At 67.1% G+C, this 110,806-nt stretch carries 93 protein-coding genes; 36 read left to right on the forward strand and 57 right to left on the reverse strand.

The window, feature by feature from the left end; all coding sequences use genetic code 11:
* Positions 1–182: 182 nt before the first annotated feature.
* Positions 183–1,421 carry an MFS transporter gene (locus NZ773_13060; protein MCS6802851.1) on the reverse strand — a complete coding sequence of 413 codons (1,239 nt, stop codon included), beginning with the start codon at positions 1,419–1,421 and terminating at the stop codon, positions 183–185.
* A 213-nt stretch (positions 1,422–1,634) separates the two neighbouring features.
* Here NZ773_13060 and pseB point away from each other — a divergent pair, with 213 nt between their 5' ends.
* The 7 genes from pseB (at position 1,635) to NZ773_13095 (ending at position 9,547) form a co-directional block, all read left to right on the forward strand.
* Entirely contained in the window at positions 1,635–2,660 is a 1,026-nt protein-coding gene (gene pseB / locus NZ773_13065; protein ID MCS6802852.1) for a UDP-N-acetylglucosamine 4,6-dehydratase (inverting), read from the forward strand.
* Between the two features lie 116 nt (positions 2,661–2,776).
* Entirely contained in the window at positions 2,777–3,970 is a 1,194-nt protein-coding gene (pseC, locus tag NZ773_13070; GenBank protein ID MCS6802853.1) for a UDP-4-amino-4,6-dideoxy-N-acetyl-beta-L-altrosamine transaminase, read from the forward strand.
* A complete protein-coding gene (locus NZ773_13075) occupies positions 3,960–4,985 on the forward strand; it encodes a Gfo/Idh/MocA family oxidoreductase (GenBank protein MCS6802854.1) in 1,026 nt (341 codons plus the stop codon). The genes pseC and NZ773_13075 overlap by 11 nt, the downstream gene beginning before the upstream one ends.
* The gene (locus NZ773_13080; GenBank protein MCS6802855.1) at positions 4,978–6,294 is read left to right on the forward strand and encodes an aminotransferase class III-fold pyridoxal phosphate-dependent enzyme; all 1,317 of its coding nucleotides are present in this window, start codon (positions 4,978–4,980) and stop codon (positions 6,292–6,294) included. The genes NZ773_13075 and NZ773_13080 overlap by 8 nt, the downstream gene beginning before the upstream one ends.
* A 1-nt stretch (position 6,295) precedes the next feature.
* Entirely contained in the window at positions 6,296–7,789 is a 1,494-nt protein-coding gene (pseG, locus tag NZ773_13085) for a UDP-2,4-diacetamido-2,4,6-trideoxy-beta-L-altropyranose hydrolase (protein ID MCS6802856.1), read from the forward strand.
* Complete coding sequence (gene pseI / locus NZ773_13090) at positions 7,786–8,865, forward strand: pseudaminic acid synthase (GenBank protein MCS6802857.1); 1,080 nt, start codon at positions 7,786–7,788, stop codon at positions 8,863–8,865. The genes pseG and pseI overlap by 4 nt, the downstream gene beginning before the upstream one ends.
* 55 nt (positions 8,866–8,920) lie before the next feature.
* Positions 8,921–9,547 carry a GNAT family N-acetyltransferase gene (locus NZ773_13095; GenBank protein MCS6802858.1) on the forward strand — a complete coding sequence of 209 codons (627 nt, stop codon included), beginning with the start codon at positions 8,921–8,923 and terminating at the stop codon, positions 9,545–9,547.
* A gap of 385 nt (positions 9,548–9,932) precedes the next feature.
* On the opposite strand, the gene NZ773_13100 is transcribed toward NZ773_13095, so the two are convergent.
* Complete coding sequence (locus NZ773_13100; GenBank protein ID MCS6802859.1) at positions 9,933–10,184, reverse strand: hypothetical protein; 252 nt, start codon at positions 10,182–10,184, stop codon at positions 9,933–9,935.
* Entirely contained in the window at positions 10,181–11,194 is a 1,014-nt protein-coding gene (locus tag NZ773_13105; GenBank protein MCS6802860.1) for an esterase family protein, read from the reverse strand. The genes NZ773_13100 and NZ773_13105 overlap by 4 nt, the downstream gene beginning before the upstream one ends.
* 144 nt (positions 11,195–11,338) lie before the next feature.
* Here NZ773_13105 and NZ773_13110 point away from each other — a divergent pair, with 144 nt between their 5' ends.
* A complete protein-coding gene (locus tag NZ773_13110; protein MCS6802861.1) occupies positions 11,339–12,688 on the forward strand; it encodes a DUF1800 domain-containing protein in 1,350 nt (449 codons plus the stop codon).
* A gap of 23 nt (positions 12,689–12,711) precedes the next feature.
* On the forward strand, positions 12,712–13,953 hold the full coding sequence (locus tag NZ773_13115; protein ID MCS6802862.1) for a DUF1501 domain-containing protein: 1,242 nt from the start codon (positions 12,712–12,714) through the stop codon (positions 13,951–13,953).
* 6 nt (positions 13,954–13,959) lie between these two features.
* Here NZ773_13115 and phoU read toward each other — a convergent pair whose 3' ends face one another.
* From phoU to NZ773_13140, 5 genes are all read right to left on the reverse strand, one after another.
* Positions 13,960–14,631, reverse strand: coding sequence for a phosphate signaling complex protein PhoU (phoU, locus tag NZ773_13120; protein ID MCS6802863.1), 672 nt, complete (start codon positions 14,629–14,631; stop codon positions 13,960–13,962).
* An 80-nt stretch (positions 14,632–14,711) separates the two neighbouring features.
* Positions 14,712–15,485, reverse strand: coding sequence for a phosphate ABC transporter ATP-binding protein PstB (gene pstB / locus NZ773_13125; protein ID MCS6802864.1), 774 nt, complete (start codon positions 15,483–15,485; stop codon positions 14,712–14,714).
* 92 nt (positions 15,486–15,577) lie between these two features.
* Positions 15,578–16,471 carry a phosphate ABC transporter permease PstA gene (gene pstA / locus NZ773_13130; protein MCS6802865.1) on the reverse strand — a complete coding sequence of 298 codons (894 nt, stop codon included), beginning with the start codon at positions 16,469–16,471 and terminating at the stop codon, positions 15,578–15,580.
* The gene (pstC, locus tag NZ773_13135; GenBank protein ID MCS6802866.1) at positions 16,471–17,430 is read right to left on the reverse strand and encodes a phosphate ABC transporter permease subunit PstC; all 960 of its coding nucleotides are present in this window, start codon (positions 17,428–17,430) and stop codon (positions 16,471–16,473) included. The genes pstA and pstC overlap by 1 nt, the downstream gene beginning before the upstream one ends.
* An 87-nt stretch (positions 17,431–17,517) precedes the next feature.
* Positions 17,518–18,645, reverse strand: a complete 1,128-nt coding sequence (locus tag NZ773_13140; protein ID MCS6802867.1) for a PstS family phosphate ABC transporter substrate-binding protein — start codon at positions 18,643–18,645, stop codon at positions 17,518–17,520.
* Between the two features lie 188 nt (positions 18,646–18,833).
* On the opposite strand from NZ773_13140, the gene NZ773_13145 reads away from it, so the two are divergent.
* Positions 18,834–19,601, forward strand: a complete 768-nt coding sequence (locus NZ773_13145) for an SDR family oxidoreductase (GenBank protein ID MCS6802868.1) — start codon at positions 18,834–18,836, stop codon at positions 19,599–19,601.
* Between the two features lie 503 nt (positions 19,602–20,104).
* On the opposite strand, the gene NZ773_13150 is transcribed toward NZ773_13145, so the two are convergent.
* From NZ773_13150 to NZ773_13165, 4 genes are read right to left on the reverse strand one after another with little or no spacing between them, the layout of a single operon-like run.
* Positions 20,105–21,004: a pseudouridine-5'-phosphate glycosidase gene (locus NZ773_13150; protein MCS6802869.1), complete on the reverse strand. Its 900-nt coding sequence runs from the start codon at positions 21,002–21,004 to the stop codon at positions 20,105–20,107.
* A complete protein-coding gene (locus NZ773_13155) occupies positions 21,001–22,170 on the reverse strand; it encodes an aminotransferase class V-fold PLP-dependent enzyme (protein ID MCS6802870.1) in 1,170 nt (389 codons plus the stop codon). Before NZ773_13155 ends, NZ773_13150 begins: the two co-directional genes overlap by 4 nt.
* A gap of 34 nt (positions 22,171–22,204) precedes the next feature.
* Positions 22,205–23,083, reverse strand: a complete 879-nt coding sequence (locus NZ773_13160; GenBank protein ID MCS6802871.1) for a lysophospholipid acyltransferase family protein — start codon at positions 23,081–23,083, stop codon at positions 22,205–22,207.
* 5 nt (positions 23,084–23,088) lie between these two features.
* The gene (locus NZ773_13165; protein ID MCS6802872.1) at positions 23,089–24,018 is read right to left on the reverse strand and encodes an amidohydrolase; all 930 of its coding nucleotides are present in this window, start codon (positions 24,016–24,018) and stop codon (positions 23,089–23,091) included.
* Positions 24,019–24,163: 145 nt separating this feature from the next.
* Between NZ773_13165 and NZ773_13170 the strand changes: the two genes are divergently transcribed.
* Positions 24,164–27,280 carry an ATP-binding cassette domain-containing protein gene (locus tag NZ773_13170; GenBank protein ID MCS6802873.1) on the forward strand — a complete coding sequence of 1,039 codons (3,117 nt, stop codon included), beginning with the start codon at positions 24,164–24,166 and terminating at the stop codon, positions 27,278–27,280.
* 91 nt (positions 27,281–27,371) lie between these two features.
* On the forward strand, positions 27,372–27,512 hold the full coding sequence (locus tag NZ773_13175) for a hypothetical protein (protein ID MCS6802874.1): 141 nt from the start codon (positions 27,372–27,374) through the stop codon (positions 27,510–27,512).
* Here NZ773_13175 and NZ773_13180 read toward each other — a convergent pair.
* Positions 27,509–28,687 (reverse strand): M20/M25/M40 family metallo-hydrolase, encoded by a 1,179-nt coding sequence (locus NZ773_13180; protein MCS6802875.1) that lies wholly within the window; start codon positions 28,685–28,687, stop codon positions 27,509–27,511. The two genes, NZ773_13175 and NZ773_13180, sit on opposite strands and share 4 nt — an antisense overlap.
* Positions 28,688–29,535: 848 nt before the next feature.
* Between NZ773_13180 and NZ773_13185 the strand changes: the two genes are divergently transcribed.
* Positions 29,536–31,101 (forward strand): ABC transporter substrate-binding protein, encoded by a 1,566-nt coding sequence (locus NZ773_13185; GenBank protein MCS6802876.1) that lies wholly within the window; start codon positions 29,536–29,538, stop codon positions 31,099–31,101.
* 190 nt (positions 31,102–31,291) lie between these two features.
* Here the strand turns inward: NZ773_13185 and NZ773_13190 are convergent, their stop codons facing one another.
* The 4 genes from NZ773_13190 to NZ773_13205 form a co-directional block, all read right to left on the reverse strand.
* Positions 31,292–31,474 carry a hypothetical protein gene (locus NZ773_13190; GenBank protein MCS6802877.1) on the reverse strand — a complete coding sequence of 61 codons (183 nt, stop codon included), beginning with the start codon at positions 31,472–31,474 and terminating at the stop codon, positions 31,292–31,294.
* A gap of 308 nt (positions 31,475–31,782) precedes the next feature.
* The gene (gene glgP / locus NZ773_13195; protein ID MCS6802878.1) at positions 31,783–34,329 is read right to left on the reverse strand and encodes an alpha-glucan family phosphorylase; all 2,547 of its coding nucleotides are present in this window, start codon (positions 34,327–34,329) and stop codon (positions 31,783–31,785) included.
* Between the two features lie 11 nt (positions 34,330–34,340).
* The gene (locus NZ773_13200) at positions 34,341–34,613 is read right to left on the reverse strand and encodes a hypothetical protein (protein ID MCS6802879.1); all 273 of its coding nucleotides are present in this window, start codon (positions 34,611–34,613) and stop codon (positions 34,341–34,343) included.
* Positions 34,614–34,630: 17 nt separating this feature from the next.
* Positions 34,631–35,032 (reverse strand): DUF423 domain-containing protein, encoded by a 402-nt coding sequence (locus NZ773_13205; protein MCS6802880.1) that lies wholly within the window; start codon positions 35,030–35,032, stop codon positions 34,631–34,633.
* 101 nt (positions 35,033–35,133) lie between these two features.
* Between NZ773_13205 and NZ773_13210 the strand changes: the two genes are divergently transcribed.
* From NZ773_13210 to NZ773_13235, 6 genes are all read left to right on the forward strand, one after another.
* Entirely contained in the window at positions 35,134–35,544 is a 411-nt protein-coding gene (locus NZ773_13210; protein MCS6802881.1) for a hypothetical protein, read from the forward strand.
* Positions 35,545–35,628: 84 nt separating this feature from the next.
* The gene (locus NZ773_13215; protein MCS6802882.1) at positions 35,629–36,630 is read left to right on the forward strand and encodes a MoxR family ATPase; all 1,002 of its coding nucleotides are present in this window, start codon (positions 35,629–35,631) and stop codon (positions 36,628–36,630) included.
* Positions 36,630–37,529, forward strand: coding sequence for a DUF58 domain-containing protein (locus tag NZ773_13220; protein MCS6802883.1), 900 nt, complete (start codon positions 36,630–36,632; stop codon positions 37,527–37,529). The genes NZ773_13215 and NZ773_13220 overlap by 1 nt, the downstream gene beginning before the upstream one ends.
* The gene (locus tag NZ773_13225; protein MCS6802884.1) at positions 37,508–38,521 is read left to right on the forward strand and encodes a VWA domain-containing protein; all 1,014 of its coding nucleotides are present in this window, start codon (positions 37,508–37,510) and stop codon (positions 38,519–38,521) included. The genes NZ773_13220 and NZ773_13225 overlap by 22 nt, the downstream gene beginning before the upstream one ends.
* A gap of 1,121 nt (positions 38,522–39,642) precedes the next feature.
* Positions 39,643–41,202, forward strand: a complete 1,560-nt coding sequence (locus tag NZ773_13230; protein ID MCS6802885.1) for a hypothetical protein — start codon at positions 39,643–39,645, stop codon at positions 41,200–41,202.
* A gap of 43 nt (positions 41,203–41,245) precedes the next feature.
* On the forward strand, positions 41,246–43,609 hold the full coding sequence (locus NZ773_13235; protein ID MCS6802886.1) for a CoA transferase: 2,364 nt from the start codon (positions 41,246–41,248) through the stop codon (positions 43,607–43,609).
* A gap of 2 nt (positions 43,610–43,611) precedes the next feature.
* Here NZ773_13235 and NZ773_13240 read toward each other — a convergent pair whose 3' ends face one another.
* Positions 43,612–44,391 (reverse strand): IclR family transcriptional regulator, encoded by a 780-nt coding sequence (locus NZ773_13240; GenBank protein ID MCS6802887.1) that lies wholly within the window; start codon positions 44,389–44,391, stop codon positions 43,612–43,614.
* Between the two features lie 49 nt (positions 44,392–44,440).
* Here NZ773_13240 and NZ773_13245 point away from each other — a divergent pair, with 49 nt between their 5' ends.
* Positions 44,441–45,640 carry an LLM class flavin-dependent oxidoreductase gene (locus tag NZ773_13245; protein ID MCS6802888.1) on the forward strand — a complete coding sequence of 400 codons (1,200 nt, stop codon included), beginning with the start codon at positions 44,441–44,443 and terminating at the stop codon, positions 45,638–45,640.
* 111 nt (positions 45,641–45,751) lie between these two features.
* Positions 45,752–46,795, forward strand: a complete 1,044-nt coding sequence (locus NZ773_13250) for an LLM class flavin-dependent oxidoreductase (GenBank protein MCS6802889.1) — start codon at positions 45,752–45,754, stop codon at positions 46,793–46,795.
* 450 nt (positions 46,796–47,245) lie between these two features.
* Here the strand turns inward: NZ773_13250 and NZ773_13255 are convergent, their stop codons facing one another.
* From NZ773_13255 to NZ773_13285, 7 genes are all read right to left on the reverse strand, one after another.
* Positions 47,246–49,099: an ATP-binding protein gene (locus NZ773_13255; GenBank protein MCS6802890.1), complete on the reverse strand. Its 1,854-nt coding sequence runs from the start codon at positions 49,097–49,099 to the stop codon at positions 47,246–47,248.
* Positions 49,100–49,112: 13 nt separating this feature from the next.
* Entirely contained in the window at positions 49,113–50,306 is a 1,194-nt protein-coding gene (locus NZ773_13260; protein MCS6802891.1) for a hypothetical protein, read from the reverse strand.
* Positions 50,303–51,037, reverse strand: a complete 735-nt coding sequence (locus NZ773_13265) for an ImmA/IrrE family metallo-endopeptidase (GenBank protein ID MCS6802892.1) — start codon at positions 51,035–51,037, stop codon at positions 50,303–50,305. The genes NZ773_13260 and NZ773_13265 overlap by 4 nt, the downstream gene beginning before the upstream one ends.
* Positions 51,038–51,385 (reverse strand): hypothetical protein, encoded by a 348-nt coding sequence (locus NZ773_13270; protein ID MCS6802893.1) that lies wholly within the window; start codon positions 51,383–51,385, stop codon positions 51,038–51,040. It abuts the gene before it with no gap.
* Positions 51,375–52,001 (reverse strand): hypothetical protein, encoded by a 627-nt coding sequence (locus NZ773_13275; GenBank protein MCS6802894.1) that lies wholly within the window; start codon positions 51,999–52,001, stop codon positions 51,375–51,377. Before NZ773_13275 ends, NZ773_13270 begins: the two co-directional genes overlap by 11 nt.
* A gap of 108 nt (positions 52,002–52,109) precedes the next feature.
* The gene (locus tag NZ773_13280) at positions 52,110–53,207 is read right to left on the reverse strand and encodes an LLM class flavin-dependent oxidoreductase (GenBank protein ID MCS6802895.1); all 1,098 of its coding nucleotides are present in this window, start codon (positions 53,205–53,207) and stop codon (positions 52,110–52,112) included.
* 28 nt (positions 53,208–53,235) lie between these two features.
* Positions 53,236–54,330: an LLM class flavin-dependent oxidoreductase gene (locus tag NZ773_13285; protein ID MCS6802896.1), complete on the reverse strand. Its 1,095-nt coding sequence runs from the start codon at positions 54,328–54,330 to the stop codon at positions 53,236–53,238.
* Positions 54,331–54,544: 214 nt separating this feature from the next.
* Here NZ773_13285 and NZ773_13290 point away from each other — a divergent pair, with 214 nt between their 5' ends.
* Complete coding sequence (locus NZ773_13290) at positions 54,545–56,116, forward strand: ABC transporter substrate-binding protein (GenBank protein ID MCS6802897.1); 1,572 nt, start codon at positions 54,545–54,547, stop codon at positions 56,114–56,116.
* 654 nt (positions 56,117–56,770) lie between these two features.
* On the opposite strand, the gene NZ773_13295 is transcribed toward NZ773_13290, so the two are convergent.
* Positions 56,771–57,313 (reverse strand): pyridoxamine 5'-phosphate oxidase family protein, encoded by a 543-nt coding sequence (locus NZ773_13295; GenBank protein ID MCS6802898.1) that lies wholly within the window; start codon positions 57,311–57,313, stop codon positions 56,771–56,773.
* 75 nt (positions 57,314–57,388) lie between these two features.
* On the opposite strand from NZ773_13295, the gene NZ773_13300 reads away from it, so the two are divergent.
* Positions 57,389–58,636 (forward strand): MFS transporter, encoded by a 1,248-nt coding sequence (locus NZ773_13300; GenBank protein MCS6802899.1) that lies wholly within the window; start codon positions 57,389–57,391, stop codon positions 58,634–58,636.
* Here NZ773_13300 and NZ773_13305 read toward each other — a convergent pair.
* The 3 genes from NZ773_13305 to fabF form a co-directional block, all read right to left on the reverse strand.
* Entirely contained in the window at positions 58,633–59,763 is a 1,131-nt protein-coding gene (locus NZ773_13305; GenBank protein ID MCS6802900.1) for a DUF4173 domain-containing protein, read from the reverse strand. The two genes, NZ773_13300 and NZ773_13305, sit on opposite strands and share 4 nt — an antisense overlap.
* 629 nt (positions 59,764–60,392) lie before the next feature.
* Positions 60,393–60,848: a PaaI family thioesterase gene (locus NZ773_13310; protein MCS6802901.1), complete on the reverse strand. Its 456-nt coding sequence runs from the start codon at positions 60,846–60,848 to the stop codon at positions 60,393–60,395.
* Positions 60,832–62,226, reverse strand: coding sequence for a beta-ketoacyl-ACP synthase II (gene fabF, locus NZ773_13315; protein ID MCS6802902.1), 1,395 nt, complete (start codon positions 62,224–62,226; stop codon positions 60,832–60,834). Before fabF ends, NZ773_13310 begins: the two co-directional genes overlap by 17 nt.
* 115 nt (positions 62,227–62,341) lie before the next feature.
* On the opposite strand from fabF, the gene NZ773_13320 reads away from it, so the two are divergent.
* From NZ773_13320 to NZ773_13330, 3 genes are all read left to right on the forward strand, one after another.
* Entirely contained in the window at positions 62,342–63,136 is a 795-nt protein-coding gene (locus NZ773_13320) for a hypothetical protein (GenBank protein ID MCS6802903.1), read from the forward strand.
* Positions 63,133–64,221: a DUF1786 domain-containing protein gene (locus NZ773_13325; protein MCS6802904.1), complete on the forward strand. Its 1,089-nt coding sequence runs from the start codon at positions 63,133–63,135 to the stop codon at positions 64,219–64,221. The genes NZ773_13320 and NZ773_13325 overlap by 4 nt, the downstream gene beginning before the upstream one ends.
* Positions 64,222–64,537: 316 nt before the next feature.
* Positions 64,538–64,867 (forward strand): rhodanese-like domain-containing protein, encoded by a 330-nt coding sequence (locus NZ773_13330; GenBank protein MCS6802905.1) that lies wholly within the window; start codon positions 64,538–64,540, stop codon positions 64,865–64,867.
* A gap of 704 nt (positions 64,868–65,571) precedes the next feature.
* On the opposite strand, the gene purE is transcribed toward NZ773_13330, so the two are convergent.
* A complete protein-coding gene (gene purE, locus NZ773_13335) occupies positions 65,572–66,111 on the reverse strand; it encodes a 5-(carboxyamino)imidazole ribonucleotide mutase (protein ID MCS6802906.1) in 540 nt (179 codons plus the stop codon).
* Positions 66,108–67,313, reverse strand: a complete 1,206-nt coding sequence (purK, locus tag NZ773_13340) for a 5-(carboxyamino)imidazole ribonucleotide synthase (GenBank protein MCS6802907.1) — start codon at positions 67,311–67,313, stop codon at positions 66,108–66,110. The genes purE and purK overlap by 4 nt, the downstream gene beginning before the upstream one ends.
* A gap of 118 nt (positions 67,314–67,431) precedes the next feature.
* Here purK and NZ773_13345 point away from each other — a divergent pair, with 118 nt between their 5' ends.
* The 3 genes from NZ773_13345 to NZ773_13355 all read left to right on the forward strand — a co-directional run bounded on the left by NZ773_13345 (position 67,432) and on the right by NZ773_13355 (position 70,627).
* Entirely contained in the window at positions 67,432–69,909 is a 2,478-nt protein-coding gene (locus tag NZ773_13345) for a zinc ribbon domain-containing protein (protein ID MCS6802908.1), read from the forward strand.
* Positions 69,910–69,976: 67 nt separating this feature from the next.
* Positions 69,977–70,342 (forward strand): hypothetical protein, encoded by a 366-nt coding sequence (locus tag NZ773_13350; GenBank protein ID MCS6802909.1) that lies wholly within the window; start codon positions 69,977–69,979, stop codon positions 70,340–70,342.
* 54 nt (positions 70,343–70,396) lie between these two features.
* On the forward strand, positions 70,397–70,627 hold the full coding sequence (locus NZ773_13355) for a dodecin family protein (protein MCS6802910.1): 231 nt from the start codon (positions 70,397–70,399) through the stop codon (positions 70,625–70,627).
* Between the two features lie 244 nt (positions 70,628–70,871).
* Here NZ773_13355 and NZ773_13360 read toward each other — a convergent pair whose 3' ends face one another.
* The 6 genes from NZ773_13360 to NZ773_13385 all read right to left on the reverse strand — a co-directional run bounded on the left by NZ773_13360 (position 70,872) and on the right by NZ773_13385 (position 75,426).
* Complete coding sequence (locus NZ773_13360) at positions 70,872–71,744, reverse strand: VOC family protein (GenBank protein ID MCS6802911.1); 873 nt, start codon at positions 71,742–71,744, stop codon at positions 70,872–70,874.
* 50 nt (positions 71,745–71,794) lie between these two features.
* Positions 71,795–71,983 carry a hypothetical protein gene (locus NZ773_13365; protein ID MCS6802912.1) on the reverse strand — a complete coding sequence of 63 codons (189 nt, stop codon included), beginning with the start codon at positions 71,981–71,983 and terminating at the stop codon, positions 71,795–71,797.
* 3 nt (positions 71,984–71,986) lie between these two features.
* Positions 71,987–72,415 (reverse strand): Uma2 family endonuclease, encoded by a 429-nt coding sequence (locus NZ773_13370; GenBank protein MCS6802913.1) that lies wholly within the window; start codon positions 72,413–72,415, stop codon positions 71,987–71,989.
* A 68-nt stretch (positions 72,416–72,483) separates the two neighbouring features.
* Positions 72,484–73,773 carry an MFS transporter gene (locus NZ773_13375; protein ID MCS6802914.1) on the reverse strand — a complete coding sequence of 430 codons (1,290 nt, stop codon included), beginning with the start codon at positions 73,771–73,773 and terminating at the stop codon, positions 72,484–72,486.
* Between the two features lie 238 nt (positions 73,774–74,011).
* Positions 74,012–74,701 carry an RraA family protein gene (locus NZ773_13380; GenBank protein MCS6802915.1) on the reverse strand — a complete coding sequence of 230 codons (690 nt, stop codon included), beginning with the start codon at positions 74,699–74,701 and terminating at the stop codon, positions 74,012–74,014.
* Between the two features lie 290 nt (positions 74,702–74,991).
* Positions 74,992–75,426 (reverse strand): hypothetical protein, encoded by a 435-nt coding sequence (locus NZ773_13385; protein MCS6802916.1) that lies wholly within the window; start codon positions 75,424–75,426, stop codon positions 74,992–74,994.
* 412 nt (positions 75,427–75,838) lie between these two features.
* Between NZ773_13385 and NZ773_13390 the strand changes: the two genes are divergently transcribed.
* Positions 75,839–76,492, forward strand: a complete 654-nt coding sequence (locus NZ773_13390; protein MCS6802917.1) for a class I SAM-dependent methyltransferase — start codon at positions 75,839–75,841, stop codon at positions 76,490–76,492.
* Positions 76,493–76,810: 318 nt separating this feature from the next.
* Here NZ773_13390 and NZ773_13395 read toward each other — a convergent pair whose 3' ends face one another.
* The gene (locus tag NZ773_13395; protein MCS6802918.1) at positions 76,811–77,290 is read right to left on the reverse strand and encodes an Hsp20/alpha crystallin family protein; all 480 of its coding nucleotides are present in this window, start codon (positions 77,288–77,290) and stop codon (positions 76,811–76,813) included.
* A gap of 226 nt (positions 77,291–77,516) precedes the next feature.
* Here NZ773_13395 and NZ773_13400 point away from each other — a divergent pair, with 226 nt between their 5' ends.
* From NZ773_13400 to NZ773_13410, 3 genes are all read left to right on the forward strand, one after another.
* The gene (locus NZ773_13400; GenBank protein ID MCS6802919.1) at positions 77,517–78,539 is read left to right on the forward strand and encodes a J domain-containing protein; all 1,023 of its coding nucleotides are present in this window, start codon (positions 77,517–77,519) and stop codon (positions 78,537–78,539) included.
* Between the two features lie 3 nt (positions 78,540–78,542).
* A complete protein-coding gene (locus NZ773_13405; GenBank protein MCS6802920.1) occupies positions 78,543–78,878 on the forward strand; it encodes a helix-turn-helix transcriptional regulator in 336 nt (111 codons plus the stop codon).
* 100 nt (positions 78,879–78,978) lie between these two features.
* Positions 78,979–81,417, forward strand: a complete 2,439-nt coding sequence (locus NZ773_13410; GenBank protein ID MCS6802921.1) for an AAA family ATPase — start codon at positions 78,979–78,981, stop codon at positions 81,415–81,417.
* A 260-nt stretch (positions 81,418–81,677) separates the two neighbouring features.
* On the opposite strand, the gene NZ773_13415 is transcribed toward NZ773_13410, so the two are convergent.
* Entirely contained in the window at positions 81,678–82,610 is a 933-nt protein-coding gene (locus NZ773_13415) for a VOC family protein (GenBank protein MCS6802922.1), read from the reverse strand.
* Between the two features lie 248 nt (positions 82,611–82,858).
* Between NZ773_13415 and NZ773_13420 the strand changes: the two genes are divergently transcribed.
* Complete coding sequence (locus NZ773_13420) at positions 82,859–84,385, forward strand: sulfite exporter TauE/SafE family protein (protein MCS6802923.1); 1,527 nt, start codon at positions 82,859–82,861, stop codon at positions 84,383–84,385.
* A gap of 46 nt (positions 84,386–84,431) precedes the next feature.
* Here NZ773_13420 and NZ773_13425 read toward each other — a convergent pair whose 3' ends face one another.
* From NZ773_13425 to NZ773_13450, 6 genes are all read right to left on the reverse strand, one after another.
* On the reverse strand, positions 84,432–86,222 hold the full coding sequence (locus NZ773_13425) for a thiamine pyrophosphate-requiring protein (protein ID MCS6802924.1): 1,791 nt from the start codon (positions 86,220–86,222) through the stop codon (positions 84,432–84,434).
* Positions 86,219–86,806 (reverse strand): cysteine hydrolase, encoded by a 588-nt coding sequence (locus NZ773_13430; GenBank protein MCS6802925.1) that lies wholly within the window; start codon positions 86,804–86,806, stop codon positions 86,219–86,221. Before NZ773_13430 ends, NZ773_13425 begins: the two co-directional genes overlap by 4 nt.
* 254 nt (positions 86,807–87,060) lie before the next feature.
* A complete protein-coding gene (locus NZ773_13435) occupies positions 87,061–87,519 on the reverse strand; it encodes a chemotaxis protein CheX (protein MCS6802926.1) in 459 nt (152 codons plus the stop codon).
* Positions 87,520–87,744: 225 nt separating this feature from the next.
* Positions 87,745–89,145: an amidase gene (locus NZ773_13440; GenBank protein MCS6802927.1), complete on the reverse strand. Its 1,401-nt coding sequence runs from the start codon at positions 89,143–89,145 to the stop codon at positions 87,745–87,747.
* Positions 89,142–89,312 carry a hypothetical protein gene (locus NZ773_13445; GenBank protein MCS6802928.1) on the reverse strand — a complete coding sequence of 57 codons (171 nt, stop codon included), beginning with the start codon at positions 89,310–89,312 and terminating at the stop codon, positions 89,142–89,144. The genes NZ773_13440 and NZ773_13445 overlap by 4 nt, the downstream gene beginning before the upstream one ends.
* Complete coding sequence (locus NZ773_13450; protein ID MCS6802929.1) at positions 89,309–90,145, reverse strand: class I SAM-dependent methyltransferase; 837 nt, start codon at positions 90,143–90,145, stop codon at positions 89,309–89,311. The genes NZ773_13445 and NZ773_13450 overlap by 4 nt, the downstream gene beginning before the upstream one ends.
* A gap of 95 nt (positions 90,146–90,240) precedes the next feature.
* On the opposite strand from NZ773_13450, the gene NZ773_13455 reads away from it, so the two are divergent.
* Positions 90,241–91,452, forward strand: coding sequence for a CoA transferase (locus tag NZ773_13455; protein ID MCS6802930.1), 1,212 nt, complete (start codon positions 90,241–90,243; stop codon positions 91,450–91,452).
* Positions 91,453–92,243: 791 nt separating this feature from the next.
* Here the strand turns inward: NZ773_13455 and glgX are convergent.
* From glgX to NZ773_13505, 10 genes are all read right to left on the reverse strand, one after another.
* Positions 92,244–94,388, reverse strand: coding sequence for a glycogen debranching protein GlgX (gene glgX / locus NZ773_13460; protein ID MCS6802931.1), 2,145 nt, complete (start codon positions 94,386–94,388; stop codon positions 92,244–92,246).
* Between the two features lie 230 nt (positions 94,389–94,618).
* Positions 94,619–96,193 carry an ABC transporter substrate-binding protein gene (locus tag NZ773_13465; protein MCS6802932.1) on the reverse strand — a complete coding sequence of 525 codons (1,575 nt, stop codon included), beginning with the start codon at positions 96,191–96,193 and terminating at the stop codon, positions 94,619–94,621.
* A gap of 268 nt (positions 96,194–96,461) precedes the next feature.
* Positions 96,462–98,039 carry an ABC transporter substrate-binding protein gene (locus NZ773_13470; protein MCS6802933.1) on the reverse strand — a complete coding sequence of 526 codons (1,578 nt, stop codon included), beginning with the start codon at positions 98,037–98,039 and terminating at the stop codon, positions 96,462–96,464.
* Between the two features lie 327 nt (positions 98,040–98,366).
* Entirely contained in the window at positions 98,367–98,681 is a 315-nt protein-coding gene (locus NZ773_13475; protein ID MCS6802934.1) for a zinc-ribbon domain containing protein, read from the reverse strand.
* A gap of 100 nt (positions 98,682–98,781) precedes the next feature.
* A complete protein-coding gene (locus tag NZ773_13480) occupies positions 98,782–100,455 on the reverse strand; it encodes a glycosyltransferase family 39 protein (GenBank protein MCS6802935.1) in 1,674 nt (557 codons plus the stop codon).
* Between the two features lie 499 nt (positions 100,456–100,954).
* A complete protein-coding gene (locus NZ773_13485) occupies positions 100,955–102,370 on the reverse strand; it encodes a hypothetical protein (GenBank protein MCS6802936.1) in 1,416 nt (471 codons plus the stop codon).
* Positions 102,371–102,507: 137 nt separating this feature from the next.
* A complete protein-coding gene (locus tag NZ773_13490) occupies positions 102,508–103,488 on the reverse strand; it encodes a hypothetical protein (protein MCS6802937.1) in 981 nt (326 codons plus the stop codon).
* A 14-nt stretch (positions 103,489–103,502) separates the two neighbouring features.
* The gene (locus tag NZ773_13495; GenBank protein ID MCS6802938.1) at positions 103,503–104,189 is read right to left on the reverse strand and encodes a 1-acyl-sn-glycerol-3-phosphate acyltransferase; all 687 of its coding nucleotides are present in this window, start codon (positions 104,187–104,189) and stop codon (positions 103,503–103,505) included.
* 44 nt (positions 104,190–104,233) lie between these two features.
* Positions 104,234–105,100 (reverse strand): carotenoid biosynthesis protein, encoded by an 867-nt coding sequence (locus NZ773_13500; GenBank protein MCS6802939.1) that lies wholly within the window; start codon positions 105,098–105,100, stop codon positions 104,234–104,236.
* Positions 105,097–106,233 carry a glycosyltransferase gene (locus tag NZ773_13505; GenBank protein MCS6802940.1) on the reverse strand — a complete coding sequence of 379 codons (1,137 nt, stop codon included), beginning with the start codon at positions 106,231–106,233 and terminating at the stop codon, positions 105,097–105,099. Before NZ773_13505 ends, NZ773_13500 begins: the two co-directional genes overlap by 4 nt.
* A gap of 109 nt (positions 106,234–106,342) precedes the next feature.
* Here NZ773_13505 and NZ773_13510 point away from each other — a divergent pair, with 109 nt between their 5' ends.
* Positions 106,343–107,920, forward strand: a complete 1,578-nt coding sequence (locus NZ773_13510) for an ABC transporter substrate-binding protein (GenBank protein ID MCS6802941.1) — start codon at positions 106,343–106,345, stop codon at positions 107,918–107,920.
* A 64-nt stretch (positions 107,921–107,984) separates the two neighbouring features.
* Here NZ773_13510 and NZ773_13515 read toward each other — a convergent pair whose 3' ends face one another.
* Positions 107,985–109,178, reverse strand: a complete 1,194-nt coding sequence (locus NZ773_13515) for a pyridoxal phosphate-dependent aminotransferase (protein MCS6802942.1) — start codon at positions 109,176–109,178, stop codon at positions 107,985–107,987.
* A complete protein-coding gene (locus tag NZ773_13520; protein MCS6802943.1) occupies positions 109,175–109,996 on the reverse strand; it encodes a D-alanyl-D-alanine carboxypeptidase in 822 nt (273 codons plus the stop codon). The genes NZ773_13515 and NZ773_13520 overlap by 4 nt, the downstream gene beginning before the upstream one ends.
* Between the last annotated feature and the right edge of the window lie 810 nt (positions 109,997–110,806).

Genomic DNA, 110,806 nt, shown 5'->3' on the forward strand with positions numbered 1-110,806 from the left:
GCAGGCCGCCGCGGCAACCCCGGCCGCTGCACCCTCCGCCTGGAGCCGGCCGCTGCCGGCTTAGGTTCGGCCGGGATAGCCGCGTTCGCTCCGCTCGCCCGCAATGACGGCGAGGCGCAGTGCAGAGAAGGCGCACTCGCTCCTCGTCGGTCGCTTGCGGCGAGGCGTTCCGACAGCGGCGCTCAGGCGGCGAGGCGGCTGCGATGGCGGACCAGACCAGGGAAGAGAGCGGCGACGACGCCGATGACGACAGTGGCGACGGCGGCGGCGATCCCGATCGCCGCCGCCGCGCCGAGCGTGCCTGCCAGCCACCCGAGCGCGAGCACTCCGAATGGTTGGACACCGATTGCCACGGTCAAAGCGCCAAGCGCCTTGGCGCGTCCAGCCGGGCCGGCGGCTTCGATCAGCACGGTGCTTTGAAAGGTGCCGAAGAACGACATCAGCATGCCAGAGGCGAAGATCAACAGCATTGCGAGTGGGAAGACATTCGCGAGGGAGAACAGGAAAAGCCCGAGCGCCGCGCCGAACGACCCGGCGGCAAAGAGCAGCCCGCTCCGGCGCGGCGAGAGGACAAACAGCACGACGTTCCCGAGGAGCGAACCGCCCCCCCATCCGCTCACCAGCAGACCGAGTTCGGCGGGCCCGACGCGCAGGACCTCTTTGGCGACGAGCGGCAGGAACTGGATCAATGGCAGCGCCAGCCCATTCATCGCGACCGAAATCGCTAGGACGCCGCCGATCGCTGGCCGGCTGATAACGGCGCGATAGCCAGCATCACCCGCCCGGCTTTCGTATTCGCTGACTGCTGCCGGCGGCTGGCGGAGCGCCACGATCAGCGGCAGTGCCAGCAAAAACGCCCCGAGTGCCAGCAGATAGGCCCCCTGCGGGCCGGCGAGCGGGATGATCGCGCCGGCGAGCGCCGAGAAGACGAAATTTGCTCCGACGAAGACAAAATTGTCGAGCGCGAGCGCGTTCGCGAGCGCCGCTCGGCCGGCGGTGGTTTCGGCGATCAGCGAGCGTTGGGAGGGAAACGAGAGCGCCCACAGCGAGTTGGTGGCGAGTGTCGTCACGACGAGCTGCCACGGCTGAATCGCGTTCAGCGCCGCTGCGCCGACCAGCCACGCCGAGATGAGGATGCCGCTCACAATCGCCCCCATCAGCACCGAGCGGCGCGGAACGCGCCCCGCGAGGATCCCGCCAGCAATCCCGAGAAGAAGCAGGGGGAGCGTCCGGCAAGCTCCGATCAAGGCGAGGAACACCGGGGAATCGGTCAGCGCGAGCGCTAGCCAGCCGGTCGTGACAGTATCGATCCAGCGGGCAGCGTACCACGCCGCGCTGGTCAGCCAGAGCAGGCGGAAGTCGCGAAGGCGGAGGACGGCGACGAGCCGACTGGAGGCGCCGGATGATGTGACGACGGACACCGTCTGCCTAGGGTAGCGCATCCGCCGTTCGGCCGATGCGGCGTCGCCTCCTTCCCGGCTGCTCTCGGCGTGGCTCAGGCCGGCTGGCCCAGGCCAAATAGGGGAAAACCGCACCGGTGATCGCAGCGAACTCCTGATCCGGGCGTTCTCTGCCGAAACCTAGGATGAGCGTCGTAGCACGGCGACATCGCGCTGCGTCCGGGAGCGGGAGGCATGGATCTTACCGACAGCGTCATCCTTATCACCGGAGGAACAGGCTCCTTCGGCAACAAGTTCGTCGAGACGGTGCTGCGCCGGTGGCGACCGCGCAAGCTGATCGTCCTGAGCCGCGATGAGCTGAAGCAGCACGAGATGCGTCAGCGCTTCGATGATCCGTGCCTGCGCTTCTTCCTCGGCGACATCCGCGATCGCGACCGGCTCTACCGCGCTTTCCAAGGCGTCGACTATGTCGTCCACGCGGCCGCCCTGAAGCAGGTGCCCGCTGCCGAATACAACCCCTTTGAGGTCGTCAAGACCAACATTCTCGGCGGCCAGAACATCGTCGATGCGGCAATCGACAGCGGCGTCAAGCGCGTGATCGCCCTCAGCACCGACAAGGCGGTCAACCCGGTTAACCTCTACGGCGCAACCAAGCTGTGCATGGAGAAGCTGCTTATTCAGGGGAACTCGTATGCCGGCTCGGACGGGACGAAGTTCTCGGTCGTGCGCTATGGCAATGTCGTCGGCAGCCGCGGCAGCGTCATCCCGATCTTCTGGCAGCAGCGGCTGACCGGCAGACTGACAGTCACCGACCCGCGGATGACGCGCTTCTGGCTGACGCTCGACCAAGGGGTTGACTTCGTCTTGCGCTGTCTGGGAGTGATGCGGGGCGGCGAGATCTTCGTTCCCAAGATCCCGACAATGGGGATCATGGACCTCGTCGAGGCGATCGCCCCGGACTGCGAGGTCGAGTTCACCGGCATCCGCCCCGGCGAGAAGCTGCACGAAGTGATGATCTCGGCGGACGAGGCGCGCCTTGCCCGCGAACTCGACGATATGTTCGTGATTGAGCCGGCCCATCCGTGGTGGACGACCGACCGCGCCTGGCAAGGGGGGCGTCCGCTGCCGGACGGCTTCGTCTACTCGAGCGAGACAAACCCGTGGAAGCTGACGCCGGCAGAGCTGCGCGAGATGGTCGAGCGGCTCGGCTTGCCGAAGGTTGTCGAGCGGCGCGAGCGGTCCCTCCGAACAGTGGCGTAGCCGCTTGGGGACGCCACTCGCGGCGTGCGGGGGAGAGCACAGAACGCCGCAAGGCGGGCGACCCAGGAGGGGGACGTCCCGCGGCGAAGGGCAAAGACACGGATCGAGGTGCAGGGATGCAGACGGTGGCCTCCACGCTCGCCCTCTTTGGCGGTCCGCCAGTCCGTGACCGCCTCCTCCCCTACGGCCGCCAGACGATCGACGAAGACGACATCGCCGCGGTTGTCGCTGTCCTACGGTCGGAGTGGCTGACGACAGGGCCGGCGGTTGCTGCATTCGAGGAGGCGGTTGCGGCGCGCGTCGGCGCCCGCTTCGCTGTCGCCTTCTCGTCTGGCACGGCTGCCCTCCACGCTGCGGCGTTCGCGGCTGGGCTCGGCCCGGGCGACGAGGCAATCACCACTCCCCTCACCTTCTCGGCGACGGCGAACTGCGTGCTCTACCAAGGCGCGACGCCGCGCTTCGCCGACATCCGCCCGCTCGACCTGACGCTTGATCCGGACCGCGTGGCGGCCGCCATCACCCCGCGGACGCGCGCGATCCTGCCGATGGACTATGCCGGCCACCCCGCTGACCTCGACGCCCTGCGTGCGCTTGCCCAGCGGCATGGGCTCCTCATCATCGAAGATGCCGCCCACGCTCTCGGCGCAGTCTCGCGCGGCCGTCCTGTCGGCAGCCTTGCCGACATCACGATCTTCAGCTTCCATCCGGTCAAGCATGTCGCCGCTGGCGAAGGCGGAATGGCCGTTACCAACGACCCGGCGCTCGCGAGCCGGCTGCGCCGCTTCCGCACCCACGGGATCGTCTACGGCGTCGATGAGCGTGAGCCGTGGCGCTATGACCTTGTCGACCTCGGCTTCAACTACCGCCTCGCAGATCTGAACTGCGCGCTCGGTCTAAGCCAGCTCAAGAAGCTGGATGCCAATCTCGCGCGGCGGCGCGCTATCGCCGCTGCCTACCGCGAGGCGTTCGCTGGCTTGCCGTGGCTCACCCTTCCCCGCGAGCTGCCGGGGATGCAGAGCGCGTGGCATCTCTACCCTATTCGGCTGAATCTCGACACGCTCCGCGCAGGGCGCGCCGAGATCTTCCGGGCCCTGCGCGCCGAAGGGATCGGAGTGCAGGTGCACTACCTGCCGGTCCACCTCTTGCGGCTCTACCGGGAGCGGTTTGGCTATCGACCAGGCGCCTTTCCGCTTGCGGAAGCCGCGTACGAGCGGCTGATCTCGCTCCCGCTCTTCCCCGGCATGTCCGACGGCGACGTCGCCGACGTGATTGCCGCGGTCACGAAGGTGCTGAGGGCGTATGGCCGCTGAGAATGCTGGCGTCGCGCCTCGCGTGGCCGTGCTCGGCTGCGGCTCGATCGGTCGGCGCCATGTTGCCAACCTGAAAGCGCTCGGGGTCGAGGCGGTTGCCGTCTACGACCCGGTGCCGGAGCGGCTGACGGAGCTGCGCGCCGCCGCCGACGTGACGGCCTTTGCCGCGCTCGACGACATCTGGCGCTGGGAGCCGACAGTTGTCTTCGTCACCGCGCCGACTAGCTGCCACCTTGAGCTTGCGCTCGCCGCGGCAGAGCGCGGCTGCCATCTCTTCATCGAGAAGCCGCTCGCCGACCGGCTGGCCGGGACGGAGCAGCTGGTGGCGCTCGTCCGAGAGCGCGGACTGGTTTCGCTCGTCGGCTGCAATCTCCGCTTCCAGCCGGGCCTGCAGGCAGTGAAGCGGTGGCTCGAGGCGGGCGCGATCGGGCGCGTCGTCGCAGCGCGGATCGAGTTCGGCCAATATCTGCCCGACTGGCGGCCGGGGAGCGCCTATCAGGCGAGCTACAGCGCGCGGCGGGCGCTCGGCGGCGGCATCATTCTCGACGCCATCCACGAGATCGACTACGCCCGCTGGCTGCTCGGCGAGCCGCTGGGGGTGGCCTGCTTCGCCGGCACGCTCAGCCACCTCGAGATCGAGACCGAGGACACTGCCGCTCTCCTGCTGCGGCTGCCGGATGCGATCGTCGAGATCCATCTCGACTACGTCCAGCGCGTTTACAGCCGCACCTGCCAGATCATCGGCGACGAAGGGACGATCCGCTGGGACTACAGCGCGGGGGAGGCGCGCTACTACCACGCGAGCGGCGCCTGCGAGCTGGTGTTCAATCCGCCAGCGTGGACGCCGAACGAGATGTACCTCGCCGAGCTGCGCCACTTCCTCGACTGTCTCGCCGGTCGCGCGGCACCGGCGCTCGATGTCGCTGGCGGCCGGCGCGTTCTCGAAATCGCCCTTGCGGCGAAGCAGGCGGCCGCTGAAGGCCGCGTCATCGCGCTCGGAGGCGCCGATGCCTAGCCTCTCCGCTGCGCTGCCCGCATCGCGCAGCATCGCCCGCTCGACCGCGCTCAAAGCGCGCGCTGCCCGCCGCATTCCCACGCTCGCCCAAACGTTCAGCAAAGCGCCGAGCCAGTTCGTCCAAGGGGTCGCCCCCGTTTATCTGGAGCGCGGGGCGGGTAGCCACGTCTGGGATGTCGACGGCAACGAATATATCGACTACCCGATGGCGCTTGGGCCGGTCATTCTCGGCCACAACGAACCGGCGGTCACGGCGGCGGCGATCGCGCAGCTGGAGCGCGGGATCGCCTTTTCTCTCCCGCATCCGCTCGAGCTCGAACTGAGCGAGCTGCTCTGCGAACTGATCCCCTGCGCCGAGATGGTGCGCTTCGGCAAGAACGGCTCGGATGTTACTTCGGGGGCGGTGCGCGCCGCCCGCGCCTACACTGGGCGCGACCTCATCGCCTGCTGCGGCTACCACGGCTGGCAGGACTGGTTCATCGGGACGACAACGCGCAGCCGTGGCGTCCCGCGCGCGGTCCGCGAACTGACGAAACCGTTTGCCTACAACGATCTCGACTCGCTCGAGCGCATCTTCGCTGCCTATCCCGGCGAGGTGGCGGCAGTCATCATGGAGCCGGTCGGCGTTGTTGAGCCGGCGCCCGGCTTCCTCGAGGCGGTGCGCGACCTTGCTCATCGCCATGGCGCGCTGCTCATCTTCGATGAAGTCGTCACCGGTTTCCGGCTAGATCTTGGCGGTGCCCAAGCCCGCTATGGGGTAACGCCGGACCTCGCCTGCTTCGGCAAGGCGATGGGCAACGGCTTTCCGATCGCGGCGGTCGTCGGTCGCGCCGACGTGATGGCGATCTTCGATGAGATCTTCTTCTCGTTTACCTTCGGCGGCGATGCCCTCTCGCTGGCGGCGGCGGTCGCCACCATCCGCGTTCTGCAGCGCGAGCCGGTCATCCCGCATCTCTGGAAGCAAGGTGCGAGGCTGAAAGAGGGCTACAACCAGATCGCGGCGGAGCTCGGCCTCACCCGCTACACCGAATGTGTCGGGCTGCCGCCGCGGACGGTGATCACCTTCCGCGACGACCATGGAGCCGAGTCGCTGGTCTTCAAAACCCTCTTCCAGCAGGAGTGCTTGAAGCGGGGCATTCTCTTCTCGGGCAGCCAGAACCTCTGCTACCGCCACAGCGACGATGATATTGCGGTCACGCTCGCGGTCTACCGGACGGCGTTGGAGATCCTCGCGGACGCGATCGCGGCGGGCGATGTGCTCAGCCGGCTGGAAGGGCCGGTTGTCGAGCCGGTCTTTCGGAGAGCGTGAGATGACGCCCCGACGGCTGCTGATCCGGGCGGATGCGAGCGAGCGAATCGGCACCGGCCATGTGATGCGCGGGCTCGCGCTCGCCCAAGCGTGGCGGGAGAGCGGCGGCGAGGCGATCTTCGCCCTCGCGCATGGGGAAGCGGCGATCGAGGCGCGGCTGCGGGGTGAGGGATTCGAGGTAATCCGCGTAGCGGCAGTGCCCGGAAGTCCCGCTGACGTTGAAGAAACGCTCGCGATCGCGGCGCACTGGGTCGCCGTCGACGGCTATCACTTCTCGGCCGACTATTTCGCTGCCATTCACGCTGAGCGCCGGCTGCTGGTCGTCGACGACTGGGGCCACGCGGTCCACTACGACGCCGATCTCGTCCTCAACGGCAACGCCTACGCCACGCCGGCTCTTTACCCCTCGACCCCCGCGCGGCTGCTGCTTGGAACGCGCTACGTGCCGCTGCGCCGCGAGTTTCTCGACGCTATCGCCCCGCGTCCGACGCCGCCGCTGGCGCGGACAATCCTCGTCACCTTGGGCGGCGCCGACCCGGACAACCGGACGCTGCTCGTGGTCGAGGCGCTGCGGCGCCTGACGCTGCCGTTCGAGGCGCGGGTCGTTATTGGGGCGAGCAATCCGCACGGCGCGGCCATTCGCGCTGCAGCAGCAGGGGACGGGCGGATCTCCGTGCTCGAGCATGTGCGCGACATGCCGGCGCTGATGAGGTGGGCCGATGTCGCGGTTGCCGGCGCGGGAACAACGACGTGGGAACTGTGCGCCCTCGGCGTGCCGTCGCTGCTCGCCGTGCTCGCCGACAATCAAGCGCCTGTTGCCGAGGCGGTGGCGGCGCGAGGAGCCGCGATCGCGCTCGGCCGCCTCGATGACCAGCTCCCCGACCGCATCGCCGCCCGTCTCGACCTCCTGATGCGGTCGGAGGTGCTGCGCCTGCTGCTCTCTGAGAGCGGGCGGGCGCTAGTGGATGGCCGGGGCGCGGCGCGGGTTGTCCGCGCGATGCATGCGGCCGACCTGCGGCTCCGCCCGGCAAACTCGGAGGACTGCGACCTCGTCTATCAGATCAACGCCCACCCGGCAGTGCGGCGCTGGTCATTCACGAGTGGCGCGATTGCGCTTGAGGAGCATCGCCGATGGTTTGCTGCCAAGCTAGCCGATCCCGCGTGTCTGCTCTTTGTCGCCGAAGAGAACGGCGAGCCGGTGGGGGTGCTGCGCTACGACCTTGCTGGCGACGAAGCGACTGTCAGCATCGCGATCGATCCCCAGCGGCAGGGACGCGGCTACGGAACGGCGGTGCTTCAGGCGGGCAGCGCGCTGCTCGGCGGCCGCGCGGTGCGCGTGCGCGCGCTCATCAAGCCGGACAACGTCGCCTCGATCCGGGTCTTCACGAGCGCCGGCTACCGGCCGGCAGGGGAGACGATGGTCAACGGCGAACGGGTCCTCGTTATGGCGCAGAACCTCTCCCAAGCTGATGCGGTCTGTGGAGCAGCCTCATGAATGCGATCTCCCTCGGCAGGCGGCGCGTTGGCCCGGGACAGCCAGCCTATATCGTCGCCGAACTGTCTGCTAACCACCACGGCAGCTTTGACCGCGCGGCGGCGATCATTCGGGCGGCTGCCCGCGCCGGCGCCGATGCCATCAAGCTGCAGACGTACACCCCTGACACACTGACAATCGCCTGCGATCGCCAAGAGTTCCGGATTGGCGGCACGATCTGGGAAGGACGTACGCTCTACGACCTCTACCAGGAAGCGTTTACGCCGTGGGAGTGGCACGCTGAGCTGAAGGCGATCGCAGAGGCAGCGGGCATCGACTTCTTCTCCGCTCCTTTCGACCCGACAGCCGTCGACCTGCTCGAGGCGCTCGATATCCCCGCCTACAAGATCGCCTCATTCGAACTCGTCGACCTCCCGCTCATCCGGCGGGTGGCGCGCACCGGCAAGCCGATCATCATGTCGACCGGCATGGCGACGCTGGAGGAGATTGATGAAGCGGTCGCGGCGGCTCGCGAGGCGGGGTGTCGTGACCTTGTGCTCCTCCACTGCAACAGCGGCTATCCCGCCGCGCCGAGCGAGATGCACTTGCGGACAATCCCCTTCCTTGCAGCGCGCTACGGCGTTCCGGTCGGGCTCTCCGACCACACTCTCACCCCTACTGCCGCGATCGCTGCCGTTACGCTTGGGGCGAGCCTCGTCGAAAAGCATCTGACGCTCTCGCGGGCGGACGGCGGCCCTGATGCTGCCTTCTCTCTTGAGCCAGATGAATTTGCTGCGCTCGTGGCTGCAATCCGCGAGACCGAAGCCGCCCTCGGCGACGTGCGCCGCGGTCCGACCGAGCGCGAGCGCGCCAGCCGGGCGCTCCGGCGCTCGCTGTTTGTCGTCGAGGATGTCGCGGCAGGCGAAGTGCTCACTGAGCGCCACGTCCGTTCGATCCGGCCGGGGCATGGGCTGCCGCCGAAGCATCTGGAGGCGGTAATCGGACGGCGGGCGGCGTGCGCGATCTCGCGCGGGACGCCGCTGCGCTGGGAGTTGGTAGACGGCCTGCCTCAAGAGCCGAGCCTGTCCGAACGATAACGACCGTAGCGACCGATACGCCGTGCTGCAGTCCGCCCGAGAGGAAGAACTGACCATGACGATGCTCGAAATTGCGACCTTCTCGCCCCATTTCGACCCCGAGGAAGACGACTGCGCCGAGGACCGGTATCCCGACGGCGGGACGCAGTTCCTGCGAGGCGAGCGGATCTACCTCCGGCCGCTCGAGGTGACGGATGCGACCGCAGAGTATGTCCGCTGGCTGAACGACCCCGAGGTGACGCGCTACCTCGAGGCCGGCAAATATCCGGCGACTCGCGAGAGCGTGCGCGACTACATCCGGTCATTTCAGGGGAGCCGGACGAGCCTCGCCTTTGCCATCATCGACCGCGCCACCGGCCGCCACATCGGCAACGTCACCCTTAACCATATCGACCCGATCCACCGAACGGCCGACACAGGGATCATGATCGGCTGTAAGGAGTTTTGGGGGCGCGGCATTGCCTATGAAGCCTGGTCACTCCTCATTCGCTACGCCTTCGATCGGCTGAACCTTCGCAAGATCGTGGCCGGCGCGGTGGTTGAGAACCGCGCCAGTATCCGCACCCTCGAGAAGCTCGGCTTCCGCATCGAGGGCACGTTCCGCGAAGAGAAGTGGGTTGACGGCCGCTATGTCGATACTGTCCGCCTCGGCCTCTTCCGCGAGGAGTTCCGCCCGAAGTAGGGGCTGCTGACGCTGCGCTCTCTGGTGCCTCCCGCGCAATCAGCGGGCGGCGCGTCGCCCGCGCTGTGGAGAGGCGAGAGACGGCATTTCCCCTGCTGCTGTTCCTGCGTCCGCCGCTGCTTCAGCGCTGCACCTTCCCCTGAGCGCGTTGCGGCGCTCCCTGCGGGCGCAGCAAGCCGATGCGGCATCTCGCGCACGCTCCTTCGCCGCGCGATGGCTCGGGAAAGGCTCGAGCGGCTGCGGGTGAAGCAGAGGAGCAGGAGACGGCGCGAGCGATGCTCAGCCGCTGGGCGTGTCGACCGCCACGGCGCGCTTCGGAAGAGGCGGCGCAGTTCACGTCGGGGCGCAACGTTCTGGGAAGGGTGCTCCGTCGGCAGGACGCCGGCTACGTTGCCCGCCGCAGCTGTGCCGCGAACTGACGCGCTTGCTCGTCCCACTCGCGGCTGGTGATCTCGACAACCGTGCCGGCGCGCGTCGCCTGCGCTGAAACCGTGACCCCGCCGCCTCCGCCCTCGAAGGTGACGGAGGTGGCGTCGGCAGACGTTTCGGCGAGCCCATACCGCTCACCGAAGAAGGCGCGCGCAAGCCGAAGCACGGTTGCCGGCAGGGCACGCGTCGTCGTCTCAAGACGGATCATGCGCGCCGCTCCATGCCGAGCGCTCGCCACACCTCGCCGGCGCGGCGAAAGGACGTCTCAACCCGATAGGTCACGCCGGAGTGTCCTCCGTCGTACTCGTCGTGCAGATGGGGGATGCCGGCCTCCCGCAGCTGGCGTGCCAGAAGGCGCGTGCCGTAGTGGAGGTGATATTCGTCGCGGCTGCCGCAGTCGAGGTAGAGCAGGCGCAGCGAGCGGAGGGCGCTGCTGAACTGGGGGACAAGCCGCACCGGGTCATGGCGGAGCCAACGCTGCCAGACCGCTTCGCGGAGGGTGCCGGTCTCCTCATCCCACGGCAGGTCGACGCCGGCGGGCGCGTCGGGATTGGGCGAGTAGGCGGCTGCCATCGCGATCAAGCTCAGCCCCGCAATGGCATCACTCCGCACGGAGTCCTGCGCCCAGAACCACGCCACGAATTGGGCAGGGCCGCCTTGGCGGGCGATGAGATGCTGATACTTGGCGATGTCTGGCAGATAGCAGTATTCGAAATAGGCGTCGCCGCTATGGGAGATGACAAGCCCGAACGTCTCTGGCCGCTGCATGCCCATCAGAAGGGCGCCGTAGCCGCCGCTCGAATGACCGGCGACCGCACGTCCCTCCGGCGCAGCGATCGTCGCGAAGTGTCGGTCAACCCAGCTCACGAGGTCGAGCGCAATGGCGTCTTGGTAGCGGCCGTTCGTCGGCGAATTGAGATACTGGCTGCCGCCGTAACGGGTGAAGCCATCGGCGACGACGAGGAGTGCAGGCGGGATCGCCCCGCTGACGATCAGCCGGTCGAAACGTTCGAAGAGGTTCGGCTCGAAGCCGCTGACGTTTGCGCGCGAGAGCGCGGTGCCGGAGTAGCCGGGCAGCCAGTAGATCACGGGATAGCGCTGGGCCGGCGTGTAGCCGGGGGGCAGGTAGAGCGGGATCGGTCGCTCGACCGGGTCGCCGAGCCAATTCCCCGCGAGGGAGGGATGCGCCACGCGTTCGATCCGAAGCTCGCCCTGCACGCACGTCTCCTCGAAGTGTCTCCTGCAACAGCGTACCAAACCGGACGATTCCTGGTCGCGCTGCCGTCGGGGATGAAACGATTGCGCGGCGTGGTTCGTGTTGACGATGGAAGCCCTTGAGCGGCTCGCGTGGAGGAAGGCGGAATGCCTGTGGTCGCCGATCCGACCGTCCGGTCGGTCATCTTGGAACGCTCTGCCGAGACATCGCGCATCGCCCACCTGCTGCGCCGCGCGGCGTTTGGAGCAAGCCCGACAGAACTTGCCCGGTCGGTCGCCCTCGGGTTTGAGCGGACGGTCGATGCGCTCCTCGACTTCGATGCCGTTCCCGATATGCCCGACCCGGCGGCCGTGATCCCGAACTTCGATCCCGAACGGATCGCCAGCATGCAGCAGCGATGGGTCTATCGTCTCGTCGGCTCCCCCAAGCCGCTGCAGGAGAAGATGACCCTCTTCTGGCACAGCCACTTTGCGACCGCCAACTCGAAGGTGAACAACGCTGGCTGGATGTGGAACCAGAACGAGCTGTTCCGTCGGCATGCCCTCGGCAACTTCCGGACGCTCGTCCACGAGGTGGCCAAGGACCCGGCAATGATGCGCTGGCTTGACACAGTCACCTCGAAGAAGGGCCGCCCAAACGAGAACTTCGCCCGCGAGCTGTTCGAACTGTTCACGATGGGCATCGGCAACTACACCGAGGAAGACATCAAAGAGGCGGCGCGCGCCTTCACCGGCTGGGAGGTCCGGAACGACGCCTTCTTTTTCAACCGCGCCCAGCATGATAGCGGGCAGAAGACGATCTTCGGCCGGACAGGCGCGTTTACGGGCGAGCAGGTGATCGATCTCGCGGTGTCTCATCCCGCGACGGCGCGCTTCATTGCCACCAAGCTGTATGTCTACTTCGTTGACGATCATCCAAGCAAGCAGACCATCGACCGCCTCGCCACCATCTTTACTCAGAACGGCTACGAACTGAAGCCGCTAGTGCGGGCGATCCTGCTCTCGCCTGAGTTTTCGAGCCCTGCTGCCTATCACGCCAAGATCAAGAGCCCGGTCGACTTTGTCATCGGCTCAGTGAAGGCCCTCGGCATTCCGGCTTTTCCTCAGCTTGCCGCTACGCTCACGTCGCTTGGACAGGCGTTGTTCAATCCGCCGACCGTGAAGGGCTGGCCGGAGGGCGTCGAATGGATCAGCGCCTCTTCGCTGCTCGCGCGCCAGAACTTCGCGAATCAGTTGACGAGTGGCCGCAACGCTGCACGTAGGCCATGGATCACGCCGGCAGAGGATCTCGCCGCGCTCGGCTTGCGCAAAGACGAGGAGGTGGTCGATTTCTATCTCAATCTCCTCGTCGATGGGGATGTTACGCCCGCAATGCGCAACGCTCTCCTCGCCTATCTCGCCAGCGGGTCGCGCGCGCCGGGCCGCCGGGGGTGGGACGGCAAGGTGCGCGGGCTGATCCATCTCATCATGTCCTCACCGGTCTACCAGTTCAACTGACGGCGCAGAGAAGGAGCAGCACAATGGCGTATACCCGCCGCGATTTCTTGAAGATGGGCGCGCTCTTCGTCTCGATCGGGGCGACGGCGCCGGCGTTCATCACGCGCACCGTTGAGGCCGCCAGCAGCTCCGTGCCGCGCATCCTCGTCGTCGTGCAGCTTTCTGGCGGCAATGACGGCCTGAACACGGTCGTTCCGTATACCGACCCGAAGTATCGGGAGCTGCGGCCCACAATCGCCCTGCCCCAAGACGAAGTCCTGCCGCTTGACGATCGGCTGGCGTTCCACGGCGCGATGACGCGGCTCTACGAACGCTACGCTCGCGGCGAGGTCGCCGTTATCGAAGGGGTCGGCTATCCGAACCCAAACCGCTCTCATTTCCGCTCGATGGAGATCTGGCACACGGCGATCCCGGAGAAGATTGAGCGGTCCGGCTGGATCGGCCGCTACCTCGACGCAAATTGCTGCGGGACGGCGCCGGTGACCGGGGTCGAGGTGTCGAACGCCGCGATCAATATCGGCAGCACGCTGCCGCTGTCGTTCTGGACAACCCATGTCCTGGTGCCGGCGATCGGCACGGTCAGCGCCTTCCAGTTCCAGACCGACGGCGAATATCCCGACGACCGGCAGAATCAGTTGAGCGCGATCCGCGAGATCTATGCGCGCGCGTCCAGCCCGCGCGAGTATGACGAGTTCGTCCGAACCGTCGGGCGAGGAGCGCTCGAAACCAGCGAACGGATCCAGCAGCTCGCCCGGACCTACACGCCGCAGGCCGCGTATCCGAACGATCAGTTTGCGCAGAACCTGAAGCTGATCGCGCAGCTGATGCAGGCTGACCTCGGCACGCGCATTTACTACGTCGCGCTGGGAGGGTTCGACACCCATTCGCGCCAAGCGCGCACGCATGCGGCGCTGCTGAAGACGTTCAGCGACGGCATCGACGCATTCCTGACCGACTTGGAAGCGCAAGGGAAGGCAGATGAGGTGCTGATCCTCTCCTTCTCAGAGTTCGGCCGGCGAGTGCGGCAGAACGGCAGCGACGGCACCGACCACGGCACCGCCGCCCCAATGTTCGCGATCGGCCACAAAGTGCGCGGCGGCATTCATGGCGCTGCGCCGGACCTCGCCAACCTCGTCGATGGCGACTTGAAGTACGAAATTGACTTCCGCTCGGTCTACTCGACGGTGCTCGAAAGCTGGCTTCAGGCGAAGCCGGAGCAGGTGCTCGGCCGCCGCTACGACCCGGTACCGTTTCTTGCGCGCTAGGAACGGTCAGTATTTCGAGACGTTGATCTCTTCCATTCGCCCGGTGACGGTGTAGACAACGCGTTCGCAGATATTGGTCACGCGGTCGGCGATCCGCTCCAAGTTGTGCGCTGCCCAGAGCAGATAGGTCGCGACCGTGATGACGCGCGGGTTCTCGATCATGATCGTCAGCAGCTCGCGGTAGACCTGATCGTACAGGCCGTCGATGAGGTCATCTTCTTGGGCGATGGCCTTTGCCGTCTCGGCGTCGCGGTTGACAAAGGCGTCGAGAGAACGCCGGAGCATGCTCCGCGCCAAGTCGCTCATGCGGGGGATGTCGATGAGCGGCTTCGGAAGGGGCTTGTCTCCGATCATGAGGCTGATCTTGGCAATCCCCTCGGCATGGTCCGCCATCCGCTCGAGGTCGGTGATGATGCTGGCAATGGCATAGATCAAGCGTAGGTCAGAGGCGGTCGGCTGCTGGGTGGCAATCAGCAGGATCGAATGCTGCTCAATCTCCCAGCGCTTGCGGTCGATCAGCGAGTCTTCGTCAATGACCTGGGCGCTCGCCTCAAGGTCGCGTCGCTTCAGCGCATCGACCGCCGCCGCGATTGCGGTATCGACCATGCTGCCCAGAACGAGCATCTCATCCTGCAGCTCACGGAGCTGCTGCTCGAAATGCGTTCGGATTCCTGCCATGCCTCCTCCTTCTGGCTGCCTCCCTGTCAAGCGCCGGGCAGAACTGCGCCCGCAGCCGACCGCGCTGACAGCGGGAGCCGCTAGCCGAACCGCCCCGTAATGTAGTCTTCCGTGCGCTTCGACTTCGGATTGGTGAATACCTCAGACGTCGGCCCGTACTCGACGAGCATGCCAGTCGTCACATCGTCGCTCAGCATAAACGCGACGTTATCAGAGACCCGTGCCGCCTGCTGCATGTTGTGCGTGACGATGAGGATGGTGTACTGCTTGGCGAGGTCGCGCATCAGTTCCTCGATCCGGAGCGTGGAGATAGGGTCGAGGGCTGAGCACGGTTCATCCATCAGGATGACCTCTGGCGCCACCGCGATCGCGCGGGCGATACACAGCCGCTGCTGTTGGCCGCCGGAGAGCGCCAGGCCGTTCTTGTTCAAATCGTCTTTGACTTCGTCCCAGAGCGCCGCGCGGCGCAGGCATTCCTCGACCAGCTGGTCATAATCGCCCTTGTAGCCGTTGATCTTGGCGCCGAAGAGAATGTTTTCGCGGATGGAGCGGGGGAAGGGATTGGGCTTTTGAAAGACCATCCCAATCCGGCGGCGCACCTCGACCGGGTCGACCCCCTTGGCGTAAATATCCTGGCCGTCGATCAGCACCTTCCCCTCTGTGCGCACGCCTTTGATCAGGTCGTTCATCCGGTTGATCGCGCGGAGAAGCGTGCTCTTCCCGCAGCCGGATGGACCGATCAACGCGGTGATCTGGTTCCGCGGGAAGTCGATAGTGACATTAGTGAGTGCTTGCTTCTTGCCGTACCAGAGGCTGAAGTTCTGCACCGAGATTACGGTGTCAGCCTGGGGCATCGAGTGATAGTAGGTGGAGGGAACCTCTGTTCGCAGGTTCCCGCTCGTCAGTCGGGTGGCCGCATCTTGAACGGTCATCGCCATCACCTCGGCTAGAACTGGGTGCGGAAGCGCCAGCGCAGGAAGATCGCCAGCGAGTTGAGCACCAGCAGCACCGTGAGCAGCACGATGATGCCGGCGGCGGCGACGTCATGGAACGCTTCCTGCGGTCGTGAGGTCCAGTTGAAGATCTGGATCGGGAGGACGGTGAAGAGGTCAAGCGGGCTGTTCGGGGTGAACGGGACGAACGTCAGGGCGCCAATCGCGATCAGCGGGGCTGACTCGCCGATCGCGCGGGCGGCGGCGAGGATATTACCGGTCATGATCCCCGACAGGGCGTAGGGCAGCACATGATGGCGGATCGTCTGCCACTTCGTCGCGCCGAGCGCGAGCGAGGCGTCGCGAATGCTGGGCGGGACCGCGCGCAGCGCTTCACGCGAGGCGACGATGATGATAGGGAGGATAACCAGCGCCATCGTCAAAGCACCGGCCAGAACGCTGCGGTTCAGCCCCATCGCCCGGACGAACAGCTGCAGGCCGAGAAGACCGTAAATGATGGAGGGAACGCTCGCGAGGTTGGAGATATTGATCTCGACAAGGCGGGCGAACCAGCTGTCGCCCGCATACTCCTCCAGATAGATCGCGGCCGCGACGCCGAGCGGGAGTGCAGCGATAATGGTGAAGCCCATCATATAGACGGTGCCGGCAAGCGCCGCCAAGATCCCTGCTCGCTGGGGGAAGCGCGAGTCGAAGCTCGTGAGGAAGTCCCACGTCAGATAGGGGAGCCCTCGCGAGAAGACGTCGAAGAGCAGGAGCAGGAGCATAAAGAGGCCGAACGAGATGCTGAGGAAGCCGAGGCCGATGAAGAACCAGCCGATCGCCTTTCGCCGCGGCAGATCGACCGAGAACTCTTTGACCGTTTCCGCCGGGAGCTGTCCTACTACCATTAGTCGTACTCCTCACGGAAGCGTCGGACGAACCAGAAGCTCGCCATGTTCATGAAGAAGGTCAGGACGAACAGGGTGGCGCCGACCGCGAACAGGGTGAAGTACTCGAGCGATCCGTAGGGGGTGTCGCCGAGGCTCACTTGAACAATATATGCAGTCATGGTGGCGACAGGCACGAAGGGGTTGAAGGTAAAGGTCGGGTTCTGCCCTGCTGCGATCGCCACGATCATCGTCTCACCCACCGCGCGCGAGAGCGCGAGGATGCACGACGCGACAATCCCCGAGAGGGCGGCCGGCACGACCACCCGCCACGCGACTTCGAAGCGGGTCGCGCCGAGGCCGTAAGCGCCTTCACGCAAGGCGTTGGGCACCGCCGAGAGCGCATCCTCGCTAAGTGACGATACCAGCGGGATGATCATGATGCCCATCACGAAGCCGGCGCTGAGGGCGTTGAACGTGCTGACCTCAATCCCGAAGGCGTTGAGAAACCAGTCCTGAATGAGAGGCGTGATGAAGGTCAAGGCGAAGTAGCCGTAGACGACCGTCGGGATGCCGGCCAGCACCTCAAGGGTCGGCTTGAGCACGTCGCGCACCTGGGGCGGAGCGAACTCGCTGAGGAAGATCGCGATGATGAGCCCTAAGGGGAGGGAGAGAGCGAGGGCGATCAGCGACGTGAGCACGGTAGCGGAGACCAGCGCCCAGATGCCGAACCGTTTGTCCGCAAAGAGCGGGGTCCAGACGGTGTCAAGGAAGAAGGCGGTGAGAGGAACGCGTCGAAAGAATTCGATGGCGTCGAAGGCGAGCGCGAAGACGATGCCGAACGTCACAAGAATGGCAACACCGGCGGCTGAGGCCAAGATCGTGCGCACGCTGCCTTCGGTAAGGCGGCGCTGCGCCGTGCCGGCGAGGCTTGCCCGCGGCGGGTACCATTCGCGTCCAAGGACCCCAGTACTCTGCATTGCTCACCCCACTTGGCTTGACGGAGAAAGGCGGAGGAAGTATGCGACTTCCTCCGCCTTTGGCGGAAGTCCCTTTCCCTCGCGATCTCAGCGGAGATAGCGGTCGAGCGTTGCGCCCACTTCTTGCCCGTTCGGGAAGAGCGTGCCCGTCACCTGGTTCTGGAAGCGGCGCTGGATCGCAGCGTAAACGTTGTCCTCAAGCGGGACGTAGCCGATCTCCTTCGTCGGAATGAGCGGCGTGAACGACTTGCTGAGGTAGAAGTTGACGAAGCCCTGGACCTCGGGGCGCGCGGCGTCCTGCTTGCGCACGTAGATGAAGATCGGGCGCGAGAGCGGCTGATACGTCCCGTTCTTGATCGTCTGCTCCGACGGCTCAACGCAGTTGCCGTCCCCCTTCGCATCGATCGCCACCAGCTTCAACTTCCCGGGGTTCTCGACGTAGTAGGCATATCCGAAGAAGCCGAGCGCATCCGGGTCGTTCGCCACGCCTTGGACGAGCACGTTGTCATCTTCGCTGGCTTGATAGTCGCCTCGCGATGCCTTCGCGCGACCGACGATCGCTTCGGTGAAGTAGTCGAACGTGCCCGAGTCCGCGCCGGCACCGAACAGCTTCAGCGGCCGATCCGGGAAGGTGGGGCGAATCTGGTTCCAGCGGGTGATCCGGCCCTGCGCTTCCGGCTCCCACATGCGCTTCAGCTCGGCCACTGTCAGACACTTGACGAAGTCGTTGCGCGGGCTGACCACGACCGAGAGCCCGTCGAACGCCACCGGCAACTCGATAAACTCGATCCCTGCCTTTTCGCAGGCTTCGCGCTCCGACACCGAGATCGGCCGCGAAGCGTTCGAGATCGCGGTCTCGCCGGCGCAGAACCGCTTAAACCCGCCGCCTGTGCCGGAGATGCCGACGGTGATGCGGACGTTCGGAGCGTACTTCCGGAACTCTTCTGCCGCCGCCGCCGTAATCGGGAACACCGTGCTCGAGCCGTCGATAACGATGTCGCCGCGCAGACGGGAGAGCTCTGCTGCGTTCGCCGGCGGCTGAACGGTGACCCGCTGGCCGCCCGGTTGCTGCTGTTGCCCGCCACCCGTCTGGCCTTGAACGGAAGGGGCGCCGCCGCCAGTCTGCGCTTGGGGCTGACAGGCACTCAACACGAGCGTGGCGGCCAGCAAGCCAACCACGCCGCGGCCGCGCCATCCTGATAACGATGAGACCACTGCTTTCCTCCTGTTTCTGCGTCCATTTGACCTGCTGGAACCGTAGCCGACGCAAGTAAACACGACTGAATTTCTTCGTTAACGGAAGGTAAACACGGCGTTCTGTACGAAGTTCTTACACTCCACAACGGCACATTGCGCCTTGGGCGGCCAAGAAATAGAAAACACCTCGAATACGGAGTATCAGCATGGATCTTCAGCTGGCTGGAAAAATCGCCCTCGTCACCGGGGCCAGCCGCGGCATCGGCAAGGCGATTGCGCTCGGCCTCGCTGCAGAAGGCGCGCACGTCGCGCTCGTCGCCCGGGGCGGCGACGCGCTGCGGCAGGCGGCGGCAGAGGGCGCGCGCTGGGGTGTTCGGACTCTGCCCATCGAAGGAGACGTCACGGTCCCGGCGGACCTCGAGCGGATCGTCTCGCGAACGGCGAGCGAGCTTGGCGGGATCGACGTGGTTGTCGCCTGCGCCGGCGGCGCGCGCCACCTCCCCGCGATCGAAGCGACCGACGCCGACTGGCAGGATGGCATTGCGCGCAATCTCCTTCATGTCGCACGCCTCGCCCGCCTTGTCTATCCGTATCTTCGTCGAGGACCAGGACGGATGATCGTCATCGCTTCTATCTGGGGACGCGAGGCGGGCGGGTCAGTCATTTACAACGCGGTCAAAGCCGCCGAGATCAGCCTCGCCGCGATGCTCGCGCGGGAATGGGCGAAAGACGGGATCGGCGTCGTCGCCCTCTGTCCGGGCTCGATCATCTTTCCCGGCGGCAGCTGGGAGCGGCGCCAGCGCGACGATCCGGAAGGCATTGCAGCTTTCCTCCGCCAAGAAATCCCGATGGGGCGCTTCGGTACGCCTGAAGAGGTGGCCGACGTCGCAGTCTTCTTGGCGTCGCCCCGCGCGCGTTGGGTAACCGCGACAACCGTGGTCGTCGACGGCGGCCAGAGCCGCTCCCTCCACTGATCGCGGGCAGCGCCCTGCCACTCGTGTTTCGGGAAGCCGGGCGCGACGAGGAGCGCGCTTCGCGGCAGTGCCGCGCCCCGAGAGGAGGGGCTGCCGGTTTACGAGCGGCGAGGACGAGCGCTGCTCGCCCCTCTTCGCAGCGGCGCGATGCTCTGAGCGGCAGGTTCGAGCGCGGATGTGCTCACCCCTTGGGGGACGCTCTGCCTCGTTCGAGCGTTGGTACGCGCTGCTGCAACGTTCACGCCACTTCGATGGCCGTTTCCAAGCGGAGCTCGTCCATTTCCTCACCCAGCGAGACCGCCGTCTCCGCCGGCAGCAGCGAGCGCCGTCTCGTCGCTCATGCCGGCAGAAGTGGGCGACGCTTCGGAGCGCGGCGCGATTGGCCGGTGAAGCAGAGCGGGAGCGCACGTTCCCGCTCGCTCATAGTTCCAGTGCCTGCTGCGGCGAGCGCGTGACTGCGCCGGTGGGAGCGCTGCCGTCGCGAGCCGACGCCGCGCCCTGCATCACCCCGCCTGCTCAGCAACTGCGCGCGCGACTTCAGCGGCGAGGGCGGCATTGCGCTCGAGGAGGGCGACATTCACGGCGGTTAGCCGTCCGCCCGACCGGCGGCCGATGGCGTCAAGCAGCGCGGGGGTGCGGGCACTGCCGCGTATCCCGGCGAGCTCGTCTTCGGCAGCCGCGATGATCGCGCGCACCTCCTCCAGCGGGCAGGAGATAGGCGGGGGCACCGCGAGCAGCACCGCGCTCGACAGCCCAAGGGCGCGCGCGGCACGGAACAGCCGTGCCGCTTCGGCGGGCGAGTTCACCCGCCGCTGCACTGGCAGCCCCGAGGAGCGAGTGTAAAACGCCGGCAGTTCGTCTACGCCGAGCCCCGCGACAAGAACCCCACTCGTCTCCAGCCGTTCGACCGTCGCTTCAAGGTCGAGGATCGATTTCGCGCCGGAGCAGACAACGATCGCACTCGTCGTTGCAAGAGCGGCGAGGTCTTCCGACACGTCAATGCCGCCGGGGTGGACGCCGCCGATGCCGCCAGTGGCGAAGACGGTAATGCCTGTCAGTGTGCAAACGTGCAGCGCCGCGCTCACCGTTGTGCCGCCCGTTTCACCGAAGGCCGCCGCCGCCGGCAGATCGCGCCGCGCGATTTTGAGGACACCGCGGCCGCCGGCAAGCCGCTCGAGGTCTGCGGCGTCGAGGCCGACCCGGATCACCCCCTCGATCACGCCGATGAACGCCGGAACAGCGCCGCCAGCGCGGACGGCGGCCTCCATCCGTGCCGCCGCCTCAAGGTTGACCGGCCGCGGCAGGCCGTGGGCGATGACGCTCGTTTCTAGGGCGACGACCGGCTGGCGCGCCTCGAGCGCAGCGCGCACGTCCGGCAGCACGGCGAGCGGGGCGGCGGTCATGCCAGCGCCACGATCTCGGCAACGAGGGCGTCGAGGTCCTCTTCAGTGTTGAAGTAGTGGCAGCTGGCACGGATCGCTGCCGGGTAGTCGACCGCGCGAACGACAATCCGGCGCCGCTCCCAGAGCATGTCGACGACCTCGCGCGGTCGGCGGTCGCCCACGCGGAAAGAGACGAGCCCCGAGGCAGTCTCTTGGCGCGTCGGACTGACAAGGGCGACGCCGGGGATCGCCGCAAGCTTCGCGGCGAGAAGCTGGCCCAAGCGCCGAGTTCGCGCTTCGATGGCTGCGGGGCCGATCTCCCGGTAGAGCGCCATCGCCTCGAGGAATCCCTGGAAAAGCGCCCCGTTGACGGTGGTGAGCTGAAACTTCTCCGGCGTGTCCCGCTTCGGCGTGTAGGCGCCCTCGTAGTCGAAATGTTCGGCCGCATGGATTGAGACGGCGGTCGGCTGGAGCGCCGGCAGCCGCTCGCGACGGACGAAGAGCGCCCCCGCGCCCTCCGGACCGAGCAGCCATTTATGGCCCGTGAAAGCGTAGTAGTCTGCTCCGCTGGCAGCGAGCTGGAGGACGATCTGTCCCGCGGTTTGGGCGCCATCGGCGAGCACCTGCGCCCCTCGCGCATGCGCCATCGCGCAGATCGCCTCGAGCGGCAGCCGCAGCCCTGTGCTGTAGGAGATGTGGCTGACAACAAGGAGGCGCGTCGTCGCCGTCATCGCTGCTTCGAACTTGGCGACGATAGTCTCAGGACTGTCGTTGACATCGAGCCGGGCAAACCGAACGTCAACGCCCTTCCGCTCGCGCAGGTGATACAGGGGGACGAGGACCGAGTGGTGCTCAAAGTTGTAGGTGACGACATTGTCGCCGGGCGACCACGGCAGCCCGTTCAGAACGAGGTTAATCCCTTCGGTGGTGTTGGCGGTCGTGACGATCTCGTCGGGCTGAGCGCCGAAGGTCGCTGCAACCCCATCCCGGACCTCATCATGCAGCCGCCAGAAGCGCTCAAGCACCTGGGGCGCCGTCGGCCCCTCGTCGTTCTCCCAGCGGAGCCGCTCGATCACACGGTCGATCACCCGCTGCGGCGACGGCCCGGACCACCCCGAGTTGAGGTAGAGCGTTTTGCGCAGCGTCGGGATCTGCTCCCGAAGCGCGAGCACGTCATCGATGACCATGAAGCCTCCTGCTGCCTTGGGCGATTGTAGGCAATCAGTCGTCAAGCGGGTCGGCCCAGACGTTGTGGAACATCACCCACTGGTCGGGAGCAGCGCGGAGCTGCCGCTCGAGGAAGCCGGCAATCCGCTCGGTCGTGGCGCGCGTCCGTTCGTGCAGGGTTCCCCCCTCGGCGGCCGGGAGCGGCGGCTCGATCGTCAGGCGAAAGCGGGTGAGACCGACGCGAATGCAGGTGAGCGGCACGAGCGGCGCGCCATAGCGCAGCGCCACGATCGCGGGTCCGGCAGGGAGCCGCATCCGATGCCCGAAGAGCGGCACCTCGATGCCCGTTCCGCTGATATCCCAATCGATGGCGATGCCGAGGGCGGCATTCTGCCTGAGCGCGGTGCCGGCGCGCTTCACGGCATCTGGCCCAAGGGGGATCAGCTGCCCCCCGAACCGCTCGCGCAGGGCTGCGACCAGCGCGAAGAGCTCGGGCGGCTGGAGCGGCTCGACAAGGGCGGCGCCCGGCAGGCCGAGAGCGGTGAGGGCCAGCCCGGCCATGTCGACCGAGCCGACATGCCCCGAGATCACGACTGCGCCGCGCGCTCCTGCCAGCGCGCGCTGCAGGTGCTCGAGACCGCGCATCTCTACCCTAGCGAGGAGCTCGGCCCGGCTGAGCCGCCGCGAGCGGAAGAGGTCGAGGTAGTTGAGCGTCTGGACGCGCACAGCCCGCCGCGCGAGCTGCCGCACCGATGGGTCGGCCGGAGACCGGCCGACGACGCGGGCGATGTTGCGGCGGTGAGCCCGGTTCTGCGGCGTGTTGCGCGCGGCGAGCAGGTCGGCAAAGGGCAGTGCCAGCGCCACAAGGACGGAGCGCGGCAGCCGCGGGGCGAGGGCGGTGCCGAGCCGGAAGGCGAGCAGGGCGGCGGTCACCGCGCTCAGGCGGGTCGGCCGGTGAGGGCTTCTGGCGCAGAGTAGTCTGCCTCGGCGGTGGTGGCGACAGGAGCGATCGCTGGCGGCTCAAGGCCATACAACTCGGCGCCGTTGCGCCACCAAATGCGCTCGCGTTCGTCCTCACGTAGCCCGATGCGCTCGAAGAGGGCGACGAACCGATCGACATGCGCTTGGATCTCATCCGCCGCGCAGTCAGACCCCCAAAGCAGTTTTTCAACGCCGATCTCGTAGCCGATCAGCCGGCGCTCTTCGGCGTGACGCTCAATGGTCTCGCCGCCGGACAAGTCGAAAAAGACATTCGGCCGCCATCGCGCCACCGATGCTGCGGCATCGTAGTTGCCCGTGCCGCCGAGGTGAGCGCCGATCAGCTTCAGCTTGGGGAAGTTATTGGCGAGCGTATCGAGATGGAACGGGTGCATCCGGATTGCGCTGGTGTCGCGCGCGCCGATCCGCTGCTGCCAGCGCGCGAGCCGTTCGGCGGCAGCCCGATCGCGGCGCGGGTGGGTCCGCTGGAAATCGACGGGCCCCCCGATGACGCCGAGATGAAAGAGGATCGGCATCTCCAGCTCTTCGGCCGCCTCGTAAAGCCGAAAGTAGTCGTAGCTGTCATACGGCTTTTTGACGCCGATCATTTTCAGCCCGCGATAGCCAAGCGCATGCAGTTCGCGCACCATCCGGCCGGAGGTCTCCTCCGGGTCGACGACCGCCACGGGGATTGCGAACCCGGCGTGCCGCTCCAAGCAGCGGAGCGCGCGCTCATAGGACGGCCCGAAGCGGCCTCCAGAGAGGACGCAGACAGCGGCGATCCCTGCCGCCCGCGCTTTCTCGAGCGTTTCATCGAGCAGCGGCTGCGGGTCGGCGTCGGGGTGCTCCCAGTCGCGAGGAAAATGCAAGTGCACATCGAAGATCTTCACGGACCGCTCCTCCGGAGATGCCGTTGGAACCAAAACTGTAGCCGATTGCTCCCAATTCCAGCGCACCTCCTGCGCGGATGACCGGTATACTCAAGGATTGCCGCTGCCGGCAGTGAAGCGCGCAGACTTGCCGGAAGGAGCGTCCATGCAGGACGCGTGGCTCGACCCGTATAGGGAGCTGTACCCCTCCTTGCCGACGCGCTGGGTCGCCTATTCAACTGAACAGTTCCTCTTTCGGTATCCCGCCTCCGCGCCGCTCGACCTGAAAGTCCGAGAGAGTGCTAAGGAGATCGAGCACCTGGTCGGCGTGCTCACGGAGACGCTGCAGTTGCGGCGCCTGCCGGCCGAGCCGCTGGAAGTGGTGCTGACCGCCTCCGAGGAAGACGAACCGCCCGCGGAAAGCGCGACCGGCGCTCGCTGCCTTCAGGTTGTCTGCCGCGCCGACACCCCGGTGGTCGATATTGCGCGGGCGGTTGTGCAGCGGCTGCTGGTCGAGGCGTGGGGCGCCAACGCTGCCAGAGCCGACCTCGTCGTCGACGGTCTGCTCGGCATCGCCAGCGAACTGGCTCGCACTGGAAGCCTCGCCAAGCTGAACGCCTCCCTCCACGCTGAGCGCGAGCGAGGAGTGAGGGTCGGCCTTGCCGAGCTGTTCGCCGGCGTGGCGGTGCTGCCGCGTCCGCACTATGCGCGCCTCGCAACTTCGTTTCTCGGCTATCTTGTCACGGCCTACGGCCCCGCGCGCGTGGCCGACCTCGCCCGGGCGTTCGACCGCGCAAGCCCCGGGCGCAGCTTCGAAATCGCCTTCGGCAAGCCTCCGGCAGCGCTCGAGCAGGAATGGCTCGCTTCGTTGCGCGCGAGCCGCTTGCGTGTCCTCGGCAGCGACGGGATGCTCGCGCGGCTGCTGCCGCTTGTCCGCGCTCATGCCGGGCTCGTCGCCGTCCTCCTCCTCGCGGTGCTGCTCGGCGTGGTCTACAGCCTGAGCGAGCCGTTTCTTATCAAGGCCCTCGTCGAGGAGGTGGCGCTCGCCCGCTCAGCCGACCCTGCGCCGAGAAGCGGCGGGGGCGTGGCAGTGGTTCTCCTGCTCCTGACCGTCGCCGCGGCTATTCAGGGAGTTGGCCGGCTCCTCACGGCGCGCACTGGCGCCCTCTTGGGCGCTGCGGTCGCCGGCGACCTTCGGCTGCGGCTGTTCGAGCGGATCCAGGCGATGGCGCTCGACCCCTTCGACCGCTCGCGCGCGGCAGAAGCGCTCACGCGCCTGAGCACCGAGGTCGACTTTGTTGAGACGGTGCTCCGTCGGTCGGTGCCCGTCCTGATCTCGGCGCTGCTGACCCTCGTCCTCGCCCTCCTCCTGATCGCGGTCTTCATCAACTGGCGAGTAAGCCTCATCGCCGCGCTCGTTGTCGCCGGGCTGGCGCTGCTGGCGCGCCGGTTCGGCCGCCTGGTCACCGCCGCCAATGCGCGGCGTGCGGAGGCCAAGACGGCGCTGACCGCTGTTCTCGACGAGAGCATCCTCACGGCTGTCGTGGCGACGGTATTCGGTCTCAACGCGCAACGGCGTCAGACGATGCGGCGCGCTCTCGAGACGGTCGCCGCTTCCGCTAGGCAGGTCGCGCTCGTAACCGGGGCGCAACGCGCGGTCGGCATGCTTGCTCTCGTCGTGCTGTACCTCGCCGCCCTAGGAGGAGGAGCGCTGGCGCTGAGCGGGGCGCTCACGGAAGGGCTGGCGATCATCGCCCTCGTTTTGCTGTTCCGGCCGATGGCGCAGGCGCTAGGACAGCTCGCCACGGTGTCTGACCCGCTTCAGCGGGTGACTGGCGCTCTGGCGCAGATTGGCGACGTGCTCAACCAGCCGGTGGAGAGAGGGGAAGAGGAAGGGGCGCACCCGCTGCCGCTGCTCGAGCGGGAGATCCGCTTTGACAACGTCTCCTTCTCCTATCTTGCGGGGCAGCCCGTGCTCGACCGGATCGATCTCGTCATCCCCGCCGGCACCACCTTTGCGATCGTTGGTCTCAGCGGGGCGGGCAAGTCGACTATCGTCCGTCTCCTGAGCCGCCTCGTCGACCCGACGATCGGCAGCGTGCGGTTCGATGACTACGACCTCCGCATGGTCAGCCGCGCCTCGCTCTATGCGCAGATGGGGATTGTCTTCCAGCAGCCGGTGCTCTTCGACCGGTCGATTAGGGAGAACATCCAAGTGGGCAAGCCGGACGCCAGCGACGCAGAGATCGAAGCGGCACTGCGCGCGGTCGACCTATTCGACCTCGTCTCTTCGCTGCCTCAGGGGATCGAGACGCGCATCGGCGCCGGCGGGGTCCATCTCTCGCTCGGGCAGCGCCAGCGGCTGGCGTTGGCGCGAGCCCTTGTCCGCCAGCCGCGGCTGCTCGTGCTCGACGAGGCGACGGCAGCGCTCGACCCCGAGGCTGAGGCGGCGCTGTTCGAGTTGCTTCGCAAGACGGCGGACGGCCGAACGGTTGTCTTCCTGACCCAGCGGGTTGCCACTGCCCGTCATGCCGACCAGATCGCGGTGCTCAGTCGCGGGCGGATTGTCCAGCAGGGGACCCACGACGAACTGGTCGCGGAAGAGGGGCTGTATCGCCGGCTGTGGCAGGCGCAAAGCGAAACCCTCGCCGAAGGGCGGGTCGCCGACCCGGCGCTCATCGCTGCTCGGCTCAAGGCGATCCCCCTCTTCCGCGACTTCGACGAAGCCGGACTGGCGGCGCTCGCCGCGCGGCTGGCGACCGAGGAATTGAACGCGAACGAGATCGTCTTCGCGCAGGGAGATCCTGCCGACAAGCTGTATCTCATCCTCTCTGGCCAAGTCGAGGTGACGACGGTTGGGCCGGCCGGCGAGGAGCGGCTGTTCGCCGTGCTGAACGAAGGAGACCACTTCGGCGAAATGGCGCTCCGCCGCGAATCGCCGCGCACCACCACGGCCCGAACGCGCACGCCGACCGTCCTGCTTTCGCTCGACCGGCGCCAAATTTTGAAGAGCATCGCCGACGTTCTCGCGATCCCTGATGCGCACCGTTCGCTGATCCGGTGGCTGCTCCGGCGCGAGTCCGCGAGCCTCGCCGAAATCGTGCAGCAGCTGAATGTCGGCATCGACGAGGCGCTCCGGACGGTCGAAAGCCTCATCCAGCGCGGTTTTCTCACCGAGGTCGAGGTCGACGGGCAGGTGCGCTACCGCGCCCGACTGGCTCCCCGTCGCGGCCGCCATCTGCCGGCCGGCATCTGGCGCGCCCTCGACCGTGAAGAGAACTAAGGGGGACGTGCAGCGCGCCGCAGTTCTTGTTTTCCCGCTCTTGGGGTGGCAAGGTCCGGCCGCAGTTCAACGCTCGAGGAACGGAGAACGCATGGCAAGGCAGGCGCTCTCCCGCGCCGAGCGGCCGCTCGTGCTTCCCGGTGTGCTCGGCGGGGTAGTGATTATCCTGCTCGGCACTCGGCTGGGCAGAATAGGGGGCGGCGGCGCTCAGCCGGCGCCCGCCGCAGCTTAGCTTTCGCTGAGGTAGGAAAGCGCAGCGCAGGCGTACACCTGAGCAGCGCGCGGGATCTGGTCGACGGCGATCCACTCATCGACCGTATGCGCCTGCTGGATGTGGCCGGGCCCGAAGATCACCGACGGGATCCCCGCGTTGAGCGCCACCAAGGCGGAGCATCCCCCGGGAAAGCCGGCGCGCGCCGCCTGACCGAGCACCCGGGCGGCCGCTCCTTCGACAGCCTGCAGCAGCGGGTCATCCAGCGCAATTTGAGCGGCTCGCCAGGGCGCAACGCGCGGCGCCCACTCGACGATCAGGTCGGGGTCGGCAGCTCGAAGCCGGTCGAGCATTGCCTCGAGCGCGGGGCGCAGCCGTTCTGGCGGAAGACCGGGATTGAGCCGGATATCAACCCGGAGATCGCAGCGGTCCGGCACGGAGGCGCTCACCATGCCTCCGCCGGCGATCTGCTCGCAGTTCACGGGCGACCGGCCCCAGGCCGGCTCTTCCTCCGCGAACTCCGGAAGGGCGTAGAGCGCCTCGATGACGCGAGCCATCTTCTGAATGGCATTGATGCCGTGGTGGGCCATGCCGCTATGGGTGGCCACGCCGTAGGTAGTGATGGTGAGCGGCATTCCTCCCCGCGCCCCGATATGCACCTCGAGGTTGGTGGGCTCGGCGCAGATCATGGCGTCGCAGGCGCCCGGCCCGGCGAGCAGCTGGGGGAAGGTCCAGCCGCCGCCTTCTTCTCCGACCTCGAAGCCGACGAGCAGCGTGCCGCGCCGAAGCGCCCCCGTGTCGCGCACAGCGCGAGCGGCAACGAGGATGGCCGCGACACCGCTCTTCATGTCGCAGGCGCCGCGTCCCCACAGCCGGCCATCGCGGATCGCGGCGCCGGTCGGGTCGATCGTCATCCCGTCGAACGGCTTGGTGTCGAGGTGGCCGTTCAGGAGGAGCCGCGGTCCCGGCGCCGCGCCTTCGAGACGGCCGATGACGTTCACGCGCCCGGGCGCGATTTCCTGAAGGTCAGTCGCGATGCCGTGGGCGGTCAGCCAGGCGGCGACGGTCTCCGAAATGGCAGCGCCTTCGCGTCCGGTGACGCTCGGAATGCGGATCAGCTGCTGGGCGAGCGCAATCGTCTCCGCTGGATCGATCGCGGCGAGCGCCTGGTCGATCGCGCGCGCGAGTTCCGTCACGCCGGACCTCCGTGATGAACTGGCGCAGTGTATCATGGGCGAGCGGTGGGGGATGACCGAACGCCCGCCGCGGCCGAGCGAGCCGGCGCCCCCGGCTGACCTCCCGGTGCGAGAAGGGGTCGACTATGCGGCGCGCCACGGTCACGACACAGGGCGGCTCCTCGCCTTCAGCGCCGGCGTCTTTGCGACCGCGATCACCCTGCTTGCGCGCAATATCCGCCTCCCCAGCTTGGACCATAGGAGCGCCGAGGCGCAGCCCCAGGCGCTCTTGAGCCGCACGAGCCGGTGCTCGTCTCCCTCCAGAGCTTCTTCATCGTGGGCGCAGCTATGGGATGGCGCACCATCGCCTGTTTCAACTGACCCGGGCATCGGACTGCCGCTGCGCCGGCTGAACTGTTCTTTCGGATGGCCATCGCCTGTCTGCCGGTGCCGAGCGCGGTGGTAACCGAACAGGATAGTGCCGTGCCCGCTGTTCTCCTCTCCTCGGCGTATCGACGGTGACAGCGGTGCTCGACCGCGCGATCTGGCGCTCCGCGGTCAATCGCCGGCTGCTGCGCAGGGAGGGGGCTGCCGCAGCGCGCGCTCCATGACGCTCCGCGTGCTGTTCCTGTCGTCCTCTTCGCGCTCGGCGTTCCCATCGCCTTCTTCTCCATCCGCCTCGTCTGGGCGATTCTCCTCGCGATCGGTGTCCTCTCCGCGACGCGTGGTCCGATCTCCGGACGTTGTGTTCGCTAGGGCAGGCGCGGCCGTCGGCGCAGCCCGCGCCGACGGCATAGTTGCAGGCGCCACCACTTGCATAAGCATGTTGCATACGAAATAATTGTCCCCGACTGCGCGGAGGAGGGAGTATGCACCGTGTAATGCCTCGCCTGCCGGTTGTCCTCCTGTTGGTCGCTGTGGCCTGCGCGCCGGCTGCCCCTGCACCCTCGGGTCCCGGCGCCCCTGCCGAGCCGAAGCGCGCTGCGAACCAAGTGCTGCGGATCGGAACGAACGTCTTTCCGAACGGGGTGACCCCCTTCTCGACCGCGTTCGGCTTCTGGTCGATCGGCAATCAGTTCGACTCGCTGCTCAACTTTGACAGTAACTACGACCTCGTTCCTGGGGTCGCCGAGCGCTGGGAGCTTGCGCCGTCCGGCGACGCGTGGCGCTTTTATCTCCGCAAAGACCTCACCTTCTCGACCGGGGAGCGGCTGACGGCCGAGGACGTTGCCCACGTGATCGAGACCGGGCGTGCCGAGCGGATCCCGGTCTCCCAGCAGGATACCTACCTGCGGGGCGCCCGCATCATCGATGACTACACCGTAGATATTCTGATGGCCGAGCGGAACGTCGCGACGCTCTATGTCGCGCCGAGCTGGCAAATCTGGTCGAAAAAGCACTACGAGAGCGTCGGCAAAAGCGGCTTTCTCGCCAATCCGGTCGGCAGCGGTCCGTATGTCCTCGCAGAGTATGTGCCGAGCCAGACCTTGGTCTACCGGCTGCGCACCGACCGCCCGCATCCCTACCGCCGGGCGATCCTGACCGAGATCCGCATCACGAATGTCCCTGAGCCGAGCGCCCTCATCAATGGGATGCGCACCGACGAGATCGACATGGCGATCGGCAGTTTTAGCCCCGACCAGGCGCGCCAAGCAAAGGACTCGGGCATCAATGTCATCCAGCCGCCGCGCCAAGCGAGCTACTACGCCATTCTGTTCAATAAAGACCCGATCCGGGGCACACCCTACGAAGATAAGCGCGTCCGTCTCGCCCTGAACTACGCCGTTGATAAGGAGACTATCGTCAAGACGCTCTACGCCGGCTTCTCCCAGCCGCTCAGCCAGCTCTCCGTGCCCGGCGATCCGAGCTACAACCCGGACCTGAAGCCTGTGCCGTACGACCCGGCGATGGCGCGGCGGCTGCTCGCCGAGGCCGGCTATCCGAACGGCTTCCGCGCCGGCGCGATCGACTTTGTCCCGCGCCCGCTCAACACCTCGGTGCTGCAGGCGGTCCAAAGCATGCATCGCGATATCGGCGTCCATTGGGACCTGAACCCGGTCGAGTCGGGCATCTATGTCGATATCGCCTACGGGCTGAACGGGCGAGATGCGCTCCGCAAGGAGATGATCGAGGCGGGCGGGTCGAACAATAACGGGATCTGGACCTTCCCGTGGGCGTTCCTAAAGTGCGCTCAGCCGAAGCCGCTCTACTGCTCGCCCGAGCTCGACCGTCATATGCAGCTTGCGCTTGCCGAACTCGACAAGGAGAAGCGGAACGCCCATCTTCGCAACGCGATGAAGGCGTGGGTGGAGGAATGGTCGATGATCTACCTCGTCAGCACCCCGCAATTCAGCATGCTCGGGAGCAAAGTGCGCGGCTTCACGTGGACGACCCAAGCGTTCTATTCCCTCGACGGCACGTATAAGGTCGAGTAGGACACGGGGCCCGCGGGCGGATGCTCCGGCAGCACGGTGGCCCCAGGCTGCCGGAGCGCTGCGCCGGCTGCCGCCTCGCCGCGGCGCTTCTGGCAGGAGCGGCGGCTTCCCCAATTTCGGCACCAGCCGCCCCAGTTCGCCGAACGGCGCTCTCTCGCGGGGAAGCGCGCCCGAGCCGATCAGGTGCTAGTCAGATGTAGGAGAGCAGCCGGTCGGCGGGCATCGCTGCCCCGTGGTCGCCGCTGTTCCAGCTGCCGGAGGCGGCGCGTTGGCAGGCAGATATCGGGGAGGTTGCAGGAGGAGACGACCCCGGCTCGACGATGCTGCAGTCAGACAGCAGCGTCCCGCCGCGGAGCGGAAAGAGCATCGCCATGGTCGAGGCCGAATGGCGCGCTCCAACGCAGTGGAGCGTGACGCGACGCCGCCGAGCGTCGCCACCTCCTCACTATCGACCTAGCCGCGTCGCCGAGAAGATGGTCGGGGCGGTGCGCTGAGCGAGGCGCTAGGCGGCGAGGCGGTGCGCGACGATTTCGGCCGCGGGCGCCAGATTCGCGGCGCCGGCGATATGGTCCTTGCGCTCGTGGCGGTAAATAATCGCGCGGCTGGGGGCGTTGGTCACGGAAGCGATCGCCTCGCGGCAGGCGCGGGCGGCTCCCGCGAGCAGTCGGCCTGAGCGACGAGCTAAGCCCAGCGGACGAGCCGCATTTCGTAAGGGTCGTGGAGGTCGGGATGGTGCGGAACGACGCGGACGCCGTACCCAAGCATGCCGGTGGTCTCGAGCGGGATCTCGCCCGCGAAGAGATACCCTCCCTGTCCGTCGCGCTCGACCGGCTGCAGCCGCACCGTTCGCCCCTCTGTCACTTGTCGGCGGCCGTCGACCGGGCCGTAGAACGCCTCGACCGCGACCTCTTCCGGCTGAACGCGGCCAAGGAAGACGCGCGCACGCACCGGCAGCGTCGAGCCGACCATCGATTCGGTCAGGTCGTTCGCTTCAACACGGTCGATCCAAATGTCGCTCCAGCGTTCAGTGAGGGAGCGCTTCCAAGCAGCAAGCTCGCGCGCCCGGCGTTGGCCGTCTGCGTCGAGGCGAAGCGCGCGGTGGGCGCTGGGAAGATACGCTGCCTCGAGGTACTGCTCGATCATGCGGTCGGTGTTGAAGAAGGGGGAGAGCTCGGCGATCGCGTTTTTCATCAGCTGCACCCAGCGGCGCGGCACGCCGCGAACCCGGTCGTAGAACGTCGGAACGATCTCGTGCTCGAGCAGGTCGTAGAGGAGCTCGCTCTCGACTTGGTTCTGGGCCTCGATCGAGGGGTAGACCTCGTGACCGCCGATCGCCCACCCGAGGCCAGGCTGGTACGCTTCTGCCCACCAGCCGTCGAGGGTGGAAACGTGGAGCACGCCGTTGCAGGCGGCCTTCATGCCGCTGGTGCCGCTCGCTTCCTGGGGACGCAGGGGCGTGTTCAGCCAGATGTCGCAGCCTTGCACCAGCCGTTTGGCGACGAGAATGTCGTAGTTCTCGATAAACGCGACGCGCGAGCGGAGGTCTGGCCGGCGGAAGAGGTGGATGATTTCGCGGATGAGGGCCTTGGCCGGCTCGTCTTGAGGGTGAGCTTTGCCGGCGATGATGATCTGAACGGGGCGCTCGGGGTGGTTGAGGATGCGGGCCAGCCGGTCGGGGTCGCGGAAAAGCAGCGTGGCGCGCTTGTAGAGCGCGAACCGGCGCGCGAACCCGATCGTCAAGGCCTGCGGGTCGAGAAGCCGCGACGCCTCTTCGATCGTGGCGGGGAGCGCTCCTGTCGCGCGGAGCTGCTGGACGACGCGCTCCCGGGTGAAGGAGACGAGCTGCTCCCGTGCGCGCTCGTGCGCGCGCCACAGCTCTTCGTCTGGGATCCGCGCGACGCCCGCCCAGTTGGCGCGGTCGGCTGGACGGTCCCACCAGCCGGCACCGAGATAGCGGGTGAACAGAGCGGCCAGTTCGGGGTTGATCCAGGAGCGGTGATGCACGCCATTCGTCACGTGCGTGATCGGCACCTCGCTATCCGGCACGTCGGGCCAGAGGCCGCGCCACATTCCGCGCGATACCTTGCCGTGCAGCTGGGAGACACCGTTGACCGTGTCTGACAGGCGGATGCCCAGTACGGCCATCGAGAACAGTTCGTTGTGGTCGTGGGGGTTCTGGCGGCCGAGGCCGAGAAACTCCTCGCGGCTGAGCCCGAGCTGCGGCCAGTAGTGGCCAAAATAGCGGTCGAGGAGGTCGGGCGCGAACATGTCGATCCCGGCGGGCACCGGCGTGTGGGTCGTGAAAACGTGGCTTGCCGAAGCCAGTTCACGCGCTTCGTCGAAGGAGAGCCCATGCTTGCGCATCAGAACGCGGATGCGCTCTAGGGCCAAGAACGCGGAATGCCCTTCATTCATATGGCAGATCGGTTTGTCGATGCCGAGGGCTTCCAGCAGCCGAATCCCGCCGATCCCCAAAACGATCTCCTGCTTGATGCGGTGCTCGATGTCGCCGCCGTAGAGACGGTCGGTGATGCTGCGGTCCTCCGGCAGGTTCTCCGGGACGTTGGTATCGAGCATGTAGCAGGGGATCCGGCCGACTTGGATCCGCCAGACGCGGGCGACGACGCGCCGTCCCGCGAGATCGATCTCGACCGTGAGCAGCGAGCCGTCGGGGCGGCGCTCCGGGATAATGGGGAGGCGGGCATAGTCGACGTCGGCGAATTCCTGCTGCTGCCATCCGTCGGCGTTGAGATACTGCCGGAAATAGCCGCGGCTGTAGTGCAGCCCGATCCCGATCACGGGCAGCGCGGTATCGCTCGCTGACTTGAGATAGTCGCCCGAGAGGATGCCGAGGCCGCCGGAATAGATGGGGAGACAGGCAGCAATTCCGAACTCGAAGCAGAAGAAGACGATCGTGTGCCCTCTCAGCTCAGCAGTGAGAGGATGGGGGGGGCGGTTGAGATGCTCATGCAGCTGTTCGACGGCGCGGGCAAGCTGCGATCGAAAGCCGGGGTCGTCTGCTGCTGCCTTCAGCCGGTCTTGGTCGATCTCGGCCAGAAGCCGCACCGGGTTCTCGCCGGTTTTTTCCCACAGTTCGGGGTCGAGCCGTTGGAAGAGGGTGCGGGTTGTCTCGTCCCACGACCAGAACAGGTTGTAGGCAAGGTCGCGCAGCGGCGCCAAACTCGGCGGCAGCGTGGGCACCACACGAACGGTGTGAAAGGTCGGCACGACGCAGACTCCTAGTGAGAGCGAGCTTCCCAGCGTGCCAGCAAGTCGACCGAAGCGTGAGGGGTGTCTGGAAAGCTCGGATTGGTGATCGCGATATTTGCGCGGAGGAGCTCAACGAAACGCTCGCCAGTGAGCGGAAATTCGACGAGCGTGCCGAGCAATTTCTCGAGATACTGGATGCGCCAGGCGCAGGCGGCGGCGCGCGGGTCGCCGGCGGCAGTCAGGGCGGCGTGGCGCGCGGTCTCCTCCTCGAGTAACTCCTCGACGAGCGTAGCAGGGTCCATCCGCACTTCCGCAGAGATTATTTCCGTCGGGAGGCGCCCGCGAAGGCCCAGGCGAGCGCTGCCCATCCGACCACGAAGGAAGCGCCGCCGACCGGCGCGATCATGCCGAGCCACCCTTGGCCAGTGAGGGCGAGCACGACGAGGCTGCCGCAGAAGAGCACGATGCCGAGCGCGAAGGCGCTCCCCGCGAGCATGGCAGCCCAGCTTGGCCACCGGTCGGCAACCCAGGCGACCGCCAGCAGCGCCAATCCATGGTACATCTGGTAGCGTGCCGCTGTCTCGAAGATGGCGAGACGGTCTGTCGGGAGCACGCTGCGCAGCGCATGAGTGCCAAACGCGCCGGCAGCAACTGCGAGGCCAGCGAGCACCGCGCCGGCGATGCCGTACCAGCGGGCAGTTGAGCCGTGGGCTGCGTTCATGCCACCGCGAAGTATAGGCGAGCGGTCGGCGGCTGGCACTCGCCGAGGAGGCGCCTTCGCGTATGGCCGTGCTGGCCGCTGGGAGCTGGGAGGCGGCAAGGATGAGCGACCTGCGGGCCGAGTTCGAAGCCGCGGTCCGATATAGCTATGGCTCCTTCCTCCAATTCGATCCCGAGGCGATCGAACGGGGCGACGCCGATGACGGCGCGGTCTGGCATGGCTGGTTCCTCGATCCGGTGCGAGGCAAGGCGGGGCGCGCCGACGATATAGCGGCCGCCAAACGGCGCGGCCCGCTGCGCCTCGACCTCGAGCCGCCCGTCGTCACCTTCCACGGGAACGTCGCCATCGCCCGCTACTACCTGGACTTCGCCTTCGCCCCGCCGAACGCGACGAGCGGCCGCGTCTGGGTGACGCCCGTCTTCGAGCGCGACCCCTCCGCTCCGGCCGGCTGGCGGCGGCTCCACCGCCATGAGGGGATGGTTCCGGCGGGGCGGCCGCCGCTTCCTGACTGAACGCACCGATTTGAAACTTCTGTCATCGACTCGCGATACTCCGTCGCAGCAGGCCTGGGCGACACGCCGAGGCAGGAGGCGGCTGTGGCGGGATCGCGCCTTGACCGGTCGGTCTGGGAGAACGTTCTGTTCGAGATCAAGAAAGTGATCGTCGGGCAGGAGCACCTGCTCGAGGTGATGCTCGTTGCGCTTCTCGCGAAGGGACACATTCTGATCGAGGGCGTGCCGGGGCTGGCGAAGACCCTCGCCATTAAGACAATGGCGCAGGTTATCTCGGGCAAGTTCCAGCGCATTCAGTTCACGCCCGACCTCGTCCCCGCCGATCTGGTCGGCACGCGTATCTACAACCAGCAGACGGGGGAATTCGGCACGCAATTCGGGCCGGTCTTTACCAATCTCCTGCTCGCCGATGAGATCAACCGTGCTCCCGCCAAAGTCCAATCGGCACTGCTGGAAGTGATGCAGGAGCATCAAGTGACGATCGGCAACGAGACCTACCGCGTGCCGGAGCCGTTTCTTGTTCTCGCCACTCAGAACCCGATCGAGAGCGAAGGGACCTATCAGCTCCCGGAGGCGCAGATCGATCGCTTCATGTTTAAGACCGTTATCGGCTATCCCAGCCCGAGCGAGGAGGCGACAATCGTCGCCCGCGTCACGGATGCCAACCCGCCGGTTGCGCGGCCGATTGTCACGACGGCCGACCTCATTGAGGCGCAGCGCCAAGTCGAGCTGGTCTATGTCGACCCCAAGGTGATCGAATATGCCGTCATGCTCACCACTGCGACGCGCCGGCCAGCGGATTTTGGGCTACCGCAGCTCGCCAAGTTCATCGCTTTCGGCGCGAGCCCGCGCGGCTCGATCAACCTGATCTTGGGCGCAAAGGCGCTCGCCGTGCTGCGCGGGCGCGACTATGTCGTGCCGGATGACGTGCGCGACCTTGCGCTTGACGTGCTTCGCCATCGGATGGTGCTGTCCTACGAAGCGCTGGCTCAGGAGGTCACCGGCGATAACATCGTGCGGGCGATCTTGACCGCGGTGCGGCCGCCGAAGCTTGACCTGACGGGCCGGCCGGTCTCTGTCTCCTAATGGATACCGCCGACAAACTGCTCAAGTTCCTCCAGTTCAAGGTCGTCCGCCGCTTGGACGGCATCCTGCAGGGGGACTACACCGGGGTCTTCTACGGTCCTGGCATGGAACTGGGCGAGGTCCGCGAATATCAGCTGGGCGACGATGTCCGCCGCATCGACTGGAATGTCACCGCCCGCACTACCCGCGTCCATGTCCGCCAATACATTGAGGAGCGCGAGATCACGGCGTGGCTGCTTGTCGACCGGAGCCCCTCGATCGATTTCGGCACGACCCTCCAGTCGAAGCATGACCTCGTAACCGAGTTTGTTGGGCTGATGGCGCATCTGTACACGCGCCACGGCAACCGGGTGGGGATGGTGACCTTCTCGAGCGAGATCGACCGGGTGATCCCGCCTGCCGGCGGCCGCCTTCAGACGCTGCGGCTGATCAGCGCGCTCCAGAACCCGGGCGCAGCGGCGTTCAGCGGCACCACTAATCTTGCCGCTGTCCTAGAACGCGCCCACCGCTTCCTGCGTCGGCGCAGCCTCGTTTTCGTCATTTCGGACTTCATCGTCCCGAGCGGCTGGGAGCGCCATCTTCAGCTGCTCGCCCAGCGCCACGACGTCGTCGTGGTGCATGTTGTCGACCCGCGCGAGCGCGAACTGCCGGATATTGGGCTGCTGCGGCTGGAAGACCCGGAGACCGGCGAGCAGCTCTGGATCGACACCTCGCACAAGCCGACGCGGGAGCGGTTCCGGACAGCGGTGGCGGAGCGCGACCGTCGGCTGTCCGCCACGCTTGCGAGCGCCGCTGTCGACCTTGTTACACTTTCCACGGCGGAGCCGTTGATCGAGCCGCTTTTGCGGTTTGTCGCGCTGCGCAAAAGGAGGCGCCCGTGGGTTTCTCTTGGCCGCTAGCCCTCTTGGGGTTGCTGGTCATTCCGTTGCTCATCGCAACGTATATCCTGCTGCAGCGCCGCCGTACTCGCTATGCCGTGCGCTTCACGAACCTCGCGCTGCTGAAGGAGGTCGCCCCTCGGGCGCCGGGCTGGCGGCGGCATATCCCGGCGGCACTCTTCCTGCTCGCCGTCACGGCGATGATCCTCGCCCTCGCTCGTCCGCATCTCGAGGTACCCGTGCCTATCGAGCAGAGCTATGTCATGCTCGCGATTGATACGTCGCGCAGCATGGAAGCGAACGACATGCAGCCGACGCGGATGGAGGCAGCAAAAGAGGCCGCCAAGCAGTTCGTCAGCTCGCTCCCGAAGACTGCTCGCGTCGGCGTTGTCTCCTTCTCGGATCGCGCGGTCATAAACCTTCCGCCAACGGATGATCACAAGATCGTCATCGAAACGATCGACAAGCTCGGCACCCAGGCCGCGACTGCGATCGGCGAAGGGATCATGGCCAGCCTCTCCGTGCTGCCGGGCGGCGAGCTGGCGCAGCAGCGCCCGGGCAATCCCTCCTCGCCAGCCAATCCGCCAAGCCGGGGCGGGCAGCCCCAGCGGCCGCCCGCGAATGTGCCCTCGACTATCGTGCTGCTCTCTGATGGAGCGTCCAACCGCGGCATCTCGCCGCTCCAAGCGGCGCGTGAAGCGAAGGAACGCAACGTCAAGGTCTATACCATCGGCATCGGTACCCGCGAAGGCGGCACGGTGATAAGTGGCGGTCAGGTGCTGCGCGTCTATCTCGACGAGGCGACGCTGCGGCGCATCGCCGAGATCACGGAGGCTGAGTATTTCTTCGCGCCAAACGAGCGCGACCTTGCCCGTGTCTACAAGAGCCTCGGCTCGACGGTCGGGTGGGAGCGCCAGCAGACGGAGGTGACTGCCGGCGTGACTGCCGCTGCTCTCATCCTCTCGCTCGCCGGCGGCCTGCTCTCCTTGCTCTGGTTTAACCGGCTGCCGTAAAGGGCGCCGTGTCGGGCGGTCCTCGCGCCCGGGCGCATTCAGCCTGCTCGTGCTGCGGCTGTGGGTGCCGCTCGGGCGGTCGCGGCACGTACCTTTCGGGCGTGCGCTCTCCCGAGCAGGGGGGCCGCGCTTGTTCCAAAGGCGGGATAGTCGCTTTTCCGAGTGCGCTCGGCGCGGCATGTTCCCGCATCCACTGCCGCTTTTGTGATCGCTCCCGGCGCGGCTGGAGGTGCGGCGAGCAGCGTCCCTGCTGCGGTCGGGATTGCCGTGGCCCTCCTTCCAGTCGGACCTCGCAATGGCGGTGGCGGTGAGCACGGGGTTCGAGGCGGCACGGCAGACAGTCCCGGTTCGGAGCGGGCCGCGCGGTGACGATGGTCGTGGCCGGCGCGTCTGTGGCGGTTTTCGCCTGCTCCCCCCGCGCGGTGTCGGCGCCTCGAATGGCCGCGTTCGGGATTGCCACGGCCGCCTCCGGCGGGCCTCGCAATGACGATGGAGTTGGGCGCTGGGTGTCGCCCTCGGCAAATTCTGAAAATTTGGCCGAGGGAACCTCCCAATGACGATGGAGTTGGGCGCTGGGTGTCGCTGGTGGGCGACAGACGCTCCCGCGCATGCCTGGCGTCGCGCGGGCGTGGAACGGATGCCCGGAGCACCCCATTCACTTGCAGCCGTCATGCCAAGAAAAGCCGTGTCTGCCATGCCCCGTGCCGTCTGGAAGTGGACCGAGTGGGACCGCCGTTTAGCTGGCATTGCGGCGGCGGCTGGCGACGGCATGGCTACCCCCCTTGCCGCACGGCAGCATTGCGAGCGGAGAACAGAGACGGAGGAGATGGCTACCCGCCTCGTTGCCGGGCGTCATTGCGAGGCCGCGCAGCGGCCGCGGCACTCCCGACCGTGCCACGACCGCGCGCTTTCGTCCTCCTCGCCGCTTTGGAAGGCGTGCGGCAGACGGGGTGCCCAAACCCGCCGGAGCTAGGCCCCGCCAGCATCCGTTCGGCCGAGCGATCGTTCACCGTGACAGGCGGCTCGTGAGCGCCTCGTCACTGCCGTTCTCGGCCCGGGGCGCGGCAGCAGGGGCAGGGCGGCAGCCCGCAGAAGGCACGTGAACGCTATCCTAGCTCGAAGTGAGCAGCGACCTTCTGACTCGCAAGCGGACATCCGCGCCGGTGCGCCTGACCCCGAGCGGGGTCGTCGTTGGCGCCTACCTCGGCAGCGTCGCGCTCAGCCTCGTCATCGCCTTGGGCTTGAGCGGCGGCCGGTTCGCTTACTCCCTCGATGATCCGTACATCCACCTCGAACTGGCGCGGTCGATCGCGCGCGGCCACTACGGCGTCAATCCGGGCGAGGTCTCTTCCCCGGCATCGAGCGCGCTCTGGCCGTTCCTGCTCGCGCCGTTCGCGGCGCTCGGGGTCGAAGAGTTTGTCCCGCTCGTCGCCGGGATCGGGTTTAGCGCGGCGACAGCGCGGCTGGTCGTCGCAGTTGTTGAGCGGGCGCTGCCGGGCGTTTCCTTCCGGCGCCGGGCGGGCGTGGTCATCCTCGCCCTAGCGATCATCCTCGCGACCAATCTCATCGGGCTGGCGCTGAACGGGATGGAAACCTCCCTCCAAGTGCTGCTCGCCGGGCTTGCCCTGCTCGGGTTGCTGCGCGAGCGCGAGACGGGGCGCGTCGACGGCTGGCTCGCGCCGGCCCTCATTCTCGGCCCTCTCGTCCGCTATGAGAACCTCGCGCTCACCGTGCCGGCTGTCGGCTATCTCCTCCTGCGGCGTCAAGCGATGGCGGCCCTTGTTACCCTCGGCGGCGTGCTGCTGACGCTCGGCGCGTTCACGGCGTTTCTGCTCCTGCTCGGCCAAGGCCCGCTGCCGACCTCGGTGCTTGCCAAGAGCGGTCTTGCTGCCGGGAGCGGGCTGCACAACTGGCTCGCCGACCAGCTGACGACGTCCCTGCGCGCCCAGCCGTTCGTGCCGGGCTGGATGCTGATCCTCGCTATCAGCTGGCTGGCCGGCAGCGCCGACCGGCCGCTCATCGGCTGGCTGCTCGCCGCAGCGACGCTCCAGATCGTCGCCGGCAGATGGGGCTGGATGGGCCGCTATGAGATGTATCTCATGCTCCCGCTCTACCTCGTCGTCACGCTCGTGATCAGCCCGCTGCTGCGGCCGTTCGTCGACCGCCGGCCGCCGCTCTATCTCGCCGCTGCCGTCATCTTGACGCTCGTCGTGACCGCGCGCACCGGTGTGTACCCGACCCTCGTCACCCCGCCGATGATGGCCAACGTTGCCCACGAGCACGGCACGCTCCACCGCATCGCCGTCGCCTACGGCCGGCCGGTCGGCGTGAACGACCTCGGCTGGGTCTCCTATCGCAACGACGCCTACGTGCTCGATTTTTGGGGGCTCGCCTCGCGGGAGGCGCTGACGCGGCGGCTGGTCGGCGGCGACTGGATGGACAGCCTTGCCGAGCGCTATGGCGTCCAACTCGTGCTGATCTACGACGAGTGGTTTCCCGAGCGCCCGAAGAGCTGGATCCGCGTTGCCACCATCCGGCCGGCGATCGTCCGCAATCACCCGGTCGCCGTCTTCGCCCGCGATGCTGTCACCGCGGCCGAGGCGCGCCGGCTGCTCGCCGACCTCGCCGGAACGCTCGGCGGCGTCGCGATCGACTTCCCGCCCGAGACAGCGGCGCGTTGACGTTCCGCCAGCACCACGGTAGCATCGCCGCGACGGAGGGACCATGACCGTCTCGGCGTTGGACGGCGTGCGCGTGCTCGACCTTGCCGGGCCGCTCGGCTGGTACTGCACGAAGGTGCTGGCCGACCTCGGCGCCGATGTGCTGCGGATTGAGCCGCCGGGCGGCGACCCGGCGCGCCGGCTTGGACCGTTCCTCGACGGCGACTCGCTCTCCTACCGCTTCTTCAACACCTCGAAGCGGGCGCGAACGCTCGACCTTGCCGACCCGATGGGCGTTGCGGCGCTGCGGGCCTTGGCGCGGGAGGCCGACCTGCTGGTGACGACCGAGCGGCTGCCGCTGCGCTACGAAGAGGCCGCCGCCGACAACCCGCGGCTGGTCTGGACGGCGATCACCCCCTTCGGCCTAAGCGGCCCGCATGCCGAGTGGCGGGCGACCGACATCGTCGGCCTCGCTGCCGGCGGTCTGCTGCACCTTGCGGGCATGCCCGGCAGCCCGCCGAGCCACCCGCCGCAGGAGTTCGCCTATTTCCAAGCGGGGCTGATGGGCGCCGTCGGCTCGCTCATCGCGCTGCGTCAGGCCGCGCGCACCGGCCGCGGCCAGGTCGTCGATGTTTCAATGCAGGAGTCGCTCCTCAATGCGCTCGAGAACACCCTCGGCTTCTGGGATCTGATGGGCATCGCGCGCTGCCGGCTTGGCCGAAAGTCGTTCAGCGGTCAAGCCGCTGTCATCAAGTGCGCCGACGGCTACATCATCGGCTGGCTCGGCCGGCGCTGGCCGCCCTTCGTCCAGTGGCTGGAGCGCGAAGGACTGCTCCCCGACCACTGGCGCGGCCCCGAATGGGACGACGTTGAGTACCGCTTCCAGCACCTCGACGAGATCGACGAGGTGATGCAGCGGCTGATCGCCAAACTCGACCGCGCCACCCTCGTCGCCGAGTCGCAGCGGCGGCGGATCGCCAATGGCCCCGTCATCAACCTGAAGGAGCTGCTGGAGGAGCCGCAGCTCATCGGCCGCGACTACTGGGTGGACGTGGAGCATCAGGACGGCCGCGTTGTCCGCTACCCCGGTGCGCCCTACAAGCTGTCGAAGACGCCGTGGCGGGTCCGGCGGCCGGCGCCGGTGGCGGGCGAGCATGACGGCCAAGGCTGGCTCGCCGAACGGCTGCCCGCTCCGGCACCGAGCAGCGCCGGCCGGCTCCCGCTCGACGGCATCCGGATCATCGACTTCACGTGGCAGATCGCCGGGCCGCTCAGTTCGCAGATCTTCGCCGACCACGGCGCCGAGGTGATCAAAGTGGAGAGCAGCGTCCATCCGGACGGGCTACGGACGATGCTCGTTCCCCGCCCGCCCTGGACCGACAGCCTGAACCAGAGCGGGATCTTCAACATGTTCAACACCTCGAAGCGGTCGATCACGCTCAACCTCCAGACCGAGGGCGGGCACGCCCTCCTCCGCCGGCTGATCGCGGTCGCGGATGTCGTGATCGACAATTACGGCGTCGACCCCTACCCCCGCTGGGGAATGAGCGAAGCGGCGCTGCGGGCGATCAACCCGGACATCATCATCGCTCGCTCGTCGGTCATGGGGCGCTCCGGCCCCCAGCAGCACTTCATCGGCTTCGGCTACTCGATCAGCGGCCAAGCAGGGCTCAATGCCGCAATCGGCTTCCCGGGCGACCCGCCCGTTGCCGTCTGCACCGCTCACCCGGATTATTCCTGCAATCCGTATCACCTAGTGATCGCCATCCTCGCCGCGCTCCACCATCGCGACCGGACAGGCGAAGGACAGCTGATCGACCTCTCGCAGCACGAGAGCACGGTGGTGATGAACGGCGCGTCCCTGCTCGACTACACTGCCAACGGCGTCGTCGCCCAGCCGAGCGCGAACCGGCATCCTCAACGCGCTCCCCACGGCGCCTATCCTGCCCGCGGCAACGACCGCTGGGTGGCGCTCGCCTGCGAGAGCGACGACGAGTGGCGGCGCCTTGCGGCCGCGATCGGCCAGCCCGAGCTTGCTGACGACCCGCGCTTTGCCACTCTTGCAGCGCGCAAAGCGAATGAGGACGCCCTCGATGCCATCATCGCCGGCTGGACCCGGCAGTGGACCCCGCGGGAGGCCGCCGAACGGCTGCAGGCGGCGGGCGTTCCGGCCGCGCCGGCAAACACGGTAACCGACCTTCTGCGCGACCAGCATCTCCTCGCGCGGCGGCGCTACCGGCGGATCGACCACCCTGAGCTTGGATCTACCCTCGTCAGCGAACCAGGGTTTCTGCTCACCGAGACGCCTCTCCTTCCGCGCCGTCATCCTGTTCTGCTCGGCGAGGATACCGAGGCGATCCTGCGCGACCTGCTCGGCCTCGATGACGAGGCGATCGCGATGCACTATGTCGAAGGCGTGCTGCAGTAGGCTCACCGGGCGCCGAAGGCGCGGCTGATCGCCTGCGCGGCCGTTTGGACGTCGGGGAGATGGGCAGCGGCGCGCGCGAGCGGCCAGCGCGACGCTGGTCCGACGACTGAGAGCGCCGCGATCGCTCCCCGCGGCCCGAGCACGGGGACCGAAACGACATTGAACTCCGGCGCTCGCTCTGCCGGCCCAATCTGATAGCCGCGCGCCGCGATTTCCTCGATGAGCGCGCGCAGCCGGCCGGCCTCCTCCTCGCCGCGGGTGGCGCGCACCCAGTCGAGATAGGCGTCGCGGGCGGGGGACGGCGCGAAAGCGAGCAGCACCTTTCCCGGCACGCCCGCTTCAAGGCGGTCTGGCGTGTCGAGCGCGGCGGCGAAGTGGGCGGGATGGCGGCTCTCGACTTGGAGAATGCAGACGCGCTCGCGGCCGAAGCTGGTGACGAGCGTGACTGTCTCCCCGGTGCGGTCGCGCAGGTCCTGCATCGGCGGCAAGGCAGCCCAGCGCAGATGATCGCGCTGGTTGAACTGCTCGACCAGCACCCAGAGACGAGCACTAACGCTGTAGCGGCCTGTCACCGGGTCGTCGTAAATGACGCCGAGGTCGAGGAGCTCTTGAAGAAGCCGGTGGGCAGTTGCAGGCGCAAGCCCGGCGCGGCGCGCGATCTCGCGTGTTGACGCGCCGGCGGGAGCGGCAGCGAGCCCTTCAAGCAGGGCGAGGTAGCGCCGGAAGGCGCCGCGCCGGACGGCTGGTTGACGGCGGGTCGGCATGGTGGCTATACTGCTCATACTTGAAACAGTGTAGCTCATTTTTGAAACAGCGACAAGGAGGAGAGCGGTGCGTGTCGGGCTCTACATCAACCCCCAGACGCCGGGGCCGGGCCATGATTACCGATTGATCACCGAGGTGATCGACCAAATCGAACTGGCGGAATCGCTCGGCTTCGAGGACGTCTGGCTGACGGAACACCACTTCACCGATTACAACGCCTATAGCGACCCGGTCGTATTCGCTGCCGCTCTCAGCCAGCGGATCAAATCGATGACGGTCGGCTTCTCGCTCGCCGTTGTCCCCTTCCATCATCCGATCCGCTTCGCGACGCAGATGAACTTGCTTGATAACCTGCTCGATGGCCGCCTGATCGTCGGCGTCGGCCCCGGCAACTCGCCCGATGAGTTCCGCGGCTTCGGATTGGACGCCACCAAGCGTCATGAGATGAACCGCGAATTCATGGAGATCGTCGAGCAGGCGTGGGCGGCGCCGCCGGAGGGCTTCGAGTATCACGGCACGTACTGGAGCGGGGTCGTCAAGGGCCGGATCATTCCGGAGCCGGTCCAGAAACCGCGTCCGCGCGTTGCGTGGGCTACTCTGACGCCAGAGACCGTCTACTTTGCCGGCAAGAAGGGCTATTCGTGGCTGATCGGTCCCCAGAACCAGTACTGGGTCGCGCCGCGCATCAAGCGCTATATGGATGGCTTGCGCGACAGCGGCCTCTCTGAGGAGATGCAGCAGCGCGCCTGGTACGGCACCGGCATCCTCCGTCAGATCTACTGCGCCGCGCCGGGGGAAGATTGGCGCGAGACGATCGGTCCGTATATCGACACGTACATCCGCAAGGCCGCCAAGGCGAATACCGGCATCGACGACCTGCCGAAAGATGACTTCGAGCGGCGCAAGCAGGGCTATCTCGGCAACTGGCTGTATGCTGGTACCGCCGAGGAGCTCGTCGAGAAACTGGCGCCGTTCGGCCGGCTGGGCGCGCGCCATCTAATGTGCTGGCTGAACTTCGGCCACCTGCCGGACAAGCTGATCAAAGAATCGATGCTCCGCTTCGCTGCTGATGTTCTGCCGAAGCTGAAAGAGGTCACCTTCGAGCCTGCCTATGTCGACGAGGTGATCGCTGCCACGCCCGAAGGCCCGCAGTTCTGGTCGCCGTCGGTTACCGCCTCCGGCAAGCGCGAGAAGGGCGTCGCCCTCACCGAGGAGCAAGCGGCGGCACAGGCGGCGGTTGGCCTGCAGGTGCAGAACATCCCCTAGGGCGCTGGCCTACTCCGCTCGGGCGAGGCGTGCCAGCCTCGCCCGGACCGTGGGTGCAGGGACTTTCCCGCTCGCTCCCAGCTTGCGCGCGGCGGGACAGGAGGTGCGGCGTTGAGGATCGGGCTCGCGAACATCTACAGTCTTCGGCCCGGGTCGACGTGGCGCGAAAGCTGGGAGCATCTCGTCTGGCAAGTGCAGTTCGGCGATGCGCACGGCTTCGCGAACTTCTGGCTGACCGAGCATCACTTCACCGAGTACGGCGCGAGCGGGTCCCCAAGCGTCATCCTCGCCAATCTCGCCGCGCTGACGCGCCGTATCCGGCTTGGCTACAGCGTGGCGCTCTTGCCCTTTCACCATCCGGTTCGTCTCGCCGAGGAGATGCTCCTCATCGATCAAATGAGCCAAGGCCGGCTCGACATCGGCGTCGGCCGCGGCCATGCGCCGCTCGAGACCGCGGTCCTGTGCCCGGACCCCGAGCGCGCCGTCGACCTCTTCGAGGATGCCTTCGCTCTGATCGCGCTCGCCTTCCGCGGCAAGCCGTTCGCTTTTGCGGGCAAATACTGGCGCTTCCCTGAGATCCAGCTCTACCCCTTGCCCTACCAGCAGCATCCCGAGATGTATATGGTGATGACCTCGCCGCGCTCGATCGCCTTCGCGGCGCAGCACGGCGCCATCCCCGTGCTCGGCAACCGGCCAGGCGAGATGCTGCGCGAGCAGCTCCGTCAGTACGAAGAAGCAGCGCGCGCCGCCGGCACTCCCGAGGACCTGCTCCAGCATCGGCTGCGCCGCGTTTCGGCGTCTCGGTTCGTGGCGATCGGCGACTCACGCCAAGAAGCGTATGAGACAGCGCTCCGCGAGGTGGCGCACTATCGCTATGCGCTCCAACTCTATCAGCTGCCGGTCGGTGACCCTGCGTTCCACCGCGAGATCCGAGAAACGGTGCCGGTGGTGGCGACGGAGGAAGAACTGCTGGGAGCAGTGCTGTGGGGCACCGCGAGCGACCTGATTGAGCAGCTGCGCGAACTCGAGCGCGTCGGGATACGTCAGCTCTCAATCTCGCTCGACTCGCCAGTGACGCCGCCCGAGGAGGGGCGTCGCCGGCTCGAGCGCTTCACCCGGGAGGTGCTGCCCGCGCTCGATGGCGCGGCCGCCTAAGCGCGGCGACAGGCGAACAGCACCGGGCGGCAATGATCGGGACGCGGCGCGAGCAGCGCGTTGCTCGTTGAGCATGAGGCCGACAACAGGTCGCGCCGCAGGAGAAGAAAGCGGCTCTCCGGCTCGCAGCGCAGCCCTCGCCGGCCGCACTGTCGGCGTCGAGGAACTGGATGACGAGCGACGTCCTGCTCAAGCGTTCGCGCCGACCGTCACGATGCAGGCGCTTCAGGGACGAGACGCCGACTGCCGCCCAGGAACGGGAGCGATGTCGCCCCCGCTCATCCGCGCAGGGGTGACCAGTTCGCCGAATGTCCTGGCGCCGAACTGCAGAACACCGCCCAGGATCAGCGGGTCGAGAAGGGGCTCGAAGGATGCCCGCCAAACGCTCACCGAGCGCGGTGTCCGCCCGTTCTGACCGGCGGCTCGCCGGCGCGGTCGGAAAGAAGGCCGTCAGTCAATCAGCCGCAGCTTCACCGGCGTGGGATCCATCGCGACGAGCAGGGGCTGGCTGATGCTGGTGAAGGAGACGACCGCCTGCCCGGGCGCAAGGCTGCCAAGCTGCCGCCACAAGCCGTCGTCCACGGTGCCGAATGCCTGGCGGAGGTCGCGGAGGACCGTCGCGTCGGTCAGTCGGTGGAGGATGACGTTGTTGACGAGGCCGAGGATTTCCCGCGGCAGGTGCTGCGGCGACTGGGAGACGAAGCACAGCCCGAGGCGGCGCTTGCGGCCGCGCCGCGCGATGCGGGCGATTTGGTTGAACAAGATCGGCATCTGCTTCACCCGCTCGGCGGAGATGAACTCGTGGGCCTCTTCGACAATCACGAGCGTGCGCGGCGGCGGATTGCCGTTCCGAACCGAGCGGTCAAAAGCTTTTTCTTGTTCCACCTGCACCAGCCGCAGCACCTCCGCGATGGCGAGGTTGCGCTGGTAGGGCGACTCCATCTCTGAAAGGTCAAAAATGCTGACGGTCCCGGGTTCGACCAGCTTCACTTTAGTGAGGCGGGTGCCTTTCTCGTTGTCGAACATGCGCAAACGGCGGATGACGCCGAGCCGGCCTTGAAGCGCGCGCCAGCTTGCGACGTTTTTCGGCGGCTGCTCGTTGATCGCCGCTTTTATTGCTTCAGGGAAGTGGCTTGACCAGAGCGGATTTGGATCCCAGAGGGAAGAAGGCTCCTTCTTGCCGTCGAGCCAATCGGCAAAGGCGCGCACCACGTCATAGAGCGCCGAGAGGCGCAGCCCTGGGAAGCCGCGCTCTTGGTCGTCCCACTGCAGTCGTCGCTCGCGCTCGCCGTTGAGGAAGACGTGGATCGTGAGATCGACGGCAAGCTCATACGCGCGGTAAAACCGCTCGATTTGCGCTTCGCTCAGTTCCAAAATCTCAGCGATGGTTGCTGGCGCAAGCTGGTCGAACATGAGGGTAAACGGCTGCCGGCACGGATGCGCGGGGTTGCTTGACCCATGGCCGACGAGGTGATAAAGCCGGATCGCCTCTTTGGGGATCCCTCGCGCCTCCTGACCACGCTCCCGCAGGAAGCGCAGCATCGTGGCGTCGTCTGTCGGTTCGTGAATGAAGGTATATTCGCCTTCGACATCGAGGACGATGATCGCCATCCCTCGCGCTCGCGCTTCGGCGATCAGGCGCGAGACGGTCGTGCTCTTGCCGCTGCCGGTGCTGCCGAGGACGGCAAGGTGGCGCGGCAAAACACTCTTGTCGCTCGAAGGGATCCGCACCTCGAGATTGTTGTAGCCGACGGCGCGGCCGAGCAGGATGTCGCCCTCGACCTTGAGGAAGCGCTTGACCTCCTCTTCCGACAGGAGAAAGACGGGGCTGTTTGGCCGCGGCCGGAAGCGCGGCGGCTGCAGCTGCAGCGAGCCGTCCTCCACCTCCTCGCCGAGGATCTCGACCGCCGCGCGTCCGTGATAGTGCGGGAGGAACATCGAACTTCCGCGCGCGGCCGTCGTCGTGATGATCGGCGAGTCGCCGCGCAGCCCGTCCGGTTCGTGAAAGGGGCCGCTGATGACCACACCGAGGAATGAGCGCGCCGCGGCATTATCGGTTGCCTCGGTGCGGATGCGGACGAATGTCCGATTGGCCACCCGGTCGAGCTGGCCGGCGGGCACGATCACCGTCACCGTGCCGTCATCGCTCGCTGGGGTGTCGAAGAGGGTGACGCCGACCGACCCCTGCCGATGGGCTGCAGGCTGCAGTTCGCCGCCGAGGGCGGTGATCTCCTCGTCGATACGGGCGACTGCCGCTTCGGGAACGGGCCGCGGGGTCACTTCAGTCGTCAGGCTCGTGCTCATGGCACCTCCAGCATCAGCGGGTCTCGCGCTCGCTGAGGTAGCGGTAGGGCTTGCCGCGCGCTGCGTAGGCAGCCCGGACGAGGTCAGCGATCGAGGCGGGGTCAAAGACTGCGCGTGCCACTGCGTCCGCGAGGTCGATCAGCAAGGGAAAGCCGCGGTGCTCATGAAGCGTCGAGTCGGCAAGCGCGATCAATGCTGCTTCGTGGACGCGCTCGCGGTGAGCGTAGAAGACATAGGGAGGAGCGAACTCGGAGGCGCGGTAAACGCCGCGCACCAGCTTCGGCCCGTACTCGTCGATGAACTCGCGCGCCTCATCGCGGGAGCGGCGGAGGTAGGTCTCTGCCTCGACGATGCGGCGCATCGCGTCCTCAGCCGTGTCGTAGACGACGTACTCCAGCGGGCGAAGCGCATCGCCGATCGTCAGGAGGTCGCGTTCGGTCGTCTCGCTTTGGACGAAGACGAACTTCTCGAAGTCGATGAGCCGGCGCAGCAGGTCGAGGCTTTTCCTCAAGAACTCCGCGCTGCCCGAGCCGGTGAGGAGCGGGAAGGAAACGGGATTGCCGTGGCCTAAGCGCCAGGGCGCGCGTCCCATCTCGAGCAGGATGGCGCGCTCCATGTAGGCCATAATGCCGGAGCGGCCAAGTTGAGTCAGCCGCGCGTGGCGGTCAGCGGGATGCCCATTCTCGCGGATGCGGCGGTCCAGCAGTGCCACCAGCTCGTCGAACGGCGTCATCCCGCGCAGCCGGAGGTCACGCCGGTAGAGCCGATGCCCCCACGTGCCGTAGCTGCCGTCGTAGGAGACCAGCACGACGCCGATCGACATGACGGTCAGCGGGAGCGTGTCGTGGGCGACGCTTGTGCCGTCGGCCGCCTCCACTCCGCCGCGGAAGAGGAGCCCGAAATGCTGGCGGCGGATCAGCTCCGGGGTGGCGGCGTAGAAGCCTATCTCGTCCCCGAGGTCGCGGCTGGCGAGCCGGGCTTCCTCGATGCGGCCAAAGATGTGCTGCCGCACGGCAAGTTTCGTGGCATCGGCCTGGCGAAGTGCTTCGTCCACCTCCTCATCCAGCCGGCGGTAGAGGTCATCGAGCTGATCAGCGGGCTGCCAAGCACGCGGGTCGAGGACGCGGTCGAGCGGTTCGCCGTAGCCGGCGGCAAACTCGTCGCTTGGCGGCGCGGGGCCGTTGCCGGGGAGCAAGACGTCGCTCATGGCGTCTGCGCTCCGGCAAGCCACGCCGGCAGCCGGCGGTCAAGGTGAAGGCACGTGAGCAAGCGCCCCGCATAGCTGGCCGCGACCGCCGGCGGAAGGGAGAACGCCGCGACCAGACGCTCGGTCAGGACTGTCGGGCGCTCCAAGGGCGGCAGGTCGGCCGTCGCTGCCGCGAGCGGCAGCGCTGCGTCCGCTGGCGCGATCAGCTCGATCGCGAGGCGGTCGGCGTCGCTCTCATGCGCCATTGTGGCGAGGGTGTCGTATTCGAACAGATCAACGTAGGCACCAAGGGGAACACCTCGCAGCACTGCGCTCAGCCGCTCGTCGTCGGTGGGAGGGCGATCGCCATCCAGCACCGGCGCGATGGCAGGGCCGAGCAGCCTGAGTGCGCGCTCGCGCGGACGCTGATAGTCAGCGAGATAGTGGGCGAGCTCGTGGGCGAGGGTGAACTGCTGCTCCTCTGGAGGGTCGCTGCCGTCGATGAAGATGACGCCGGTGTCACGCTGGACGAGCAGGCAGCCATGCAGCCGCCCGCTTCTGCCGTCAAGCTGGGGCGCGATCCCATAGCGGGCCAGCCACGCATTCACCGACTGGGGGCGGAGCCGAGGCAGGCGGACGACAACGAGCGGCGTCACGAGGCTGATGGCATCTTCGAGGCGGGGGCGCGGTCCCGGGCCGACTGCGCGCCAGAACGCCTCGGCGAGCCCCTCGATCCACGCCGGGTTGAGCACTTACGGCTCCTCGTCCTCCTCGCGCCAGCGCGCTGCCTGCAGGTTGAATAATTCTTCTCGACGCGGCCTTCGCCCGAAATGCGTCATGCGAACGATCCGGGCCAGCGCAAAGGGCGAGGCGCCGGTCCGGTCAGCGATGGCGCGGATGTCTTCCGCGAAGAATTCGTCACGCGGGATGCCGCAGAGGGCAAGGCGCGCCAGCCCCCTTTCATCGACGCCAAGCTCTTTCGCCAGCATCTCGTCGGTCAGCCGGTGGACCTCTTGATGACGCGCCAAGAGCGACCCCAAAAGCTTCGGCTCCTGGCGGGCGCGGCGGGCGGCGTGAAGGAGGAAGGCCTCAGTTTCCATAGCGCCACCCTCGCCGCCGCAGCGCCCGCTTGAGCCGGATCCTGATGCGATCCTTCGTCTGCTTGACTCGGCGCCGCTGCTCCTCTTGGCTCAGATGCGTGATCCGGAGGACGCGGGCAAATGCCTGCGTCGAGCGCACGCCGCGCGCCATCAATAGGAACACCTGACGATCCTGTTCGTCCGGCAGCTCGCGGAGAATGGTATCGATAAGCACCGGGTCCACCTCCTGTACCCAGCGGTCCGGATCGACTGTCGGGTCGGCGAGCCGTTCCGCTAGTGGAGTGTTCCCTTCTTCCGCGAATTCTGCGACAGCCTCGAGGGACAAGACCTGCTGATGCTTGCGCTCGCTATTGATTCGATTCTTCAGGTCTCTCTCGGCACTCATCCGAAGGTAGCCGAAGAGGGAGCCGCGATCCGGCTGATACGTCGTGGGGCGGTGGATCAGGTCAAAGAGGGTGTCGGTCACGGCGTCGGCAATCCACGTCTCATCGACGCGGTATTTCCCGGCGAGCCATCGCGTGAGTGCCGGCCCTGCGTGCTCCACAAGGTCGAGCGACGCAGTCGGGTCGCCAGCGAGAAGGCGTTCGTGGGTCGCGCGCAGTGCGGTTTCGTTCATCCAGTCCATCATATCTATTATACGCGATCTTCGCGCAGAATGCGAACATCTGTTTTGGTGGAGCTCCACAGGACGGGATGCGCGCTCGCTGCTGAGGGAAACCGGCGCTCAGCGGCGCGGCGCAATGTGCTCGCCTTCGGCCGCGATCCGGCGCTGCAGATCTGGGTCGGGAGCGATAGCCGCGAGAGCAGGAAGCACGTCGGCAGCGTAGCGCGTGATCGAGCGGCGCACGAGCTCATCGGGCAGGTAGCCGAAATTGAACCAGCACATGAGATGGCCGATGCCGAGCTTCGCGTAGGGCGTGAAGCGTTCGATCAGTTCCTCTGCCGTCCCGTAGGCGAGCCACTTTTCCTTGAAAAAGGCGCGGCGCTCCTCGAATTTGTCCTTCGGCATGTTGTCGATGCCGAAGTTTGCCTTCAAACTCTCGCGCACATAGTGCGTGATGTACTCTCCGATCGACTCCTCGATATCCTCCCCGGGAGCGAGCACGTAGATCTGGCGCATGTAGCCGGTATGCGCCCAAGCGCGGGCCCGCGCTTCCTCGCTCACGCCTGCTTCGCGCTGCCCCTTGTCGAGCCGATAAATCAGCGGCTTGAGCGTCTCCAAGGTGTGGTAGGGCGCAATCAGCCATGACCATCCTTTGCGGCCGATCAATTCGACGGTCGCCGCAGTATCGGTGCCCCAGGCCACATGCGGATGAGGCTGCTGCACTGGCGCCGGGATGACACGCCCTTTCACTGTGCCGCGCCAGAATTGGCCTTCGTAAGAAAATCCGTCGGGGTCTTGCTGCCACGCTTTTTCGAGCACTTCGACGAACTCGGCGATCATCGCGTGGCGGTCGGCGGCGTTGAGCCCATACCCGCGGAATTCGTCCTCGGCGTTGCCCGGCCCGATGCCGATGACGACGCGCCCATCCGTTAGCTGGTCGAGGAGGTTCGCCTGCACTGCGAAGCGGACCGGGTGATGGAGGGGAGCGACGGCGAGCGAGAAGCCGATCCGCAGGCGCGGAGTACGCTGACTGATCGCCGCAGCGAGCAGGAGGGGGTCGCTGTAGGTGTTGTAGTTGCTGAAGTGATGCTCGGTCAGCCAGACGTCCTCGAAGCCGAGCCGCTCGGCGAGGTCGATCTGCCCCAACACTTCCTTGATGAGGCGGCGGTCGTGAGCAGGGCCGCGGGTTTGAGGGTTGATATAGATGCTCGATCGCATCAGCTGCCTCCTCGGAAGAGCGCGGCGGCTAGCGCGGGCGCCACGCTTCGGCTTGGACACCCTCGGCGACGATCTGATCGACATACCCCGGCTCCGGCTTCGTTGCGGCGAGGACCGGGGCGACATCGGCGGCGAAGCGCATCATCGACTGGCGAACTTGCCAGTCTGGCATGTGGCCGAAGGTGAACCAGCACATCAGGTGCGCGATCCCCATTTTGGCGGCCGGCGTCAGCCGCTCGATCAGCTCTTCGGCGGTGCCAGCGATCAGCCAGTTCTTGAGGTACCCTTCTTTGCGCCGCTCGAGGTCATCTTTCGGGAGATAGTCGATCCCGGAGTTGGCAAGGGCGCTTTTGCGGATGTAGGTCTCGATGTAGGGGGCGATCGTCTCGCGCCAGTTTTCGCCGGGGGCAGCGCAGTAGATCTGGCGCAACTGACCAGTGTCGAGCCAGGCGCGCGCCTTCGTTGCTTCGTCCAGCCCCGCCTCGTCCATAGCGCGGGCGTAGGCTTGGAGTCGGGGCGCGACGATACTCTCGTGCTGGGGGCCGATCAAGAGCGACCAGCCGCGGCGGCCGATGCGCTCGATCGTTTCCATCGTTGTCGTGCCCCAAGCGATGTGCGGATGCGGCCGTTGGAGCGGCGTCGGGATGACGCGTCCCCGCACCTCGCCGTTCCAGTATTTCCCTTCGTAGCGGAAGTTCTCTTGAGTCCAGGCCTGCTCACAGATCGCAAGAAACTCATCGAGCATCGCGTGGCGTTCGTTCACCGGCAGCCCGTAGCCGCGAAACTCGTCCGGCGAGTTTCCCGCTCCGATCCCGATCACCAGCCGGCCGCCGCTCAAGCGGTCGAGCAAGTTGCACTGAGTGACGAAGCGGATCGGGTGGTGGTAGGGGATGACTGCGACAGAGAAGCCGATCTTCAGGCGCGGATTGCGCTGGCTGATCGCGGTCGCCAGCACGAGGGGGTCTGAGTAGGCGTTGTAGCCGGTGAACGCATGCTCGGTGATCCAGACGTCGTCGAACCCGAGCTGCTCGGCGAGATCCACCTGCCCGAGCACTTCATCGATAATGCGTCCGTCATCCTCAGGGCCAGGGGTCTGCGGGTTGACGTAGAAGCCGACGCGCATGGAGCGTCCTCCGGACGGTGATCAACGTCGAAGGATACGCTGCTCTCCCAGTTCGAGACAAATAGCGGCGCGTCTCCCGTTCTCTCGGCGCGACTGTCGAGACAACCGCCAAGAGGTATTGGCGAAGTCAATCGGAAATATTGCCGACGATACTTTTTCGTTCTAGGATACAGTCGATCTCCGCATCGAGACTGGGGTAGACGAGAGGAGGCGTATGGGACACAAGTTCTGGAAGGCAACCCTCGCAATCGCGCTCCTTCTTGCCGGGTGTACGCCCGCGCCGACCGGCGGCCTCGCTCCTGGCGCGCCCGCGCCGCCGGGTGAACAGCGTGCCGAGAACCAAGTGATCCGGGTCGGCGTCAACGCGCTCCCGAACAATCTCACCCCCCAAGCGACGACCACATTCAACCATATGTTCTACCCGCTCTACGACTCGCTGACGGTGCTGAACAACCGCTATGAGCCGCAGCCGCAAGTCGCAGAGCGCTGGGAGCTGTCGGGCGATGGGCTGACCTGGCGCTTCTTCATCCGCAAGGATTTGAAGTGGCCGGATGGGTCCAGCCTGACGGCGCAGGATGTCGTCTTCACCATCAGGACGACCCTCGAGCAGAACTGGGCGAACCGCACCAACCTCGCGAGCATTCAAGAGGCGGTGGCGGTCGACGACTGGACCGTTGAGATCCGTACCCGCATTCCAGACATGGCGCTGGTGAACAACGGGATCTACACCTACATTGTGCCGCAGAAATATTTCGAGTCGGTCGGCTTCGAGGGGTTTGTCCAGCGGCCGGTCGGCAGCGGGCCGTATGAACTGGTCGAATATCAGGCCGGCCAGATCGCCCGCTTCCGCAAGAAGGCGTCCGGCCACCCCTTCCGCCAAGTGCAGCACGACGAACTGATCTTCCAAGTGCTGCCCCAAGCCACCGCTCAGATCAGCGGACTGCGCACCGGCGAGATCGACCTCGTCACCCAAGTTTCCTACGTGGGCGACCAAGTCGAAACGCTGCGGCGGGCTGGCCTTGAGATCATTGTCAGCGAGACGGCGAACATCACGTTCAACTTCCCCAAAGTGACCTTCGAGACGAACAACACTCCGCTTCGGGACAAGCGGGTGCGCGAGGCGCTCAACTACGCGGTTGACAAAGAGGCGATCGCGAATATCATCTTCAAAGGGCTCAATCGCGCGGTCGGCCAGTACGGCACGCCGGGCTCCCCGTTCTGGGATGACTCGGTGCGGCCGATCCCCTACAACCCAGCGCGCGCTCGTCAGCTGCTTGCTGAGGCGGGCTACCCGAACGGCTTCAAGCTGACGCTGGATACGACGCCCGGCTTTGTCCCGCCTGATGTCGCGCTCGCAGTGCAGTCCAACCTGCGCGATGTGGGCGTTGAGGTCGAGATCAACCAGATCGAGGCGGCGGCCTTCTTCGACAAGTATTTCGGTCGTGCCGCCAAGGGCGATATCTTCCCGCTCCAGTCGGGCGAATCGAACGGCTTCTTCGGCTCGCTCCGCAACGCCTTCTCCTGCACCGGGCCCGGCGGAAGCCCCGGCCTCGGCTTCTACTGCAACCCCGAGTTCGATCAGCTGATCGCCCAGGCCTACGCCGAGCGCGACCCGGCGAAGCGGCGGGAGATCTTCCTGCGCGCCAACAAGGTCATCCGCGAGGACTTCCCCGGGATCTTCCTCGTGACGCAGCCGGCGCTCACCGTCCACAATCCGAAGATCAAGGGCATCTCGCTGATGACCCCGAACATCTACCGCTTCGATAGCGCCTATCGCGTCCAGTAAGCCCCTCTTCTTCGCGATCGAGCGGCGGGCGGAAGCCCGCCGCTCCTGCTTTCTTCGCGCTGCCGGGCGAGCACGCTCGCTCTCGGTCAGCCTAGTGCGCTCGCCTCCCCCGCCGCTCGGCCCCGGCGGGAACAACAGCGAAAGCGAGGCTGACTGCCCGAGAGGCGCTGCTGAGGGCGGGGCTCGACCCTCGGGATGACGCCTGCTCTGGCGAACGGCGCCGCCCAACGGCTGGCTGCGCAGCCGTCCCCCAATGAGGCGCAGCTTGGCGGCGACAAGGGGCGCAGAGGAGGGCACCGCTCATTCGCGCGCCCGGTGACCGCGATGCTCCCTCCCCGCGACGGAAGGGGCGCGTGGTTTCGGCAGAGCGCCGGTGATGCCCCGGTGGCCGCGGCGGGAACGTGCCGACCGTGGCGCTTGCTGAGCCGGTCGATCGCCGGCGACCGCTCCGACGCGGTGGAGAGGCGAACGGACGGAGCTCGAGACCCCAGTCTGCCGGCGGCGTCCCTCGCGGGGAGCGCGGCAGCGACGGTTGCGGTCCCTGCGGGGGCAGCGGTGTGAAGAACGCGCCCGCCGCCCGGAAAGAGCGTGCCAACAGGCGCGGCACTGTCGCGCGCTGCGAACTGAACTGCTTCGTGCCGCGCTGCCGCCGCCTCAGCGCGAGAAGTCGCGGTAGAGCGCCGGCGTATCGCGGCCGAGAAACCCCTCTGCGCGGACAAGCGTCGGCGTGGTGCGCAGCAGAAGGCGAACCCAGTCGTCTCCCGGGTGGAGGTCGCCGAAGCCGGTGACTGCGCGCCGGCGCTCGTAGAACGCTTGGATCTCTTCCGGGTCCTCGATGATCTCGCAGACGCCTTGCAGCCAGACGCTCTTCAGCCACCGGTCGCCCGGCGGGTTCAGTTCGACCCAGAGGTAGCCTACCTGCGGGTTGTTGCGGATATGGCGGTTCTTGAGGTGCTCGCGCTGGCTGATCGTCTGCACGGTCCACCCTTCGGTGAAGGCGCTCACCGGTCGGCAGTGCGCTCGGCCGTCCTTGCGGTGGGTGATCAGAAACTTGGCCGTTCCCGGCGCGTGATGCTGGATAAACGCTTTCACCTCCGCGCGGACGCGCTCCGCATCTTCTGGCGGTGCTTCGCGCTCGCGCGCAAGGATTTCCGCTCGCGTCATCGCTCGGTAGTGGTCGATGAATTTGTGCTCCACAGGCCCCTCCTCCGTGCAGCACAGCGTAGGCCGTCAGCAGCGCGGACGCAATCGGCCGCCGTGTATGCTCTCGCTATGTTCTACGGCTGGTGGATTGTCATCGCGTGCGGCGCGATCCTCGGCACGGTGATCGGGTTCAGCTTTTTCGCCTTCGGGGCGTTCTTCGCGCCGCTCGAAGCGGAGTTCGGCTGGACGCGCGGCCAGATTTCATCGGCCGTGTCGCTTTCGTTTTTGGCCGGCGGGACTCTCTCTTTCGTCGTCGGCCGGCTCGTCGACCGCATCGGGCCGCGCGCGGTCATCGCCTGCGGCGGCGTGGTGCTCGGCGGGGCGCTCATTCTCTTCTCGCTCATCAGCCAGTTTTGGCAGCTGATGGCCGTTCTGCTCCTCATGTCGGTCGGCCGCGTCGCCTCGACGAACCCGGCGCTCAACGTCACGATCGCGACGTGGTTCATCCGCCGCCGCGGGCTCGCCTTCGGTCTCTCCCGCATCGGGCTGAGCGTCGGGTCGCTCGTGGCGGTGCCGTTCACCGCCGCCGTGATCACGGCCTTCGGCTGGCGGACAGCGGTCCAAGTAAGCGCGGCGCTGACGCTCGCGATTGTCGTGCCGCTCGCGGTCCTCGTCCTGCGTCGCCGTCCTGCCGATCTCGGGCTCCGGCCGGATGGCGACCCGCCGGCCGCGCCGGCGTCCGGCATTGCTCCCGCTCACGGGGAATCGACCCTCGGCGCGACGTTTCGCGATGCCGTCCGAACGCGCGCCTTCTGGGCGATCGCCATCGCGATGGTCTGTTATTTCTTCGGGACCGACGCACTCAATCTCCACCTGGTGCCTTTTCTGACTGGGAGGGGAATGGACTACCAAGCGGCGGCGGCAGTTGCCGGCGCGATCCCTGCCACCTACATGATTGGAGGACTGGTCGGCGGCGCCCTCGCCGACCGCTGGTCGCCGCGGCTCGTGCTGGCGGTCGCCTTTGCAATGACGGCGCTTTCGATGGCGGGGCTGTGGGCCGTTGGCGGGAGCGCGCTCATCTGGGTGGTTGTCCCGATCTTCGGCATCGCCGCTGGCGGTGTCATCGCGGTTCACGCCTCGTTCATCGCCGATCTCTTCGGCCTGCGAGCGTATGGCTCGATCCTCGGCGCGGTCTTCCTCGTGATGACGGCCGGCACCGTCCTGGGGCCGATGACGGCCGGCCTTCTCTTCGATCACACCGGGAGCTATGACCTTCCGTTTCTCCTGTTTGTCCTGATGGAGCTCGTGGGGGGCAGCGTCATCTTGCTTGCCCGTCCGCCTCGGCCGGCGCTCACTCCTGTTGCGGAGGCGGTCTAGCGCCCTTGTCGAGAAGCGGTTGCGCCGACGTCCTCGGGAAAGAGAGCGTCGAAGGGTCGGCTGCTCCGCTCTTCACGCAGCGGCGGCCCGAAGCGGGCATCGAGCGCTTGGCGAGCGAGGAGGACCGAGAGGTTGGCGCTGCGCCAGTCGCGTTCTTGCCCTGCGAGTTCGCGCTGCTTGCGGCGGAGGATCGTCGCCAGCTCGCGCTGCTCTGCGGGCGGCAGGGTGTCGAGCGCTGCGACGAGGGTCGGCACGGCGTCGGTTGACGTCCGGCCGAGGTACGCCACGTCGAGCGATTTGCCGTAAACGGTCAGCCGCTCGATATTGCGGGCAGCGATGAAAGCGTCTGGGTCGAGCGCGTTCAGCCCGATGACGAACGCGATGCACGACCCGAGCAGCCCCGCTGAGAGGATCCGGCTGCGACCGGTCCACAGCGCGGCGACGAAGAAGGCGAACACCGCTCCCAGCCAGAGCGTCACTCCATGAGAAAAGAGCCGAGCTTGGGTGAAGCCGAATTCCAGTTCATAGAGAAACAGCCGCCGGAATGAGGAGAGAAGCATCACCACCGCGCAGGCGACCATCACCGTCGCGAGCGCGTTGAAAACAATCCGCTGCGCCGGCTGCTCGCGCCGCGTGCGCCATTCCAGCGTCCAGATGACGCCGAGCGTCAGGATCGCCGCCACAAGGAGCTGAAAGAACCCTTCGCGGGCGTACTGCGCGTACGAGATACCGTCTCCGCGCAGCGCGAGATGGTCCGGCCCGAGGAAGAGATACTGGAGCTGGATCGCGACGAACGCCAAAAAGAGCAGGTCGACAAGGACGAGCGCGATCGTCGCCTCGACAAAGCCAAGCCGCGGCAGAGCGACCACGGTCGGCGCGCCCGGCGCGCCGAAGAGCGCCCGCAGCGGGTCGCGCTCTTTTGGACCGAGCGCGAGATCGAGCGCTCCCACTGCCAGCCAGCTGAACAAGGCGATGAGCCCTCCTTGCTGCAGGAGATCGCGGAAGGCGAACTGAGAGAGCAAATCGCCGACATAGCCGGCGAAAACGCGGTCGGCCGAAATGAAGAGGGCGGTGAAGAGGCAGAGCAGGGGAGAGGCGAGAACGAGCCCGCCGGCGACCGGCAGCATGGCGCGACGCGCGGCTTCGCTCGGTCGCCCGCCCTGCCGCGGCCAGCACTGCAAACGGCCGGAAGGCGAGGTTGAACCACGTCACGAACTGCGCCCATGACTGACTGCCGACCCCGAGGCGCGTGACCGGCGGCCCAGCATACCGCGCCAGCAGCAGCCCGCTTAGGCCGATGATTGCGAGACTGTTCATCAGGAGAAGCAGCAGGTTGGCCCGCGCCGCGATCATCGCCGCGCAGAAGAGGACCACGAGCAGCAGCCACAGGTTCGCTCTCGCCGGCCGAACCCCGACCGCAAATCCGAGCCCCATCAGTATCGCGAGTCCAAGGAGGATCGAGAGCGAGATGCCGGCGCCCGGCGCTTGTCTGGAGATCAGCAGCGTAGCGGTGACACCGAACCCCAGCCCGGCTGCGACAACAACGGTTGGGGAAAGCTGGCGCACGGGTGCGTTCAAGCCGGCCTCCAGCAGGATCAACGTTCGGCATCCCTTGCGGTTCCGGTTGGGCAGGCATTTGCAGCGGCGCGCCGGAGAGCGCCGACGCCCGAATGTGCCGGAGGAAGGTGAGTGCCGTGGAGAGTGCCGCGCGATCGGCGTGCCTGCGGTTTACGAGGCAGCCTGGACAGCGACCGCGCTAGTCCTCGAAGCGGATAATCTCTTCCAGTTCGCGAATGCGCGCGTCCGGCAGGCGGACGAACAGCCCGCGGAGGGTGGCGACGAGAGCGTTGTCATCGGCGCGGCGCGCCTCGCCAGCGAGTTCCAAGGCGCGCGAGCGCTCGCTGACGATCCGCCCGGTGAACCGCAGCGCCTCGCCAAGGCGCGCTGGCTGGAGGTAGCGCACTTCGGCGCGCGCGGTAACGACCCACGAGGCGCGCAGGTAGGCTGCCCGGCCGGTCACTTCGTCGAGGATCGCGTAGAGCAGCCCGCCGTGGACGATGCCGGGGTAGCCTTGGTGGCGCTCGTCCGGCGTGAACTCCGTCCACACGGTCTCGCCGTCTTGCCAGAACGTCAAGTTGAGCCCGATCGGATTGGCTGCTCCGCAGACGAAGCAGCCCTGGTAGCGCGGCTGGCGGCTAGTCGACGCGCTCATACCGGCTGAAGACGAGGCAGGCGTTCTGGCCGCCGAAGCCGAAGCTGTTCGACAGCACATGCTGGACGCGGATTTTGCGCGCTCCTTCGGTCACATAGTCGAGGTCGCAGGCGGGGTCGGGAGTGCGGAGGTTGATTGTCGGGTGGATCTGTTGGTCCCGGATGGCGAGGACGCAGGCGACCGCTTCGAGTCCGCCTGCGGCGCCAAGCGCATGCCCGATCATCGACTTCGTCGCCGACACCGGGATCCGGTAGGCTGCCTCGCCAAACGCGCGTTTGATCGCATTCGTTTCGGCGACATCGCCAAGTTCGGTTGAAGTGGCGTGGGCGTTGATCCAGCTAATGTCGGACGGACTGAGGCCGGCATCGGCGATGGCGCGGAGCATCGCGAGCGCTGCGCCCCGGCCCTCGGGGTCCGGCGCAACGAGATGATAGGCATCGGCCGAGGCGCCGTATCCCGTGATCTCCGCCAGAATGACCGCTTCGCGGGCGAGCGCGTGCTCGAGGCTTTCGAGAATGAGGATGGCCGCACCTTCGGCAGGAACAAAGCCGTTGCGGGTCAGGTCAAAAGGACGCGAAGCGCGCGGCGGGTCGTCGTTGTCCGTTGCTAAAGCGCGCATGACACAGAAGCCGGCCAAGCCAAGCTCGCTAATCCCCGCTTCCGTGCCGCCGGCGATCATCACATCTTGCGCTCCCCGCCGGATCAGCTCGACGGCCTCGCCGATCGCTTGGGTTGCCGCAGCGCACGCTGTCGTTACGGTCGAAGAGTAGCCGGTCAGCCGGTGGCGCAGCGAAATCTGCGACGCCGCCATGTTCGGCAGGATCATGGGGAAAAAGAGCGGGCTTACTTTCATTCCGCCGCGAGCGACGAGGGTGCGCATCTCGGCATCGATATTCGGAAAGCCGCCGTTCCCGTTGCCGATAAGGACCCCAATCCGGTCACGGTCTTCCGCCTCGGGACGCAGCCCCGCCGCTTGGATCGCTTGGTCTGCCGCCGCTACCGCCAGCTGCGTAAACCGCGCCATCCGGCGCGCCTCTTTGGCATCAAGATAGTTCCGCGGGTCGAAGGTGCGCACCTCAGCGGCAATCCGGCAGGGATAGTTGGTGGGGTCGGTGAGGGTCATCGGGCCGACGCCGGACTCGCCGGCGAGCAGGGCGGCCCAGAAGGCGTCAGGGCTTTCGCCGAGCGCGGTCATCGCGCCGAGGCCGGTAACGACGACGCGATGGCGAGCGCGACCCGGTCGGAGCGACTCGAGCAGCGGCCGCGCTTCGGGCGGACGCCCAAGCGCTTCTTCCGCTTCTTCGACCGCTTCCTCAATCGATTGTTCGAGCAGACTGCGGGGAGGGCGCGAGGCGGAGTACGGGTCAGCGGAGGTCATGGAGCCACCTCCCAGAACGCAGACGAGATCGGCAGGTGGAGGTAGGCGTGGGCTACCATCAAAGCGACCAATTGTACACCGCCGGCACGCCGCCGCTGCCGGCGAAGGAGGCGTCATGCCAGCCAGTGCCCCGCTGCGCGAAGCGCGGGACGTGCTTGCCCGCTGGATCGACGAGTCGCGCTGCTTTGTCATTTTCACCGGCGCGGGGATCAGCACGGAGTCGGGCATTCCCGACTTCCGTGGGCCAAACGGCATCTGGACTACGGTCAACCCGGCGCAGTATGACTTCCAAGCCTATCTCACCGACCCCGAGCTGCGCCGCCAGCGCTGGCGGGCCTACTGCGAGGGCGGGCTTGGCGCTTCCGCGGAACCGAATGCGGCTCACTACGCCGTCGCCGAGCTGATCCGGCTGGGGATCGCCGACTGCGTCATCACGCAAAACGTCGATGGGCTCCATACGCGCTCCGGCGTGCCGGATGACCGGCTGCTCGAACTGCACGGCAGCAACCGCTTTGCCAAATGTCTCTCCTGCTGGACACGCTATCCCCGCGAGGTGACCCTCGCATGGCCGCCTGATCCTGTCGCGGGAGTGCCGCTCTGCCCGGGCTGCGGCGGGCTGATGAAATCGGGCGGGGTTTCCTTCGGCGAGCCGATGCCTCCTGCCGAGACTGCCGAAGCGATCCGCCGCTCGCGCGCGGCCGACCTCTTTTTGGTCATCGGCTCCTCTTTGCTGGTGTACCCCGCCGCCGCGATGCCGGTATATGCCGTCGAAAGCGGCGCGCGGCTCGTCATCCTGAACATCGGGGAGACCCCGCTCGACCGCATCGCCGATCTTCGGATCGAGGCGAAGGCGGGCGAATTTCTCCCCGGCGTCGTGGAGCAGGTGAAGCGGCGGCGGGGGATCGCGTGAGGATCCTCGCTGTCGACGTCGGAACGGGCACCCAAGACGTTCTGCTCTTCGACCCGGCGCGGGAGATCGAAAACTGTCTTCAGCTGATCCTGCCGTCGCCGACGGTGGTTGTTGCGGAACGGATTCGCGCCGCGACCCGGCGCCGCGACCCGGTTGTGCTGACGGGCCGGCAGATGGGCGGAGGGCCCTCGGCGTGGGCGGCGCGCGACCATGCGCTCGCCGGACTGCCAATCGCCGCGACCCCTGAAGCTGCGACGACCTTCGACGACGATCTCGACCGTGTAAGGGAGATGGGGATCACGCTCGTCTCGGAGGAGGAAGCGGCGCGCTTGCCCGGCGTTCACCTCCGTCTCGGGGATATCGACCGCGCGCGGCTGCTCAGCATTCTTGCCGCCTATGACGTGCCGCCGCCTGAGGGGTGGGCGGCAGCGGTCTTTGACCACGGCGCTGCCCCGCCGGGCGTCAGCGACCGCGCCTTCCGCTTCGACTACCTCGCCAGTCGGATCGATGAGGGGCTGACTGGGCTCGGCTTCCTCGCGGCGGAGATCCCGCCGCAGATGAGCCGGCTCCGTGCCGTGGCTGCGGAACTGAACGAGAGCGGGCCGCTGCTGGTCATGGATACCGGGCCGGCGGCGGTGCTTGGGGCGCTCGATGACCCGGCGGTATGCTGCCCTGGCATTGTCGCGAACCTCGGCAATTTCCATACGCTCGCCTACGCGCTTGACGAAGACGGGATCGCGGGTCTCTTCGAGCATCACACGGGCGAGCTGACGGCATTCCAGCTTGAGCGCTTGCTCCGACGGCTCGCTGATGGCACGCTCACCAACCGTGAAGTGTTCGAGAGCCAAGGTCACGGCGCGATTGTGCGCCGTTCTCTCCCGCGGGCTCCTCTTGCAATTACCGGCCCGCGGCGGGCGCTCCTTGCTGGGTCGGCACTGCAGCCTTACCTTGCGGTTCCTCATGGCGCAATGATGCTCGCCGGCTGCTTCGGTCTGCTGCGCGCCTGGGCCGCCAAAGATGCTGCGGTGCGCGAACAGGTCGAGCGGCGTCTTGGCCCGGGGCGTCCCCTAAAGAGCGTGCGCTGATGCTTCTTAGGGGTGCGGGCGATCGCACTGTCGCTGCGACCGCTTGCTCTTCCCTGCCCGCCACGTTCGGTCATGCCGTCGTCGCGAGGCAGCCGACAGCTGCGGTGGCAACGCCGAGCGGCGGAGTTGCGTTGGGTAGGCGGCCGAGGTTGCCGCGCCGGCAGCCGGTTTGCAGCGACGCTGGCAGGCGGTGGGGTGTGCTTTTCAAGCGGGGCTGAGGTGATCTGGGACGCTGAGTGCGGCGGCGCGCTGCGGCTGACGCTGAACCGTTCAGCACGAACGGTTCACCCCCTGCCTCTATACTTCCATTGGTGACGTGATTCGAGGTGCTATGCGGGTCGTTGCCGTTTTCGCCTTCTGGCTCCTCCTTGTTGGCTGTGCTGCGCCGAGCGCTCCTGGGGCGGGCACGCCCCCCAGCGCAACACCGACCACGGCGCAAGTAGCGCGCGTCTCGCCGGCGCAGGCGAAGGCGATCGCCGACGGCGGCCGCGGCGTCATCATTGACGTCCGCACTGCGGCGGAATTTGAACAGCGGCGGATTGCCGGCGCGATCCATGCGCCCCTAGACGCCATTCAGGCGAACCCGCGGCTGCCGGTCCTCGCCGCCATCCCTGCCGACCAAGAGCTGATCCTCTACTGCACCTGACCGGCAGAAGAATCGAGCGCCCGGGCGGCGCAACTGCTCATCGGCGCGGGTCGGCCGGCCGACAAAGTGAAAGCGATCTTGGGCGGGTTCGCCGCTTGGCAGCGCGCTGGGCTGCCGACTGAGCCGTAAACCGAGGACATTTTCTCCCCGCTCGACCGGGGCACGGAAAGCAGTTCGTCGGCGCTGCACCGGCGCAGGCTGAGCAACTCGCAAGAGGGCCCCGGAGCGTTCTCCTTCGATTGGCAAAGCATCTCAGGGGAACCGGCGAACCAATGCGCGACCGGTGAGACGGACAGTCGGACGTCCCGCCTTCCCCTCGCGGAAGGGATAGAGGGGGACTGGACCACCCCCGCTGCTGGAGGGCGCACCCGCGCTGGGTCCTCCCCTTCGCCTCCTTATGCCTAGCCGGCAGACGCGACCTCTCTCCGCAGAAGGTTGCCCGCGGCCGAGGCGATATCCCGCGGTGAACGCTCGCCGTCTCGATCCGAGCGCCGTGCTGCTTCCGCAGGGAAGCCGCGCCGTTCTGAGGGCGCAGCGGACCTTTCGCAGGGTGAGCGCACTCGCGAACTGCTTCTCTGCGCGGGACCGGCCGCGCCGCCGCTCGCTCCTGCCGGCGGCGCGCCTGCGGGGCTCGGCGCGGGACGGCCGGTCAAGGTCCCGCTCTCTTGGAACGGCGCGCCTCACTTTCTCGCGGAGGCGGGCGATCATCCCCGCTCGGGGAAAAACGGTGACGAGGAGGGGGGACGCCAGCTGCTCGCGCTGAAGGGCGGCTGCTCATTCTTCGCGCGCGACTCTGCGGCAAGGCGCTGCTGGTAGGCGAGCATCCGCTCGCGCAGCGCAGGGTCGGAAGCGGCGAGGATGCGGACAGCGAGCAGGCCAGCATTGCGCCCGCCTCCGATGGCGACGGTCGCCACCGGCACGCCGGCGGGCATTTGGACGATCGAAAGCAGCGAGTCGAGCCCGGAGAGCGCTTGCGAGCGCACCGGCACGCCGATGACGGGCAGCGGTGTCACCGAGGCAAGCATGCCCGGCAGGTGCGCCGCGCCGCCTGCGCCCGCAATGATGACCCGTAGCCCGCGCTGGTGGGCAGTCCGCCCATACTCCATCATGTCGAGCGGCGTCCGGTGGGCAGAGACGACGCGGATCTCATAGGGAATAGCAAACTCTGCAAGCACGTCTGCTGCCGGCTGGAGAGTCGGCAGGTCGGAGTCGCTGCCCATCACCACGCCGACGAGCGGGGTCATGCCTCTTCCCCAAAGCGGATCGCGGCGGCGGCTGCGCGGGCCCGCGCGGCCGCTTCGCTCACCTCTGCGCCTGTCACCGTGATGTGGCCCATCTTGCGCCCGCGCCGCGCCATCGTCTTACCGTAGAGATGCACTGCCGCGCCCGGAACCGCGAGCGCATCGGCGAGGCCCGCCGGCTGGCCAGGACCGTCGCCGTCGGCGAGAAGGTTCACCATCACCGCTGCCGGGACGCGCGGGGAGGGGTCGCCGAGCGGCAGGCCGAGCACGGCGCGGACATGGTTCTCAAACTGTGAGGTGACACACGCTTCGATGGTGTAATGTCCGGAGTTATGCGGGCGCGGCGCGAGCTCATTCACGAGGAGCCGCCCGTCTTCCAGTTCAAACAGTTCAACGCCGAGCGCGCCGACCACGCCAAACGTCTCGGCGGCGCGGGAGGCGACCCGGACAACGTCCTCAGCCGCGCCGCAGGGGAAGCGCACCTCATGGCAGATATTGTCGCGCTGGATCGTATGGACGGGGGGATAGGCGACGATCTCTCCAGCGTCGCTGCGGACGACCATGATTGCGAGTTCGCGCCGAAAGGCGACCCAGCCCTCGACATACAGCCCGCCCGGCCGCGCGGCGAAGGCGGCGAGCGCGGCAGCAGCCTCCTCCGGACCGCGCACGACCCGGTTGCCGCGGCCGTCGTAGCCGCCCCGCCGAGCTTTCAGCACGAGCGGCCAGCCGAGCGCCTCACCGGCTGCCACGAGGTCAGCCGCCGTCTCGACCGGCCGAAACGGCGCCACCGCAAGGCCCGCCTTGGCGAGCGTCTCCTTCTGAACCAGTTTGTCCTGGATTCGCCGGAGGGTAGCAGCGCCGGGGCGGACCCGCACGCCGGCCGCCTCCACCGCGGCGAGCGCGGTCGCGTCGACGAACTCGTGGTCGAGCGTGAGCGCGTCGAGATCCCGAGCGAACCGGACAAGGGTTGCCGGGTCGTCCCAGTCGCCTACCGTTTCGTGGGCGCCGGCAAGAGCAGCAGGGCTGCCGGGGGAGCGCTCGAGGACCTGCACGATCGCGCCGAGGCGGTGGGCCGGCGGAACCATCATGCGCGCAAGCTGGCCGCCGCCGACAACCCCAAGGCGAAAAGGACGGCGACAGCGTGCACGCGCGCCGAGGTCGCCGCGGCGCTCCTGTTCCGGCTGAACGGTGCTTGCTCCCATCATGTTGGCGGGCGAGGAATGTTGACTGCAGCGCGAGTGTAGCCGATTATGGAACGAGTTGCGGGCCTCCTGCCGTTAACCATTCGAAACTTGGCGCGCCGACCAGCGAGGAGAGCCGTTCATGGACTCGCAGTCTCCGTCGCCCCTCCCTTTGGCGCCCCTCCTCTCTCCGTCGACCCGCTGTTTTCACTGTGCGGCCGAGCTGCCGCCCGGAGCGAATTTCTGCCCCGGCTGTGGAGCGGTTCCCGGCCTGACCGCTGAGACTGAGCGGGGCTATATCGCCTACCTGCTGGCAGCGGTTGATGACTGGCTGCGGGCGCGCCTGATCGGCCCGCCGCTCGCCGACCGCATGACCGCTCCCTACCGCGCTCGGCTGGGGATCGCGGTCGCGGCGCCGGCTCCGGTCACGCCGCCAGCCGCTCCTGCTCCTCCTCGCCAGCCGGTCAATTTCACCGTCATCTGGGCGAACGCGCTGCTCTATCTCGGCGCGTTCTTCGTCGTCATCGCCTCCCTCTTCTTCCTGCTGCTGATTGAGAGCAATCTCGGCCGAACGGTCGTCGTGGGAGTGCTCGCCGGGCTTTTCTTCGTGACTGGGCTGATTGCCCGCCAGATCGCGCCGGTGCGGTCGGCGGGCATCGTCTTCACCGCTGTCGGCGCGCTGCTGGTGCCGATCGTCTTTCTCGCCTTCATCAACTGGCTCCGAGACGTCGGACCTCTTTCCGAAACCCAGCTCTGGCTCTTCGCCTCGCTCGCCTGCTTTCTGCTCTACCTCGCCTTCACGCTGGCTCGGTTCGGCCTGTTCTACGCCATCCTCACCCTGATCGCGTTCTCCTCGGTCGTCCAAGCGGCGCTGGCGGTCGCCGACCCGGTTCCGGAGTGGGCGGCGAGCTGGTGGGCGGCGGAAGCGCTTGTCCTGATGGCGCTCCACGTCGGGCTGCGCCGCTGGCTGCGGCCGCTCTTCGGACCGCTGATCCTCGGGTGGTCGCTCTTCTGGGCGATCGTCGCTTTCGTCGCGGCGATCCCGGCAAGCCTCTGGCCGAGCGACCCTGCTCCCGGCGTCTGGCCGTTTGTCTTCCTTACCCTCACGTTCATCGTGATGGCGTGGGGCATCGGCGACCCGATCAGCCCCTTGCTCGCCGGCCTCCTCATCCATGTCGCATCGGCCCAGACGGTGCGCTGGGCGGAGGGACCGGAGTGGGTCGGCTCGCTCGCGAGCATCGCGATCGCGAGCGGGCAGATTGCGTTCTGGTGGCTGCGCCGGGGGACGATCCTCGGGCGAGAGCAGCTGGTGATCGGGATCGGTGTCGCCCTCGTGGCTCTCTTCCCCCCGATCTTCGCCGAGACTCAGGGCATTGGCGCCGCCGCGGGACTGTATGTCACCGCACTGCTCAGCGCGACAGCCATTTTGACCCGCCGATCCTGGCTGCTCGCTGCGCCGGCGCTCTCGCTTCTCCCCGCGTGGTTCTGGCTGCTCGACGCGCTGCCGCTCGACCTCGAGGGGGCAGCGAACGCAGGGCTCGGCTATCTTGTCCTTGTCGTCGGCATCACGGCGCTGGCGCTGGCGCTGCCGCTGCGTCTTTGGGGGTGGCGGTGGATGCTCGGCGGTATCGCAGCCGTCTATGCCCTGTTCGTCGCTCTGCTGACGGTCGAGCAGGCAGGACATTCGGCGGTTGCGGCGTGGTCAATAACGCTGCTCGCCGCCGCGGCCGTGGCGCGCTGGCGCGTGTTGTGGCTGCTTGGGGGTGTCGCCCTCGCTCTCGTCGGCGCTGCAGCGGCCACGGCGCGCTGGCTGGGCGCTCCCCAAGAGACGGGCGGGCCGCTCATCGCGACCCTTGCGGTCGGCTGGGTTCTCGCCGGACATGCGCTCGGCGACCACCTCGGCCGCTGGGGGCTGGCGGCGCGCCTGGTCGGATTGGCGACAGGGCTGTTTGCGGTCTTTGTCGCCGGCGCCATCCAAGGCGAAGCGCTTGAGGAGGAGCGCCGCCGTCTTGCCGGACATCTGACCTCGTTCGTGATCTTCGTGCTGGCGCTGCTCATCGGCCTCGAAGTGCGCTGGCGTCGGCTGGCGCTCTATCCGGCGAGCTTCCTTGCCCTCTGCGCGCTCCTCTGGGAGCTGGGGGTGTTCGAAGTCGACAACCCGCAATGGTATGCCGTGCCGGCTGGTCTCTATTTTGGGGGCGTAGCGTTCCTCAGCGCCCGGGACCGCGACCTTGGCGCGACGGCGCCGGTGCTGTCAGCGCTGGCATGGGTGATCGGGGCGCTCGTGATCGGGCTGACCTCCCTCTCGCAGACGTTTGGCGAGGAGGGGCTTCGCTATGGCCTCATCCTGCTCGCCGAGTGTTTCGCGCTGCTGGGGGTGGGCGCTGTGGTGCGGAGCCGGGCCTTGTTGGCAACGACGGTCTTGCTAATGGTGCTCGCCGGGCTCCGCCTGCTGTTCGCCGAGCCGGGCTTCATTCCGTTCGTGCTGTTCTTGGCCGGCCTTGCGCTCCTTGCAGGCGGCGTGATCGTCCTCGCGGTGGTCGGATGGCGACGCGCGCGCGGAACATCGCCAGAGGAGCCGCCGGGCAGGCCGCCGATTGCGGGGGCAGGTCCCCCATGATAGCATGCGCGGGCGAACAGCCCGCGGGACGGGTGCGCCTCCTCTCTCGCTGGTCGGGGAGCTGTCGATGGATCAGCTGCGCGCCACGATCCGAGCGCGTCTTGCCGCGCTCGGCCTCTCCGCCCGTCAAGCGTCGATCCGCGCCGGCTTGAGTCACAACACCCTGCGTGTCATTCTCGCCGGTGCCCGTCCTACCGCGGAGTCGTGCGACGCCCTCGAGCCCGTGCTTGGGCTTAGCCCCGGCACGCTGCGGCGGCTCGCTGGCTGGCCGGTGGACGAGCGCCGCACCGACCCAGACATTGAATACGCCATGCGCCTGCTGCGGCTCGCGCGGCCGGAGCTGCGCCAAGCTGTCATCGGGTTTCTTCTGGTCAATCTGACCCCTCCAACGAGAGTGTCCGCCGCGCCGCGCCGCCCTGTGCGCTCTGACTAACTCTCCCTGCTCGATCGCGTATCATCGCCGCATCTTGGCCCGAGGAGCGCCGCTATGTCGGACCATATCTACAAAGTGATCGAAGTCGTTGGCACCTCGACCGAAAGCATCGAAACCGCGATCCGGAATGCCATTGGCCGTGCGAACCAGACCCTCAGAGGCCTCGATTGGTTTGAGGTGCGCGAAATCCGCGGCTCGATCCACGACGGCGCGGTCGGCTGGTTTCAAGTGAAGGTCGGCATCGGCTTCCGGTTGATGGACGAGAGCGAACTCGAAAGCGACTAGGCGCTGTCAGCCGAGACGCAGTTCGAATGAGCGATCTCCGTGCTCGGCATGGCACGACCTCTCCTGACCGCGGCCGGGCCGTTTCCGTCCAGTGGGGGAGCGGCTCGCCTTGTGGGAGCGAGGGGCTGCCCTGCCCTCAGTTGCCGCCGCCCGGCGGTCCCCGGGGAGCGCCAGTGAAGGCGCAGCGTTCGCCCGCGCTCCTGGCGGCAACAGTTGTCCGGGCACGACGGCGATGAGCGGGGGCTCAGGCGCCCCATCGTCGGCGCGCCTCCCGGTCTTCGACCCGGTCGCTCTCGGGGCGGCGCTCTTGGAGGCCGACGAGATGGTTCTCGGGGTCGACGAAGTAGGCGATGCGGCCGAAGGGAATGTCGAAAGGAAGGTTGACGAAATCGACCCCCTTCGCCTGCAGGTCGGCGACGAGGGTATCGAGATCGCGCACCCGCAGCACCGGGGTGTTTGTCACGTCGCCGCGGTCGGCAGGACGCGGCTGCGGCGATGAGCCGGGGGAGAGCTCAAGGAGGACCCCATCGCCGAGGCGCATCAGCGCGTTCGTCTCGCTGTAGCTGACCGCGACCTCTAACCCGACGACGTCGCGGTAGAAAGCGATCTGGGCGGGCACGTCGAGCGAGCGGAAGACGATCCAGCCGATGTGCTGGATATCGGGCGGCAGCGGCGCGACCCCGTCGATCCGGGTCTCGCCGGCGTCCCACCGCCGCCACGCCTCGCGGTCTTCGGGACGGTCGGAGGTGCGGTACCGTTCCTGCAGGCCGGTGACGTTGCCGAGCGGGTCAAGGAAGTAGGCGAGGTGGTTGTGCTCGCGCTCAAACTCATTGATAAAGCGGACACCCGCCTCGCGCAGTCTTTGGATTGTTCCGCGAATGCCGTGGACACGGAAGATCGGCACGCAGGGCGCCTGGGCGCGGTCGGTATATGCGGGGTTCGGCTGGCCGCCAGGGGCGATCTCGAACACCGTCGCTTCGCCCGCCCAGAACTGCACCGCCTCCCCCTGCTCGCGGAGGACGGGCAGACCGACTGTGTCTCGAAAGAAAGCCGCCAGCCGCTCAACGTCGTGCGTCCGCCGGACGAACCAGCCGAGTCCGATGATGGGGTCGCGCACCGTTCTCTCCTCTCGCGCCGGTCGTTCGGCGCAGGGTGATCGAGCGGCGATCAGCCAAGCAGCCCGAGCGTCCGCAGCCCCTCCTCGACGGTCGGCACGCGCCGCGCCCACTCGACTGGCAGCCGAAAGCCAGGGAGCGCCGCCGACCCGTACACGCCTTCCGCCGGCTCGATACGCTGAGAGCGTCCGTCGCCCGCGCGCTGGTAGAAGCGCGGCACGCCGGCGACTTGGTCGATCACCCACTACTCCTGCACGCCGGCAGCTTCATACTCGCGCAGCTTGGTAACGCGGTCGCGCTCGATGCTGTCAGGCAGGACAATCTCGACGATCAGGTCGGGCGGTCCATCGACGAAGCTGCGCCGCAGCCGGCTGCGGTTGGCGGTCGAAAGAGAGAGAAGGTCGGGCGCGCGGGCCGTGGAGCCGAGCCGAACGGTCATCTCGGTGCGAACGATGCCAAGTCGCCGTGTCTCGACGAAGAGCCACATCAGGCCCGGCAGAATGGTCTGGATCGCGGAGTGCGCGTCGTGCAACGGCGTCAGGACAATTACCTCTCCCTCAACCCACTCCGCCTTGAGTTCGCCGGTGTCGAGCTGCAGGAACTCCTCGAACGAGGTGGGGCCGGCGGGAAGCGCCGGAACCGCGATCGCGGGGACGGGGACCTGCAGGACCATCGGTCGTTCTCCCTCAACCGCAAGCATACTTCACTGCGCTCCGAGGGAGAACGACCTGCGGCAGCGCTTCACGCCAGCGCCGGATGGCGCGGCTTGCGTGCCAGTCCCATCGCGACGATGCCGAGCAGGCTGACGAGGACGAACGCCGCGAAGGGAAGCGCGTAGCTGCCGGTCAGGTCGTAAGCGACCGCAGCGAGGAAGGGGCCGAGAGCGTTGCCCATCAACTGTACCGGCATCGCGACCCCCCGGATGGCGCCGAGCGACCCGCGCCCGAAATACTCGGCCCAGACACTCTGCTGGAGCGTAACGTAGCCGCCGAAGGCGACGCCGTAGAAGATCGCGAAGCCGAGCAGCATCCACGAGGCTGCCAGCCAGAGGAGCAGCGCCGCGCCGACGGTTGCGCTGGCAAAGGCGAGCATGTAGGTCGGCCGCACGCCGATCCGGTCGGCGACGAGGCCCATGCCGATAGTGGCGACCATGCTGACGAAGCCCATGCCGGCGAGCGTTCCGACGGCGATGTCGGGCGGATAGCCCTTGTCGAGAAGGTAGGGCGCGAGGTGGAGATTGAAAGAAGCGGCCGTGAACCAGGCGCAGAAGCCACTGAGCGCCACAAACCAGAGCGAGGTCGTCCGCACGGCGTCGCGGAGGGTCCAGGAGCGCTCGGGCAGGGCGGCGCGCGGCCGGGTTGATGAGCGCGCTTCGAGCGGGGACAGGCCGACATCCTGGGGAGCGCGGATCGTCAGCAGCGCCGGGATGGGGACCGCAAGCAGGAGGATCATGACCCCGAGCGCGGCCCAGCCAGCGCGCCACCCATGCTCGAAGATGAGCGCCGCAATGCCGAGCGGCAGGACCCAGCTGCCGAGCCGCCAAGCGCTGGCGATGATCCCGAAGGCGAAAGCCCGTTTGTGCGTGAACCAGTTTGAGACGACGACCGTCGTGGCGATCCCGGTGCCGCCGTTCGCCGCGATGCGGGCGAGGGCATAGCAGAAATAGAACCAGACGAGGTTCGGCGTGACGGCGAGGGCGAGGATCGCGATGCCGAGGAGCGCCGAGCCGGCGACGAGGGCGAGGCGTGGCCCGACGCGGTCGACAAGCGCGCCGCCAAACGGCGCGACAATGGCGGCGGCGAAGGTCGAGATGACGACAACGCCGGAGAACTCGGTGCGGCTCCAACCAAACTCCTGCGTCATGGGCAGGAGAAAGAGGGTGAGCACCGGGTTGAAGGTCGGCATCTCGCAGAAGGTGACGACGAAGCTGGCGACGACGATCGCCCAGCCATAGAAGATGCCTCGCTTCGAGAAAGCGCGGACGAGGAACGGCGCGTTCGGGAGGGCACGCGCCGGCGAGCCTGTTGTCACAGTAGTCAGTATACGTCCTCTCTCGGAAGCGAGCGGGGTTGGCGGCCTCGGAGCGCTCGGCGCAACCCCGAGCGCGGGTCGCCCGCTTCCGGCCCGCCAGCAGTTCGGGCGGCGAGGCGGCCGACGCGAGGAGCCAAGAGAGCCCGCGCTGCGCTTTTCCCAGCAGGCACAGTGAGGGCGGCTTCCTCCTCGCCGCGGCGCAGGCGCGCCGCCGCTTGCAGAGCAGCGCGGGCGCGGCTCAGGAGTGCGCCTCTTCGGGGATGGCGAGGCGTGCGATCGCGGCGTCGAGCCCGAGGATCTCGAAGAAGGTGCGGCCGGTCGCGACCTGAGCGCGCCACTGTGCCAGCTGCTCGCGGTAGCGGCGCGCGTGCTCGACCGCCTCCGGGATGCGTTCCCGCGGGATGACGATCACGCCGTCGCTGTCGCCGTGGATCAGGTCGCCGGGCGAGACCAGCCGACCGCCGCAGCGGACCGGGACGTTGATCCAGCCGGGCCGCTCCATCGTGCTCCAGCCCGGGTGGGCGCCGCGACAAAACACCGGGATGGGCAATGCCGCGATCGAGTCGTGGTCGACGATCAGACCGTCGATGACGATAGCCGCAGCACCCCGCAGCCGGGCAGTGTGCGTCATCCCCGCGCCGAAGAGGGCGCAGTCAGTGCGTCCGCCGCCGTCCACCACCAGCACATCGCCCGGGGCGAGGAGGGTCGCGGCGTACAGGGGGATGAGGTGATCGATGCCGTCAGGCTTCGCGGTGAACGCTGGGCCACAGACCCGGACACCGCGTTGGAGCGGCTTGATCTGCCAGTCCATCGCCACGCCCGCGCCGAAGGCGTCCGGACCGGCGAGGCCAGTAGTGGGGACCTCCCGCAACGCCGCGAGGTCAGCGTCGCTGGGGCGCGGAATGTCGCGGACGATTCGATAGTGCATCGCTCCTCCCGGACGTGCTGCTGAGGAAGCGTATCGCATCCCCTCGGCTGCCCTGCTGGCCGCTCTCGGATTCGAGTACCCTCCGCGCAGAGATGGAGACGACAGCGCGGCTGCTCTCGCTCAGTGTCGGTCAGCCGGTGTCGCCTCGCACTCGCCGCGCGACGGGCCTGACAGCGTTCGGCAAGCGGCCAGTCGCTGGGAAGCGGCTGCTGTCGGCGACGGGCGTCGAGAGCGACGTGCAGGCCGACCTCGCGGTTCACGGCGGGTCGGCGAAGGCAGCCTGCGTCTATTCAGCGGAGCATTATCCGTTCTGGGCGGCCCGCCTCGGCCGACCCCTCGACACGCCGTCGTTCGGCGAGAATTGCACTGCTGTCGGCCTTCTTGAAGACGGCGTCTGCATCGGAGATGTCTACCGCATGGGCGAGGCGCTCGTCGAAGTGAGCCAGCCTCGCCAGCTGTGCGTCACGCTGGCGGCGTGGAACGGCGAGCCGCGGTTGGCGCGCTGGGTGCGGCAAACGGGGCGCACCGGCTTCTCTTTCCGGTGCCTCCCGCCGGGGTTCGTCGAAGCGGGCGACCCGATCACGCACGTCGCGCGTCCCTTCCCGGGGGCGACGATCGCCGAAGCGAACCGGCTGATGCGCCGCGGCACGCTCGACCGCGCCGGGCTGGAGCGGCTGCTCGCCGTGCCGGGCCTGCCGGGGGCGTGGCGGCAGACGGTTGCCCACCGTCTCGCTGGCCTCGCTGCGCGCGGCGCCGCACCGTCGAGGGAAGTCGCCGAGGAGCGCTGCTCGGCTCGCGCGGTATGCCTGTCGGAGCAGCGGGCACCCAGCAGAGAGCAGGCGACAGTCAGCAAAGGGGCTGCCGAGCGCGCAGGACGATGGACGCCGGCTCACCGGTGCAGCGCAGTCTCCGCGGCTCGTCTGGACGCAGCAGCTGGCGGCGCGGTCTGCTACCCTCACGTTCTGGCTCGCTGCCTCGCGACCGGCGCGGCCGAACGCACCGGCACTTCTCACTGGGAGATATCGCTTGGGGGAGGGCTGTTTGGGGGCTCAGCTGCCGCAGAACGTCGCAGCAGACGACCCGCGTTCCCGCGCCTCTCGAGGGGGGCATCGGCCCTGGGGCGTCGGCGCGCGGCGCGTGGCGGCGGCGGTCATTCCAGCGCTGCTCGGCTGGCCGACCGGCGGTCTGAAAATTCTCAGCGTGGACGATGGCGCGGCGCACGCGTGGCTGCGGCGCTTTGCTGGGCGGCGGCCGGTGATCAGTATTGCCGCTGCGCCAGCGGCAATTCGCCGCGCCCGACGCTCGGGCAGCCGGGCCGCCTTGGCGAGCCTCGAGGCGCTCCCGTTCCGCAGTGAACGGTTCGACCTGATCTACGGTGCCGCGAGGATCCAACACCTTTCCGATGAGCGGCGAGCGCGGCTGGTGGCGGAGTTTTGGCGCGTCCTCCGGCCTGGCGGTGCCATTCTCTGGGTGGGCAGCGCCGCGCCAGGGTCGTTCGACTGGCATCGGTTCTCCACTGAGCTCGAGGCGGCCGGGTTGACGCCCGTTGTGGTCGGCGCGGTCGGCGTGCTCCCGGCGATCATCGGGCGCTGGAGCGAGAGCGGCGGGGCGAGGGGGAGCAAGGAGGGGTTCCCCCATCCGTTCCGCAAGTGGGGCCGCCTTGGCCGGCTCGCGCTCGCCATTGGGGGGGCAGCCGAAGCGGCGGCGTTCCGGGTGCGCGGGCAGCTGCCGACGCGCGGCGCGCTGTCGCTCGTCGGCGCTCTCAAGGTCGTTCCGTTCGAGCGCGCCTGACGAGCGCGCGCTCTCTGCTGCTGCAATAGGTCCGACTGCCCCAACGCACAGCCCGCTGCCCGGGGACGGTGAGCTGTTTGACGGAGGGCGCCTGCTGCGGCAGGGGCGCGCTGGCGCGGCCCGCGCCCGTGCTGCACGGAGGCCGCTCCCTGCGCGAGAGATGACAAAGGGGGCGCCGACCGTCTATTGGCGCGGGAAGGGCGCTGTTTCGGCACGGGCGCGGCGCTGTTGCTCAGAAGCGGAAAAACGCAGCGGCCCGCCAGCGGCGGGCCGAGAAAGGGTTGGACGGTTTGCTCGCGAAGCTGCGGCGCGACGGGATCAGGCGGTCGCCTCGCTCGGCGTGCTTGCGGTGGTGTCGATAGCAGGTTTGCCGGTGCTGATACTGATGCGGCGTGGGCGTTCCGCTTCCGCCTTCGGCAGGCGAACGGTCAGCAAGCCGTTCTCAAAATGGGCGCTGGCATGGTCGGCATCGACGCCGAACGGCAAAGCGATCGCGCGCCCGAAGCGCCCATAGGCGATCTCGCGTCGCGCCCAGCGGCCGTTCTTCTCTTCCTGCGGCGGTTTCGCTTCGCCGCGGATGATAAGCGCCTCTGGCGTGGTCGTGATCTCGACATCATTGGGGTTGACACCGGGCAGCGCCATCGTCACGCGCAGCTCATCGTCCCCCACGAAGACATCGGTTGGGGGCGTCGTCACGTCATAGCGACCGCCGCCGCCAGAGAAGACTTCTTCGAGCATGCGGTCCATCTGGCTGCGCATCTGCGCCAGTTCTCGCCACGGATCCCAACGGGTCACCATTGTTCGCTCCCTCCTTGCTTCTGCCCGGCACTGGGCGGGGCAGGTGCGGCTCTCCGATGAGCCGGGATATCACTTCCACCTCTGATATACTGACAGAAGATGTGGCTGTCAAGTGATCTTACAAAGCTCTAATACAGAGTTTGACAAAGTCATTATCAAGGTGTACAGTACTTGTGGCAGGTCGACCGGTTCGTCCGGTCGCAATTCAGCGCAGCTGGAGCAGACCTTGGCCAGCCGAGATTACTACGCGATCCTTGGTGTCCCGCGGACAGCGTCGGAGAAAGAGATCAAGGCGGCGTTCCGCAAGCTCGCGCGGAAATATCACCCGGATCTCAATCCGGGAGATAAGAGTGCGGAAGAGCGCTTCAAGGAGATCAACGAGGCGTACGAAGTGCTCTCCAACCCGGAGAGCCGCAAAAAGTATGACCAGTATGGTCATAACTGGAAACATGCTGACCAGTTCGAGGCAGCGCGGCAGGCGAGCCAGCAGGCGTCTCGCGCGCGCAGCGGCCGCACGGCCGCGTTCGACTTCGAGGAGTTCTTCTCTCCGGGCGGAGGCGGCGGCTCCGGCTTCGCCGACATCTTCGAGCAGCTCTTCCGGAGCGACACGCGTCGGGCGGGGACAGGCACCCGACGCGCGGCGACGCGCGGCCAAGATATCGAACACCCGATCGAGGTCTCGCTTGAGGAAGCGTTCAACGGGACAACCCGGACGCTGGAACTGACCAGCGAGCAGGTATGCTCGCTCTGCGCTGGCAGCGGCCGCGCTGGCGGCAAGCCGTGTCCGGAATGCTTTGCCACCGGCTTGGTCGCGAGGCCGAAGCGGATTGAAGTGAAAATCCCGCCTGGCGTCACGACGGGCTCGCGGGTGCGGATCGCCGGCGAAGGAGGAGCGGGGCTGGGTGGCGGCCCGAAAGGCGATCTCTACCTCGTCATCTCGGTCCGCCCGCATCCCGTGTTCGAGCGGAAGGGGGACGACCTGTATGTCGATGTCTCCGTCCCGCTGGTCGATGCTGTGCTCGGCGGCGAAGTGCTCGTCCCAACGCTGAAGGGAACGCGCTTGGCGCTGAAGATCCCGCCCGAGACCCAGAACGGCCGGGTTATCCGGCTTGCCGGTCAGGGCATGCCGAAGCTCGGCGGCGGTCAGCGCGGCGATCTCTATGCCAAGGTCAACGTTGTGCTGCCGACGAACTTGACACCTGCCCAGCGCTCGCTCTTCGAGCAGCTTCGAGCGTCGCTAGGACGGTGAGCCATGCAGAAGCAGTATGACGATGAGCCGTGCTATGTGATTAGCGTTGCCGCGCGCCTCCTCGGCGTTCATGCGCAGACCCTGCGCTACTACGAACGGCTCGGGCTGGTAGAGCCGTCGCGCTCGCGCGGGAATATTCGGCTCTATTCCGCTCGGGATATCGAACGGCTGCAGCAGATCAAACGCTTGGTCGACGACCTTGGGGTCAACCTCGCCGGCGTCGAGGTGATCCTCCAGCTAAGCGAGAAGGTTGCCGCCCTCGAGCGCGAACTGCGGGCAGCGCGCGAGGAGCTTGAGCGGCTGCGCGCCCAGCGCGAGAGCGAGACGCACGTCAGCTGACCTCGATCATGACGCTCCGCTCGACGTCAACGGCAGTCTGCCGCCGTTGACGCAGCGTGTCGGTCGGGGCGATGACTGGTCACCCCGGAGGAACCCAATGATTCGACAAGACCGATTCACCGAGCAAGCCCAAGAGATACTGAGCGCGTCGCAGGAGATCGTTCGACGCTACCGCCATACCCAATGGGATGTCGAGCATGTCCTGCTGGCGATGCTGGAGCAGCGCGAGGGGATCGCCGGGGAGATCATGCGCAAGCTCGGCCATGACCCCGCCGATCTCGCTGCCCGAGTCCAGCTTGTGCTCGCGAACGCGCCGCGCTCGGGCGACGCTGTCCAGCTCTACGCGACCCCGCGCCTCACTCAACTGCTCGAAGCCGCTCAGCAGGAGGCGGACCGCCTCCGCGACGAATATATCGGCGTCGAGCATCTGCTGATCGCGATCGCCAATGAGCGGCGCGGCGAGGCGGCACGGCTGCTGCGTGAGTTTGGCATCGACCAAGAGAAGATCTACCGCGCTTTGCGTGACATTCGCGGGGCGCATCGCGTTACCGATCAGCGCGCCGAAAGCCGCTATCGGGCGCTCGAGAAATACAGCGTCGACCTGACGGCGCTCGCCAAGGCCGGCAAGCTTGACCCCGTTGTCGGGCGTCAGACCGAGATCCAGCGCGTGATGCAGGTGCTCTGCCGGCGGACGAAGAACAATCCCGTGCTGATCGGCGATCCCGGCGTCGGCAAGACAGCCATCGTCGAAGGGCTCGCGCAGCAGATCGCGAGCGGCGATGTCCCGCGCTCGCTCAAAGATCGGCGCGTGATCGCCCTCGACCTTGGCGCGATGGTCGCGGGGAGCAAGTTTCGCGGCGAGTTTGAAGAGCGGCTGAAAGCGGTGATGGAAGAAGTGAAGGCTGCCAGCCGCGAGATCGTCCTCTTCATCGACGAGCTGCATACTGTTGTTGGCGCTGGCGCTGCTGAAGGGGCAATCGACGCCTCCAACATGCTGAAGCCGGCGTTGGCCCGAGGGGAGCTCCAAGCGATCGGCGCGACGACCGTCGATGAATACCGGCGGTACATCGAGCGCGACCCGGCGCTGGAGCGGCGTTTCCAGCCGGTCATGATCGGCGAACCGAGCGTCGACGAGACGATCGCTATTCTCCGCGGGCTGCGGCCGAAGTATGAGGCGCATCATCGCGTCCGCTATACCGATGGCGCCCTCGAAGCCGCCGCCAAGCTGTCGGACCGCTACATCACCGACCGGTTCTTGCCGGACAAAGCGATCGATCTGCTCGATGAGGCAGGAAGCGCCGTGCGCCTTGCCTTGGAGACGACGCCGCCGGCGATCCGAGAGTTGGAGCGCACCGTCGAACGGCTGCGCGCTGAGGAGAACGCCGCAGCCGCCGCCCACGACCCCGACCGGGTCGCCGCGCTCGTTGCCGAACGTCGGGCTGCAGAGGACCGGCTGATCGAGGCGCAGCGCCAGCGGCAGCAGGAGCAGCACAGCGACCCCGTTGTCGACACTGAGGATATCGCTGCCATCGTCGCCAAGTGGACGGGGATCCCGGTCAATCGGATGCTTGAGACTGAGATGACCAAGCTGCTTGACATGGAGGCGCGCCTCCACGAGCGGGTGATCGGGCAGGACGAGGCGATCGCGGCGCTGGCCGATGCCATCCGTCGGGCGCGCGCCGGCCTGAAGGACCCGAAGCGGCCGATCGGCTCGTTCATCTTCCTTGGCCCCACGGGCGTCGGCAAGACAGAGCTCGCCCGCGCGCTCGCGGAGTTCCTCTTCGATGACGAGGACGCCTTGATCCGGCTGGATATGTCGGAATACCAAGAGCGGCATACCGCGAGCCGCCTGACGGGCGCGCCGCCCGGCTATGTCGGCTACGAGGAAGGCGGCCAGCTGACCGAACAGGTGCGCCGCAAACCGTACAGCGTCGTTCTGTTCGATGAGATCGAGAAGGCTCACCCGGATGTTTTCAACACGCTCCTGCAAATCCTCGAAGATGGCCGGCTGACGGATGGGCAGGGACGAACGGTCGACTTCAGGAACACTGTCATCATCATGACGAGCAACTTGGGCACGAGCGCTCTGCAGCAAGGGGCGCTCGGCTTCCGCACCGACCGCGACCAGCGCTCGCAGGTCGAGCGGCTGCGCGCCGCGGTGGAGGAGGCGCTGAAGCGCACCTTCCGGCCGGAGTTTCTCAACCGGATCGACGAGATCATCGTCTTCCATCCGTTGGCAGAGGCGGACATTACCAAGATTGTCGACCTGATGGTGCGGCGCGTCGTCGCCCAGCTCGCGGAGCACCGCATCACGATTGTCCTGACCGACGAAGCGAAGGCGTGGCTCGCGCGCAAGGGATATGACCCGACGTTCGGGGCGCGGCCGCTGCGGCGGACAATCCAACGGTCAATCGAGACGCCCCTCTCGAAGCTGCTCCTCAAGGGCGACGTGAAGCCAGGCGACACGGTGATCGTCGGCGTCGGCTCGGACGACGCGCTCACCTTCACCCGCGAGGAGGCGGCTGTCGCGGCGGCCTAAAGAAAGCGGCGTCCTCTGCTGCCGACTGCAGCGGCCGAACAGCGCAGCCTGCGAGCGCTCGCCTTGTGGCCGGCAAGGCGGGGCGCCCGGTGACCGCGAGCGCCGGGTCGCAGGGCGGCGCGCTCGTCAGGCGCTCGGTGTTCGCGGAGAGGAGAGGGGCGCGTCTTTCCTGCCGACTGCCCTCGCGCAGGGCGCGGCGGCCGAACGCGGGGTGGCAGGGAGACGCGCCGTGTCGCCCGGCAGAGCGCGCGTCCGGAGCGTCAGCTGAGGCGCTCGAAGAATTCCCACTGTTCGCCGTCCCGGCCGTGGAAGGTTGCGAAGCGAACGCGCCCAAAAGGCGGCATCACTGCGTCGAAGGGGCCGGCAATCGGCGTGGCGCCAAGCGACGTGACGAGCGCGCGCGTCGTTTCTAGGTCGTCGGTTTCTAGGGAGATCGAGAGGATGCCGATGTTGGGCGGCACGGCGCGTTCGGTGAGGGGCTGACCGTCGGTCCCGAGATAGCGCGAGAACTCGATCCGGCCGTTCGGGGCGTGCGGGGAGATGAAATTGACGTTGTGCACGCGAATATCCTCTGCCGTGCCGAGGAAATGCCCCATTCCCTCCAAGATGACATCAAAGAGAACGCGGAAGCCGAGCCCTTCTAGGAAGCGGCGCATCCACGCCTCGTCGGCGACGTGGATCGCTACCGACTGCACCTCGCTCGCTTCGGTCTCCTGCCAGCCGAGGGTGCCTTCGAGGTTGCCCATCACCTCGAAGACATCAAGAAGCACGCCATCGGGGTCGTAGGCTTGAGCATCCCACGCCTGAATATCCTCGTTCACTTTCCAGAAGAGCGGCGCCGACTTCGGCGCGGCGCCGGCGGCGAGCAGGCGTTGCCAGCCGCTCTTAATGTCGCGGTAGCGATAGTTGACGGCGTAGTGGCCGAGATCGTGGAGGCGCTCATAGCTGCCCCAGATGCGTTCGCCGGGTCGATCAAACTGGACAAGGCGGAGAAGCCCAGAATGCCGGTCGGGCAGCCCTAGGATGACTGCGTCGCCGCGCAGTCCGGCCGGCATTCGCCATGCCGCTTCGAACGCCGGGCCAGTAATGTGCATCCGGCCGTGCTCGACGAACCCGAACGCCTCCTGGTAGAAGCGGACCGCCCGCTCCAGCCGCTCGACCCCTTGGGTGACGAACTTGATCTCGCTGATCACGGTGTCCTCGCTGCATCCGTCCGCGAGCATTGTACTCAGCCCGCGCAAGCGGCCGGCGCTGCTGCCATGGCGGTGCTGAGAGCGGCAAGAGAGCGGGACACAGCGCGTTAGCGGGAACGCGCAGGAGCGCGACTAGAATTACGCAAGCGGTCTTGGAGCGGCGACAGAGGAGGCGATGAGAGCGTGATGAGCGATGCGGCGCTCGGCGGCGCTGCCGCGGCGAGCGGTCGTCCCTGATGGGCCGAGCAGTGAGCCGGCTCCTTGCTGGGCTCGTCGCCGCGGCCTTCTGCGCCCTCGCGTCAGGTGTCGCAAGCGCGCATCCGCTCGGCAACTTCACCGTCAATCGGCTCTCGATCATCGAGCTGCGTCCCGATTCGATTGCGGTCCGCTATATCCTCGACATGGCGGAGATCCCGGCGCTTCAAGAGAAGCTGGCTATCGATCGCGACCGCGACGGCATTCTCTCCGCCGAGGAGACAGCCGCCGCTCGCCGCCGCCTCACCGAGGAGATCGCGCGGAACATTCGGCTGACGGTCGACGGCCAGCCAGTGCCGCTGACTGCCCGGAATGCGAGGCTCAGCTACCCCCCCGGTCAAGGCGGGCTGATGACGCTCCGCCTCGAGATCGACTTTGTCGGCGCCTATGGCTCAACCGGCCGGCCGATGCGCGGGCGCTACATCGATGCTGCCTTCGCCGATCGGCTCGGCTACGTTGATGTGCTGGTGCGCGCTGGCGACGGCGTCGGGCTGCTTGAGACGACCGCCTCGCTGGACGACCCGACTGGTCAGCTGACCGTCTATCCTGACGACGCCCTCATCTCCCCGCGCGCGGTGCACGATGTCATGTTTCTCTTCCAGCCCGGCGCGCCCTCCCTGGTCGCACCGCTCGTGACGCCGGTGCGCGAGGCCGCGCGGGCTGCGCAGGACGCCTTTGCGGCGCTGATCGCCGAGGAGAACGCGACCCCGCCCTTCATCGCGCTGGCGCTGCTGCTGGCGATGGGGCTCGGCGCGGTGCACGCCCTCGGTCCCGGCCACGGTAAGGCTGTGGTCGCTGCCTACCTCGTCGGCGCGCGCGGCACTGCGGCTCACGCCGTGTTTCTCGGCGCAACGGTCACCATCACCCATACGCTCGGCGTCTTCGCGCTTGGGGTCGTCACGCTCTTTCTTAGCGCCGTTATTCTGCCGGAGCGGCTGTTTCCTTGGCTGGAGCTCATCTCGGGGCTGCTTGTCGTCGCCCTCGGCGTGGCGCTGTTTCGCGAGCGCCTGACCCAAGCCTTTCCCCGGCTGTTCCGTCGCCCGCCCCCAGGAGACGCCGCCGACCACGCCCGCCTGCACGCGCTCGGCATCCCCCATCATCACGACGCTGACCACCACCATCATCGCGACCCCCTCGTTCACTCCCACGGCGGGATAACGCACCGCCATCTGCCGCCGGGCGCGGATGGGTCGCCGGTGACGTGGCGCTCGCTCCTCGCGCTCGGCCTCGCGGGCGGGCTGCTGCCGTGCCCCTCGGCGCTCGTGGTAATGCTGAGCGCGATCGCGCTGGGACGGGTCGCGTTCGGGATCCTGCTGATCGTCTTCTTTTCGATCGGGCTGGCGGGCGTCCTCACCGCGATCGGACTGGCGCTCGTCTCTGCGAAGCGGCTGTTTGCTCGGCTGCCGGGCGCAGCGCCGGGCGGGCTGCTGCGCCTCCTGCCGGTGTGCAGCGCCGCTGCGGTCATCGCGCTCGGGCTGGCGATCACGCTGAGCGCGCTCGGGAAGACGCCTCTCCTCTAAGCACCGGGTCCGCCTCGGCAGCGGGCGGTCGTCCCGCGAGGAGCGCCTACACCTCGCCGGTGATGTGCTTCGGCAGCCAGACGTCGATGACCGCGGGGATGCCCTCTTTGTCGACGGCGTCAAGCGCGCGCCGGATCGCCGGGGCGACCTCCTCGGGCCGGCGCACTTTCGCGCCGAAGCAGCCGGCGGCCTGGGCTTCGGCACTGTAGTTCGGCGGCGGGTCGAAGAAGCCGCCGCTGTAGTCGCCGGTGCGGACGGCCCAGCCGTCCGGGTAAGCATCGCGCAATCGGGTTGTTCCGGTGCTGTAGCCGCGATTGTTGAAAAGAATGGCGAGAAACGGCGCGCGGTACTGGCGGGCAGCCCAGAAGGACTGAGACGGAAGACCGAAGTTGTAGGCGCCATCGCCGACGAGGGTGATGAAGCGGCGGCCCGGCTGGGCGACCTTGGCGCCGACCGCCGCCGAAAGCGAGTAGCCGAGGCTGGCGCCGCCGTGGAAGTAGAGCGTGCCGGGCTTTGAGCGCGGGATGAACGCTGTCGGGCCGCCTTCGCCGAAGACGACGGTCTCGTCATCGATGAGCGTGCCGACGACGTGCGCGACGTAGCGGGGCGTGATCTGTTCGAGCGCGCCATCGGCTTCGGCGGCGCGGCGCTCGCGCTCGATCGCGGCCCACCCTTCAGCAGTCAGCCGCTCGCGGCGCGCCGCGATGCGCCGGCGATCCGCGGGCGTCAGCTGGCGCTGCACCTCGTCGAGGAGCGCCGGAATGGCAAGCGCCGAGTCGGCGATGAGCCGGTAGTCGGCGGGATACTCCCACATCGGGATCCAGGTGACGATAGGGTCGACGTCGATCCAGGCGATGCGCGCGCCGGCGCGCGGCGAGGTCGTTCCGGGCAGCCAGGGCGTCGGCGCATCGACGATGAGGATGGCGTCGTACGGCTCGAGGTCGGGAAAGCCGCGGTGGGGGAGCGGCGCCCGCAGGGGATGCGGGTTGGGAAAGTTGTAGCGGAAGCCGGAGGCGATGACGCGGCAGCCGAGCAGTTCGACCAGCTCCTGAAACGGCGCGAGGGCCGCCGGATTGCGGCCCAGCCGCTCGGTGAGGATCACCGGTGCCTCCGCCTGGATCAGCATGCGCGCGACCTCGCGCAGCTGGGCAGGGTCGGCGGCCGGGCCCCGGCCCGGAGTGAGCTGGGCGAGCGTGGGGAACCGCTGGATGCCGCGGATTGGAGTGCGCGCCGACTCGTGCGGCATCGCGAGATAGACGGGGCCCGTCGGCGGCGTGAGCGCGACTTGTAGCGCGCGCGTCACCGTCAGACCAGCGTTATCGTAGGGCGCGAGCTTGTAGTCCCACTTGACGTACTGGCGGACGATCTCCCCTTGGTCGCGGATCTGCTGCTGCCAATAGACGGTGTGGGAGCGGTCACCCGGCCCGCTGCCGGGATACGCTGTTGCGGGCGCGCCGGTCAAGATGAGCGTCGGGTAGCCGCCGCGGCTGGCGATGTGGATCGCGCCGCCCATATTGAGCAAGCCGAGCTCGACATGGGCGCAGGCGCAGCTTGGCCGTCCGCTGACCATCGCCTCGCCAAGCGCGGCGCAGAGGGCGGCGTGCTCATGGAGCATCGTTCGGATAGTGGGAGTGGGACGGCCGAGCGCCTTCGCCTTCGCGCCTGCTTCTTGGAGGGCCGCCAGCTCGGAGCCGGAGACGAACCACAGGTTGTCGATCCCGCCGAGCTTCATCGCCGCCATGATCAGTTCGGCCGCTTCGCCGCCGTCACCGGCGTCAAGGGTATGCCACGCCTCTTCGACCCGCCCGCGGAAGTCAGGCATGCGCCAGATCGTCATTGCGCCACCTCGGCGGACGCGGCGGCCCAAGCGGCGGCGATCGCCTCGCTCGGCAGGACGGTGCCAATCATCCGGTCAAGGAAGGCGAGCTCGCTCGCGTGGCGTGCCGGGTCAGGGTCGTAGACGGCGTCGGCGGCGACGATGACGAAGAAGTCGTCGAGAAAGGCGTCGCGCGCAGTCGCGCCGACGCAGGTGCTCAAGGTGAGCCCGGCGACGACAACGGTGTCAACGCCGTGCTGACGCAGGGTCTCAGCGAGGCCGGTGCCCCGAAAGGCGCTATAGCGATGCTTGACGATGGCGAGCTCACGCGGGCCGGGCTGCGCCGCGAAGCCGGGCCAGTAGTCCGCGCCCGGGGTGCCCTCTTGGCAGACCCGGCCAAGCCGGCCGAGCTTGGCCAGCTGGGCAGCGAACGGCGCGCTGAGATACTGCTGGTCGTAGAGCGCGCGGATGAACACCCGCAGGACCCCCGTCGTGCGAGCGGCATCGAGCAGCCGCGCCAAGCCGGCGCGGATCGCCTCGCCGGCGCCTCCGCCGCAGAAATCGTTCTGGACATCAACGACAAGGAGCGCGGTGCGTCTGGGCATGAGGTCGCTGGCGTGCTCAGACATCGTCCCTCCCGTTCCGGAAACGCAGTGACGAACGCGCCGGCTTTGAGGCAGCGCTCCGAGGCAGGGGCGCCCGAGAGCGGTCAGCGGTCTTCCCGGCCGTGCTGGTCGCTGGTGCAGGGCGCGGTTGCCAAGGGCGGCGGAAGAGAACGCGGCAATCGGTAGCGGGCGTGGCCGACATGGCGCCTCCCCCGTGCAGCGTAGCGGATTGCGCTCAGCGGCTCAATGGGCGCTTATGCGCGCAGCGCGATGTGGATCTCCAATGAGCCGACATCGCTCATCAGGGGAACAACGAGGCGCGGCAAATCGAGGGCCGACACCATCGTGCCAGTGCCAATGAGGAGGGTCGGGGCAGAGAGGGTGGCGTGATAGCCAGCATCCGAGAGATAGGCGCCGGCGGCAGTCGTGATGAGGTCGCCCAGTTCCGCGATACCGCTCTGCGCAAGGTCGTCGAATTCGGGGAGCTCTTGGCCGAGCAGCGCTGCTGCGATGGCGCACGCAGCGGCCTCGGCGAAGCAGTAGAGCACCACGCCGCGAACATCACCGCTGACCGCGACGAGGAGTGTGACATCATGGGTGGTATACGCAGAGCGGTGCAGAGAAGCGGCCCCTTGCTGGAAGGCGCATCCCAATTCCCGCTCCAGCACCTCTGAGGCGGCTCGCACGAACGGATTGATATATTCGACCTTCACCGGCCTCCTGAGAGCGGAGGGTGGTATCGGTGGGTTCGCGGCAGCCTTGCGCCCTCGCGGCACGGAGGGGCGAGGCGATGCACGGGCGCGGACAAGAATAGGAAACGTTGGGTACGTCGTTGTGGTGAGTACCGTACCAGATTTCTGCGGTTGGTCAAGCAGTTTTTTGCATCAGCCGCAAAGGCGCGGCGCCGTGCGAGAGAGGAGCACGACGCTCGCCGCTGCTCAGAGGTCAGGAGGGCGGGAGGAAGTGCTCCCCCTGCCCCGAGCGGACTCGAAAGCGGCTCCAACAGCGAGGACAAGGCCGTCCTCCCCTCGGCGGCCGACAATCTGGAGACCGACTGGCAGCCCGGCACTGTCCTTGCCGCACGGGACCGAGAGTGCGGGCAGCCCCGTGGCGTTGAACAGCGACGTGAGGCTGGTCAGCAGTGCCCGCGGGGTGGGGCCACCCGGAGCAATCGGATCAAAAGTCGCTCCAATGCGCGGGGCTACGATTGGGGTGGTGGGGAGGAGGAGGAGGTCCACCGTGTCGAAGAGGGCATTCAGTTCGCGGACAAGCTGCCGGCGGACGCGCAGGGCGTCGAGGTAGGCAGTTGCTGGCAGCAGCTGACCTGCGCGGAGACGGGCCCGAACATCGCTGCCGATCCGGTCAGGATGACGCGCCAGCCAGTCGCGGCAGGCCGCAGCCGCTTCAACGCGCAGCAGGATTGCGACGCATGCCAGCCCATCGCTCAGCTGCCCAAGCTCCACGTCGACCATCGTCCTGCCCTCGCCCGCCAGTACCGCTACCGCTTCGTCGAAACGGGCGCGCACTGCCGGCTCAAGCCAAGCCGAAGCGTCGCGGACGACCCCCAAGCGGAGGTGCTTCGGCAGAACGTTGGGGTACGCGAAGCGAGCTGCGGGGTTCGAACTCGGGTCGGCAGGGTCATGGCCCGCGATCGCGGCGAGAACGGCCGCACAGTCGGCAGCGGTGCGGGCGAGCGGCCCGACGTGATCGAGCGACCACGAGAGCGGCTGAACGCCTCGCCGCGGGACCAAGCCGAAGGTGGGTTTATGGCCGGCGACGCCGCAGAGCGCTGCCGGCACCCGGATCGATCCGCCGCTATCGGTGCCGATCGAGGCGAACGAGAGGCCGGCGGCAACTGCCGCAGCGCTTCCGCCGCTCGACCCGCCAGCAATGCGCGACGGGTCTGCCGGATTGGGCACAGGGCCAGAGTGCGGGTTTTCACTGGTTGGGCCGAACCCGAGCTCATGCAAGGTGGTCTTGCCGAGAATGACCGCGCCGGCGGCGCGCAGGCGGCGGACGACTTCGGCGTCTTCAGCGGCAGGCATGCGCTCTGGGGCGCGCGTTCCCGCGGTTGTCACAACCCCCGCTTGGTCGATCAGGTCCTTGAGCGAGACAGGAATGCCGAGGAGCGGCCGCTGCTCGCCCGCCGCGCGTGCCCGGTCGGCAGCGGCGGCGCCGGCGAGCGCGTCCTCTTCAGTCACGCGCAGAAAGGCGTTCCGGTGGGGGTTCTCCGCGGCGATAGCGTCGAGGTGAAGGCGGGTCAGCTCGACGGCGGAGACCTCGCGGCGGTCAAGAGCGGCGAGCGCGTCGGCGATGGTGGCGAAGCGAAGCTCCTTCATGCGGGCTCCGCGGTCAGCGCTGGTTCGTCATCGCTTGTCAGCCGCTCGGCAAGGCGCCGCGCGTTCGCCAGCATCGCCTCCAGTTCGGCGAGGTCTGCCTCGATTTCGTCGTCAAGCAGCTCGATTCCGAGCGCGGCAGCAAGCCGGCGGAGGTCGTCAGCGGTCATGCTTTCCGCCACGAGACGATACCGACCAGCCGCCACGGTCCATCGAGCACGAGCCGCCCATCGCGCTTGGTGACGAGCGGTTCGATCTGCTCGCGGAGAAACTCAAGCGGCGCGTCCTCAGGAGGGAAGGCGAGGAGAGTGGCGACATGCGCCGCGAGTTCGTCGAGCGACGCGTAGGAGCGGAGAAACCCGGGGACGATCCGAAGGTCGGCCCAAATGCCGAGCGCGCTCAGGGCGCCAACGAGGTCGAGCGCGACCGGCTCGGGAACGCGCCGCTCGCCCCGGAGGCGGAGCGGCAGGTCGCCGAGCCAAGCGTCCATGCTGTGCACCCGCAGGGTCATCAGCGCTTCGCGCCGCGTTCGCTCGTCTATCGCCCGCAGAAAGGGACCAATTTCGGCGCTCCAGTACATCGCATGGGCGCAGATCGTCACATCCGCCGGCTCGACGAGGTGGGCGTCGTCCGGCCAGTGTCCGCGCACGATGTCAATGTTGTCTATCCCGCGTTCGGCCATGCCGGCTGCGAGCGCGTCGCACATTGCTGGCGAGGGGTCGAGGGCGACGACCTTGCGCACGTAGGGCGCGATCGGGATCGCGTAGCGTCCCGCGCCCGCGCCGATATCGAGGACGGTGTCATCCGGCCGAACGGTCGCCCGCAGGGTGGCAAAGAACGGCTCATCCTCAGTCATCGCGGCAGTCAGTTCGCGAAACCGCGAGACGGAGTTGGCCCAAAAGTCGTCCTCGCGCGCCGGCCCGCCGCGCCAGCGGTCCGCCTGGTCTTTGCGCTCGATCACGGTGCGGCGCCAGCGGTCCAGCCAATCGATCGGTTCAATCACGCGCACCACCTCCGCAGGAGATAATAGCTCGCCCCGGTTGACGGCGGCGGAGGGCGGCTCTAGACTGCCGGCCAGCCTCCGCAGGAGCACTGCCTATGGCCGCTCTGCGCCCCCTCGACGGGATACTCGTGATCGACCTGACCCAGATGGCGTCTGGCCCCTACGGCACGATGCTGCTGGCGGACGCCGGCGCAACGGTCATCAAGGTCGAGCGGCCGGGGAGCGGCGACCCGGCGCGCTTCTTGCCCCCCTTCACCGAACACGAGGGGGCGATGGTCTCTGCGGGCATCCTCCGCTTTGGGCGGAATAAACGCTATCTCTCCCTCAACCTGCAGACGGCAGAGGGGAGAGCAACCTTGCTCGACCTTGTGCGGCGAGCGGATGCCCTCTGGGAGAACTATGTTCCGGGGACGCTGGACCGGCTCGGGCTCTCCGAGGCCGTGCTGCGCGAGGCGAACCCGCGACTGCTCCACGTGGCTATCAGCGGCTATGGCAGCGGCGTTGTCGCGCCTGCGCCTTTCGCCGCTCGTCCGGCGCTTGATCTGGTGGCGCAGGCGGCGAGTGGGTTGATGGCGGTCAGCGGCGACCCTGGCGGTCCGCCGGCCCAGATCGGCGCGGTGATCGGCGACTTGGTGCCCGCTCTGTATGCCGTCATCGCGATGCTGTTCGCTCTTCGCCTCCGGGACCGCACTGGGGAAGGGCGATTTATCGAAGTGGCGATGGTGGACGCGCTCTCCGCGCTCAACGAGCGGGCAGCCGTCGCCTACAGCTTGACAGGGCAAGAGTACAGTCGTGACTGGCTCGGGCACGGGGGGCCGTACGGCCGCTTTCGCGCCGCGGACCGCGATGTCGTGATCGCGGCATCGATCCCGTCGCTGTGGGAACGGCTCGCGCCCGCGATCGGACGGGCCGACTTGCTCGCCCACGCGCCCGCCCCTGACGAGACGGGGCGATGGTGGCGCTTCGGCGAGGTGATGCGTCCGGCGATCGTCGAATGGGTCGGCGCTCGCTCTGCTGATGAGGTGGTCGAAACGCTCAGTGCAGCAGGCGTCCCCTGCGCGCCGGTCCTTAGCGTCGCGGAAATGCTCAGTTCGGTCCAAACGGCGGCGCGCCGGATGATCGTCGAAGTGCCGTTTGCTGGCAAGACGGTCGGCACGATGGGCTGGCCGATGAAGATCGAAGGCGTGCCGGAGCCGGCAGGCGGCGCGATCGGCGCGGTCGGTCGCGATACCGAGGCTGTGCTGCGCGATGTGCTCGGCTATGACGAAGCGCGTATTGCCGCGCTGCGCGCCGCGAAAGCGATCTGACCCCGAACGCGTCTCCTCGCACGTTGCGATTGCCCAGATTAGAGCGCGAAGACATCGTGCCGCCGGCGCTGCGCCGAACGCGTGCGTACTTGCTGCCCTGTCGTCTCCCCCAGTTGCCGCGTGACCGCACGATTGGCTGAGCGGAAGCAGCGTGCGGGAAGAGAGGACTGCCGTCGCAGCCGGACGAGAGCTCCCCGTCGCCGGAGCAGCTCTTCCGTGGCAGGTGATGAACGGTAGGGCTGACCATGGGGCGCAGCGGTGGGGAGCTGCCGGCGGCTGGCAGCTGCCTCGGGGCAGCCAGCTCCAGTCGCCGCCATCGTCGAAGGTCGCCAATTCGCGCTGTCGCCTCTCGCTAACTGCGCGCGATCGCAGGGTCCTCGTGGTCGGGGAAGCAGCAGAACGGCGTAGCTTGCCCCCACCTCGTTCTGAAAGAGCATCGGCACCCATGGTGCCCTCAGGGACGAGGGCGGCCCCGATCTTGGCCGCTCCAGGGGAAGATAGCTGCTGCGCTTGCCGGTAAGGACGGCACGGGGCGCACAATGGAAGTCATCGCTCCACTGGGCATTGAGTCCGTCGCCGCCGCGCTCCGGCGACCAGAGCAGCCGCGGGACGTTCAGGTTGCGTTCGGCGATGAGCGCGAGATGGCGGCTGGGCGCTGCCTCGAGGAGCTGCGCTTCGCGGGCGCGCTCGTCGGGAGAGTGGACGGCCGAGGTAGGGCGCGGTCTCCGCCGCGTGGTCGGCTCCAGACGACAGAGTACGCTGAAGGCGGGAGGCTGCGACGATCGGAGCGGTCATGCAGCGGGCGGCTCTATGCGACGGAAGAGCGCAAGCGATCGGTTCACGAGGGTGTAGGTTGTTCCGCCCGGGCGAATGAGTGGCTCGGCCGGCTCGTCGGTGATGGCGGTGTCGAGAACACGCTCCCACCACGTGATAGTCGAGCCGTTGGGGAGAACAAAGTCGATGCTGTCGTGATGGGCGTTGAGGAGGAGGAGGAAGGTGTCATCGCGGACTGGGTCCCCCCACTCGTCCACCTCGTCGAGCGCTTCGCCAGCGAGACGCATCCCCAGGGCGCGGGTCCAGCCGTCTTCCCATTCTTCGTCGGTCATTTCCTTGCCATCCGGGCGAAACCACGTGATGTCTTTGATGTCCGAGCCACGAATGCGCCGGCCTTGGAAAAACTTGCGCCGACGGAAGTTCGGGTGTTCCCGTCGCAGCGCAATCAGGCGGCGGGTGAACTCAAGCAATCGCCGCTGGTCCTCGGTCAGGTTCCAGTCGTACCAGCTGATCTCGTTGTCTTGGCAATAGGCGTTGTTGTTGCCGCGCTGCGTGCGACTGATCTCATCGCCGCCGCAGATCATCGGCACCCCTTGGGAGAGCAGCAGTGTCGCGAGGAAGTTGCGCTTCTGCCGTTCTCGAAGGGCATTCACCTCGGGGTCATCGGTTGGGCCCTCGACGCCGCAGTTCCACGAGAGATTGTCGTCGATGCCGTCGCGATTGTTCTCTCCGTTCGCTTCGTTGTGCTTCTCGTTATAGGAGACGAGGTCATTCAGCGTGAACCCATCGTGGCAGGTCACGAAGTTGATGCTGGCATAGGGGCGCCGGCCATCGCTCTGGTAGAGGTCGCTGCTGCCGGTCAGACGCCAGCCCAGCTCGGAGGCCTGAAACTCGTCGCCCCGCCAGTAACGGCGGACAGTATCGCGATACTTGCCGTTCCACTCGGTCCAGAGGATGGGGAAGTTGCCGACTTGGTAGCCGCCTTCGCCGACGTCCCACGGTTCGGCGATCAGTTTGACGCGCGAGATGATGGGGTCTTGGTGGATAAGGTCGAAGAAGGAGGAGAGCCGGTCGACATCATGCAGTTCGCGGGCGAGGGTGGCCGCAAGGTCGAAGCGGAAGCCATCAACATGCATTTCTTGGACCCAGTAGCGGAGGGAGTCCATGATGAGCTTGAGGGTCTGCGGGTGACGAACGTTGAGGCTGTTGCCAGTGCCGGTGTAGTCCATGTAGTAGCGCGGCTGATCTGGGACAAGACGGTAGTAGGTGCGGTTGTCGATCCCGCGGAAGCTGAGGGTGGGGCCGAGATGATTGCCCTCGCCGGTGTGGTTGTAGACCACGTCAAGGATCACCTCGATGCCGGCGCGATGGAGCGCCTTGACCATCTCCTTGAACTCGACAACTTGGCCGCCTAAGTCGCCAGAGCTGGAGTAGCGCGCTTCCGGCGCAAAGTAGCCGATCGTCGAATAGCCCCAATAGTTGGTCAGCCCCCGCTCGACGAGATGGCGTTCGTCGATGAAGGCATGCACGGGAAGCAGCTCGACGGCGGTGACCCCGAGTTTTTTCAGGTAGTCGATCGCCGGGCGCGAGGCGAGGCCGGCATAGGTGCCCCGGATCTCCGGCGGCACCTCGGGGTGGCGGGCGGTGAACCCTTTGACGTGCACCTCGTAAATGATCGTCTCGTGCCACGGGGTCTGCGGGGGACGGTCTCCTTCCCAATCGAAATAGGGGTGGGTGACGACTGCCTTCGGAACGCTCCCGGCGTCGTCGCGCTCGTCGAACGAGAGGTCGGCGTCGGGGTGGCCGAGGGTATAGCCGAAGACCGGCGCGCTCCAGTCGACCTTGCCGGCGATCGCCTTGGCATAGGGGTCGATGAGGAGCTTATTCGGGTTGAAGCGGAGGCCCGCTTGGGGATCGTACGGGCCATAAACTCGGTAGCCGTAGAGCTGGCCGGGCGCGAGGCCCGGCACATAGACGTGCCAGACGTGGGCGGTCACCTCGCGCAAGCGGATGACTTCTCGCGGGATGGCGGAGTCGCGGTGGTCAAAGAGACACAGTTCGACGCAGCTTGCCATCTCGGCAAAGAGCGCGAAGTTGACCCCGCGTCCATCCCACGTCGCTCCAAGCGGATACGGTTTGCCGGGCAGTAGTCTGCGGGTCACGACGACACCTCTGGTTGCGGATCCGAGGGCGAGCAGGAAGATGGTGCGACGCGGCGGTGCCGCTGCGCTCTGCCCCTGCCGTGACAACGCCTCTGCTCGCCGCCCGCTATGTGTAGCACATGAGACCCCCGCCCGGCTTCCCGGCAGGACAGGAAAAGAAGAGCGCGTGGCACGATTGGCTCGCTCGCGCCACGCGCCTCCTTTCGTCTTCGCGAGAGGCGACGCGCCTCTTACTTGATCCGGTAGACGTTGTCGAAGTTGTACTGCGTGCGCCCGTCGAGGTTGAGCCCGACGATCTTAGGGCTGTGGACGACGAAGCTGGCGGGCAGGTAGAGCGGGATGACCGGCGCGTCCTCGCGCATGATCCGGTTCGCCTCGCGCAGCAGCTGGGCGCGCCGCTGCGGGTCGCGCTCGGCGAGCGCAGCGTCGAGCAGGCGATCCCACTCGGGGTTGCACCAATAGAGCGCCGACGGCGTGCCGCCAATCGGCTTTCCGCAGCCGTAGAGCACCCGCATCGCGGTGTAGAACCCGTTGGTGTCGCCGTTGCCGCTCATCGTTAGGTCTTGCTTCTGGGTGTTGTTGCGGCCGTAGACGCGATCGACCGAGAGACCGCTCTCAATGATCTCGATCTCGGCCTGCACGCCGATCTCGCGGAGCTGGGACTGAACGACGAGAGCGACATCCTGCAGGTTCTGGGCGCGCGACATCTCGATGGTGATGCCGCTGAAGCCGTTGGGGTAGCCCGCCTCGGCGAGCAGCCGCCGCGCCAGCGCCGGGTCGTAGACCGGCTTGACATTCGGGTCCCACGACGGGCTGCCTTCAAGCGCGAGCTGAGCAACCGGCTGGGCGTAGCCGCGGAAGAGCGTCTTGGTGATCGCCTCGCGGTCGATCGCGTAGTTCAGCGCTTGGCGCACCCGCTTATCCTTCAGCGGCGTGTTGCGCAGCTCGTAGGTTCCCTGCGGGATGGCGACGAAGATGAAGGCGTTGCGGATCACTTGGAGCTTCATGCCGGCGGCTTCGGCGGCTTGAACCTGGTCAGAGCTGAGCGCCGAGGTCGTGGTGGCATCGAGTTCGCCCGTGCGCAGCCCATTGATCTTCTGCCCATGTTCCGGCACTGAGAGGAAGATCAGTTCTGACGCCTGAGCATTGCGGAAGGGATGCGCTGCCGTCCGCTTCCGGTAGATGATGCGGTCTTCGCGTACGAACTCGGCGAGGTCATACGGGCCGGTGCCGACCGGCTTGGCGACGAAGCCCTCAAATCCGACGCTCTCGTAGTAGCGCTTGGGAAGGATCGGCGTAAACATTAGCCCGGCCGGAATGCTCATGTCCGGCGAGCGGGTTGTCACTTCCACGGTGGTGGGGTTGGTCACGCGGGCTTCCGCAACCGTCGCGATGAACGTGCGCGCCGGCCACCCGCGCTGCATCATCTCGTTGATGCTGAAGGCGAAATCGTCGGCGGTCATCGGGTCGCCATTCTGGAAGACGAGGTCGGTCCGGATGGTAAAGGTCCAAGTGCGCCCGTCGGCTGACACGTCCCACTTGGTAGCGACCGCCGGCTCGACGGCGAAGTCTTTGCCGAGAGTGGTCGGCGTGTCGTACATCGGGGTGAAGACGATGTAGTTGGCGAACCCGGCGGCGGGAGTGAGATTTGCTGGGATGCTGCTTGCGGCGATCCGGATCGACTGGTTTTCGGCGCGCTCCTCTCGAGGCTGGGCAGGAGAGCCCGGCGTTGCTTGCGGCGCCGCTGGAGCACACGCGGTCAACACGATCGCGAGGATGCCAAGAGGCTGGACGAGAAATCGCACGCGACACCCCCCATTTGAGCGTGGCTAGCTGTACAGCGAGTATAAAAATGTCAGCACTGACCAGACAATATTTTTTGTGCCGCGCATTGGCTACCGGAGGAAAGTACGGTCAGCCGCCCCTGAAACGCCCCGCTCGTTTGGCGTGCGCAGGGGCAGGCCCGGCGACGGTTGTGCAGAGCGGCCCTCCGTGCTGGAGAGGTGTCGCAAAATGAAATGGGAGCTTGGCCCCGCAGGAACCATGCTCCCCGTGTGAAATGAGGTCGCAGCGCTACTTGATCCGGTATGCGGCGTCGAAGGTGATCTGCGTTCGTCCCTCGACGTCGATCCCGACGATCTTGGGGCTGTGGACGACGAAGCTGGCAGGCAGGTAGAGCGGGATGACCGGCGCGTCCTCGCGCATGATCCGGTTCGCCTCGCGCAGCAGTTGGGCGCGTCGGGTCGGGTCGCGTTCGGCGAGCGCGGCGTCCTGCAGCCGATCCCACTCTGGGTTGCACCAGAAGAGGGCAGAGGGCGGCGAGCCGATCGGTCTCCCGCAGCCGTAGAGCACGCGAATGGCGGTGTTGAAGCCGTTCGTATCGCCGTTGCCGCTCATGACGAGGTCGGACTTCTGGGCGTTGTTGCGGCCGTACACCCGGTCGCCGTAGAGTGCGCCGTCGACGATTTCGAGCTCGACCCGGATCCCGACCTCCCGCAGCTGCGCTTGAATGACCTGCATCAGGTCTTGCAGATTTTGGGCGCGCGACATCTCCATCGTGATGCCGCCGAAGCCGTTGGGGTAGCCGGCCTCGGCGAGGAGCTGCCGCGCCAGCGCCGGGTCGTAGACCGGCTTGACGCTCGGGTCCCACGACTGGCTGCCCTTCAAGGCGAGCTGTCCCAGCGGCTCCGCATAGCCGCGGTAAAGCGTCTTGGTGATCGCCTCGCGGTCGATCGCGTAGTTCATGGCTTGGCGCACCCGCTTATCCTTCAGCGGCGTGTTGCGCAGCTCGTAGGTTCCCTGCGGGATGGCGACGAAGATGAAGGCGTTGCGGATCACTTGGAGCTTCAGGCCGGCGGTTTCCGCGGTTTGCACTTGATCGGTGGTCAGGGCGACGGCAGTGGTCGCGTCCAGTTCGCCCGTGCGCAGCCCATTGATCTTCTGGGAGTTCTCCGGGACCGCGACGAACGTCAATTCGGTCGCTTGGACGTTCCGGAAGGGATGAGGGCTTGAGCGCTTCCGGTAGACGATCCGGTCCTCGCGGACGAACTCCACGAGTTCGTACGGACCAGAGCCGATCGGCTTGGCGACAAAGCCGTCGAACCCCCCCACCGATTCGTAGTAGGCCTTGGGCAAGATCGGCGTGAACATAAACCCGGCAGGGATGCTCATATCGATCGCGCGCGTCTGGACGTCGACGGTGGTTGGGCTGGTCGCGCGCGCTTCGGTGACAGTGTTGATGAATGTGCGCGCCGGCCACCCGCGCTGCATCATCTCATTGATGCTGAAGGCGACATCCTCAGCGGTCAGCCTATCGCCGTTGTGAAAGACAAGGTCCGAGCGGATCGTGAGGGTCCACGTGCGCCCATCCGCGGAGAGCTCCCACTTGGTAGCGACCGCCGGCTCGACGGCGAAGTCTTTGCCGAGGGTGGTCGGCGTGTCGTACATCGGGGTGAAGACCACATAGTTGGCGAAGCCAGCGGCTGGCGTCAGGTTGGCCGGGATGCTGCTCGGGGCAATCCGCAGTGCTTGATTTTCGGCGCGCTCCTGGCGGGGTTGGCCGGGAGCGGCGGGCGTGGCCGTCGGCGCTGCAGGGGCGCACGCGGCGAGGAAGACAGCGAGAAGCCCGATCGGGTAGAAGCGGCGCTTCATTAGACACCCCCCTGTTGATAACCCTACCGCAAGGAGTGGCAAAAGCAGTATAGAGCGGACGACTTCTTCGTCGCCGATTTTTTGAGCCGGATGTCACCCGAGCAGAAAGAAGGGAGGCGGGGGCATCTTCACCGCGCTCGTCAGGCGACCGAACAGCACCTGAGCGTTCCGCCCAGAGGGCGGCAGAGCCGGCAGCAACAGCAACTCGCTAGCGCCAATGATACTCAGGCTCGATCGCCCGTGTCAAGGAGGAGCGCCTTGGCGTTGCGGCAGCCGCAGCCCGTGGTCGGTCGAGTTGGGGGGAGGCGGTCGGCGATGGCGCGCAGGCTACGAACTCACTGCTTCGGGATTCTTGGCCGTGGCAGTGCGGATCTTCTCGAAACAGTTGGAGCAGTAGACCGGCCGGTCGAGCCGAGGAATAAAGGGCACGAACGAGATCCCCTTGCAGATGGCGCACGTCACTTGGTGCATCTCGCGAGCCGGCAGGCCGAGCTTTTCGCGGCGGCGGTTCGCGCGGCAGGTCGGGCAGCGCTGCGGCTCGTTCTGCAAGCCTTTCGCCCGATAGAACTCCTGCTCGCCAACGGTGAAGAGAAACTCCGTGCTGCAATCACGGCACATCAGTTTCCGATCAGACATAGACACGAACGGGACCCTCCTGGGCGACAAGCGAGCGAGCAACCGCCCGCCGGAGTTGGCCGGCAGTATAGCGGGCGCGATTTCTTATTGCAACCTTAGCGAATTCTTAGCCTTTCTTAAGGTTGCCGGCGCCGGACCCGCCGCGCGCGCCGGGTTCGCGGGAGCGGCCGACCGCCTCGGGGCCTTTCCGCCGGTAGATCTGAAACTCGGCGATCTCGCGCTCTTTGACATAGTCGCGGGCGAGGCGCTCTTTGAAGGCGGGGAAGGTCTCGATCAGGGCGATGGATTCCTGGGTCTGGATCGGGTTGACATCCTTCGCGACGAGGACGACGTAGGCGGGCGGCGCCGCGTCGAACTCGCGCAGAAAGATGTCGCGCGCTTGGCGACGGAGCGGGCTCTCCGGCCGCTCGATTGTGAGCGGATAGCTGAAGATATAGCGGGTGGGAGCGCGGCGGTCGGCGAGCCAGTTAACAAGCGCCTGAAAACCCCACACGAGGACCGTATCGTTCGGCGTAGTGCGCGCTGCCAAGTAGGCGGCTGTTTCGCGCGCTGCGCTGAACGAATAGACATCGCGGTCGTGCAGGTTGTGCCCGAAGCGGGCGAAGTAGTCGCGGTCGCTGACCTTCCCGAGCAAGTAGGGCAGGTCACGCCCGAGCTTCGCTTGCTGCTCGTGCACGACCGGCAGCAGCAGGGCAAGCGCAAGGATCGCCGCCGCGCCGCGCCGCAGCCGCACCTCGGGGCCAGGACGGCGGATATTTTCCCAAACGGCAATGAGCCCGCTGCCGGCCAGCCCGGCGAGCGGCGGCAGCGCCACCGACCAGTGATAGCTGAAAAATTTGCCTTGGCTCCACACGCCCGCCAGTGCGGCGAGGAGCCAGCCGACCAGCAGCGCCGTGAGAGCAGGAGAGCGCCGTGCCCCGATCACTCCGGCAGCAGCCAGCGGGGTGAGCGGCCCCATCCGCCCGAAGAAGTCGACCGTTGCCCACGCTGTTGCGGCGAGCGTCAGGTTAGCGCCCGTTTGGACGTGGAGTTGATTGAAGACGACAACGGCGTCCCACATCTCCGCGAAGGCGCCGCCCGCCAGCAGCAGCCCGCTGGGAACGAGCACGAGCGCGAGCACGCCGCCAGCATAGGCGCCGAGATCGCGCGCTGTTCCCCAGCTGCGGGGCGAGCGGGCAAGGAGGATGATGCCGCCGAGCAGCGTCAGGGGCGCTGCGGTCGGCTTGAACCAGATGAGGGCGCCGAGCACTGCTCCGCCGACCAGCGCCGAGACGGCCCGCCAGCGTCGGCCGGCGACGAGCGCCGCAAGGCCGACCGCGCTGAGCCCAGCGATGAACATCTCGGCTTGGCCGCGGTCCCACCATTCGAACTGGAGGATGGCGGCTGCTCCGAAGAGAGCGGCGGCAGCGACTGCCGCTTGCGCCCCCGCCGGCCGCAGCAGTGCCCACAGCCCGACCATCCCCCCGAGCAGGACAAGCTGCTCAAGCAGGTGAACTGCCTGCCACGATCGTCCAAACAGCCGGAACGCGAGAGCGTAGGCGTAGTCGATGCCAGGCGGCTTGTGGTCCCACGCGTCGCGATAGGGCAGCTGCCCCCGCAGGATGGCATCGGCGATGGTGGCGAAAATCCCTTGGTCGCGGCCGAACGGCTGAGAGAGCAGCGGCGCGCTGAGCAGCAGGAAGCCGAGAGCGACCACGCTGAGAGCGATCAGTTCGGCGATGGGGAGAGCGGCGGCAGCGGACCGCGGCCGCCGCAGGACGGTCTCTGTCGCGTGGGTCACCTCGTGGTCCTCGCAAGCGGCGGAGCTGCCGCGAGGTGGCCGCTCGGCGCTGCTGCGGGGAGTTCGTCCAGCGGCACGGCGCGGCAGCCGTGGTCTGGCAGCGCCGCTCCCCCCCCAATCGGCGAGCAGTCACTCGCGGTAGACTGCCAGCCGGTTGCGGCGCCACCCGCTCGGCGAGCGGCGGCCCCAGCTCCGGCTGAGCCGTCTCGCGCGCGGCCGTTATCGTGGCGTACCACGTCGCGGAAGTATGCCAGAACCGCCACAACGCGAGGGGCAGCAGGGGCTGCGGCCCTGCCGGCGTCATCCCGCGCGCCGGCGGCAGCTCGGGGGCTCGACGCTTGAGAAGGGCGGTTAAGGACGGCGAGACGGAGGCCGGGCTCCTCCAGCAGACCGGGCAGGAGGGCGTCCATCGCTCGGCGGCGGCGGGAGCGCAGCAGCGGAGCGGCCACGGGCAGCCGCACCCTCGACAACCTGCTGTCAGGGGCGGGAAGGAGCGCGGTCACCGCCGGAAGGCAGGGTCACACGCCTCGAAGAACTGCACGGACTCGATCCAGGCCTTCCCGTGATCAACGTCGGGCCAGCCCCGAACGCGAATGAAGAGGGTCATCCTGGTAGTGACGGCGATCATGCTGACAAGAGGGTTGTTGTTGTTGCCCATCGTTTTCCAGCCGCCGTACTTGCCCGCGTCGCGGTCGGGCTGGCCGCCCGACGAGCGGCCCCAGATGACAGTGGGCGCATTCGGATTTGTGCCCCCCGTGGGGTCGAGCCCGATTTCGCGGAGCAGGGGCAGCGACCCATCGCGCCGCCCGTTGCCATAGACAAGCTGAGCAGTAGCGTAGAACGCTTGATACCACTTGCCCGGCGTGACCGGGATCACTTGGTAGCCGCCTCCGACGAACTCCCCCGACCCCTCGATCAGCCAAGAAGCGCGGCCGAATTTCTCGTATCCTGTCTCCTCGACCGACCGGACGTTGCCGCTGCCGAACCAGGTCCAGCCGTTCGGCACGCCGTTGGTATAGCCCTCGTCCATGGTGGCGTTTTTTGCGAGGCTCTTCTCGATCTCGTGCTCCAGCCGACCACAAGCGGGGTGAACGGGGTTTGGCGTCGGGCCAGCAGGCCGTGTCACCGCCGGGACTGTCGGCGTGGCGGTGGGGTTCGGCGTCGGCGTGGCTGCAAGCACCAGCCGCGGCGCGTCGTTCGGGAGGCGAGGCGTAATCGCCTCCTGAGGGTACAGCCCCGCTTCCTTGCCCACATCGCCGCCGTTCGCAACCGTCACTTGGCCGGCGCGCGCCCACGGCTGGTCGGTCTTCCAGCGCTGAAAGACGCGCCGCTGAGCGCGCAAGACCGAGACGTGCGCTCGATCTTCGTACGCCATCGGCAGGCCATTGAAGGCGATCGGGTCGGCAGCCCCAAGGAAGACATCTTTGATGGCGCGGTCCCGCTCGAGCAGCGCGAAATGATTTCTGACAATCTCGTCCCAGCTTTTGCCGCGATCTTCTTCCCACTTCAGCGAGATGGGCACATCACGGGCGACCGCAAGCCAATTGTCCTTGCCCGCGGCGCTCAGTTCATCGAACACGTTGACAAAGGTGACGACGCCCCCTTGATCGGGCCGCCATTGGAAGACGACCTTCTGAAACGCTTGGGAGATAAACCCTTTCCAGTGAAAACGATGGGAGACCGGATAGCCGACAGCGCTCACCCCACCGTAGCGGCGGAACCAGGTGTAGAACGGCACGCCGTCGTTGTCGGTGACGGCGAAGCCGTGGCCAGCCGGGGCCGACCCGCGGGTTTGGGTGAAGAACCGTCCATTCGGGATGTCGAACTCGTCCGCTCCTTGGGCTCCGGCCGGGATGACGAGGCTGAACATGAAGAGAAGAATGCCGAGTGCGAGAAGAAGTCGCGCAAGCGCCAATCAGACCCCTCCTGTGGCGATGCATCCTAGCAGACAAGCAAGGGGATGACCAGCACGCTGGCTTGACGCGAGCGGGAGCGCGGGCGGCCGAGGAGGAGCCGTTCCTCTCACCGCAGGAGAAGCGCCGGCGCCAGCCGCTAGACGGCATCCTCCACGGCGCGGCGCAACGCCTTGAGGTTCGCGACCGGCACGGTGAGGGGGAAGGTGCAGCCGGGAGCGAGGATGAGGCGGCTGCCGGTGACGGCGATTGCCTCTCGCGCTTCGGCGATCACCTCGGCTGGAGTGCCGCGCAAGGCGGGACCGTTCTGGTTGATCCCGGCGAAGGGCAGGGTCAGCTGCGCGCCCTCAGCGAGGGGAGGCGGCGTCTCGCGGTCGTGCCAAGAGATGCAGTCGACGGGCCAACGCACGGCAGCGTCGAAGTAGGGGGCGTGGCCGTGAATGTGGGCGACAAGGATCGTCGCGCCGGCGCCGCGCAGCCGGGTCAGCACCCGACGATCCCACGGCTCGCCGAAGCGGTCGAACAGGTCGCGAGGCATCGTTGCGGGATGGGCGTGCTGGCTCGAGTAGAAAATCCCGTCCGCGCCGGCCTCAAGCATCGCGATCCCGGTGCGGGCGACATCGTCGGCGAGACGCTCCAGCGCTGCTGCGAATTCGGGCGTCTCCATAGTGTCGCGTGTCAGGGCGTTGCCGACGAGCCGCGCGGCGACGGTGAGTGGACTGAAAAGGGTCTGCAGGATGGGGGTCTCGCCGACTGCGGCGCGCACTTGGCGCACCGTCTCGACCTGCTCTCCAACAGCACCCCACTCGAGCGGCAGCGGCGGCAGCCGCAGCCAGTCCGCGGGCGCATGCACGGGGAAGTCGACGACCCGGGTTGTTCCGAGGTCGTTGCCGGCGAGCTCGGTCTTCACTCCGTAGTCGATCGCTTGGTAGGAACCGGACGGCGTGATCTTGACAATGTCGAGGTCATACTCGCGCTGAAACTGAAGGACGGCGGGAACGAACGACGCAGCGGCGAGGTCGCGGCCCGGGGCATGCTGCCAAAAGGTGAGCGGCGGGCGGTCGGTCTCTTGCCGGCGGAGTGTGGCGAGCACGCGCTCGCGGTGGGTCATCGCAGCCATCCATTCCTCCCCGCTCAAGATACTGGATCACGCAGAGCGCCGTCGTCGGGCGGACGCGAGAGGGCGCGGACCGCGTCTTCGATCTCGCGGATCAAGGTGGCCTCCGCTGCCTCGCTTGCGAAGCGGGGCGCACCGAGGCGGAGAACGATCCGGCGGTAGGTGGGCGGTGCCGCCCAGATTCCGGCGGGGATGATCGGGACCGCTCCCGCGCCCGTACGTTCGGCATACTGAGCGAAGCGAAGGAAGCCGGGGCGAAACGGCAAGATGACAGTGTCGTCTTTCTTCATCCGCCACTCAGGGTCGATCGTCGGGTAGCCTTCGGGAAAGATCGCGACCACTTCGCCGTTGCGGAGCAGCAGGGCGACCTCGCGGAGCGCCCGCTGCAGGTAGGGAAGCACTTCGTCAGGGCGGTAAGCAGGCCGGGCCCGGCACGCGAGGGCATCGCGCCGCAGGACGGTCGGCCAGCCGAGCAGGCCGCAGCCCAGTTCGAGCAGCGCACGCCACCGAGCATCCTTGGCCCAGTCGGCCGCAACGACGACCCGCACCGGGCGCGGCAGGCGCGAGATCAGGATCGCGCCGTCGTAGAGATGGTGAAAATGGCGAGCAGCAATAAGGGCAGGACCGCGTTCTGGCAGGTGCTCGAGCCCCTCGAGGGTAAGATCGAGCCAGAGGCGCGTCGCTGCCGCTGCGAGCGCGCGCATGAACGCCCAGGCGATCCTGCCGGCGGGGGTTTGCCATGCCGCGTTCAGCTGACGCGCGACGGCCGTCGCTCCCCTTCGGAAATCGGGTGGGCGAGGCGGAGCGCGAGGCGCGGCCGGAGCAGTAGCAGCGGCGGCAGGAGACCGAGCACGGTCGCGAGTACCACTGGCGGCCAGAGCCCCGCGCTGAGACACAAGATCATCGCCCAGACGAGATTGGTGCTGTAGACCAGCAGCGGCACGGCGGGAGAGACGTCGGTCGCGTTGCTGCGCCAAGCGAGACGCGCGACCGTCATGAACGTCACGCCTGTCAGCATCCAGCCGAGGAGGTTGCGAAGGGGCATCCCATAGTAGGGCCCGCTTTCGTGCCAGACCCAGAACTTAAGGGGCAGTTCGTCATACGCCATCGCGGGGTCGAGAACGAGGTCCCATGCCGTCAGCAGCCAGACGCCCAGCACGATGGCGAGCGGTCCGGCGGGGCGCCAGCCGTAGCGCGTCACGATCGCCGTCCCGATCAAATACGCGGCAAAGCCGAGGTAGAACCACGAGAGGGGGATGGTGTACGGCACGAGGTCGAGCACCATCCAGCCGAGCCCGCCGGTGTACGAGTAGGGGCCGAAGGGGATGCCGAGACCGGTGCCCGCGAGTTCGAAAGAGAGGGAGAGGAGCGTGGCAGCGGCAAAGAAAACGACAGTCCGCGCGCGCCCCACTCGCTGCCATCCGAAGACGAACATCGCCGCCGCGCCGAACCAGATATGCATCGCGCCGAGGTACTGCATGCTGAAGGCGAAGGTTTGCACGCCAAGGGGGCTGTCGCTCCACAGCTGCGGGTTGGGCACCATGACCAGCATACCGATCAGCCCGAACAGAAGGGCCGCGACGTGGGCGAGATAGAGGCCGAAGACAAGTTTCATATGGCAGCTCCCTCAACAAGGATACGACCTCGCCAGCGGTGGCGGCGCCTGAAGAGGCTCACCCAGAGTGCAGCAAGTGCCGGCGCATCGGCAAGCGGCGAGAGCCAATACGTCCACGGGCGATGCGGGTATGCCGGCGCGGCGCCGAAGAGCACACCGATCCGCGCCCCAAGAAGAAGCAGATTGAGGAGCGCCAGCATCTGCGCGAGAACGGATCGCGGCCGGCGGAGAAACGGCAGGATCAGCAGAGGGAGCGCTTGGGTGAGGGTCGCTTCGCTGAGGCTGCGCACGGCGAGGGCGCGGCCGAACCGGTCGACGAGCGGGAGCGACCGCGGCCAGTTGCTCCAGATCGCCGCAGCCGAGTCGTGCATCTGGACCCAGACCAGCCCGGGTGCTTCGGCAATCGCGACCCGCTCGCCGGCGGCGACAAAATGGCGGGCGAGGGTGATGTCTTCGCAGCGGGAGTCGCGCACCGGCGCGAAGCCAGCGAGCTCGGCGAGCGTCCGACGGTGGACGAGAAGACATTGCCCGTTCGCCTGCGCCTCTTCAACAGAGTGAGCGATGGTTCCCGGGGGGCCGAGGCGGTAGATAAGTGTGGTAAGGAAGGCTGGGTGCAGGAGGGCATCGAACGGCCCGGCAAGGCGCTGCTCGGTGGCGCAGGAGAGCAGGGTCAGCCGCTCTCGTTCCGCGAAGGCGACCAGCGACCCCGCTAATGGCGGGCGCGGACGCACATCAGCATCGATACAGAGCAGCCACGGAGCGCGCGCCGCCCGTCGTCCGACCTCGAGGCCCCACGCCTTTCCGTTCCAGTCCGGCGGGATTGGGCTCGCATCGATCCAGCGCAGCCGCCGGTCGCGCGCGGCCATAGCGGCGACGAGAGCGTGGGTGCCATCGGTCGACCCGCCGTCAACGACGAGAATTTCGGCGACCTCATCGCCATGAGCGAGGAGCCCTTCGAGGCAGGGACCGAGCCGCTCCGCTTCATTGAGGACGGGAACAACGACCGAAACCGCGCTCGGCGCCGCGCGCGCGGGGAGGATCCGAAGCGCTGCGCGGCGCCGAAGAAAGCGGGGCATCACCCGTGCCGCGGCGACCAGCTGGGCAGTGAAGAGGAGCGCAAGCAGCCACTGCATGACGTCATGATAGGTGAGCAGGTCAACCAGCGGCAGATGCTAATTCTTGTAGCGCGCTGCCTCATGTACGTAAAATCGCGGATAGAACACGCGGACACAAGGGGAAACGATGAAATACTTACCTCGTGCTCTCGCCGCTCCGCTGCTCGGCCTGACGGCCATTGCGACAGCGTGCGCGCCGACCGCGCCGGCCTCGCCCGCGCCAGGCGCGCAGCAGCCAGCGGAACAGCTTGCAGAAGTCCAAACGCTGACGATTGGCTTCCCAAGCGTGCCAGCGAATATGGATCCCCATACCAATGTCGGGGGGACCGTCCGGAAGTTTGATATCTTCGAGACCTTGGTCTGGCTCGATGATACGGGGCGGGAGGTCCGGCCGCTGCTGGCGTCAGAGTGGCGCTTGGTCGACCCGACGACATGGCGCTTTACGCTGCGCCCCGGCTCCAAGTTCCAAGATGGCACGCCGCTCACCGCGGAGGACGTGGTCTTTTCGTGGAACCGCGTGACGAACCCCGCGCTTCGCTCGCAGGTGCCCGGTAACGCGCCGAGCATCGCCTCGATAACCGCGATCGACTTGGGCACCGTCGAGGTGAAGACAAAGGCGCCGAGCCCGCTCTTGCTCCGCCACATCGAGCAGCTGGCGATTGTGCCCAAGGCGTATCTCGAGCGGGTGGGCGATGAGGAGTTTCGTGCCAAGCCGATCGGCTCGGGGCCTTTCCGCCTCAAGGAGTTCCGTCCCGACGACCGCGTCGTCGTCACGGCGTGGATGGAGCATCCCTTCCGCAAGCCGACCCTGACCGAGATCACCATCCGCGCAATCCCCGATCAGAACGCTCGCGCGACAGGGCTGCGCCTGAAGGAGCTGGACGTCGGGCTGCAGCTGAACTTCGAGGCCGCTGAAGCGCTCCAGCGCGAGGGGCTAGAGGTCATCTCCCGCTCCACGGGCATCATCGGGGTGCTTATGGACCCGATCGGGGGCGGTGGCGTCGAGCCGGGGCCGATAGCGGATAAGCGCGTGCGGCAGGCGCTCGCCTATGCGGTCAACCGCGAAGAACTGGCGCGAGGGCTCTTCCGCGGCTTTGCCCAGCCGGCGGGCTACCTCATCCGCGAAGGGATGGTGGGCTATAACCCCGATATCAAGCCCTACACCTTTGACCCGGTGAAGGCGCGGCAGCTGCTTGCCGAGGCGGGCTATCCGAACGGGTTCAAGCAGGACCTCGAGTACTGGAACTTCTCCGCGGCTATCAACAACACCGCGCTCTATCTCCAAGACCAGTTCAAGCGCAACCTCAACATCGACCTTGAGCTGAAGCCGATCGAGGCGGCGGTCTTCGTGCAGAAGATCTATAAGCGCCAGCCGATCGCGTCGCTCTACCTTGGCGGCCTCGGCACCGGCACCGATGCTGATACGTCGCTTGTCTGGTTCTGGTCGGAGAACCCCTCGTTTGGCAAGCGCTACAACAACCCCGAGTATGACCGTATCTATCTTGAGAGCACGCGCGAACTCGACCCGGCGCGTCGGGAGCGGCTCCTCCAGCAGGCGGTTGCCATCCTGCAGGAAGACCCGCCGTGGCTCGGTCTGGTCACGAATGTCGACGTCTCTGCGTGGCAGAAGAGCGTCAGCGGGTTTGTTCCGCGCGCGTTCGAAAACGGCTGGCCGATCTTCGATCGGATCAAGCGCGTAAAGTAGCTCGTCGCGTCGCCTGAGGAGGCAGCCGGAGGCCAGCGCGAGACCGCGCTGGCCTCTGCGGCGTTCAGCTGTCGTGCCGTGTCAGCCGAGCGGTGCGGTCTTCGTACTCTCGGAAGAAGGCGGCGAGACGGCGCAACGCCTCCTCGATCCGGTCGAGCGAGTTCGCGTAGCTGAAGCGCAGAAACCCTTCCGCATTCCGGCCGAAGTCGACCCCCGGCGAGCAGGCGACCCGCGCGCGCTCCAAAATTTGAAAGACAAGAGCCCGCGAGTCACAGCTCCAGCGGCGAGCGTCGGCGAGGACATAGAAGGCACCGGTCGGCTCATGGCGCAGTGCAAAGCCGATCTCGCGGAGGCCGGCGATCATCCGGCGGCGTCGGCGATCGTATTCCGCGCGCATCCGCGCAACCTCTGGGGCGCCGTGGCGAAGCGCTGCAACGCCGGCACTCTGGCTGAAATCAGCAGCGGAGATAAAAAAGTTCTGCGCCATCTTTTGGATTGGGCGGACGAGCCGCTCGGGGACGATCATCCAGCCAAGCCGCCAGCCAGTCATCGCCCACGCCTTTGAGAAGCCGTTGAGCACGATGGCATCGGGAGCAAACTCGAGCATCGTGTGCTCGCGTCCTTCGTAGACAAGCCCGTGATAGATCTCGTCTGAGAGAATAGGCAGACCGGTGCTGGCAAGAGCGGCTAGGGTCTCGGCGGTCAGGAGCGTTCCCGTCGGGTTAGAGGGAGAGTTGATCAGGATGGCCCGCGTGCGCGGGGTGATGCGCTGCTCCACCTCGCCGAGGTGGAACTGGTAGCCGTCGTCGGGATCGAGCGGGACAAAACGCGGGATCCCGCCGAAGAACCGGATGAAATTTGGGTAGCAAGCGTAGCTTGGGTCGCCGAGGATCACCTCGTCGCCCGGCTCAATGAGCGCCGCCATCGCCATCCAGAGGCCGGCCGAAGTCCCAGTGGTGACGATAACTCGCTCGGGCGGCACCGCCACGCGGTAAGTGGACCAGTAGTGCTCGGCGATCGCCTCGCGCAGCTCACGACGGCCGAGGCTATGCGTGTAATGCGTGCCGCCGGCCGCGAGCGCGGCAGCTCCTGCCGCCCGGATCACCTCCGGCGTATCGAAGTCGGGCTCGCCGATTTCAAGGTGGATAACCTTGTCGCCCGTGCGCTCGATGGCCTGCGCCGCTTCCAGCACCTCCATCACCATGAAGGGAGCGATCGCCTCAGTGCGAGCAGCGGCGCGCAGCTGGTCGTTGATCATGATGCTCCCTCGACGTCGGCGCGGCGCTGCGCGAAGGCCCAGTCGAGGAGGGCTGCCGACTCCGCAGCCGGATTTGGGCTCCGGAGCACGACAGCGATCATGCGGTGCCCATCCCGGGTGGCCGACGCAGCGTAGGCGCGTCCAGCGCGACGAGTGTACCCGACCTTCACGCCATCCGCGCCCGGGTAGTTGCCAAGCAGCAGATTCAGATTTGCGATCGGGTAGGGCGGGTCAGCACGGACAGTCCAGGTCAGAGTCGAGACGATCCGGACGAAGTGCTCGTTCTGCATTGCCTCCCGTGCAATCCGGGCGAGGTCTTCGGCGGTGCTCAGATGGTAGGGATGGTCCAAGCCATGCGGATTGACGAAGTGCGTCTGCTGCAGCCCCATCTGATGGACTCGATGATTCATCATCGCGACAAACGCGGCCTCGGAGCCGGCAAGGTGGCGCGCGATCGCAAGAGCGGCGTCGTTCCCTGAGGGAAGCATCAGCCCGTACAGGAGATCCTCAAGCGGAAGGATCATCCCCGGGCGGAGGCCCATCACCGTGCTCCGCGGCATCGCGCGCGCGTCAACGTCGATCGCCACCAGGTCGTCAAGCCGTCCCACCTCGAGAGCGACCAATGCGGTCACCATCTTGGTGAGGCTCGCCGGATGGACGGGCGCGCGCTCGTTCTTGCCGTAGAGCAAACGCCCCGTGGCCGCATCGAGCACGGCGACTTCGGTTGCTCCAACAGCGGGGGGGCCGGCTGCGCGGGCAGGCTGCGGGGCAATGAGGACAAGCAGCAGCGCCAGCAGCGCAATCGCGACACGACGCATCGGTTCCTCCTGCCTCCCAGTATAGGCGGGAAGGCGAGATGCGGGCGTGAGCCGTGTACTCGCATCAGGTCGTAGGGGGGCGAAGGGGGTGCTGCTCTCACGTCAATAGCGCGGGAGGGGGCAGATGCGGCATCAGTGGCGGCGGTCGCGGCGCGTGTCTGCAGGGGGCGCTCGAGCTGAGGCGTGCAGGAAGACGGACACCCATGGCGAGGTCAGCTGGGCAGCGTTCAGCAGTGGAGGGGGAGATCGGCTGAGAGATCGAGTGCATCGAGGCGAACGCGGAGCGGGGAGCCAAGGACGCGCTCGGTAGGAGACAGGAGAAGAGGCGCTCTCGCTCACGATAGGGCGTCGCCGGAGGGAGACGTCATGCAAGCGGCAAGAGGGTCGCCCCCGAACGGGAGAGGGATGATGCTGCCGGGGTCTTCGCATTTGCGTTGCATCAGAATGGTGCGGACGAGGCAAGGGGAGCAGGAGAGGGGGTTGCAAAGGGAGGGGGCCTGCGGTATAGTTGTGGTGCGCTCGCCAAGTGGCGGGCGTTTCCTTCTCCCCGCGAGGGGACCCCTCGCCGAAACCCTGAAGAGATGGCGGAATGCTTACTGGTTCCGCCGAGACGGCTCGGCAGAGCGAGAGCGCCGGCGAGGGAAGAGTGCGGGGGTCGCTTCAGAAAGCGCCTTGAACGTCGGCGCAGAAGTGTGTATAATTCGACGCTCGCGCGATGAGCGACCGCGCGAGGTGCACGTTGACAATCGAAGAGTGAGGGAGAGGGAAGCGAGGCGCCCGAAGAAGTAGAAGAGGGAGTGGGTGCGAGAG

The sequence above is a fragment of the Dehalococcoidia bacterium genome (genome assembly GCA_025054935.1).
GTDB lineage: Bacteria > Chloroflexota > Dehalococcoidia > SpSt-223 > SpSt-223 > JANWZD01.

Bases quoted from the DNA above. Each gene is read 5' to 3' on its own strand.
- pseB (MCS6802852.1), top strand. From the start codon at position 1,635: ATGGATCTTACCGACAGCGTCATCCTTATCACCGGAGGAACAGGCTCC.
- pseC (MCS6802853.1), top strand. From the start codon at position 2,777: ATGCAGACGGTGGCCTCCACGCTCGCCCTCTTTGGCGGTCCGCCAGTC.
- NZ773_13075 (MCS6802854.1), top strand. From the start codon at position 3,960: ATGGCCGCTGAGAATGCTGGCGTCGCGCCTCGCGTGGCCGTGCTCGGC.
- NZ773_13080 (MCS6802855.1), top strand. From the start codon at position 4,978: ATGCCTAGCCTCTCCGCTGCGCTGCCCGCATCGCGCAGCATCGCCCGC.
- pseG (MCS6802856.1), top strand. From the start codon at position 6,296: ATGACGCCCCGACGGCTGCTGATCCGGGCGGATGCGAGCGAGCGAATC.
- pseI (MCS6802857.1), top strand. From the start codon at position 7,786: ATGAATGCGATCTCCCTCGGCAGGCGGCGCGTTGGCCCGGGACAGCCA.
- NZ773_13095 (MCS6802858.1), top strand. From the start codon at position 8,921: ATGACGATGCTCGAAATTGCGACCTTCTCGCCCCATTTCGACCCCGAG.
- NZ773_13100 (MCS6802859.1), bottom strand. From the start codon at position 10,184: ATGATCCGTCTTGAGACGACGACGCGTGCCCTGCCGGCAACCGTGCTT.
- NZ773_13110 (MCS6802861.1), top strand. From the start codon at position 11,339: ATGCCTGTGGTCGCCGATCCGACCGTCCGGTCGGTCATCTTGGAACGC.
- NZ773_13115 (MCS6802862.1), top strand. From the start codon at position 12,712: ATGGCGTATACCCGCCGCGATTTCTTGAAGATGGGCGCGCTCTTCGTC.
- phoU (MCS6802863.1), bottom strand. From the start codon at position 14,631: ATGGCAGGAATCCGAACGCATTTCGAGCAGCAGCTCCGTGAGCTGCAG.
- pstB (MCS6802864.1), bottom strand. From the start codon at position 15,485: ATGCCCCAGGCTGACACCGTAATCTCGGTGCAGAACTTCAGCCTCTGG.
- pstA (MCS6802865.1), bottom strand. From the start codon at position 16,471: ATGGTAGTAGGACAGCTCCCGGCGGAAACGGTCAAAGAGTTCTCGGTC.
- pstC (MCS6802866.1), bottom strand. From the start codon at position 17,430: ATGCAGAGTACTGGGGTCCTTGGACGCGAATGGTACCCGCCGCGGGCA.
- NZ773_13145 (MCS6802868.1), top strand. From the start codon at position 18,834: ATGGATCTTCAGCTGGCTGGAAAAATCGCCCTCGTCACCGGGGCCAGC.
- NZ773_13150 (MCS6802869.1), bottom strand. From the start codon at position 21,004: ATGACCGCCGCCCCGCTCGCCGTGCTGCCGGACGTGCGCGCTGCGCTC.
- NZ773_13155 (MCS6802870.1), bottom strand. From the start codon at position 22,170: ATGGTCATCGATGACGTGCTCGCGCTTCGGGAGCAGATCCCGACGCTG.
- NZ773_13170 (MCS6802873.1), top strand. From the start codon at position 24,164: ATGCAGGACGCGTGGCTCGACCCGTATAGGGAGCTGTACCCCTCCTTG.
- NZ773_13175 (MCS6802874.1), top strand. From the start codon at position 27,372: ATGGCAAGGCAGGCGCTCTCCCGCGCCGAGCGGCCGCTCGTGCTTCCC.
- NZ773_13185 (MCS6802876.1), top strand. From the start codon at position 29,536: ATGCACCGTGTAATGCCTCGCCTGCCGGTTGTCCTCCTGTTGGTCGCT.
- NZ773_13190 (MCS6802877.1), bottom strand. From the start codon at position 31,474: ATGGCGATGCTCTTTCCGCTCCGCGGCGGGACGCTGCTGTCTGACTGC.
- NZ773_13200 (MCS6802879.1), bottom strand. From the start codon at position 34,613: ATGGACCCTGCTACGCTCGTCGAGGAGTTACTCGAGGAGGAGACCGCG.
- NZ773_13205 (MCS6802880.1), bottom strand. From the start codon at position 35,032: ATGAACGCAGCCCACGGCTCAACTGCCCGCTGGTACGGCATCGCCGGC.
- NZ773_13210 (MCS6802881.1), top strand. From the start codon at position 35,134: ATGAGCGACCTGCGGGCCGAGTTCGAAGCCGCGGTCCGATATAGCTAT.
- NZ773_13220 (MCS6802883.1), top strand. From the start codon at position 36,630: ATGGATACCGCCGACAAACTGCTCAAGTTCCTCCAGTTCAAGGTCGTC.
- NZ773_13235 (MCS6802886.1), top strand. From the start codon at position 41,246: ATGACCGTCTCGGCGTTGGACGGCGTGCGCGTGCTCGACCTTGCCGGG.
- NZ773_13240 (MCS6802887.1), bottom strand. From the start codon at position 44,391: ATGAGCAGTATAGCCACCATGCCGACCCGCCGTCAACCAGCCGTCCGG.
- NZ773_13255 (MCS6802890.1), bottom strand. From the start codon at position 49,099: ATGAGCACGAGCCTGACGACTGAAGTGACCCCGCGGCCCGTTCCCGAA.
- NZ773_13260 (MCS6802891.1), bottom strand. From the start codon at position 50,306: ATGAGCGACGTCTTGCTCCCCGGCAACGGCCCCGCGCCGCCAAGCGAC.
- NZ773_13270 (MCS6802893.1), bottom strand. From the start codon at position 51,385: ATGGAAACTGAGGCCTTCCTCCTTCACGCCGCCCGCCGCGCCCGCCAG.
- NZ773_13275 (MCS6802894.1), bottom strand. From the start codon at position 52,001: ATGAACGAAACCGCACTGCGCGCGACCCACGAACGCCTTCTCGCTGGC.
- NZ773_13280 (MCS6802895.1), bottom strand. From the start codon at position 53,207: ATGCGATCGAGCATCTATATCAACCCTCAAACCCGCGGCCCTGCTCAC.
- NZ773_13285 (MCS6802896.1), bottom strand. From the start codon at position 54,330: ATGCGCGTCGGCTTCTACGTCAACCCGCAGACCCCTGGCCCTGAGGAT.
- NZ773_13290 (MCS6802897.1), top strand. From the start codon at position 54,545: ATGGGACACAAGTTCTGGAAGGCAACCCTCGCAATCGCGCTCCTTCTT.
- NZ773_13300 (MCS6802899.1), top strand. From the start codon at position 57,389: ATGTTCTACGGCTGGTGGATTGTCATCGCGTGCGGCGCGATCCTCGGC.
- NZ773_13305 (MCS6802900.1), bottom strand. From the start codon at position 59,763: ATGCTGCCGGTCGCCGGCGGGCTCGTTCTCGCCTCTCCCCTGCTCTGC.
- NZ773_13310 (MCS6802901.1), bottom strand. From the start codon at position 60,848: ATGAGCGCGTCGACTAGCCGCCAGCCGCGCTACCAGGGCTGCTTCGTC.
- fabF (MCS6802902.1), bottom strand. From the start codon at position 62,226: ATGACCTCCGCTGACCCGTACTCCGCCTCGCGCCCTCCCCGCAGTCTG.
- NZ773_13320 (MCS6802903.1), top strand. From the start codon at position 62,342: ATGCCAGCCAGTGCCCCGCTGCGCGAAGCGCGGGACGTGCTTGCCCGC.
- purE (MCS6802906.1), bottom strand. From the start codon at position 66,111: ATGACCCCGCTCGTCGGCGTGGTGATGGGCAGCGACTCCGACCTGCCG.
- purK (MCS6802907.1), bottom strand. From the start codon at position 67,313: ATGATGGGAGCAAGCACCGTTCAGCCGGAACAGGAGCGCCGCGGCGAC.
- NZ773_13345 (MCS6802908.1), top strand. From the start codon at position 67,432: ATGGACTCGCAGTCTCCGTCGCCCCTCCCTTTGGCGCCCCTCCTCTCT.
- NZ773_13350 (MCS6802909.1), top strand. From the start codon at position 69,977: ATGGATCAGCTGCGCGCCACGATCCGAGCGCGTCTTGCCGCGCTCGGC.
- NZ773_13355 (MCS6802910.1), top strand. From the start codon at position 70,397: ATGTCGGACCATATCTACAAAGTGATCGAAGTCGTTGGCACCTCGACC.
- NZ773_13370 (MCS6802913.1), bottom strand. From the start codon at position 72,415: ATGGTCCTGCAGGTCCCCGTCCCCGCGATCGCGGTTCCGGCGCTTCCC.
- NZ773_13380 (MCS6802915.1), bottom strand. From the start codon at position 74,701: ATGCACTATCGAATCGTCCGCGACATTCCGCGCCCCAGCGACGCTGAC.
- NZ773_13395 (MCS6802918.1), bottom strand. From the start codon at position 77,290: ATGGTGACCCGTTGGGATCCGTGGCGAGAACTGGCGCAGATGCGCAGC.
- NZ773_13405 (MCS6802920.1), top strand. From the start codon at position 78,543: ATGCAGAAGCAGTATGACGATGAGCCGTGCTATGTGATTAGCGTTGCC.
- NZ773_13425 (MCS6802924.1), bottom strand. From the start codon at position 86,222: ATGACGATCTGGCGCATGCCTGACTTCCGCGGGCGGGTCGAAGAGGCG.
- NZ773_13430 (MCS6802925.1), bottom strand. From the start codon at position 86,806: ATGCCCAGACGCACCGCGCTCCTTGTCGTTGATGTCCAGAACGATTTC.
- NZ773_13440 (MCS6802927.1), bottom strand. From the start codon at position 89,145: ATGAAGGAGCTTCGCTTCGCCACCATCGCCGACGCGCTCGCCGCTCTT.
- NZ773_13445 (MCS6802928.1), bottom strand. From the start codon at position 89,312: ATGACCGCTGACGACCTCCGCCGGCTTGCTGCCGCGCTCGGAATCGAG.
- NZ773_13455 (MCS6802930.1), top strand. From the start codon at position 90,241: ATGGCCGCTCTGCGCCCCCTCGACGGGATACTCGTGATCGACCTGACC.
- NZ773_13470 (MCS6802933.1), bottom strand. From the start codon at position 98,039: ATGAAGCGCCGCTTCTACCCGATCGGGCTTCTCGCTGTCTTCCTCGCC.
- NZ773_13490 (MCS6802937.1), bottom strand. From the start codon at position 103,488: ATGGCTGCGATGACCCACCGCGAGCGCGTGCTCGCCACACTCCGCCGG.
- NZ773_13495 (MCS6802938.1), bottom strand. From the start codon at position 104,189: ATGCGCGCGCTCGCAGCGGCAGCGACGCGCCTCTGGCTCGATCTTACC.
- NZ773_13500 (MCS6802939.1), bottom strand. From the start codon at position 105,100: ATGAAACTTGTCTTCGGCCTCTATCTCGCCCACGTCGCGGCCCTTCTG.
- NZ773_13505 (MCS6802940.1), bottom strand. From the start codon at position 106,233: ATGCAGTGGCTGCTTGCGCTCCTCTTCACTGCCCAGCTGGTCGCCGCG.
- NZ773_13510 (MCS6802941.1), top strand. From the start codon at position 106,343: ATGAAATACTTACCTCGTGCTCTCGCCGCTCCGCTGCTCGGCCTGACG.
- NZ773_13515 (MCS6802942.1), bottom strand. From the start codon at position 109,178: ATGATCAACGACCAGCTGCGCGCCGCTGCTCGCACTGAGGCGATCGCT.
- NZ773_13520 (MCS6802943.1), bottom strand. From the start codon at position 109,996: ATGCGTCGTGTCGCGATTGCGCTGCTGGCGCTGCTGCTTGTCCTCATT.